Source organism: Rhodococcus sp. T7, assembly GCF_009872365.1.
GTDB lineage: Bacteria > Actinomycetota > Actinomycetes > Mycobacteriales > Mycobacteriaceae > Rhodococcus_F.
Map to the genome: position 1 here is coordinate 1 of NZ_WXYH01000220.1, position 85,426 is coordinate 85,426.

Consider the following 85,426-nt stretch of genomic DNA (forward strand, 5'->3'; position numbering starts at 1 on the left):
AGGAGATGCTGATCCCGCCGTCGACCGTCATCGCCAGGCCGGTCACGTAGCGCGACTCATCGGAGGCGAGGAAGACGACCGCGTGCGAGACCTCGGCCGAGTCGACCCACGGGATCGGCATCGCCATCCGCGAGAGCGACGCCGCGGCGAGTTCCTCACGACCGGGGCTTTCCACGTCGGGACAGGCGCGCCGGTACATGAAGTCGTTCTGGATCATCGGGGTGTCGACCTGCGCCGGGTTCACGCTGTTGACCCGGATCATCTCGGGGCCGAGCTCGAGTGCCATCGCTCGCATGAGACCGACGACGCCGAACTTGCTCGCGACGTAGTGGGCGGTGCTGCGCGACGCCCGGATGCCGGCGCTCGAGCTGGTCAGGATGATCGAGCCGCCCGGTCCGCCGGCGCGCAGGTGCGGCATGGCCGCCTTGACGGTGCGCCACACTCCGGTGAGGTTGATGTCGACGAGATCGGTGAAGGCGGCCTCGCTCATCTGGTCGAAAGGCCCGATGGCGGTCAGGACACCGGCGTTCGCCACGACGACGTCGAGCCGGCCCAATTCGGCGACACCTGCATCGACCGCCTGCTGCAACTGGGCGAAGTCACGCACGTCTGCCTGCTGTGCGACTATCCGGCGACCCGTCCGCTCGACCAGGCGCACCGTCTCGTCCAGCTCCTCGCGCGTCCCGCCCGGATAGGCCATCTCCGGTACGTCGTCGCACAGGTCGACGGCGATGATGTCGGCACCCTCCTCGGCGAGCCGGACCGCATGGCTACGGCCCTGACCGCGTGCGGCCCCGGTAATGAAGACAACTTTTCCGCTGACACGTCCCATATCTTGTTGCTAACCTTCCACTAATGTTTTCTTGTTATGTTTGCCACCTTAGCCCCTCCCGCGGATCGTTGGGGAGGGTCTCGATTGGAGGAGTTCGTGCGTGTCCTCGTGATCGGCGCCGGAATCAGCGGAATCGCCATGGGAGTCCGGCTGAAGCGAGCCGGAATCGACGACTTCCGCATCCTCGACGAGACCGACGGTCTCGGCGGGACCTGGCGGATCAACACCTATCCCGGTGCGGCGGTCGACATCGCGTCGCTGATCTTCCAATTCGGCTTCCGCACCCACCCGTGGCGACGCACCCACGCGCGCCGGCATGAGGTGCTGGATTATCTCGAGCAGGTGGCCGAGGAGGCCGACCTCGAGCGGCACTTCGTCTTCGGGACGCGGGTCACCGAGGCCCGATGGGACGAGGACGAACATCGCTGGAGCGTCACGACGGCGGCGGGTGAGATCTACCAGGCCGAAGTCCTCGTCAGCGCCGTCGGGCTGCTCAGCAACCCGAACCTCGCCGCGTGGCCGGGCCTCGACACCTTCGGTGGCGCCGTCATGCACACCCAGCAGTGGCGCCACGACGTCGACTTGGCCGATGCGCGGGTGGCGGTGGTCGGGGTCGGGTCGTCCTCGGCACAGGTCGTTCCGGCGATTGCGCCGGTCGCCCGCTCGGTCAACGTCTTCCAGAGGGAACCCGGATGGGTGCTGCCCAAGGGCGAGCGCACCTACGACGCAGGCGAATTGCGCCGTACTTCCCGCGCGTGGCACCGGCGGCTGGACCGCAGCGTCCAGATCATCCGTAAGGAGTGGCGCAACCTCAGCGGCCGGCCGAGCTATGTCGCGGGCAGTAGGCGCAACCGGGCGATGGATCAGATGGCGCGCGACTACATCGGCGCCACCTTCGCCGACCGTCCCGACCTACGTGAGGCAGTCACGCCCACTTACCCTTTCGAGGGCAAGCGAGTGGTGTTCTCCGACGACTTCTATCCGGCGCTCAAGCGCGACAACGTCCGCCTGGTCCCGCGGCCGGTGGCTTCGGCGACGCCGACCGGTTTGGTCGATGTCGACGGAGAGCATCACGAGGTGGACGTGATCGTCACGGCGACCGGGTTCACCGCCGCAGAGCTTCTCGCCGGCTACGACGTGATCGGACGACGGGGACGCCGACTGCGCGACACCTGGGCGGACGGCGCGTTCGCGCACGTGGGGGTGACGGTCCCCGGCTACCCGAACTTCTACATGCTCTTCGGCCCCAACACCAGCGGTTCCGGCGCCGTCAGCATCTATTGGAAGTCCGAGCAGCAGGCGGCGTGGGTCGTCGCCGACCTGCGCCGGATGCAGCGACGCGGTTTCAGCGCGATCGACACCCACGAGCTGGCCTGTACGGCATACAACGCCTGGCTGCAGCGTCGCCTGCGGCGCACGGCCTGGGCCCGGTCGAGCAACTACTTCAAGCACCCCTCGGGGCGGATCGTCACGCAGTTCGACGGGAGCATCACGTTGCAATGGCTGCTACTCAAGCTCGGCCGACCGCTCGGCACCTACGGGCTGCGCCGCGGGACGGACGCATGAGCGGCTGGCGTGAGCTCCTCGACCCCGAGCTGGAGCATGTGCTCGACGCGTTGCCCGTGGTCGACTTCGTGGACTACCAGCGCTTCCGCGCAGCTTCGGATGCCGGGGCAGCGGCCCGCGCCCGCGAGGTCGAACCGGGGGAGATCGAGATCGCCGACCGGGAAATCGGCCCCGACGGCCGGACTGTATCGGTGCGGCTCTACCGGCCACCGGCACGACCCGAGCCCCGGCCCGCGGTCCTGCACCTGCACGGTGGCGGATTCGTGAGCGGCTCGTCCGATGCCGGCCACGCCCGCAACGTGGAGCTGAGCCGCGAGCTGGGGGCGGTCGTCGTCTCGGTCGACTACCGCCGGGCGCCCGAGCACCCCTACCCGGCACCGCTCGACGACTGCGAGACGGCGCTGCGCTGGCTGATCGCCGCTGCCACCGACCTCGGTGTCGATCCGGGGCGGATCGCCCTCCACGGTGTCAGCGCCGGCGGTGCCTTGGCAGCCGGCCTGGCGATCCGGGTGCGCGGCGAACTCGCGCCGTGCTTCCAGTTCCTTTCGGTGCCCATCACCGACGACCGACTGGCCACGGCGAGCATGCTGCGCTACGACGACACCCCGATCTGGAGCCGTCCCGTGGGTGAGGTCAGCTGGGCTCACTACCTGGGCGACCTCGCCCCGGGATCGGCTGATGTGCCGGCGGAGGCAGCCCCCGGACGCGCGAGCATCGACGACCTGCGCGGTCTGCCGCCTGCGTACGTTGCGGTGATGGAACTGGACCCGCTGTGCGACGAGGGTCTCGCCTACGGGGCGATGCTGGCCGAGGCGGGAGTGGCGGTCGAGGCGCACCGCTTCCCCGGCGCGTTCCACGCGGCCTTCACCGCCGAGCCTTCGGCCGGTATCTCCCGCCGCTACCTGGCCGAGGAAATCGCCGTCCTGGCCCGGGCGCTGGGAGTGGAGCGGTGACGCTGCGCACCTTCGCCGGCACGACGGCCGTGGTCACGGGAGCAGCGCACGGCATCGGCCGGGCGCTGGCGCTGCGGTTGGCGCTGGCGGGCAGCCGGGTCGTGGTGGTCGACATCCGCGCCGAGGACGCCGCCGCCGTCGTGGACGAGCTCACCGCACAGGGCGCGCCCGCGCTCGCGGTGGCATGCGACGTCTCGTCACGGGCGGACGTCGCGGCGCTCGGTGAGCAGGTCGCCGCCTGGGCGCCGGACGGAGTGCAGGTCTTGTGCAACAACGCCGGCGTTTTCACGCCGCGACATGCGGCAACCGCGACGCACGAGGACTGGGAGTGGGTGCTGGGCGTCTGCTTGTGGGGAGTGATCCACGGCATCGAGGAGTTCCTGCCCGGCATGCTCGAGTCGAAACGCGACTGCCACATCCTCAACACGGCCTCGATGAACGGCTACCTGCCCAGTCGGCACAGCACGCTCTACTCGACTGCGAAGTACGGCGTGGTGGGGCTCAGTGAGACGTTGCGCATGGAGCTCGCCTCGACCCGGGTAGGAGTCACTCTGCTCAACCCGGCAGCCGTGCGCACGAACATCAGCCGTGCCGAGGAGGTGCGGCCCGAGCGGATGACCCGCTCCCGGCAGGACCCCGAGGACGAGGCGTTCGCCGACTACGGGTTGAGTCCCGCGCTCGATCCGGAGCAGGTCGCGGACCTCGCGCTGAACGCGATGTCGGCGGGACGCGAGGCCGTTTTCACCGATCACGTGCTCAAGCCGCTGCTGGAGCAACGGTTCGCTCGCGTTCTGGATGCCTTCGTGACCCTTCCGTCGGCCCTGCCGGAGCGGTGAGCGCCCGTCACGCGGGCAGCTGGACCACCAGCGGGTCGAACGGCTCGCCCTCGGCGTAGACGTCGTTGAAGAGCGTCACGCCGTCGGCGGTCAGGGCCACGTCGTCGGCACCCCAGACCACGGACCCGTCGTCGGTGGCGATGCGCTCCAGCCGGGCCGTCACCAGCGGCACCCGCGGCGCACCCTCGCGCGCCTCGGGATCCTCGATGGTCAGCACGGCCCGCGACCCGTCGACCTCCACCCAGGGATGGGCGATCCGGACGAAGAGCATGCCGAAGTGGCCGCTGAACCGGACGTCGCCGCGAAAGGCCCACACTTGCCTGCCCGCGTCGTCGCCGGCGCTGCTCGCTGCCGCGTCGTACTCGTAGAAGAGATCACCGGTGCCGACGGGTGTCGCGCCCTCGCCAACCGAGCCCTTGCCGTCCGGCATCCGGCGCACGTAGTCGACGAACGAGCCTTTGATGCCCCAGCGCAGGCCGGGAGCCAGGCGAGGCTGGGCCGGCGGGATGGTGGTGTCAGTGGAGGTGTCCATCGGTGTTCCGCCTTCGACCCGGGGCTACACTGCCCGATCCAATAATGCTCGGTTACTATGCTTACATTATATGACCAAGGTTGCAATCGTGGAAGTCCATGATTGACCGACCGGCTGAGTGAGGTTTGAACTACAAATCCGCTACAGAGATCCGTCAGGAGAAACATCTTGCCGACCATGCCATCCCCTGCCGCACCGCGCCCGTTGGAAGGCCTGCTCGTCGTCAGTCTCGAGCAGGCCGTGGCGGCTCCCTTTGCCACCCGCCAGCTGGCCGATCTCGGGGCCCGCGTGATCAAGATCGAGCGCCCCGGTTCAGGCGACTTCGCCCGCGGCTACGACACTGCCGTGCACGGGCTCTCGAGCTACTTCGTCTGGCTCAACCGGGGCAAGGAGTCGCTGACCCTCGATGTGAAGTCGGACAGCGGACGCGCCGTGCTGGGCAAGCTCCTGGAGAAGGCCGACGTCTTCGTGCACAACCTCGGGCCCGGCGCCGTCGGCCGGCTCGGGTTCGGAGTGGAGGCCCTCGCCGAGCTCAACCCGCGGCTGGTCGACTGCGCGGTGAACGGCTACGGGAGCACCGGCTCGTGGGCACAGCGCAAAGCCTATGACCTGCTGATCCAGTGCCAGACCGGCCTGGTCTCGATCACCGGCGGTCCCGAGACCGGTGCCCGGGTCGGCATCTCCGTGGCCGACATCGCCGCCGGCATGTATGCCTTCAGCGGAGTCCTGGCCGCGCTGCTCGGCCGTGCCACCACCGGCGTGGCACGCCCCGTCGAGGTCTCCCTGTTCGACGCGCTCGCGGAGTGGATGAGCCAGCCAGCGTATTACACCGCGTTCACCGGGGTCGAGCCGCGTCGGCTCGGCACCCATCACGCCACGATCGCGCCGTACGGGGCCTACCCGGCCGCCGACGGGACCGAGGTGCTGTTCTCGATCCAGAACGACGTCGAGTGGAAGGCCTTCTGCACCAACTTCCTCGAGGATGCGGCGATCGTCGACGACGAGCGGTTCAGCTCCGGCGCGAATCGGGTCGCGAACCGGGCAGAGCTGGATGTCTTCGTGACAGCGGCCTTTGCCCGGCGTACGAGCGACGAGGTGGTCGCGCTGCTCGACAGGCTGCGGATCGCCAACGCGCGGATCAACCAGGTGGCCGATTTCCTCGACCACCCCGTCCTGCGCGAGCGCGGGCGCTGGCACGAGGTGCAGACGCCCGGCGGCCCCGCGCCCGCCCTCGCACCGCCGATCGACATCGCCGGCCTGACGCCGGTGATGGGCGACGTACCCGCCCTGGGGGAGCACACCGACGCGCTGCTGGCCGAGTTCGGACTCGAGCCCGGCGCCATCGAAAAACTGCACGCCGACGGCGTCGTCTGACGTCGCACCGACCTTTCACCACGAACCGCGAGGAGTACGTCAAATGGGTCACCTGGAGGCACTCGATCCCGACGAGCGCACCATCGTCGTCGCCGGTGCCGGCTTGGCCGGACTGCGCACGGCAGAGGGTCTGCGCCGGCACGGCTGGACGGGGAAGATCACGATCGTCGGCGACGAGGTGCACTACCCCTACACCAGGCCGCCGCTGTCGAAGAAGCTGCTCGCCGACGGCGGCGATCACGCCAGTGTCGAACTGCGTCGGCGTGACAGCGAGCACCCGATCGACTGGCTGCTGGGCCGTGCCGTCGTCTCGTCGGATCTCAGCCGCCGGGTCGTCGTGCTCGATGACGGCACGGAGCTGAGCTACGACGGACTGGTCGCGGCGACGGGGGTCCGGGCCCGCAGGCTGCCGCCGGAGGTGGGTGGCCCGGCCACGGCGCTGCGCACGCTCGACGACGCGATCGCCCTCGGCGACAGGCTGCGGCCCGGCTCGCGGGTGGTCGTGATCGGCGCCGGCTTCATCGCCTGCGAAGTGGCCGCGACGGCGATCGCCCGTGGCTGCGAGGTGGCGATGGTCGCTGTCGACGACGTGCCGATGCAGGTTCCGCTCGGTGCCATGGTCGGCGCCGAGCTGCACCGTCGGCATGCGGCGGCGGGCGTGACGTTCCACCTCGGCACCGGCGTGGCGGCGATCGAGCCTGGGGCCGTGGAACTCACCGACGGCATCCGGCTCCGCGCGGACGTGGTCGTGGAGGCGATCGGCTCGGAGCCGAACACCGGCTGGCTCGAGGGCAACGGACTCGATCTGACCAACGGCGTCGTCTGCGATCAGATGCTTCACCCGGGCGGACTGTCGGGCGTCGTCGCCGTGGGCGACGTCGGCCGCTTCCCGAACGCACTGTACGACGCCGAGCCGCGCCGGATCGAGCACTGGCAGGTGGCGGTGGACACGAGCATGTACGCCGCCAGGGTGCTGCTCGCTGATCTGGCGGACACGCCGTGGACCGAGCCGTTCGGCACGATCCCCACGTTCTGGTCCGACCAGGGCGCAGTGAGCCTGCGCGCGCTCGGCCAGCCCGGTCTCGGCGACGAGGTCGAGGTGCTGGAGGGCGAGCTGGGTGGTGAGGCGGCCGTCGGCTATCGGCGCGGTGGCGCGCTGGTCGGCGTGGTGCTGCTCGGGATGCCCAAGCGCATGGGTGCCTACCTGCAACGACTCACGGCCGATCTGAAGACCGCCCTGGTCTGACCTCACACGTACGGCGACAGGGGCCGCACCCCGTGAGGGTGCGGCCCCAGTCTGTAGCTGAAGGTTCTGGCGGTCAGGCGGAGAACTCGATGACGCCACGCAGGTTCTTGCCCGCGTGCATGTCCGCATAGCCCTCGTTGATCTGGTCGAGGGTGTACGTCTGGGTGATGAGCTCGTCGAGCTTGAGCTTCCCCTGGCGGTAGAGGTCGAGCAGGAGCGGGATGTCGCGGTGCACCTGCACGCCGCCATACACATTGCCGCGCAGCGTCTTCTGGGTCAGCGTGAACATGGCAAGGTTCATGTTGACACTGGCGGAGGCGATCGGCGAGACGGATGTGATCACCGTGATGCCGGCGGGCCCGGTGAGGTCGACGATCTCGCCCAGCTTGCTGCCGTCGCCCACACCGACCGACAGGATCGCCGCGTCCGCGCCTCGTCCGGGCGCGAGGTCGGTGAGCAGCGCCTGCGCCTCCTCGATCGAGCCGACGGCATGGGTAGCGCCGAACTCGAGCGCCTTCTGCCGCTTTATCTCCACGGTGTCGACAGCGATGATCAAGTTCGCGCCTGCGTTCTTGGCGCCCTGGACCGAGTTGATACCGACGCCGCCGCTGCCGATGACGACGACGTTGTCACCCGGCTCCACCTCGGCGAGGTAGACCGCTGCGCCCCAGCCGGTGGTGACCGCGCAGCCGAGCAGGGCGGCGACGTTGAACGGGATGTCCTTGTCCATCTTCACCACGCAGCGTTCCGAGACGACCGTGGCGTCGGCGAAGGTCCCCAGGTCGCCGGTAGCGGCGACCTCCTGGCCCCGGGCTCGGAACGACTTGGTGGCGCCGTACTCCTGCAGCGAGGCGTTGAGGCACAGGTTGGAACGTCCGCGCGCGCAGTTGCGGCAGTAGCCGCACGGCGGCTGGAAGATGAGGATGACGTGGTCGCCGGGCGCCACGCGCGTGACACCCTGCCCCACCGCCTCGACGACGCCCGCACCCTCGTGGCCACCGACGAGGGGCAGCGGGGTCGGCATGTCACCGGTGACGGCGTGGTCATCGGAATGGCACAGGCCGGTCGCGCGGATCTTGACCCGCACCTGGCCCGGGCCGGGATCGGCGAGCTCCACGTCTTCGACGCTCCACTTCTCGCCCGTGCCCCACAGGATTGCTGCTCTGGTGCTCATCGCTGCCTCTCTTGTCGTCGAACGCACTGCGCCCGGCGCCTAATGTTGTTTAAACAACATAGTGGACATCATTGGAAGACGTCAACGGCGTCGGGCGCAGTACTTGTCGAGGGTCAGGACGAGAACGTCAGACCCCGGAAGTCGTCATCGGTGGCGGCGCGGACCCGCTCGCGATACTGCGGCAGGCCACCGGCATAGAGCAGGTAGGCGCGCTTGCGACCGGGGACGTTGGAGCCGAAGGCCCAGGACTCGGCCTTCTCCTGCAGGGTCCCGACGATGCCGCCGTTGACGTGGTCGATCCACTCGTCCTCGGCCGCCTCGGTGGTAGCGATCGTGGTGTACCCGTGGTCGCGGGCGTACTCGACGGCCGAGGCGACCCAATCGGCCTGGAAATCCGTGATGCGCGGAATGGTCCCCGTCACGCTCTGGGCTCCGCCGATCATGAAGAGGTTGGGGAAGCCTGCCGTCTGCATGCCGAACCAGGTGCGCGGACCCGCTTCCCAGTGCTCCTTCAAGCTGAGTCCGTTCTCGCCACGGATGTCGATCTTGTTGTACGAGCCGACGACGGCATCGAAACCGGTGGCGAAGACGATCACGTCGACGTCGTAGTGACCTGCGCTCGTCTCGATGCCGGTCTCGGTGAACCGGACCATGGACTCCTCCAGGGTGGAGACCAGTGTGACGTGCGGCTCGTTGAAGACCTCGTAGTAGCCGTTCTCCAGCGGCGGCCGCTTCTGTCCGAAGCCGTGGTCGGTCGGGATGAGCCGCTCGGCGACAGCGGGGTCGTCGACCCGGGCGCGGATCCGCTCGGCGATGTAGGCGGTGCAGTTGTCGTTGGCGCGCTTGTCGAGGGCGACGTCGCGGAAGTTGCCCAAGGCCATCACCAGGCCGGGGGAGTCGTAGAGCTTCTCGAAGTGCCTGCGTCGCTCCTCGGGGTCGAGGTCGAGAGAGGACTCCGTCATCGGACTGTGCGGCGAGCCGGAGGGGGAGAGCTGGGTGGCCTCGAAGATCTCGTCGATCCGGTTGCGGATGTCGTCCATCCGCTCGGATGTGATGTCGAAGTTGTTGATCGGTGTGCACCAGTTGGGGCGGCGCTGGAAGACGACCAGGCTGTCGGCGTCCTTGGCGACGATCGGAATGATCTGGACGCCACTGGATCCGGTGCCGATCACGGCGACCTTCTTGCCGGTGAAGTCGACGCCGTCGGCCGGCCACAGGCCGGTGTGTGCCCACTCGCCGCGGAAGTCCTCGAGACCGGGAACCTTCGGGAAGGCCGGCGCCGAGAGGATCCCCAGCGCGGTGACGAGGTACCGCGGCCGCCAGACCCGGCCGCTCTCGGTGGTCACGGTCCAGCGCCGGCTCGAGGCGTCCCAGACGGCCGAGGACACCCGTTGCTCGAGGTTGATCCGCTCACGCAGTCCGAACCTGTCGACCGCGTAGTTGAGATAGCGCTCGATCTCGGGCTGGGCGGCGTACTCCTCGCTCCAGTCCCACTCGTCGATGAGCTCTTTGGAGAAGAAGTAGGCGTAGGTGTAGCTCTCGGCGTCGAAGCGGGCGCCGGGGTAGCGGTTCCAGTACCAGACTCCGCCCACTCCGGAGCCGGCCTCGAGCGTCTGTACGTCGAGTCCGAGTTCGCGAAGCGCGTAGAGCTGGTAGATGCCGGAAATGCCGGCACCGATGACGAGGGCGTCCAGTGTTGTCGCCCCGGACTGTGGCTCCGTCACGAAGCTCCTCCTGTGCACTTGGTGAGGCACACTGAAGGTGCACTCATGTTATCGATTTATATAACATAATAGCAGCATTACTTTAGAAGGTGTGGCTGCAGCGTTCCATCAGCAGCACGCACAGGGGATTGGCGCCGAGCGGTGAAGCCGTCAGCGCAGGCAGCACGGCGCGGCCGTCGTGGCCGAGCGCACCGGCCAGCAACGTCGCAGCCTCGGCCAGGAGCGCCTCGAAGGCCGACCAGGCGGCGTCGTCGACGGTTAGGGAATCGCTCGGCAGGGGGATCAGGGCGGCGACGCGAGTGACGAGCTCGGCCGCGCGGACCATGGGCTCGTCCACCGCTGGTGCCGACGGTAGGGCCTGATTTCGTGCAGCGTGAACGCCCCCTCGCCGGCCGGGACGGCGGTCCGGGATCGGGCCTCGGCTATCGCTTCGTCCCGGCCGATGCGAACCGCGGCGTGCTACGGCGTTGTGAGCGCGACACTCCATCTGGATGACCTCCACGTCGTTGTGTGCTGTGTCACCCAAGCCTCCGCCGACCGGGCTGGGCCACGCATCAGTAGAACGGCGTACGCGGCTACGTATGTTAGGTTCCTCACATCGGCGCCACGAGAGCTCTTCGGGCGGCCGAGCGGGCTTGATGCGGTCACCAGGGACCACGACCGAACGGGATGGTGCGCGAGGGATGGTGCGCAGGGACGCGCGACTTCGGGAGGCACTGCCCGCAGAGGTCACCAGCCTGGTCGGTCGGCAGACCGAGACTGCGGAGGTCAAGAGGCTGCTCGCACACTCCCGGCTGGTGACACTGACCGGTCCCGGCGGCGTGGGAAAGACTCGCCTGGGGTATCACATCGCCCGCCAGGTCCGCGGCGCGTTCGCCGACGGTGTCTGGACGATCCCGCTGGCCGACCTCTCCCAGCCCGATCTGATCGCTGCCACCGTGGCGGCGCGCATAGGGATCAGCCTGTCCGCCGGCAACGACCTCGGGGACCTCGTCGCGGCGATCGACGAGCGGCAGATGCTCCTCGTGCTGGACAACTGTGAGCATCTTGTCGACGCCGCGGCGGACGTAGCCTTCGCCCTGTTGCACGGCTGTCCCTCGCTCCGGGTGCTGGCGACCAGCCGCGAGGCGCTGCGCGTCGAGGGTGAGGCGCTCTTCCGGGTTCCGCCGCTGGCGCTGCCCGGCCCAGAGGTGGGTTTGTCACCCGGGAAGGCGCAGAGCTATGCAAGTGTCGCGCTCTTCCTGGAGCGGGCGGGGGCGCTGAATCCCGACATCGCCGCCGGTCGGTACGACGAGCAATCGGTCGTGGAGCTGTGCCGGCAGCTCGACGGGCTCCCCCTCGCCATCGAGCTGGCTGCGGCGGGGAGCCGATGGCTGTCCGTGGAGTCGATGCTGACCCACGGCGGCGACCCGCTGGCGCCGGCCACCCGGGTCTCGCGTTCGACTCCGGCGCGGCACCGCTCGCTGCGGGCGAGCCTCGACTACAGCTACGACCTGTGCACATCCCAGGCGCGCGTGCTCTGGGCTCGGCTGTCGGTGTTCCGTGGCGGCGCGACGCTGGAGGCGGTGCAGGCAGTCTGCGCCGGATCCGACTTGTCAGCCGACGCGGTGTGGACCGCGCTGTGCGAGCTGGCCGACAAGTCCCTGGTGGTGCCCGACGGATCGCGCTACACGATGCTCGAAACCATCCGGCTCTACGGGGCCCTGCGCCTCGACGAGGCGGGCGAGCGCGAGGTGGTGCAGGAAGCGCACCTGCACCACGTCCTGGCCATGGCCCGCGCGGTGGAAGAAGGTTGGTTCGGTCCGCACCAGCTGCGACTGCTCAGCCTGGTATTCGCGGATCAGGCCAACGTGCGCGCCGCGTTGGAAGGCGCCCTCGCCCACCCGGGCCGGGCGGGCACCGGGCTGCGGTTGGCGAGCACGCTGTGGACATTCTGGATCAGCTCGGGACTGCCTGGGGAGGGGCAGCGATGGTTGAGCCGGCTGCTCGCGGCCGGTGAGTCGACCGACACCGAGCGGGCGCCTGCGTTGTGGATCCACGGCTTCCTGTGCGCCGTCAACGGCGACTACCCCGCGGCACGGGAGCAGCTCATCGAGTGTGAGCGGACCGCCGCGAAGGTCGGCGATGCTGCGAGCGCGGCTCACGCACAGAGCTCACTCGGTGTCGCCGAGCTATTCGACGGCCGGATCGAGCCGGCGATCGATCACCTCGAGGCGGGGGTCGAGATGGAGCGCGCCGTCCAGGGCGGTCCGCCGTACCTGACCCTTGCGCTGCTCAACCTGGGACTGGCCTACTGCTACCAGGGCCGGCTCGACGAGGCGCACGAGGTGTTGACCGAGGCGAGCCAGCTGTGCGCCGCCTACGGCGAGGGGCTACTGCTGTCCTGGGCGCTCGCCTTCCTCGGCCTGGAGGAACTACTGCGTGGGCACGCCGAGTCGGCCGCAGGCCTGGCGCGGGAGAGCTTGGTGCGCAAGCGTGCTCTCAACAACCGGCAGGGGATGGTCTGGGCGATCGAACTCCTGGCCTGGACAGCGGTCGAAGTCGGCGACGCTCAGCGGGCCGCGGTGCTGTTCGGTGTCGGAGACGCACGCGCCGGGGACTTCGGCCCTCCGTTCCACGGCTTCGGCGGGATGCGCGAGTGGCACGATCGCTACGCGGCCCGAGGCGCGGCTGGGCTCGGCGTGAGCGACTATCGGTCCGCGCTCGGGCACGGTCGGCGACTCACCCTCGACGAGGCGGCCTCGGTCGCCTTGGGCGAGGTGCTGGCGAAGCCGGACGACATCGACAACCCTCTCCAGGACCTGCCCCTGACGCGACGCGAGCAGGAGATCGCGCGACTGGTGGCGACCGGAAAGACGAACCGGGAGATCGCCGACGAACTGGTGATCTCACCTCGCACCGTCGATACGCACGTGCAGCGCATCCTGACCAAGCTCGATTTCACGTCGCGGAGCCAGGTGGCGGCGCTGATCGCCACGACGCGGTCGCCCGCACCACCCGCCCAGGCCTGATCCTGCGCCCGTCCGGAGCGGGACGGTCGCGAATCCGGCCGCCTACACAACTGACAGCGTCTAATGATGATATGAGCCACTTCTAGTTGTGCCGCAATGAGGCACGTATTATGGTCAAAGCATTATGAATGCTTCAGCGACCGTTCCGACATCATCGCCGTCAGCCCCTCTGTCCGGGCTGCGGGTCCTCGACCTGTGCCGGGTCGTCTCGGGTCCGTTCGGCTCCCTGCTCCTGGCGGATCTCGGTGCGGAGGTGATCCGGGTCGAGTCGGTCCCCGCGCCCGGCTCGGCCGCGAAGATCGATCACACCCGACTCAGCGAGGACGAGGCCTTCAACTGGGGACTGAGTCGCAACAAGCACTCGGTCGCCATCAACCTCAAGTCCGACGAGGGACGCCGGCTCTTCCAGGAGATGGTGGCGCAGGCCGATGTCGTCGTGGACAATTTCCGTCCCGGGGTCACCCGGCGGCTCGGGGTCGACCGCGAGTCGTTGCTCGAGTTCAATCCGGCGATCATCACGTGCTCGCTCACCGGCTTCGGTGGTGACGGACCGTGGTCCACGATGCCGGCCTACGACCCGATCGTGCAGGCGATGTGCGGCACGATGAACTACACCCGGCTCGACGAGGGCACGCCCCCCGTGCGCTGGGGAATCCCGATCGGCGATCTCTTCGCGGGCATCTTCAGCGCGATCGGCCTGGTCGCAGCGGTGATCCATCGCGATCGGACCGGCGCAGGCCAGCACGTCGACGTCTCCATGCTCGACGTCATGCTCGCGCTGAACACCTATCGCGTGCCGCAGGCGCTGACCTTCGGCCAGGAGCCTCTGCCCGCGCCCTTCGAGGGCGGCCAGGGAACGGTTCCCTTCGGCAACTTCGAGTGCAGCGAGGGCTGGGTCGCCACGTGCATCAGCCAGCGGATGTGGCCCGCCGCCGCCAGGGTGATGGACCGGCCCGATCTGCTCACCGACGAGCGGTTCAACACCGGACAGGCACGGCACGCGCATCGTGAGGAACTGGTCGCGCTGCTGCAGGAGGTGTTCAAGCAGCGCCCCGCCGACTGGTGGCAGGAGAACCTGATGGCGGCCGGCGTGGTCTGCGGAAAGGTGACGGGAGTCGCCGACGTCTTCCGTCACCCGCAGGTCCAGGCACGTGGCATGTCCGTCGACATCACCGACGAGTTCGGCCGAACCGCAACCGTGGTCGGCGACTCACTGAAGTTCAGCGACGTCTCGACGTGGCGGGCGCCACGCCAGGTCGGCGCGGATACCGCGATGGTGCTGCGCACCCTCCTCGGGCTCGACGGGCCCGAACTGGACCGGCTCGCCGGCGCAGGCGTGATTCACTGCGGCGACGATCGCGGAAGTCTGCCGCTTCGCGAGCGGGTGATCCCGTCCGGCGCAACCGAGCCTTCCCGGCAGATCGGCCGGCCGCTGGAAGGCACGACAGTCCTGGAGATGAACGGCGACGAGCCCAGCAAGGCGTTCGCCGCCCAACTACTGGCCGACCTCGGTGCCGACGTGATCCGCGTCGAGCGTCCGTTCGGCCAGGTGATGGAGCCCTACCCGGACGAGAGCCGCGAGGCGTCCTTCCGGGCGGGGCTGAACCGTGGCAAGCGGAGCGTCGTCGCCGACCTCAAGACGCCCGAGGGGCTCGACTTCCTCCTCGGTCTGGCCGGCCACGCCGATGTGATGATCGACAACTACCGTCCCGGTGTACTCGAGCGCCTCGGCCTGGACTACGACACGCTCAGCGCGAAGAACGGCAAGCTGATCGCCACCTCGATCACCGGCTTCGGGCACAGCGGTCCGTGGAGCGCCTATCCGGCGTTCGACAACGCCATCCAGGCTCTCGGCGGCGGCATGAGTATCACCGTCGACCACACCCGCCCCGAGGTACCGATCCGCTGGGGGAACCCGATCGGCGGACTGACCGGCGCGATGTTCGCGGCCCTCGGAACGCTCGGCGCACTGCGACTACGTAGCCTGCGCGGCCACGGCCAGCGGCTCGATATCAGCCTCTTCGACTCACAGGTCGCGCTCCTGTCGTACCGCGCTCCCCAGGCGGTCACGGTCGGTAAGGAGTTCGTGCCCGAGCCGCGCCGCGGCGGCAGCGGTTCGCTGCCTTTCGGCGTGTTCCGCACCGCCGACGACAAATGGTTCACGATCTGCATCACACAGCAATTCTGGGCGAAGTTCTGTGAGGCCGCCGGTCACCCCGAGTGGATCGAGGACCCGCGGTTCGTCACCGAGCCACTGCGCCGGGAGAACGAGGACGACCTCTATGCGCTCGTGGAGCCCAGCTTCCTGGGACGCACGGCGCCGGAGTGGGAGGCGCTCTACTACTCACTGAAGCTTCCCGGCGCCGTCGTACTGAGCGTCGGGGAGGCGTTCTCGCACCCGCAGGCGATCGCGCGCGGGATGCGGCTCCGGCTGTCGGACGTCGACCTCGTCGACGGTATCGAGGTCGCGAATGCGCCGTTGAAACTCAGCGCCGATCCTGACCTTGCCCCTGCAGGCGCTCCCATCCCCGGTGCCGACACCGCGCTTGTGGCAGCGGAATTCGGCCTGCAGACGACCGACGTCGAGGTCGAAGTGCCGTCGGCGCGCTGGCGAGACGCCCGCGTCTGAGCACGCGCAGCACACAACAGCAGCAGAAGCCCCGCGTCTCGACAGACGCGGGGCTTCTGCTGCGTGTTGGTGGTGGCCGGTGCTTCCGGTCAGGCGCGGCGTGCGAGCGCGGGCACGGAGGTCGCGGCCGCTGCTTGCCAGGCTTTGGTGGCCTGAAGCAGCAGCGCCTCGCACGAGGCCGTGTCGACCTCGTGCGCCAGCAGGCCGGCGAGCGCCGTGAGTGAGCCGGCGGCCAGGCGACCGGTCTCGGGCGAGAGGGACAGACACGAAAGCCGGACCGGGCGTTGAAACGCCGAATCGGGAAGGTAAGCGCGAAGCCGCTGGGCCGCAGCGAGCACGAGCTCCTCCCACGCCAGATAGCCGAACGCGTCATGCGAGGCCGGCGGTTCGGGTAGCAGGGAAGCAACCTTTCCGGCCATCAACATCATTCGTTCGTCGGCCATGGTGCGCCTTCTCTCGTCGTGTTGCAGCGACCCTGATGTAACCGCCGTCACGCACGCTATGTCGTCATTCTGTGTCCGTCAAGTGATGCCATTGACAACTTTTGCTTAGTCAGGGAGACTGTGTCGACAGCATCAGAACGAGGAGCAGATGAGCACCGTGTCCACCCGAGCCGCGCAGCGTCCGAGCGACGGCTACCTCTCCCGCCATCTGCGGACCGCAGCGCTGCTGGAGCGTATGGACCCCGCCTTTGCCCGGGCGGCCGAGGAACTGGTGGGCCATCCCCACCGAACTGGCTTGCTCCCTGATTCGGTGCGCGCGTTGATTGTTCTGGCCGTCGAGTCGGTCATCCCCCAGGCCGACGAGCCGCGCATCGCCTCGGCCATCGACCAGGCCCTTGCCGATGGCGCGAGCGAGGCCGAGGTGCTCTGCACCCTCGAGATCGCCTGCTCCATCGGTCTGCACACCGTTTCGATCGGTCTTCCTCTGCTGATCGAGGAGATGGAGCTGGCCGGCCTTGCGCTGCCCGAGCAGACGGTGCGTCAGCGTCAGCTACAGCGGGCGCTGGAGACCACGGGTCCGCGGCCGCGTCCGCTCAATCGGATCTATGAAGGGATTCTCCGCATGGACCCGGACTATTTCACGGCACGGGTGCGCTTCATCGACCTTCCGTGGGAGCAGGAGTCAGTGCTGGACGACGGGATCAAGCACCTTCTCTCGATCGCCATAGACGCGGTGAGCCCTCAGCACTACGTCGACGGGCTGCGCAAGCACATGCGCGAAGCGCTGCAGATCGGCGTCAGTCCCGAGGCGATCCTGGAGGTGCTGGAGCTCGCGTCGGTGACCGGACTGCGCACCCTCGACGTAGGGCTGGAGGTGCTGGCCCAGCGCAGCTGACCACTGTGGTGCGGTCGGTCGGCGGCTGTAGGCGGGTCCATTGCTGTACTAATCCTTAAGTTGATGTGTTATTGTGCTGATGGCTGGATTCCATACGCGTCGCCCGACCGGCGGCACGGGGGCGGCCATGGGCGATGCATCATTGGAGGAGCAATGTCACGAGACCGCACTGCGCGCACGCGCATCCGGCAGTACCTCGCAACCTCGGGTCCGATCGTCGACCCGTCGGGCTATGCCACGAGCCTGCTGAAGGACGCTGTCGGTTACACGGGATCCGCTGTCGCCTTCATTCAGCTGATCGCCGCCATGGACCGCGACGGCGAGATCGAGCGGGAAATCAGCGGCAAGCGCACCTACAAGATCGAGGGGATCGGCGTCCCGGTGATGCCTTCGTCCGAAGCAAGGGCTTCGACGGGTCAGACCACGGTGATCACCGGTTCGGGCCTGCCCACGATCGAACTCGACTACAAGCGGCTCGCGCAGGCACTGGTCGCCGAGCTGCTGTCGGCCACCGCGGAGGCCCAGCGCGAAACCGCACCGGCGGCCAGCACCACGACCGACCAGATCGCGGCCGAGCGCGACCAGTACGCCCGACGCCTCGAGATCGCGCGCAATCAGATCGCCGAGTTGCTCTCCCAGCCGCTCAGCTCGGCGGCGCACGGGGACGACGCCGTGGCGGCCCGCTCCGCCGACTGAGTGCCCACCGCCTCGCGGTGAGGCTCCCGACAACCCACCGCGAGGTAACGATGACCCAGACCCGGATCGTGCTCGCAGCACGTCCCGACGGCGCACCCCGACCGGACGACTTCGCGGTGACCTCGGGCCCGATCCCGGAGCCGGCGGAGGGCCAGCTGCTGCTGCGCACGCTGTATCTGTCGCTCGATCCCTACCTCCGCGGCCGGATGGGCTCCTCGGCATCGCATTCCTCCGCCCGTCCGCCGGTCGCCCTCGGCGCGGTGATGGAGGGTGGCACCGTCGGGGAAGTCGTCGTCAGTCGGGACCCGCGCTTCGTGCCGGGTGACGTCGTCGCCGCAGCCACCGGCTGGCAGCAGTACGCCGTTGCTCCGGCGACCGCCGTCCGGCGCCTGAACCCTGCTGATGCACCCGTCTCCACAGCGCTGGGTGTGCGGGGCATGCCCGGACTGACCGGGTACGCCGCCATCCGCGAGATCGGCAGGCCGCGTCCGGGGGAGACGGTCGTCGTCGCCGCCGCGACCGGGACCGTCGGATCGTTGGCCGGGCAGATGGCCCGCCTGGACGGCTCCCGCGTCGTCGGCATCGCCGGTGGCGAGCGCAAGGTCGGCTGGCTGCGTGCCGCAGGCTTCGACGTCGCCCTCGACCACCGCGATCCGAACTTCGAGAGCAGTCTCGCCGATGCCACGCCGGACGGTATCGATGTCTACGTCGAGAGCGTCGGCGGGCGGGTCCGGCAGGCGGTCTGGCCCCGCCTGAACCGGCACGCGAGGGTGCCGGTCTGCGGCGTCGCCTCGGCGTACAGCGCGGCGTCGACAGGTCTCGATACCGACGCCGACAGCCTGATGTCCGGGCTCGTGACACGGAGCATCACGTTGCGGGGGTTCGTGTTCAGCGACTTCGAGCACCTGCGGCCCACCTTCGAGCGCGAGGTCGCGGACTGGCTCCGCGCCGGCGACGTGGTCCATCACGAGGACGTGGTGGACGGGTTGGTCAACGCACCGTCGGCCTTCCTGGGGATGCTCGCAGGCGAGCACCTGGGCAAGCGCCTCGTGAGGGTGGGTCCCGAGCGGCAGTCCGAGGATCAGGCGAGCATCGCCTGAATCTCTGCCGTCGCGGCCTCGGTGGCTTTGGCTTCGTCGAAGGCGACACCGCCACCCTTGATGACACGGGACGCACCGCGGCGTAGGTCGTCGCGGTAGCGCGCGTCGATGACGTCGAACTCGAGGTTCTTCACATAGATCCGCAGCCGGTCGCGCAACGCGCCGTCGGTGTGCGCGGCGCTGACCACCTCGGGAAGCAGACTCGTCGAGACCAGCAGGGCGTGCGCGACCTTGCGGGCGCGCTCGTCGCGCAGACCGAGCAGGATCTCCTGCTCCGAGGAGCGGATGATGTGGTCCTTCCACCAGTCGAAATCCTGCTCGGAATCGATCGCGGCCAACTCGATGTTCTGCTGCTGCAAGGTGCGGGCGAGGCCGTCGACGGCATATCCGACGTAGCGCTCGCGCTCGCTCCCGTGGAGCGATTCGACGTACGCCCGAAGGTCACGCCGGGCATCCGTGGTCGAGAAGCAGTAGCGGCGAATGCCGTGCACGTGCGGGTCGAGCAGCCCGAACTCGTAATTCATCACGCGGAACGGGTTGAGCCCGCTCTCGAGTTCGGCCGGACGCCCCACCTGCGCGGAGGCGGGCGAGAAGCCCCAGGGGGTGGTGCGCCGTCCCGCGTCCGCCATCATGTCCCGGAAGATCGGGCCGCCATACAAGCGGTGGGGGAGCAACGGGCCCGGCCCACGCGAGTAGGCGATGCTCACTCCGGCCGCTTGGGCGTTGCGCAGGAATCGGTTGTTGTCCAGGTACGTCAATGAGGCGGTGAACCGTGTCAGCGGCGAGCGGCGCAGTTCGCCGAGGTGGAAGACGGCATCGAGCATTCGCTCGACCCAATCCTCTCCCCACACCTCCTGCGCCGCATCGGCGATGTCGCGACCGATCCCCGCGTCGGCGCCGGAGTAGAGCGCGCCGACGGTCGCACAGCCGAACATGGACAGCAGCGCGGTCGAGGGAGAGTCGAAGCCTGCCTTGCCGCCCGACGAGTGAATCAGCAGCCCCAGTGAGTCCGTGAACCGCCCGAACGGCGAGTCAGTGTCGACGGTGATCGCAGGTTCGAGCTGGGAGAGCAGACGGAGCCCCTCGGGCGTGAACTCACGCTGCTGGTCGCCCAGACCCATCGACGCCGTCACGAACTCGCCCAGAACCCGGGTCTTCTCGGGGGTGCGGCTCTCGTAGCCGTCGTCCTCGAGCGCGCGCAGGATCTCCGCTGCGACCGGGGCCGCCGTGCTCCGAGCGATCAGTCCGAGGAAGTCGACCAGCTCTCGGCGCCGTCTGTTCGAGAACGGTACGTCGCGGGTCCGGCGGTTGGCAGCGATCGCGATCTCGGCCAGCGACACCATCGGGCCGTAGCGGCCGCTGGTGCCCGAACCGGCATAGGAGCGCACCACGCCGTTACGCACCCACTGGTTGACCGCTTGGCGGCTGACCCCCACAGCACGCGATGCGTCCGCCTGGGTGACCAGGTCGATTGGTTCCTCCTCGTCGGCGACCGACTTGGTGCGCAGCCGCTCCGCCGCACGCTCGAGGGCACGGACGAGCTCGGCGACGGGCACGGCGCCGCTCTCGCCCAGGGTCAGGGCGAGTCGCTCGAGTGCGATCGAGATGGACTCGTCGCGTTGGCTCTGCATGATGGCCCTCATCCTATTCACGAGCGGATCTGCGTCCGAACAGAACCCCGGGTTCTGATCTTCTATTCGTCTTGTAGTAATCCTGCCACGGTTGGCATCGTTCGATAGATGGGCAGGCGCCAAGGTAAGCCGGTGGGTGACGAGGTTGCACCTGGACGAAGGCAATTATGTTGTGAATAATGTTGATATGACTTCAAGTAATGCAAATATCCACAACGGCCTGTTCATCGGAGGCGTCTGGCGGGCGGGTGGCGCGGGCGAGTTCGACGTCCTGGACCCGGCCGACGGCAGCGTTGTCGCCACGATCGCGGACGGCGACGAGGCCGACGGCACCGCCGCCGTCGATGCCGCAGCCGAAGCGCTTCCGGGCTGGGCCGCAACGGCCCCGCGCGAGCGCTCGGAACTGCTGCGCCGTACGTACGAACTCATGTTGCGCGACCGCGAGGAACTGGCTGCCCTCATCAGTGCCGAGAACGGCAAAGCACTCGCGGACGCGCGCGCCGAGGTGACGTACGCGGCGGAGTTCTTCCGCTGGTTCGCGGAGGAGGGCGTGCGCACCGCCGGCGACTACGGCGTCGCGCCGGCCGGCGGGACCCGCACCGTCGTCACGCACAAGCCCGTCGGCGTCGCGGCGCTGGTCACCCCCTGGAACTTCCCGGCAGCGATGGCCACCCGCAAGCTCGCACCGGCACTCGCGGCCGGCTGCACGACCGTATTGAAGCCGGCCTCGGAGACTCCGCTGACCACCCTCGCCGTCGTTCGGCTGATGGTCGAGGCCGGTCTCCCCGCCGGGGTCGTCAACGTCGTCCCGACCAAGCGGTCAGGCACTCTCGTCTCGACGTGGCTCTCCGATCCACGCGTGCGCAAGATCTCCTTCACCGGTTCGACGGAAGTCGGTCGCACCCTGCTGCGCCAGGCGTCCGACCGTGTGCTCAACGCCTCGATGGAGCTCGGCGGCAACGCGCCGTTCGTGGTTACCGACGATGCCGACCTCGAACTGGCCGTCGAGGCCGCGATGGTGGCGAAGTTCCGCGGTGCGGGGCAGGCCTGCACCGCCGCGAACCGCTTCTACGTGCATGCCGCTGTCGCAGACGAATTCGCCGAGCGGTTCGGCAACGCGGTGGAGAAGCTCAGCGTCGGCCCCGCGGCGCAGGGCCACGACATCGGCCCACTCATCTCTGCTCGTGCCGTCGAGGAGGTCGGCGGCCTGGTCGAGCGCGCGGTGGCAGGCGGTGCCCGCGTCAGCCACCGCGCCGCGACGCCGGACGACGCCGGTTTTTATTACGCACCAACGGTGCTGGTCGATGTGGCGCCCGATGCCGACGTGGTCACCCAGGAGATCTTCGGGCCGGTCGCCCCGATCGTGACCTGGACCGACGAGGAGCAGATGCTGCGCCTGGTCAACGACACCGAGATGGGACTGGCCGCGTACGTCGTCTCCGGTGAGCTGGGTCGTGCACTGCGGATCTCCGAGCGGATCGATGCCGGAATGGTCGGCATCAACCGCGGACTCGTCTCCGATCCATCGGCGCCGTTCGGTGGCATGAAGCAGAGTGGCCTCGGCCGCGAGGGCGCCCGCGCCGGTCTCGAGGAGTTCCTCGAGACGCAGTACTTCACCATCCAATGGCCACACTGAGCCCAATGACCACACCGAGCCACGACGAGGAGACACTGAACATGGCTGATCAACTGCAGGACCGTCTCGATATCGAGAAAGCATTGCGCCACTACGCAATCGGACTCGACGAACGCCGCTGGGAGGAATGGGATCTGGCCTTCGCGGCCGACGCGGCGATCGACTTCACGCCGATGGGGGGTAAGCGCGAGACTCCCGCGCAGATGCGCGAGCGTCTCAGCAAGCCAGACCCGGCATGGCTGTTCGCGCAGCATCCGCTGTACAACACGGTCATCGAGCTCGCGGGCGACACCGCAAAAGCCTTCTCCCACTATCAGATGGAGACCGGGCGACGCGGGGAGAGCGAGGGCGAGATCGTGCGGGTGTCCGGCGGTGGCGCCTACGAGGACACGCTGGCGCGAACGGACGCAGGATGGCGGATCACCGAGCGTCGAGTCTTCATGAAGTGGAAGGAGACTCGACGGGTGAGGGACGAGGTCACGCGCGGATGAGGGAGCGGCGCGCCCGTGTCAGCACGGGCGCGCCGATCATCGCGCCGTCGAGGACGCAGAGCTCACGCATCCTCCAGGATGAGTTTGGCCGCGTGCCAGGCCAGCGCCTGGGTGGGTGCGGAGGTGTTGCCCGAGGGCTGACGGGGAAAGACGGAGGCGTCGACCACCCGCACGCCCTCGACCCCGCGCACGCGCAGCCGGGCATCGACGACATCGTCCGCGTTCGGCCCGATGGCACAACTGCCGAGCGGGTGGTAACCCGAGGAGCCCGCGTTGAGCCCGAGTTGCTCGAAGTCGGTCTCGGTGCGGACGCCGCTACCGGGAACGCGTTCCTCGGTGACCAGGTCGGCGATCGGACCGCTGGCGAACAGCTCACGCACCCGCGGTCCGACCTTCGACAGGATCCGCCGGTCGTCCTCGGTGTCGAGGAAATTGGGCTGGATCGCCACCGGATCGCCCGGGTGCGGGCCGGTGATGTGGATGTTGCCGTGGCTTGTCGGGCGCAACGGGTACGCCGCCAGCATCAGACCGGGTTCGTCGTCCACCGCGAGCTTGTCGTTGTGCATGGTGGGGGCCTTCATCGAGATCGGGTTGAAGAAGCCGATGGTGTCGGGCCTGTCCGAGGTGGGGTCCGCCTTGAAGTAGAGCAGACAGGTGGCCGACCCCTGCGAGATGATGCCGTCCCGGCGGACGAGGTACTTGGCTCCCTGGGTCATCTGCTTTACGGAGCTGCCGACGAGCGGGTTGAAACCGTTCTCGGCTGCGGTGCGCCCGTTCAGCTTGTACATGAACCGCAGTCCGCGGTGCTCGTTGAGCCGCTCGCCGAGGTTCGGGCTCTCCGCGACCTGTTTGACGCTCGCGGCAGCGAGCACGTCGCCGCGGCCGATGCCCGAGCGCTCCAGCAAGATGGGGGAGTCCAGTGAGCCGCCGCAGACCAGTACCTCGCGGCGGGCCTTGATCTCCACCTTCTCGCCCCGGTGCCGCGCGAGCACGCCGACAGCGCGGGTGCCGTCGAAGAGGATGCGGGCGACCTCGGTGCGGGTCATCAGAGTCACGTTCGGTCGGCGCAACGCGGGACGCAGGAATGCTGTTGCCGCCGTGACCCGTAGCCCGCGACGGGTGGAGAACTGGGTGTAGCCGGCGCGCTCCAGGTCGGAGCCGTTGATGTCGATGACCCGCGTCGCGCCGATGGCGGCGGACGAGGCCATGAACGCCTCCGACACCGGCTCGACGGGCGCAGTGATCTCCACGCTCACCGGGCCGCCGGCGCCGTGAAGTTCGGAGGCCCCGAGTTGGAACGACTCGATCTCCCGGTAGGCGGCCAGGAAGGTGTCCCAGCCCCAGCCGGGATTACCGTCCTCGACCAAGCGGTCGAAGTCTCCCGCCCACCCGCGGTTCCACACCAGACCGTTGATCGTGGTCGAGCCGCCGAGCACCCGGCCGCGCCACCAGGCATCGATCGAGTCGTTGGGCCCGAACGGCCCGGCGTCGAACCTCTTGGCGTACTTGTCCGAGTGCATCGTGAAGAAGAAGCCCTTCGGGACCAGATGCATCGGGTTGCGGTCGCTGCCGCCTGCCTCGATGACCAGGATGCTCGCGTCGGAGCCGGCGGAGAGCCGGTCTGCCAGCACGGAGCCACCCGCGCCTGACCCGATGATGACGTAGTCGTACTCCACGGTCTTCTCTTCTCCTCGCTGCGTGTACCGGCTCAGGGAGCCGGTACAGGTTGTGTTGGGCGACGGGACCTCAGGCCCGCACGAGCCCGTCGAGCACCTGTCCAGCGATCCGGTCGAAGTGCTGTTCGGCGGTGCCGAGGGTGAGCGAGTCGGTGGTAGCGCGCTTGAAGTAGAGCTGCGGGGTGCCTTCCCAGGTGAAGCCGAGCCCGCCGTGCATCTGGATTGCGCTGGTGCTGACCCACGCGTAGGACTCGCTTGCCACCGCCTTGGCCAGGCTCGCCGCGAGTTGCGGGTCGTCGGTGCCGTCCTGCAGCGCCCAGACACCGTGGTAGGCCGCGGACCGCGCCGTCTCCACCGCGATGAGCATGTTCGCGCACCGGTGCTTGACCGCCTGATACGCGCCCACGGCCTGACCGAACTGCTTGCGGTTGGCCACGTGCGCCACGGTGATGTCGAGCATCCGCTGGGCGCCACCGACCTGCTCGACGGCGAGCAGCACGCCGGCGACCAGAGCGGCGCGAGCACAAGCACCGAGCGCTTCGGCGCCGGTGGCCAGAAGCCGTGCCGGAGTTCCGGCGAACGAGAGTGCGGCCTGACGGCGGGTGAGGTCGAGGGTGGTCAGCGGCGTACGCGTCAGCCCCGCGGCATCGCCTGCGACCGCGAACAGTGCAGGTCCCTCGTCGGTGGTCGCCACGACCAGGAGCAGGTCGGCGGTGCCGGCGTCGGGGGCCTGCGTGACTTCACCGCCCAGCCGCCAGGCGCCGTCCGTGGTCGTCGCCGTCACGGTGACGGCGTCGACGTCGAGCGTGCCGTCGGAGAGCGGCGCGACCAGCGTCGCGAGCTTCGCGCCGGAGCACAGCTCGGGAAGCAATTCGCGTTTGACGTCGTCGTCGGTGAGCGCGGCGAGGGCCGGCATCGCCAGAGCAACGGTGCCGAGAACAGGGCCGCACACCAGAGCGGCCCCCATCTCCTCGACAGCGATGGCCTGCGCGACCAGACCGGCGTCGTCGCCGCCGTACTCCTCGGGAACGGCGAGCCCGAGCACGCCGAGTTCGCTACCGAACCGTCGCCACAGCGCCCGGTCGTGGCCGGTGTCGCTCTCCATCGCTTCGCGTACGACCGCCTCGGGGGAGAACTCCCGGCAGAAGTCGCGCACCATGGTGCGCAGCTCCACCAACTCGTCGCTGAACTCGAACTCCTGTGTCATCGGCCTGCCTGTCGTGTGGGGAAGCTGGGGGTGGTCGGGGTCGCGCTCATCGGGGGATGTCCTTCCACGGAATGCCCTTGTCGGCGCGCAGTTCCTGCGGGAGCTTCAGGACGCGCTCGCCGATGACGTTGCGCATGATCTCCGAGGTCCCGCCCTCGAGGGTGGTGGCCCGGGAACGGAGGTACTTGCGCTGGATCGCTGTCGGCCCGCTCTCGTCGTCGGGCGCATCCGGGGAGTAGGTGTCGATCAGCGTCGCCTCGGGTCCGAGTAACTCGATGCAGAACTCGTAGACATGTTGTGCGAGTTCGGAATTGAGCAGCTTGATGATGGCGCTCTCGGGACCGATCACGCCCTTGGTGGCGGCCACGCGGGCCCGGTTTCCGGTCAGCCGCTGGCTCTCCGCCCGCACCCACAGCCGGACCAGACGCTCACGCAGTACCGGGGTGTGCCGCTCGGGGTGGGCGGCCCACAGTGCGAGGGCGTCGGCGATGGCGCCGCTGCCGCGGGCGGCGACGCGGTCACCCAAGGAGGTCCGTTCGTCGCCGAGGGTGCTGTTGGCCACGATCCAGCCCTCGCCGACCTCGCCGAAGCGCTGACTGTCCGGGATGAAGACGTCGTCGAGGAAGACCTCGTTGAACGAGGCCCGTCCGGTCAGCTGGCGCAGCGGCCGGACCTCGATGCCCGGGGTCTGCATATCGACGATGAAGTAGGTGAGGCCCTTGTGCTTGGGCAGGTCGGGATCGGTCCGGGCCAGCAGGATGGCCCAGCGGGAGAGGTGAGCGAGGCTGTTCCACACCTTCTGGCCGTTGATCCGCCAGCCGTCCCCCTCGCGTACGGCGCGGGTCGCCAGGCCGGCGAGATCGGAGCCGGCGCCGGGCTCGCTGAACAGCTGGCACCACTTCTCTTCGCCGGTGGCCAGCGGGCGCAGCAGGCGAGCGGCCTGCTCGGTGTCGGCATAGCGCCGGATGGTGCCGGCGACGATGCCGTAGCCGATGGTGTTGACGGTGCGAGGCTCGGGGCCGCCCGCCTCGCGGAGGATCCGGTTGGCGAGCGGTTGCAGCGAGCGCGGTGCGTCCAGCCCACCCAGTCCGAGGGGGAAATGTACCCAGGTGAGGCCGGCGTCGTACCACGCGCCCATCAGTTCGGGCAGCGGGGTGGTGGCCGGCGGATGCTCGGCCACCACTTGGCGGGCGGTCTCTTCGACCAGGGTCTCGCTGGCGGTCGCAGGGGGCGCGGTTGTCATGGTGATCCTTCGCAGCCGGGGGCAGTGACGGCAACCAACCTACTCGCTTTAGCATAATTAGAGCAGGTGAGTTGCCTCACTACAAACATAATTTGGATGGGTGGAAGCCGGATGTCAGATGAGTGCGGCGCTGCCCAGTCGGACGCCGGGAGTGAACGCCACCGGAATCGCCGTCGGGCCGACTACGGACGGGGTCTCGGGCGACTCGTGCCAGACGGTGTCACCGGTCGCACGCAGGTCGGGCATCCGGGTCACCAGCGCGGTGAACATCGCCACCAGTTCGGCCCGCGCGAGGTGCGTGCCGAGGCAGAAGTGCCTGCCTGCGCCGAAGGCGAGGTGCGGGTTGGGGGAGCGGCGGATGTCGAAGGTGTCGGGATCGGAGAAGACGGCGGGATCACGGTTCGCGGCGCCGTAGTAGCTCGCCACCTTCTGGCCCTTTCGGATCGCGACGCCATCGATCTCCGTGTCGCGCGTCACCGTCCGGCGCTGGAAGACGATCGGCGGGTCGAAGCGCAGCATCTCCTCGACGGCCTGGGGAACGAGGCTCGGGTCCGCCACCAGGGCGCGGTACTGGTCCGGGTTCTCGAAGAGCCGGAGCATGCCCGTCGCGAGCACGTTGCGCGAGGTATCGCTGCCTGCGCTGACCAGGAGCTGGAAGTCGAGCTGGAATTGAAACTCGTCGAACGGGATGCCGAGCACCTCCCCGTGCGCGATCCGGGTCAGCATGTCGTCACGGGGGCTCTCGAGCCGCTCCTTGCGGGCCACGTCGGCCCACTGGTACATGATCGTCGCCGCCTCGAGGCCGCGGCCCTTCGAGGTGTCGGCGCCGCTGGCGAGGACGGCCGCGGCGTCGAACATCACCAGCGACTGCTCGCGCGGCAGCCCGATGAGGTCGGCCATGACGAAACTGGCCATCCGGCCGGCGATGTCCTCGACGAAGTCGCACTCGCCCTTTTCGATGACCCTGTCGATGATGTCGTGGACCAGCTCCTGAAGGCGGTCATCTCCCGTGCGAACCGCGAGCACGCTCAGTTCTGGGCTGAGGAACTTGCGGTGCTCGGTGTGGTGCGGGGGGTCGGAGAAGATCAGATGCTGATGGGTCTCGTCGCCGGCGCGAGCGTCGTCGTTGATCAGCGTTGTCGGTGCGTTCGCGAACGTCGCGGAGTCGGTCTCGACCGCCTTGATGTCGGCGTAGCGCGTCAGGGCGAAGTAGCCCGGTCCGCCGTAGGACTCCTCGTGCCAGTGCACGGGGTCGGTCTCGCGCAGATGGCGATAGAGCTCATAGGGCTGGCCGTTCACGTAGTGGGCCGGGTCGAGCAGGTTGATGTCCATGCGCACCTCCGGAAGGAGAGAGATCCCGGGCGCTGCCGGGCTGACGAGTTTCAATAAGGGAACATACCTTTTTAAGTCTTGTTGTACTAGTGTTGAAAGCTAATTACGGACCCGTCCACAGGAGGACCACGTGACTGCCACGATGCCCGCCCAGCGCACATACCGAACTCTCAACCCCGCCACGGGTGAGCTGCTGCGAGAGTTCGCCTTCGTCGACGACGTGGATCTGGAGGCGAAGCTGGCGACCGCGCATGCGGCCCACCGCGTCTGGCGCGACGTCCCGATCTCGGAGAAGGTCGCGCTCTTCCTCGCGGTCGCGGACCTGATCGAGGCGAAACTCCCCGAACTCGCCCACCAGGCGACCCTGGAGATGGGCAAGGTGCTGCCACACTCGTTGGCCGAGGGCAGTGGTGCCGTCGACATGTTCCGGTACTACGCCAAGTACGGCGAGGAACTGCTCGCCGACGAGCTGATCGAGGTTCCCGGCTTCGCCAAGGTGATCCTGCGGCGGGAGGCAGTCGGTGTCGTTCTCGGCATCGAGCCGTGGAACGCCCCGCTCTACCAGGCGATGCGTGCGACCGCACCGAACCTGATGCTCGGCAACACCGTGCTGGTGAAGCCTGCCGAGATCTGCGCCGGCTCGACGCTGATGTACGACGAGATCTTCCGCGAGGCCGGGTTCCCCGAGGGTTGTTACCAGACCATCCTCGCCACCCCCGACCAGTGCTCGACCCTGATCGCCGACGACCGCGTCCGCGCTGTGACCCTCACCGGCTCCGACCGCGCGGGCTCGGCCGTGGGCGCCCAGGCGAGCAAGCACATCAAGCCGGTCGTCCTCGAGCTCGGTGGGTCCGACGCGTTCATCGTGCTGGACTCGGCCAACGTCGACCTCGCTGCCGGCACCGCGGCGGCCTGCCGCCTCGTTCTCGGGGGCCAGGCCTGCGCGCTGCCGAAGCGTGTCATCGTGACCGACGGCATCGCCGACGAGTTCACCGAGAAGTATGTCGCTGCGTTCGCCGGGCAGGTTCTCGGCGACCCGTTCGACGAGAAGTCGACCGTGGGCCCCATGTCGAGCCAGGCTGCGGCCGACCTGCTGCAGGAACAGATGGAGGACGCGATCGCGAAGGGCGCGACGGTGCTGCTCGCGGGCGGCAAGGTCGACGGCCCCGGGTCGTACTTCAGGCCTGCCGTCATCGCAGGTGTCACGCCGGAGATGCGGGTCTACAAGGAGGAGCCTTTCGGCCCGCTCGGGATGATCTTCCGGGTCGCCGACGCGGAGGCAGCCGTGACGCTCGCCAACGACAACCCGTACGGTCTCGGCGGCGCCGTCTTCGGCGCCGAGGAGGAGGCCATGCGGATCGCCGCACGCCTCGACACCGGTGGTGTCGGCATCAACGCCTTCCTGGGTTCGCCGACCGAGGTGCCCTTCGGTGGCACCAAGCGCTCCGGTGTCGGCCGTGAACTCGGGCGCAGTGGCATGGACCAGTTCGCCAACATGAAGACGTATGGCATCGGCGGCTGACCCGGACCCGACGCAGAGAATGGAGAAGACGATCAGCACTCGCCCGACTGTCTCGCCCCGGCGCAGCTACAGCAAGGCCCAACTCGACGAGATCGCCCAGCGCTACCGCACCTGGGGGCGCTGGGGGAGTGACGACGAGGCCGGCTCGCTCAACTACATCACGCGGGAGCGGAGAGCCGCTGCCGGTGCGCTGATCCGCGCCGGGAAGTCGTTCTCCCTGGCCATCCCGCTCGACCGGAACGGGCCGATGCCGGCGCGGTCGGCACGGGTCAACCCGCAGCACGTGATGTACAAGCACGGTGGCGACCTGCTGGCCGACTGGGACAACGCGCAGCACGGGATGCAGTCGACCGACGACGGCATCTACATGCCGCTGCAGTGCGCCACCCAGTGGGACGCCTTCTGCCATGTGTTCTACGACGGGGTCACCTACAACGGTCACGGTCCGCAGACGGTGACCAGCCAGGGGGCCGTCCACAACAGCATCGCCCAGGTGAGCGACCGGGTGGTGGGCCGCGGTGTGCTGCTCGACTTTCCGCGTTTCTTCGGCGTCGACTGGCTCGAGCCCGAGGCGGCGATCCAGGACGTCGACGTGGAGGCCTGCGCCGAGGCGCAGGGCGTCGAGATCGGCGAGGGCGACATCGTGCTGATCCGCACCGGGCACATGCGACGCCGGCGCGAGGAAGGCGAGGAGCACTGGGGCGATTACGCCGCCGGTCCCGCGCCGGGGCTGGGCGTGAGCGCGGCCGACTACCTGCTCCCGCGCAAGATCGCGGCGGTCGCCTCCGACACCTGGGGACTCGAGTCGGTCCCCAGCGAGTCGTTGCCGGAGGCGAAGTTCGCGCTGCACGTGATCTTCCTGGTCAACGCCGGTGTCCTGATCGGTGAGATGTGGGACCTCGATCAGCTCGCCGCCGACTGCGCCGCAGACGGCATCTACGAGTTCTTCCTCAGTGCCCAGCCACTGACGGTGACGGGAGCCGTCGGCTCGCCGTTGAACCCGATCGCGGTCAAGTAGGACCGCAATTATGTTGTTTCTATGTTTCGATCGAAGAATGGGGCGACACGGTCGTCGCGCCGGAGAGGACGCTCATGTCGGAGTACAAGTTCATCACCTATGAGGAGCTGGACGGAGGCGTCCTCGCGCGGATCACCCTGAACCGTCCCCGCTACCGCAACGCCCAGAACCGCAGCCTGCTCGTCGAGCTCGACGAGGCGATGCTCCGCGCCGAGGCCGACGACACCGTGCGTGTGGTGATCCTGGCCGGCAACGGTATGACGTTCTCCTCCGGGCACGACATGGGCACGCCCGACAGGGCCCTGGAGCGCGAGGCCGGTCCGGATCAGCACCCGACGTTCCAGAGCCACGGAGCGACCAAGGTCAGTGCTGAGAAGCGGATGACCCAGGAGTGGCACTTCTATTACCAGAACTCGCTGCGGTGGCGGAACCTGCGCAAGATCACCGTCTGCTCGGTGCAGGGACCGGTGCATGCGGCGGGACTCACATTCGCCTGGTCGTGCGACCTGATCGTCGGCGCCGAGGGCACGACGTTCGCGGACCCGGTGGGCACCCGGCTCGGTATGTGCGGCGTCGAGTACTTCGCCCACCCCTGGGAGTTCGGCCTGCGCCGAACGAAGGAGCTGATGCTCACCGGCGGCGAGGTCACGGTCGAGGAGGCCCACCGCATCGGCATGGTCCAACAGATCTTCCCGGCCGACGAGCTGGTGGAGCGCACGCTCGACTACGCCCGCGAGATCGCGAAGCGGCCGACCATGACCTCCTTGATGATCAAGGAAGCGGTCAACCAGACCCAGGACAACATGGGTTTCCACAACGCACTGCAGGCCTGCTTCAGCCTGCACCAGATCAACCACGCCCACTGGGCGGAGATCCACGGCGGCCGGGTCGCCCACGCGACCGTCGAGGACGGCGCTGTCCAGTGGCGCAAGCGGGAATCCTCGGCGGATCCCGATCAGGACCCGGAACAGACCGTCGCGCACACCACGGTGGCCGCGAAGTGACCGAGTGGGTGGACCGCGACGCGGACTGGAGCCCGGACTACGCGTCGATGCTGCGCCTGGACGGTGAGGTCCACGTGGTCCTCGGCGGCGGGTTCGGCATCGGCCTGCAGGCATGCCGGGCCCTGGCGGCCAACGGCGCGACGGTCGTCTGCGTGGATCGCGAAAAGGAACGCGCCGCCGCTGTCGCCGCGGAGGTCGGCGGCCTTGCCTGGACGGGAGACATCACCGACCGCGAGGCCATGGCCTCGCTCTTCGACTTCGTCGAGGAGCAGTGCGGCCGGCTGGACGGCGTGGTCGACATCGTCGGACTGGCAATGTACAAGTCGCTGGTCGACCTGACCGACGACGACTGGACGTTCCACGTCGACATCGTGCTCAAGCACGCGTACCTCGCGCTCACGTACGCCGGCCGGTTCTGGGAGCGGACCGGCACCGGCGGCTCGATCTCCTTCGTCGCTTCGGTCGCCGGGATGACCAGCGCTCCGAAGACCAGCGCGTACGGCGCGATGAAGGCGGCACTGATGTCGCTGGTACGCACGTCCGCGGTCGAACTCGGTCCGCTGGGCGTCCGGGTCAATGCCGCCGCCCCGGGCTTGGTGCGCACGCCGCGGCAACAGACCAACCCGCGCTGGACCCACGACCTCGTGGTCGCCAACGTGGACAAGACACCGCTGCGCAAGGTCGCCTATCCCTCGGACATCGCCGCCGTGCTGCTGTTCCTGAGCTCGCCGCTGGCCGGCCACGTCACCGGTCAGACGATCACCGTCGACGGCGGCAACAGCATCGTCTTCAACGTCGACACTCCCGAACCCGAGCAGGTCTGAGCGGGACTTTCGCCCCCGGCGCCCTGGATCCCCGCCTCGACGAGGATCCAGGGCGCTCAACTAACGAAGTGGGCCGCGGTGGCGGTGGTGACGATCTCGAGCGGGTCGAACGGAGCACCGGCGGGGTAGACGTGGTTGAACAGCGCCACGCCGTCCGCGGTGAGCGCGGCGTCCGAGCCGGACCAGCCGGCCTCGGTCCGGGTCATGGTCACGGTGACGAGCGGCAGGCGCGGCCCGGTCCCATCCTCGGAGGTCGGGTCCTCGACGCTGAGCACCGCCGTGCCGCCGTCGATGCCCAGCTCGATACGCGGCCCGGCCAGGCGGACGAAGAGCAGCCCGCCATGACCCGACAGCCGCAGGTCGCCGCGGAAGGCCAACGTCGAGGCGGTGGTCGCGTCCGGGTCCGCCGGATAGACGACGAGCTGCGGGTCGTCACGGGTCATCCGCGCGCCGTCGGACACCGACGCCCGTGCGTCCGGCAGCGCCGCCACATAGCGCAGAAAGCTGGCCCGGATGCTCCAGCGCAGCTCCGCGCCCGGGATCTCAGGCATCGACGGGATTGAGCAGGTCGGCGACGTCGAGCGTGGTGGCGATGTCGCGTTTGACGATCTTGCCGCTCGGAGTGCGGGGAAGCTCGGCATCGACGATCGCGATCCGTGCCGGCACCTTGAAGGCGGCCAGCCGCTCGGCGGCGAAGGTGCGCAGCTCCTCCGGTTCGAGGCGGCTGCCGGGCCGGACACGTGCGACCGCGACGAGCTCCTCGCCGAGCGCGGCGTGCGGCGCGCCGAATGCGGCTGCCTCGAGTAGGTCGGGATGTGCGTTGAGCGCGGCCTCGACCTCGGCGCAGTAGATGTTCTCGCCGCCGCGGATGACCACGTCCTTGAGGCGACCGGTGATGTAGACCAGGCCCTCCTCGTCGATCCGGCCGAGGTCGCCGGTGTGGAACCATCCGTTGCGGAAGTCCTCGGCGTCCGGCAGGTCGAAGTAGCCGCTGACGACCTGAGGCCCGCAGATCGCGATCTCACCCACCTCGCCGGTCGGGAGAGAGCGACCGTCCTCGTCCAGGATGGCTACCTGCACGGTGGGGAGCGTGCGCCCGACGCTGTCGGGATGACGGGCGAAGTCGCCGGCCGGAATGGACAGGACACCCGAGGTGGTCTCGGTCAGGCCGTACCCGGTGCGGGGCGTGATCTGGTCGCCGAAGCGCTCCCGTATGGCGTCGACGACCTGGAGGGAAGCTGCCGAGCCACCCATCCCGATGATGCGCAGGCTGCTCAGGTCGCGCTCGGTGGTTGCGACGGCGTCGAGGAAGGTCTGGATGACGAACGGCGGTCCTGCGATCTCGTTGGCCGCCTCGCGCTCGACCAGCTCGACCGCCAGTTCGGCGTTCCACTTGTACATCAGCACCAGGGTGTGGCCCGAGTACGCCGCCGTGTAGAGCGTGTTCATCCCGGCGATGTGGAACATCGGGAACGTCATCAGCTTCGTCGACGGTGCCGGCGGCAGGACCTGAAGCGGCTCGGTGGCGGTCGCAGGCACGACCCGCACGGCGCGGATGAGCTTGTTGAGCAGGGAAGCCGAGTGGTTGCGGTGGCGGTGCAGCGCGCCCTTCGGTTTTCCGGTGGTGCCCGAGGTGTAGAGAATCGTGGCGGGGTCCTCCGGGAGGACCTCCTCGGCCGGCGGCTCGGTCGGGTGACCGGCGCGCCGCACGAGGTCGGCGTAGGAAATTACCGCGTTGCGTCCGTGCTCGGTGACGGTGGCGTCCTCGGTTCGGACCCCGATCACGGCGCGTACCCCGCCTGCGGCCAGGTCCTCCTCGGCCAGCAGCGCGACGCGCTCGCGGTCGGCCACCAGTACCACCGGTCGCGACTCGGCGACCAGGTCGGCGAGTTCGCGGGTGCGGAGCCAGCCGTTGTACGGCACCAGCACGGCACCGAGCAGCTGGGTAGCCCAGAAGGTGAAGATGAACTCCGGGTAGTTGCGCATGGCCAGGCCGACCCGGTCGCCCTTGCGCACGCCGAGTTCGTCGCGCAGGGCGTGGGCGAGCGCCGCGACCTCCTGCCACTGGTCCTCGTAGGTCCAGCGCTCCTCGCCGTACACGACCGCCGTCCGGTTCCGGTGCTCCCGGGTGGCGAGGAAGGCGTCGCGCATCGTGCGCGGATCGCGGTCGAACATCTCCAGGCGCACGCCGTCGACGGCGATCTCCGTCAAGGGGAACGCCCCGTCGGGTGCGGTGAGGAGCCGGAGTCGAGTCGTCTCGTCCAGGGTCATGGTGGCGCTACCTTTCGCGAATGCCTATCGAGCGCCCGCCGCGGACAGGTCTCGGTCCGGCGGAGGCCGGTCGCGTCTCAGCGCGACTTCTGCAATAGTTGTACATAATAGCAAAATAAGTACAAGCGCGATGCGCAGCAAGACCGCGGCACGAGCACGACAGGGAGGCGACCGATGTCAGAGGTGGAGACGGCAGTGGTGGACGAAGCGGCCGAGACGAGGGTGGTGAGCATCGCGCAGGGCGCCTTCCGTGGCGCGCGCACCGGCAGCGGCTGGGCCTTCAAGGGGGTCCCGTACGCTGCACCGCCGGTCGGCGAGGCCCGCTTCGATGCCCCGCGCCCTCCGGTGCCGCATTACGGAATCGCGGACGCCACCGATTGGGGGCCGACCGTCTCCACCCCGCCGCAGCGGTCCGCGGTGATCGACGCCCTGCTACCGGACCCGCACCGGCAGGGCGAGAACGGCCTGAACCTCAACCTCTGGTCGCCGGATCTGGAGGGCACCGCACCGGTGCTGGTCTTCATCCACGGCGGCGGATTCGCTACCGGCGCCGGTTCCACCACGGCCTTCGACGGTACGGCGTTCGCACGCGACGGCGTACTCGCCGTGACGATCAACTACCGGCTGGCAGTGGAGGGCTTCGCGCTGCTTCCCGATGCCGCTACCAACCGCGGACTGCGCGACCAGGTCGCGGCGCTGGAGTGGATCCGCGACAACATCACAGCGTTCGGTGGGGACCCCGGACAGGTGACCATCGCGGGCGAATCCGCAGGCGCGATGGCGGTGTGCACTTTGCTCGCAGTCCCCAGCGCGCGTGGCCTCTTCCATCGGGCCATCTCGCAGAGCGGGACCGGGCATCACGTGCACTCGCGGGAACAGGCCGAGACCGTCGCCGCCGAGCTGGGCCTCGAACTCGGTGTCGAGGCGAATGCCCCTGCCCTGACAAAGGTCCCGGTCGAGGAGCTGCACACCGCCACCAACGCGGTGATCACCCGGCTGACCTCCGGCCAGGACCCGCGCTTCGCCGAGTTCCGCCGGCTGGTGTTCCAGCCCGTGGTCGACGGCGACTTCCTGCCCGAGCACCCGGTGGACGCGATCGCGGCCGGCGCCGCCGCGGACGTCGACCTGCTGATCGGGGTGAACACCGAGGAGTACGGGCTCTTCGTCACACCCACCGGCCTGGCCGACGCGATGACCGCCCAGGTCCTCACCGCCACTACGGCGAGGCTGTGCGAGGACCCGGGTGCAATGCTCGCGACGTACCGCGAGCAGCTGCCCGAGGCGACGCCGGCCGAGCTGTTCGTGGCGGTGCAATCGGACTGGTTCTGCATCGCCCCCACCGACCGGCTCCTCGAGGCTCGGCAGGCGGCCGGGAAGGCGTCGTACGCCTACCAATTCGCTTGGCGGCCGACGACGTTCGAGGGCGGGCTGGGCGCCTGCCACACACTCGAGGTCCCCTTCGTCTTCGACACCCTGGACGATCCCTGGGGGATCGAGCTGCGCGGTGCCGACGCGCCGCGGGAGCTGGCCGCCCGGATGCACGGCGCCTGGGTCGCGTTCGTCACCACCGGCGAGCCCGGCTGGCCGGCATATGGCGAGGACAGGACGTTCTGCCGCCTCGACCTCACCGACTCGCTGGTGCAGGACCCGTTGGCGTTCAGCAGACGGGCCTGGCAGGGTATCGCGTTCTGAGATCCTTCTCTTGATCAAATGATGACGCTATGATCCTGTAATCATGACTCCAACTCGACTGATCGACGCTCAGATCCATGTCTGGAAGGCCTCGACGCCGGACCGTCCGTGGCCCCTCGACGCCATCGAGCCGCAGCGGCCCGTTCCGCTGGAGGTGCCCGAGGTGCTGGACGAGATGGCCGGTGCCGGGGTCAGCGGTGCTCTCCTGCTCGGTCCGACCTGGGAGGGATCGCGCAACGACTACGTGCTCGAGGTGGCAGCGGCCGACCCGGCGCGCTTCGGCGCGATCTGCCGCTTCGCCACCGGCGACCCGGAAGCGGTCGAGCGGCTGGCGCAGTGGCGCGACATCACGGGGATGCGGGCCATCAGGATGTCGCTCAACCGCGGCGACGTCGAGGGGACGCTGGAAGCGGCGCGACGCAGCGGCTTCTTCGCGGCGGCAGAGCGCTACGGCGTGCCCCTGAGCATCTACGCCCCCGGTCGCTACGGGCTCTACGCCGGACTGGCCGAGGAGTTTCCGGGTCTGAAGATCGCCGTCGACCATGCCGCCGTCGAGACCGCCGAGGCTCCCCTGCCCGAGGCGGTGGCTCCGCTCGCTGCCCTGGCCCGCTATCCCGGCATCGCGGTCAAGGCGTCGGCGCTGCCGTGCTTCGTGCGCGAGCCGCACCCGTTCCCCTCCATCACCGCGGCGATCTACCGGCTGGTGGAGTCCTTCGGCGCCGCGCGTGTCTTCTTCGGATCCGATCTGTCGCGGCTGGCGGTGCCCTATGCCGAGTTGTCGGACGTCTTCACCGCGCGTCTCCCCGCGCTGAGCGAGGCCGAGCGCGCCCTGGTCGCCGGGCGGGCACTGACCACCTGGCTGGACTGGCCCGAGCCCTTCGATGACTGATTCTCGTGCGGAGGAGGGACGGCCCGGCGACGTGGTCCATGTCCGGGCGGTCGGACCGGTTCTGCAGATCACCCTCGACCGACCACACAAGCGCAACGCGGTGAACCCGGCGATGACCCTCGGACTGGAGGCGGCGTTCGCCCGGCTGGAGGCGGATCCCGGCCTGCGGGTCAGCGTGCTGGCAGCGACCGGCGACTTCTTCTGTGCCGGCAGCGATCTCGTCCTGGGCGCGGGGCCGCATACCGCCGATGGCGGGCAGTACGGCATGATCCGGCGCTCCCGGACCAAGCCTCTCGTCGCCGCGGTCGACGGGCCTGCGTTGGGCGGCGGCTTCGAGATGGTGCTCGCGGCCGATCTCGTGGTGGCCTCGCGCAACGCCTGGTTCGCGCTGCCGGAGGGCGCTCGGGGACGGCTGCCGGGCGCGGGCGGACTGTTGCGCGCTCCGGCGCGGCTGCCGCGCAACGTGGCTGTCGAGATGATGCTCACCGGTGCCCGTCTGGATGCCGCGCGCGCCTACGACCTGGGACTGGTCAATCGGCTGGTGGAGCCCGGAGCGGTGCTCCGCGCGGCCTTCGAGATCGCGCTGGATGCGATCACGAGTGCACCGGAGTCGGTGGCCCAGATCCTGCGCGGGCTGGAACGGATCGAGGAGCCCGGGGAGCAGCTGGGCTGGGGGGCCACCGCGGAGGCGATGGACGTCCTGCGCGGCTCCTCGGACCACACGGAGGGCACCGCCGCGTTCGTCGAGCGGCGCCCACCCCTTTGGGTGCTCAGCGCGGCGCAGCGGGCCGCGATCACCCGCGCGGCGATTCTGCCGCCGGCCGGCTCGTGACGCGTGGGCGACGACGTGTCTGTCGTATTCGTCGGCTCTGACGATTGACGTGACCCAGATCTCTGAGCATTATTAGACGACCATTAAGAATCATTGTGGGATTCATAGAACATCAATAGACCGACGCCCGGTCCCGGGGCGCGTGCCATCGTTCCCAGCAACCCAGAGGTATCACGTGGACACTCTCCTGCCCTTCATCGTCGCCGGACTGGTGACCGGATCTGTGCTCGGCCTCGCCGGGACGGGGCTGGTTCTGACGTACAAAACGTCCGGCCTGTTCAACATCGGCCACGGCGCGATCGCCGCCGCGGCGGCCTACATCTTCTACTGGCTCCATGTCGAGCTCACCATGAACTGGTGGCTCGCGCTGCTGCTGTCGGTACTGGTGTTCGGCCCGCTGAGCGGCCTGGTCCTCTCTGCGGTGAGTCTCAAACTGAGCAACCAGAGGCCCGCCTTCAAGGTCGTGGCCACGGTGGGCATCGTCCTGCTCGTCCAGGGCCTGTCCACGGTCAAGTTCGGATTCAACCCGCTGCGGCCGGAGCCGTTCCTGCCCGGCGCCACCACGATCACGCGGATCGCCGGCGTCAACGTGACCTATGCCCAGCTCACGATCATCGTGATTTCCTTGGTGATCGTCGCCGCGCTGTTCTACTTCTTCCGCTTCAGCCGGGTCGGCCTGGCCATGCGCGCAGTGGTCAACGATCCCGACCTCGTCGCCCTGCACGGCACCAGCCCGCAGGCCGTCCAGCGGCTGTCCTGGGGCATCGGCGCCTCGCTCGCGGCACTGTCGGGCGTGCTGATCGCTCCGACCGCCGGCATCGAAGCGGTCGCGATGACCTTCCTGTTCGTGCAGGCTTTCGGCGCCGCCGCCCTGGGCGGGTTCTCGAACATCCCGTTGACCTACGTCGGCGCGCTGGTGATCGGCGTCGCCTCGAGTCTCTTCACCAAGTTCGCGATCGACATCCCGTCCCTGCAGGGCATGTCGACGGCGCTGCCCTTCATCGTCCTGATCATCGCTCTCATGGTGACGCCCAAGCGGCGCCTCGACACTCCGGCGCGAGCCGAGCAGGCGCCCAAGATCCCGTACCACGGCCCGACCAGCACCCGGCTCATCGGCGGTGGCGTCGTGCTGATCTTCCTGCTCCTCGGTCCGCAGATCTTCTCCTCCAACCTGACCTTCCTGACCGTCGGCCTGACGCAGGCGATCGTGCTGCTCTCGCTCGGTCTGGTCGTACGCACCGGTGGCATGGTCTCGCTCTGCCAGGCCGTCTTCGCCGCGATCGGTGCCGTCACCTTCGCCCAGATCAGTGCTCACTGGGGTCTGCCGTGGCTGGTCGGCGTCCTACTCTCCGCCCTGGTCGTCGTCCCGGTGGCGGCGCTGCTCGCACTGCCGGCCATCCGCCTGCAGGGACTGTTCCTCGCCCTGGCCACGCTCGGCTTCGGCCTGTCCGCGGAGGCCTGGCTCTACCAGAAGAGCTGGTTCTTCGGTACGACGGGCACCGGCCTGCCGATGCCGCGACCGGGCGACGCCGGCGACGAGGCGTGGTACTACATCGTGCTCGCCTTCTTCGTCGTTGCCGCCATCGTGATGGTGCTCATCCACCAGAGCCGGCTCGGCCGGGTGCTGCGCGGACTGTCGGAGGCGACGCTCGCGGTGCGCACCCTCGGACTCAACACCAACCTGCTGCGCCTCATCGTCTTCTGCATCGCCGGCTACATCGCGGGCATCGGCGGCACGCTCTACGGCAGCACCATCCACTACGCGGTGCTCGGCGACAGCAACTACGCCGCCTACTACTCCTTGGTCCTGGTCGCCACGCTGGCACTGATGCCGTTCCGCGAGCCGTGGTACGCGGTCGTGGGCGTCGTCTCGGCGATGATCCCGGCGTACTGGCACAGCGAGACCGCCACGCCGTGGCTCAGCGTGATCTTCGGCGTCGGCGCCATCGTGATCGCCACCCGCGGCGGCGCGGACACGCTCCCGCAGCGTGCCCGCGACTTCATCGATACCCACTTCCGGCGTCGTAAGGAGGCACCGAACGTCGCCGTCGCCGACGATCCGTGGCAGATCCCGTCGGCGGCCACCGGCCTGGAGATCCGCGACCTGACGATCAAGTACGGCGGTCGGACCGCGCTCGACAAGGCGGTGCTGACGGCTCCCGTCGGCCAGATCACCGGTCTGATCGGCCCCAACGGTGCGGGAAAGACCACGCTGTTCAACGCGGCGAGTGGCCTGCTCACCCCGACCACCGGCCAGGTCATGCTGCACGGCCAGGACGTCACCGGCCTCGGCGCCGCCGCCCGCGGCCGCCGCGGTCTCGGCCGGACCTTCCAGCTCATGCAGTTGGCGGATTCGCTCACGGTGGCACAGAACGTCGCGCTCGGCGTCGAGTCCGGCATGGCCGGCTCCAGCCTGCGCGGTCAACTGATGGCGACCCGGAAGGAACGCAGGGCGACCCTGGAAGCGGCCGAGTATGCGATGGAGCTGTGTGGGATCGCAGACCTGCGTGACGTGAACGCGGGCGAGCTCTCCACCGGACAGCGGCGCCTCGTCGAGCTGGCCCGCTGCCTCAGCGGCCCCTTCGACGTCCTGCTGTTGGACGAGCCGTCCTCCGGCCTGGATCCGGTCGAGACGGAGAAATTCGGCGAGACCCTGACCCAGATCGTCAAGACGCGCGGCTGCGGGATCCTGCTGGTCGAGCACGACATGGCTCTCGTGCTCAGGATCTGCGCCCAGATCCATGTCCTCGACTTCGGCAAGATGCTCTTCCACGGCACGCCGAGCGAGGTCCGCAACAGCCCCGTCGTCCAGGCGGCGTATCTCGGCTCCGAGGCGGACGCCGAGATCGAGATCGCCGACGACCTCATCGAGGAGATGGTCCGATGACCGAACGAACGACAACGACCGAGGCCGCAGGGGGAATCGCTCTCACCGGAAAGCCGGCCCTCGAACTGCGCAACGTCAACGCCAGCTACGGGACCACCTCGGTGCTGCGGGATGTGTCCCTGCGGGTGGAGCCGGGTTCGGTGACGGCCCTGATCGGCCCGAACGGTGCCGGCAAGACCACGTCGCTGCGCGTCGCCTCAGGGCTGATTCGACCCTCGTCGGGCCAGGTGTTCATCGACGGTGACGAGGTCACCCGGACCTCGGCGGCGCGGCGCTCGCGCGCGGGCCTGTGCCACGTGCCCGAGGGCCGGGGCGTCTACCGCAACCTCACCGTGCGGGAGAACTTGTTGATGCAGTCCAACGCATTCAACGCCCAGGAGAGCATCGAGATCGCGACCGGCGTCTTCCCGCGTCTGGGGGAGCGGCTGAACCAGAAGGCCGGCACCATGTCTGGCGGTGAGCAGCAGATGCTCGCGCTGTCGGCCGCCTACGTCGCCAACCCGCGTCTGGTTCTCGTCGACGAGCCCTCGCTCGGACTGGCGCCGATCATCGTGGACCTGGTCTTCGACTTCCTCCGCACCCTGCGAGAGAAGGGCGTCGCGCTACTCCTCGTCGACCAGTACGCGCTGCGCACCCTGTCGATCGCCGATCACGCCTACGTGCTGCGCCGCGGCGAGATCGCCTACGACGGCAGCGCTGAGACCCTGCTCCAGGGCAACGTGCTCGAGCAGTACATCGGCGACGGCGCCGCCTGAGTCCCTCCCGCGGACGCAACTAGCCCGCCCCCATTCAGGGGGCGGGCTCAGTTGCGTTGAGCCTCATCGTGGTCCAGGTCGTTCGAGCTACGCCACGGGAACGGAGCCGCGGCGGGCATGCACCGGCACGCCACCCCGAGCCGTACGTAGGAAACGGTCGAAGGCCCGCGGCCCACCGGAGGAGATAGGAAAAGGCCCGCGCCCTCCGGACGGAGGACGCGGGCCTTCGGTGATGCGTGTGCGGTGGATCAGATAGCGAGGCCGGGCAGCTACCCCCGCAGGTGCTGGCGAGGTCGCCCGTCGCACTGTTGCCGGACGTTGCCGGCGCGATGCCCTTGGGGTTGTCGTCGCCGGCGTTGAAAGTGAACCGAGCGTGGACGGGGACCAATCGACCCCGACCGCGACGGTCGCCGATCCCGGGGTCGACGGTGGCCGATCCCGGGTCACAGTCGGCGACGAGTTCAGTCTGGCCGCGAGGACGTCAAACGTGACCGGCTGCCACAGCCGCGCCGTCAACTCGGTGCCGGCCGCCGCGATCAGGTCGAGCAACCACCGCACCCGGGTAGTCGTTCGAGCTACGCCACGGGCGCGTGGCGGCGGCATTCCAGCGGGCCGGCCGGGTCGAGTCCCGGGTTATGTTGTGGCGCTCAATGATCCGGTTGGCGAAATGTGGAGACGAGGGCGGCTATGCGCCCGCACACACCCTGAGTCCTACGGAGGAAATAGGCAAAGGCCCGCGCCCTCCGGATGGAGGACGCGGGCCTTCGGTGATGCGTGTGCGGTGGATCAGATGCCGAGGCCGGGCAGGTAGCCCCCGCAGGTGCTGGCGAGGTCGCCCGTCGCACTGTTGCCGGACGTTGCCGGCGCGATGCCCTTGGGGTTGTCGTCGCCGGCGTTGAAAGTGAACAGCCAGTTGCAGCCGACCGGCTTGGAGGCCTGGCCCTTGGTGTAGGTGATCGGCTCGGGCAGCAGGCCGTCGAGGGTCTCGTCCTTGACGGTGTACATCGCGTCCATCGCCGTCGTCCGGTTGATCTCGGCCGGCTTGGCGTTCTCCAGTGCCTTCTGGAACAGTTCGAAGCTGGACCAGATGGCGGTGGAGTTGCCCGAGGTGTAGACGCCGTCGGGCGAGTACTTGTTCATGGCGTCGCGGTAGGCCACGACCTTCGCGTCGTCGGACCACCACGGGAAGCCTTGCGTGCCGCCGGCCGACTTGAAGCCCGAGACCTTGCTGAACGCCTCCTGGTCGAAACCTGAGTTGATGACCGAGAAGATGCCGTCGTAGCCCTGCTGCAGGCAGTCGGTCGCGACACGGGCGCCGACGGCATAGCCGATGTTGAAGGCGATCGCATCGGTGTCCTTGCCGGTGAAGGCCAGGCATTGGGCGGTGTAGTCGCTGGCCGTCGCCGAGAACTGCTGCACGCCGGTCGCGTCCATGCCGATGGACTTGACGTAGTCCTCGGCCTTTTCACCGTTGGTCGCGCAGACGGCGACCTCGGCGCAGGCGGCCCAGCCGAAGCTCTTCGCACCTGCCGCCTTGGACTGGTCGATGTAGGACTTGATGGTGTAGTCCGAGCCGGAGACGTTCTGGAAGACGCCGGGGACCTGCGACCAGAGCAGGTCGCTGGAGCCGCCGCCACTGATCACCGGGACCGGAGTGTCCTTGAACAGGTCAGCCATCGCCCCCTCGGCGACCAGATCGGTCATGAAGATGGCGTCGACGCTGTCGTCTGCGAGGAATGCCTTGGCCGCCGAGGTGGCGCCCGGAACGGTGTTCTTGGAGTCGACGATTTCGATCTCGACCGGGTGACCGAGGATGCCGCCGCTTGCGTTGGTGGACTCCTGCCAGGCGTGTGCGACGGCCTCGGCCGCGAGGCCGTTCGTGGCCTGCGCGCCGGACTTGGAAGCGACATAGCCGATCTTGATCGGTGTTCCGGTCAAGCTCGACGAGCTGCTGCCGCTGTCGGGGCCGGAGGTGGATGTGTCGTTGCTGCTGCCACCGCACGCTGCGAGTGCCACGCTGGCCACGCTGGCCACGGCGAACACGGCACCGACCCGCGTTGCCTTTTTGAGGGTGAGAATCCTGGATGACACCGATGCTCCTCGTGTGTTCGGGTCCCGTCATCGGGCGACGGGTGTCCTCTGAAGGGAACATAGATGAGACGAGCATCACTTGTCTACTTGTTACATAATAGTAAACACACTTGTTTACGACTCCGAAAGGGAGAAACCGCACGTGCTGGACGAGGTGGGCCCACCACGCTAGCCTCCTTAAAGCATAAGTTGACAACAACTGACGACGTTCTGGCCGAAGGAGCGATACATGACTGCCACGCTTGACCTGGCGCTGCTTGCCGACAAGATGGAGCTCACCGAACTGGTGGCCAAACTCGAGCGCGCCGTGGACCGGATGGACCGCGAGGGGATCCTGGCCTGCTACTCGGAGACGTCCTTCGACGACCACGGTCGCTTCCGGGGGAGCCGCGAGGAGTTCGCCGAGTTCATCTGTGACAACCCCGGTTTCACGTCGGCCTCCAGTTTCATCTACCACCTGATGGGCCAGTCGATCTTCGAGGTCGAGGGCGACGAGGCATACGGCGAGTCGTACTTCGCCTACTGGATGCAGACCGCCGAAGACCGGCTCTACCAGTCGATCGGGCGCTATCTCGACTACTTCCAGCGCACCGAGGACGGCTGGAAGATCACCTACCGCCGCGTGGTGATGGAGTGGGACGGGACGGTGCCCTGCCAGAATGCCGTGCCGGGCGGCCACTTCCGGGGCACGCGCGACCAGAACGATCCGCTGTACAAGCGCCTGAAGTGGCCGGAGAACCCGGAGACCGCGACGTCGATCGGCTGAGGCTCCCATGCCTGGCGGCGGGCTCAGCCGATCGACCCGGTCCTGTTTCGGTTCAGATCGAGAGTCCGCCGTCGGCCACGACGATCTGCCCCGTCACGAACGAGGCGTCCCGGGAGAGTAGGAACGCCACCACGGCGGCGACCTCCTCCGGGTCCGAGATGCGGCCCATCGGGATGCGCGTCCGCAGCCGCTCCTCGCCCTCGGGGTCGAGCAGCCGGTCGATCATCGCCGTGCGCATGTGCCCGGGTCCGACCGCATTCACCCGCACCCCGTCGGCCGCATGGTCGCGGGCCGCCGACCGGGTCAGGCCGAGCACCCCGTGCTTGGCCGCAGCATAGGAGGCGATTCCCCGCGTCTGGACCGTCGTGGCTGCGTAGGAGGCGACGTTGACGATCGCGCCGCGACCGGCCGCGACCATCGCTCCGAGTTCCGCACGCTGGCAGCGGAATACGGCCGTCAGGTCCAGTGCGATCGTGTCGTTCCACAGCTCGTCCGGATACTCGGCCGCCGGTCGTGGCGTCGGGCTGACTCCGGCGTTGTTCACGGCGCCGTCGAGCCGGCCGAATTCGGCCAGGGTCGCCTCCATCAGGCGCTCCGGATGGGCGGGGTCGGTGATGTCGCCGGGAACGCTGAGGCATTTCCCGCCGTGCCGGCGCACCTCCTCGGCCACTTCCGCACAGCGGTCCGCGCGCCGGCCGGTGACCACCACGTCGGCGCCTTCCGCGGCGAGTCGCAGTGCGCAGGCCTCGCCCAGGCCGCTGGTCGCCCCGGTCACCAGGACCACGTGGTCGTCGAATCGGCGGCAGGCCCCGTTCACGGGCGCGTTCACCCGCGCAGGCTGATCGCCTGCATGGGGCACATGTCGACGGCGGAGGCCGCCGCCTCGGCGTCGGCCTCGGTGAGGTCGGCGGAGACGTACTCGTCCTGGGCCGTGGACCGGAACGACAGCAGGCCCTCGTCGGTGAGCGAGAAGAGGGACGGCGTGGCGAACGTGCACTGACCGTGGTTCTCACACTGATTGAGGTCGACGACGAGCTTCATGGCTTCTCCTGCGTGTCAAGGGATGTGGGGTTCTCAGCGGATGGATACGTCGTATGCGGGGGGTTTCGTCGGCTCAATAGCCGAGCGCCTCGGTGTTCGTCCCGGTCGGGTCCACCCAGTCCAGCGGCACCTTGCGGTCCGGGTCGAACTCGAAGCCCGGCGTCTCGAAGACCTCGGGAGCGAGCCGGGGCCGCTCACCGGGCCCGTAGTGCCTGCCGTCCAGTGGCCAGTCGAAGCCCTCGAGGTCGTCGGTGTCCTTGCCCAGGACGCGGCCGGTGGCCTCGAACTCCTGGAGGACGGCGGGGAGGCCGTACCGCTGCACGGGGCAGACCTTCATGCAGACCGAGCAGCCGGCGGTCTTGCCCATCACCGGCAGGCAGCGCTTGGTGTTGAGCTTCGCCTTGACGACGCCGCGGCTCTCCTTGCGGATCGCCGGGATCGCGCCCGCCGGACACCGGCGCACGCAGATCTGGCACTTGTCGCACACCCCCTCGATTCCGAAGTCCACCGGAGTGTCGTGGAGGAACGGCGCGTCGGTCGACATCACCTCGATGCGACAGCGCGACCCGGCGTTCGGGGTCAACAGCTGTCCGTTGAGGCCGAGCTGGCCCAGCCCTGCCTGGACGGCGTACGGGATCACCATGGACTCGCCCACGAAGCCTTCGGCCCTGGCGGCGTAGCCCTGTTCCCGGATCCAGTCGGCGAGCAGGCGCATCCGGTCCTCGAGTCCCGCGTACGCGGAGAGGGCGGCCTTCTCCGACCGCAGGCTCGGGCACATCTGGGTGGAGTCGAAGTTCTGCTCGACGATGCCGACGATGATCGTGTCGCCGACGGCGAGGCCGTGGTACTCGGCGTAGTTGTACTTGATGTCGTAGGCGGTCACGCCGACCGCGGCGAGGCCGAGGCGCGCCGCCTCGCGCTTCATTGCCTCGGTGAGTGCTGCCGGCGTCACCCGCGCGGCCGGTGCGGTGGCGTCGGGGCGGCGGTTGGCCTGCGCGCGGCGGCGGGCGGCGCCCTGGACACGGGGCGACGTCGAGAGCAGCGAGATCCACATGTGCCCGGTGGGGCTGTGCTCTCCGCGCATCTCCGGGTGGAGGCGGATGAAGTCGTGCAGCGGAGCCTCGTCGAACGCGCGCTGCTGCGCTTCGGGAATCAGTTGGACGCCGGGGCCGGTGCGCAGCTCGTCGGCCGGTGCCGGGACCGGGGTGCTCCAGGGGCGACCGTGCGGTGCGCGCCTCGGGTGGGCCCAGATCGGTAGTCGCGGGATCCACCACATCTTCGGGCGATACGGCAGCGTCTTGCGCGCGACGGGGTAGAGCAGAGTGCTGAGCTGATGTCCCCACTTCAGCGCTGCGCGCTGCAGGCCGTTGCGGGTGAACTCTCCGGCCATCTTCGCTACCCTCTCGTCGATCAATGTTATGTACATAACATGTTACTATGATTTCTAATGTTTTTACAGCAACGATGTCGAGGGTTATCGAGATGACACAGACCGGAGTACTGAGGGATCCCCTGTCGGCCGACCCGGATCGGCTGTTCGATGCGACCGTGCGAGCAGTCGTCGCCGAGGCCGACGGTGTGCGCGCGTTCGAGTTGGTGCGCGCAGACGGGGGTGTGATGCCCGCGTGGACGCCCGGTGCGCACGTCGATCTGGTGCTCGGGAACGGCGTCGAGCGGCAGTACTCGCTGTGCGGCGATCCGGCCGACCTGTCGTCGTGGCGGGTGGCCGTCCTGCGCGAGCCGGAGAGCAGGGGCGGTTCGTCGTACCTGCACGACACGGTCGCGGCCGGACACGCCGTCCGCCTGCGCGGCCCCCGCAACGAGTTCGCGCTGGAGGAAGCCACGCGCCACCTCTTCATCGCCGGTGGCATCGGCATCACGCCGCTGCTGACCATGATCGCCGAGCTGGAGGGCCGTGGGGCCGACTGGCGGCTGGTCTACGGTGGCAGGCGCCGGGCGTCGATGGCCTTCCGCGGCGAGTTGGAGCGCTACGGGGACCGGGTCACGCTGTGGCCCGAGGACGAGCGCGGCCTGATCGACTTGGCCGGACTGCTCGGCGAGCCGGTCGTGGGCACGGCGGTCTACTGCTGCGGTCCCGGCGTGCTGATCGACGCGGTCGAGGCGCAGTGCGCCGAGTGGCCCACCGGAGCCCTGCACGTCGAGCGATTCCGGCCCAAGGAAGGTGCCCTCGACGGCCCGACGACCTCCTTCGAGGTGGTGCTCGACGCGTCCGGCCTCACCATGACGGTGGGTCCCGACGAGTCCATCGCCGACGTCCTCGAGCGTGCAGGCGTAGACATTTTCACGTCCTGCCGCGAGGGCACCTGCGGTACCTGCGAGACCGCCGTCCTGGGTGGCGAGCCCGACCATCGCGACTCCCTGCTGACCGAGGACGAGCGGGCCGCGAACGACGTGATGATGATCTGCTGCTCCCGCTCCAAGGGCCCGCGCCTCGTCCTCGACCTGTGAGTCCCCGAACCGACAGAGAGGTACGCCGATGACCGTGGCCGCGACCGGTGCCCGACTGGGCGACCTCGAGGAGCGGGCCAGCCGCTTCTTCGCGCTCGACCCCGAGATGCTGGCCGATCCCTGGTCGCTCTACGCCGACCTGCGCGCGCACGCGCCCGTGCTGCGCGTCGGGCCGGTCGTGGTGGTCTCGCGATACGACGACATCAAGGCGATCTTCCGCGACACCGAGCGCTTCTCCAACCGGCGGCAGACCGGCTCCCGCGTCACCGAGAAGCGGGCCGCCCTGGGCGGCGACGAGCTGGCGATGTACGACCATCTCATCGAGCACGACTCCCATCACCTCGGACTGAACGACCCACCGGACCACAGCCGGCTGCGCCGCTTCGTCGCCCGGGCCTTCTCGGTGCGGGCCATCGACGCGCTGCGCAGTGAGGCCGAGGAGATCGCCGAGGAGTTGCTCGACGGCATCGCCGCCACGGGCGAGGACCCGTTCGACCTGGGCGCGCTCTCCTTCTACCTGCCGTTCCGGGTGGTCTGCCGGATGCTGCGCATCCCCGACATCGACGTCGAGTCCTTCCGCGGCTGGGCACTGGCCGCGCGCCGCGGGCTGGGCACCAACTACGAGAACCTCGCCGAGGCGTACGACGCGGTCCGCAACATCGAGGCGTACGTCCACGACGTGATTCGCTCACGCCGGCAGGGAAGCGCCGCCGACGGACCCGGCGACGACCTGGTCTCCAACCTGCTCGCAGCGGGGGAGGACGGCACCGGACTCAGCGACGCCGAGCTGACCACGATGTTCACCGTGATGCTCACCTCGGGCAACGCGAACGACATGATCTCCAACGCGGTGATCGCCCTGGACGCCTTCCCCGGGCAGCGAACCCTGCTGCACGAGCGCCCCGAATTGACGAGCAACGCGATCGAGGAGTTCTTCCGCTACTGCCCGTCCGCACACGGCGTGCACCGCGCGGTCGCGGTCGATACCGAAATCGACGGGTTCGAGGTGCGTACCGGCGAGACGCTCCGCCTGCTCGTCGCCTCGGCCAACCACGACCCGGCCCGGTTCCCCGGCCCCGAGCGGCTCGACATCGAGCGTGAGGATGCCAAGCACCACGTCGACTTCGGGTTCGGGATCCACACCTGCCTGGGGCAGTGGCTCGCTCGACTCGACATCGAGGTCGGGCTGACCGCACTCTATCGGCGTTACCCGGACCTTCGCGTCGCCGGTGAGTTCGACTACCGCCCGGAGTACAACTTCCGCGGTCCGGTGCGGCTTCGGGTCTCGGGCCGCTGACGCTGCCCCCGACACGCTGATCGGCGGGTCCACGTACGCGACGTACGGGGCCCGCCGATCGCCGTCTCAGAGGCGATACCAGGACCGGGCGTTCTCTGCCATGGTCTTGGCCCGCATCGACTCCGGCATCGCGCTCAGCAACTGGGCCAGGTCGTCGTCGTGCGCGTGCGGATAGTCGGTGGCGAACATCAGCAGGTCCTCGCTGCGCAGCCACCCGATCGCCTTCTCCAGCAACGGGGCCGGCCCGGCCTCGGTGGGTGCGGTGGAGAAGCGGAAGTGCCTGCGCACCAAATCGAACGGCGGCTCGGTCAGCCACGGCACCTCGCGACGGAGCCCCTTCCAGTCCTTGTTCATCCGCCAGCCCCATGCGGGCAGCCACAGGAACCCGCCTTCGAGGACGGAGACGCGCAGGTCTGGGACGACCTGGAAGAGGCCCTCGGCGACCATGCTGGTGATCTGGCTGCCGAAGGCCTGCCACTCGGCGGCGTATTCCTCGATGAAGTACGACGGATAGCCCGTGGTCGACGGCACGCCGTCGGCGGTGCCCCCGTAGTGCAGTCCGGCGACCAGGCCGTGCTCGGCCAGCGCCTCGAAGACCGGGAAGAACATCCGCCGGCCCCACAGGGCGTCGGTGCGCACCGGCAGGAGCACCTGCACGATTCCCGGGTGCGAGCCGACCCGCTCGATCTCCCTGATCATGGAGGCCGGGTCGCGGGCGGGCAGCACCATCGAGGCACGCAGCCGGGAGTCCTTGTTCAGCCACTCCTCGATCAGCCAGTCGTTGACGGCGCCTGCCATTGCGTTGTGCCAATCGGGCTGGCGGATGCTGTCGATGCCGTAGTAGCAGTTGAGGATTGCGCGATCGACGTCCCACGGATCGAGGACGTGCCGGCGCAGCAGGTCCACGTCCGAGGCCGGCGTGCGGCCGTCGGCGGGCCGCCACTGCGGCCTGCAGGTGCGCGGCGAGTTCGGCGGGTAGTGCGACAGCGGACCCTGCGGCTGCTTCCAGTTCCGCTCGGTGCACCAGTCGACCCACTGCTGAGCGAGGTAGGGGAAGAGCGTCTCGGCGCTCGGCACCTGGGCGTGCACATCGACGTCGATGACGCTGCCGGTCCACAGCGTCTCGCGGCCCGCGCGGTCGACGACGGGCTCGATCAGGGGAGTGGTCAGGGTGGTCATGCAGTCTCCTGCTTCTCGGTGCGGGCCGCCTGGGCGCGCTGCGGGCGGAGATCGACGACGAGGTAGTCGTCCTCGACCTGGACGCCGACCGTCTCGGCCCGGAGCGGTCCGGGCTGCATCCCGGCGATGGTCGCGCCGCTCTCGACGTCGACCTTGTAGGGCCGCCCGCGCATCCCCACCGGGTCGAAGTAGGACTGGCCGGTGGTCACGTCGAACTCCCAGCCGTGCCACGGGCAGACCAGGAAGGTCTGCTCGGTGTCGTAGTGGTACTCGCCCGGGACGGCCGCCGTCACCCGTGGCAGGAACCGCCCCGCGCAGAGGTCGGCGCCGCGGTGCGGGCATCGGTTGAGCAGGCCGTAGTAGCGGCCCTTGACGTTGAAGATCGCGATCGAGCGGCCGCCCGCCTCGACGGCCATCTTCTCCCCGTCGGCGAGATCGGCCGCCTTACCGACGACGTACCTTCTGGTGCTCACCTGACCTCCTGACTTACTCCGTCGAATTCGGATCTTGTTTTGTTTCTATTGTGCAGAAATGATGTAGCTATGTATATAGAGGGCGTGGCCCGATGACAACCGGTGCACTGAGCGGGTTGCGCGTCCTGGATCTCGGCCATTACCTGGCCGGTCCCATGCTGGCGATGTTCCTCGGCGACAACGGCGCCGACGTGATCCACATCGACCCTCCGGACGGCCCGCGGTGGGACTCGCCGGCGAACGCTGCGCTGTATCGCAACAAACGGCAGCTCCACCTCGATCTCCACGACCCGGCGGCCGTCGCCCGTGCGGCAGCGCTGGCCGAGTCCGCCGACGTCGTGGTCGACAACTTCCGCCCCGGGGTCCTGAAGCGACTGGGCCTGGACCCGGCGGCCATCCGCGAGCGCGCACCGCAGCTGGTGTGGTGCTCGCTCCCGGGCTTCCCCCGCGACGATCCTCGGGCCGAGCTGCCCGGCTGGGACGGCCTGCTCGCCGCGGCGACCGGCCTGTACCCGGCGCGGCACGGTGAGGTCGACGGTGACCCCGTCTTCAGCGCGCTCCCGATGGCTTCGACCTTCGCGGCCTTCATGGCGTCGCATCGGGTGGCCGGCGCACTGCTCACCCGCGCCTCCACCGGCCGGGGTGCGTGGATCGAGGTCTCGCTCTACGAGGCGGCCTTCCAGGCGGTGGGCTCCTACGCCGAGGTCCCCGTCTCCCGCAAGACCGACAACCCGATCTACGCGCGCCTGCACCGGATGCTCCAGACCGCGCGGGCGGCCGACGGGACCCACCTCTACTTCGACACGCCGCTGCGCGGCCTGCAGCGGTTCCTCGACCGGTTCCTTCCGCAGTACCGGCTCGTCGATCTCGACGACTCCACCTGCGAGCAGATGGTGCGGGACCTGGTGGAGCTGATCGGCACCCGGTCCGGCCGGGACTGGGAACGCATCTGCCAGGAAGAGCTCCAGGGTGCCTTCGGGCTGTGCCAGAGCACCCGGGCGTGGCTCGCCGACGACCATGCGCGCGCCAGTCGGTCGGTCATCGAGGTCGCCGACCCCGTGCTCGGTGCGACGGTCCAGCCGGGATTCCCGGTGCTGCTCTCGGAGAGTCGGCCCCAGCTGTGCCGGGGCCGTTCCGCGCGGCCCGACGGCGCCGGCCCGGAGGCGGACATCGACTGGATCGGGGAGGGGTTCTCCTGGTCGAGCGACAGGCGGTTGCGTCACGACCTCGCCCTGGACGGTGTTCGGGTGCTCGACTGCGCCAGTCTGCTCGCCGGACCGACGAGTACGCGTGTGCTGGCGCAGTACGGCGCCGACGTGCTCAAGGTCGACAGTCCGGCGGTGACCGCGAGCCGCGCCGACCCGCTGACCGACGACCGGTCCGCCTTCAACGGCCATCGCACGGTCAGTAGTGGCAAGCGGATGGCGTTTCTCGACCTGAAGGACGAGAGGATCCAGGGACTGCTGCCGGATCTGATCGGCGCGATGGACATCGTCCATCACAACTTCACGCCGGCCGCGGCCGAACGGCTCGGTCTCGGCGCCGAGCGGGTTCGCGAACTGAATCCGGCCGCGATCTACTCCACGATGTCGCTGCACTCCCACGGCGGCTCCCGGGCCGACTACCGGGGTCACGAGCCGCTCGCGCAGATGGTGACCGGCATGGGCGTCCGCGCCGGTGGTGAGGGCCCACCGCGGATGCTCGGCGTCGTGGTCAACGACCATGCGGCCGGGCACCTGAACGCCTTCGGCATCATGCTCGCGCTCCTGGACCGGCTGCGCACCGGTGCGGGGCAGCAGGTCAACGCGTCGCTGTCGCGGACCGCCACGCTGCATCAGCTGCCGTTCGCGATCGGGTACGACGGCAGGTCGTGGGACGAGCCGAGTGGGCCCGAGGCCACGGGCCGCCATGCGCTGGACCGGCTCTACCGTGCCCGAGACGGCTGGTTCTACCTGGCCGCAGGGTCGGACGGGCGGGACCTGCTCGCACAGGTCGACGGGCTCGAGGATTCGGTCGCGGTGCCGGACGGACAACTCGGCGCGTGGCTGGTGCCACGCTTCGCTGCGCGCAGCGTCGCCGAGGCGGTGGCCGAGCTGCGCGCCGCCGGGATCGGCGCGCATCGCTACGTGCCGGTGATCGACCTCGTCGAGGACCCGATCGCGCTTCGGCGCGGGCTGCTGGCTGTCGTCGACCATCCGGGCATCGGGCGCGCGTTCGGGATCGGGCATCCGGTCTTCGGGGCATTCGAGGACTCGGCGCGTCCGTTCCTGACCGCCCGGCGACCCGGCCTGGACACCGTCGACGTACTGGAGGAGCTGGGCGCCGGTCGCCTGCTGGACGACCTGATCGGATCGGGAGCGGTCGCCGTGGGCGAGAACCCGGTGGTGAACGTCACCGACACTCCCGGCTACTGGTCGAGTGGCTCGATCGAGTCCTACACCACCCCGGCGCGACTGGCCCGAACGATCGAGGTGATCAGATCTGGTCAGCCGCGCCGGATTCGTCGCGCGCCGTAGATATTTCGTCGAGCGTCAGCTGCCGACGCTGTTCCCGCAGGTGCTCGCCAGGTCTCCGGTCGCGCCGTTGCCGGACTTCGCGGGCTCGATGCTCGTCGGCTCGTCGTCGCCGGCGTCGAACTTCAGGAACCAGCTGCACTCGACGGGCCGCGAGGGCTCGCCCTTGGCGTAGGTGACCGGCTGGGCGAGGAGGCCGCCGAGCGTCTCGTCCTTCACCTGGTACATCGCGTCCATCACCGTGGCGCGGTCGATCGTCGCGGGCTTCGCGTCGTCGAGGGCCTTCTTCAGGAGCTCGAAGGACGACCAGATCGCCGTCGCGTTGCCGGACTGCCAGGCACCGTCGGGGGAGTACTTCGCCATCGCGTCGCGGTACGTCGCCACGGCGGGATCGTCGGCCCACCAGGGGAAGCCCTCGGTGCTGCCGTAGGACTTGAAGCCGCTGACCTTGCCGAAGGCGCTCTGGTCGAACCCGGAGTTCGCGGTCAGGAAGGTGCCGGAGTACCCCTGCCGGAGGCAGTCCGTGGCGAAGCGGGTGCCGGTCGTGTAGCCGGCGTACATCGCGATGCCGTCGGTGCCCTTGCCTGCGAACGACAGGCAGGGGGCGGTGTAGTCGGAGGCGCTCGCGGAGATCAGCTGGGTGCCGACCGGGGCGACGCCGAGCGTCTCGGCGTAGGCCGAGCCCTTGTTGCTGTTCTCCTGACAGTTCGCCACCTCGGAGCAGACCGCCCACCCGAGCTTCTCGGTGCCTGCGGCCTTCGCGACGTCGGCGAACACCCGCGCCGCGTACTCGGCACCGGACACGTCCTGGAAGAGCCCCGGCACGGTGGTCCACGGCACGTTCGTGGCGCCGTTCGCGCTGATGACCGCGACATCGGTATTGCTGAATGTGTCCGTCATCGCCGACTCGGCGACCAGATCGGTCATGAAGACGGCGTCGACGTCGGAGTCGCCCATGAAGCCCTTCACGACCGACGTCGCGCCCGGCACGGTGTTCTTGGTGTCCGTCACCGTGATCTCGACGGGATGACCGAGGATGCCGCCGTGCGCGTTGGTGTACTCCTGCCATGCGTGGGCGACGGCCTTGCCGCCGAGTCCGTTGCTGGCCTGCGCCCCCGACATCGAGGCGGCGTATCCGATCTCGATCGGGGTCCCGCTCAGGGCGGCCGCCGGGCTGTCGCCGCCGCCGGCCGTCTGCTCGGAGCCCGACGTGTTGTCGGCGCCGCAGCCGGCGAGTGTCACCGTCGCCAGTGCCGCCAGAGCGCCGGCGACCCGCGCTGTTCTCCTTCGACCGTTCACCTTTACTGTCACGCTTCTCCTCGCGTTCCATCCGGCCTCACCACCCGCGGTGCGGCACCGAGGGCAGCCTAGGCCCGCTATCCAGCTATGTCCATGTTAGTAGAATTACTACAAATAGATTGCAGGAACAGAGTTGTGCCGAGGTCAGACCGCGAGGCCCCGGCCGGGAAGCAGCGGAATGCCGTACAGCTCGCCGGCCACGCCGCCCAGGACGGCCGCCCGGCGCTCGACACTCAGGTTGCGCGGCAGCGCCGCCGGCTCGTCGAAGTCCCAGTGCGGGTAGTCCGAGGAGTACATCAGCTTCTCGCCCAGGCCCGAGGCCAGGAATGCGTCGTAGAGCTCGTCGAGGTGGGCGTGGTCCTCCGGCTCCTCCATCGGCTGGGTGGTGAAGTAGAAGTGGTCGCGGAGATACTCCGAGGGCGCCTTGGCCAGGTGCGCGACCTCGCCGCCCATCGTGCGGGCCACGGCGTCCAGGCGCCACGACAGCGGCAGCGCCCACGACCAGCCGAGCTCCACCAGGACGATCGCGAGATTCGGGAAGCGGTCGAAAACGCCCTCGAAGATGAAGCTGGCCACCATCGGGAAGTTGAACGCCGCGTAGTCGCAGTGCTCCTCGTAGTAGTAGCTCGGCGAGCCCGACGGGGTGACCCGGTTTCCGGTCATCACGTGGAAGGTCACCGGCAGCCCGTAGTGCTCGCAGGCCTCGTAGATCGGCCAGTACGACGGGTGGCCCGGCGGGCGCAGGTTGTCCGGCGCGAGCATGATCTGCTTCATCCGGTCTCCGTACTGCCGGTCCTGCTCCTTCCAGAACTCGATCTCCCGCACGGCCAGCTCAGGCAGCTCGTAGGGCAGGTTGATCGAGGCGTACCAGCGCGGGTCCCGGGCCAGCCAGTTGTCGCACCGGTGCTCGTTGAGCGCCCGGCAGTACGCCGCCGAGAAGCCGGTCGGCTGCCCCTTCATTCCCGCGGAAGAGAAGGCGCCCAGGTCGTTGAGCAGGCCTGCGCTGATCTGGTAGGTGTCGAGCAGCTGTTCGGCGGCGAAGAGCGGGTCGCTCCCCGGCGCGCCACCGCCGGGAGGCTCGGTGTCCCAGCGCTGGCCGTACTCCCGCGGCCGTGGCCGGTCGCCACCGGCCCAGCCGCCGCGGGCGACACCCACCTCGGCGACATGCCGCTGCCAACGCTGTGGCAGGTACGAGAGGACGCCGGCACCGCGCTGCTGGTGCTCGCGAATCTTGAGCGGGTGGACGTCGCAGTCGATGATCCCGAGCGTGCGCCCGGTCTCCGCGGTGCCGAGATCGGGCAGCGTGGCAGTCAAGGGTCCTCCTGGGACGGGCGGTCGCGCTGAGGCGCCCGGCCGGCTAAGTGATGAGTCTATGGTGATCATGTTATCCACGTCACTTGTCGAAAGGGAACCCTCATGAAGCTCTCCTCCCACATCGCCATCGGGGTCAGCGACCTTGAACGCTCGTTGGCGTTCTACCGCGACGCGCTCGGGATGACGGTGATCCGCGACGCGACCAACGAGCCACCGGCGGACTCGCTCTACGGGCCCGAGGTGGGCTCGACCCGGCGTCGTGAGGTGATGCTGAGGTTCGGCGGCAACGACGGGGAGGGATACGGCGACCGGCTCTTCCTGGCGATCTCGCAGTCCGAGGAACTGGCCGGAAATTCGCCGCTCCACCTGGGCCAGATCGGCATTCACCACATCGGGTTCTGGGTCGACGACATCCCGGCGCTGGCGACGCGGCTGCGCTCGGCCGGCTACGAGCCGATCTCGGTCAAGGACACCACCGGAGTCGGATACGGCGAGAGCGCCGACCAGCCGATGCGGGCGATGTTCGTCAAGGACCCCGACGGCACGATCCTGCAGTTCGACGAGCGCGTGGGCGTCGCGGCCGACGGCTGCTGCTGAGACGCTGCGGGACTTCCGCAAGCGTGTTGCAATGATGTCGCGTAAGTATGATGCTGTGATGTACAGTGCGTGCGGGGGCGACTTGAAGGGATGATGCACCGTGGAGGACCGGCTGGCAGTGCTGGAGGCTCGGCTGCGCGAGCTCGAGGACGAGCGGGAGATCCGTGAGCTGCTCGCCCGATACGGCTATTACGCCGATGCTCCGCTCGACGAGGAGTACTTCGCGCTCTTCACCGACGACTGCGTCATGGACGTCTCCGCCGGACGCGGGGAAGATCCCTACGAGGTGGTCCGGTGGGAGGGGCTCGCCGCGATGCGCGAGTTCCTCTCGGTGCGGACCGCCGCCCACGACAACGGCTTCTACGGCCGCAGCATGCATGTGCAGGGCAACAACCTGGCGATCAAGGTGACCGGTGACGACGCCGCGGCCAACGGCTACTCGTTCATCTTTCACCAGGACGGCCCCACCCTGAAGCTGCTCAGCGCCTCGATCAACGAGTGGGCGTTCCGGCGCGAGGCCGGCCGCTGGCGGATCCAGATGCGCAAGCGCCGGATGCCCGGGGCACCCGACGCCGCCGAAGTGCTGAGGGCAGCGGAGTGACCGGGGCCCTGGACGGCGTGCGGGTCATCGACCTCTCGCGCGTCCTTGCGGGCCCGTACTGCACCCAGATGCTGGCCGACCACGGTGCGGAGGTGGTCAAGGTCGAGCCCGTCGCCGGTGACCTGACCCGCACGTGGGGGCCGGCGCGTCCCGACGGCGTGAGTTCCTACTACGTGGGGCTCAACCGCAACAAGCAGCACCTGAGCGCCGATCTCTCGGCGCCCGACGGCCGCGCGCTCGTGCTGCGGCTGCTCGAGGGCGCCGACGTTCTGGTGGAGAACTTCAAGCCCGGCGTGATGGATCGCTGGGGACTGGACGCGGCAGCGCTCCTGGAGCGGTTTCCCCGGTTGGTCTACTGCCGGATCACCGCGTTCGGGACCGACGGCCCGATGGCCGGTCTGCCCGGATACGACGCGGTGATCCAGGCGCACACCGGGATCATGCACCTCAACGGCGAGCCCGACGGCGGCCCGATGCGGGTGCCGATGCCGATCACCGATCTCACCGCCGGCCTGCTCGCCGTTTCCGGCGTGCTGCTGGCGCTCCACGAACGCACCGCGTCCGGCCGTGGCCAGCTCGTCGAGCTGACCCTGGCCGACGGCGCGGTGAGCCTGCTGCACCCCGTCGCGGCGAACTACTTCATGACGGGCGAATCCCCGCGCCGCCTCGGCAGCGGCCACCCGAACATCGCCCCCTGCGAGGTGTTCGACTCGCCGGCGGGCGAGGTGTACGTCGCGGCAGGCTCCGACCGGCAGTTCGCGTTGCTCGCGGACTTCCTGGGGGAGCCGGGCCTGGCCACCGACCCGCGCTACCGAACGAACGCCGACAGGCTGGCGAACCGGCACGACCTCAACGCGGACCTGGCTGCCCTGGTCTCCGGACTCGACCCGGGCGCCGACATCGCACGCGAAATGATCGCCAAGGGCGTGCCGGCGAGCGTGGTGCGCCCGGTCGAGGACGTACTCGACGACCCGTACCTGACCGAACACGGCATGGTGACCGAGGCAGGCGGCGTCCGGATGCTCGGCGTTCCGGTGCGGCTGGCGCGGACACCCGGAGCGGTGCGCACCCCACCACGAGCGCAGGGCGCCGACACCCGCGCCGTGCTGGCGGCCGCCGGCGTGACCGCCGACCGGATCGAGGACCTGATCGACCGTGGGGTCGTCGTGACCACCGACGGCCCCACCCCCTTCCAGCCCGACACCGGGCAGAGCCATGAGCACAGATTCGAGGAGAACTAGTGGAGTTCGAGAACATCCTGTACGGCGTGGAGGACCGGATCGCGACGATCACCCTCAACCGGCCGGAGAAGCGCAATGCGCTCAGCCCCGCGCTGCGGCGCGAGGTGGTGGCGGCACTCAAGGCCGCCGAGGCCGACGACGAGGTCACCCTCATCCTGATCCAGGGTGCGGGTGAGGCGTTCTGCGCCGGCTACGACATGAACAGCTACGCCGGCGGCCAGGCCAACCCGGAGCGGCCGGACGGGTGGAACCACTCCGAGCTCTTCGAATCCTGGACCGGACAGTTCCCGCGCAGTTGCCTGCGCGACTGGATGACCATCTGGGACCTGCTCAAGCCGGTGGTCGCCAAGGTGCACGGCTACGCGCTGGCCGGCGGCTCGGAGCTGATGTCGATGTGCGACATCGTCTTCGCCGCCGACGACTGCGTGATGGGCTACCCGCCCACCCGGGCGCAGTCCACCCCCGACATCGAGTACTTCCCCTGGAAGATGTCGATGGCGCAGGCGAAGTACATGCAGCTGGGCGGTCATTCGGTGACCGGGCAGCGTGCCGCGGAGATGGGCTGGATCGCCAAGAGTTACCCGGCCGCGGAGCTCGACGAACAGGTCATGCGCGAGCTGCGCCCGATGGCCAAGCTGCACCCGGCGATGCTCTCGGCCAACAAGATCGCGCTCAACCAGACCTACGAGGCGATGGGCTTCCGGTCCGCGCTGCAGTCGTCGGTCCCGTGGTACGTGCTCGCCCAGGGCTTCCGGCCCGGTTCGGGCGAGTTCAAGACCAGGGCGGCCCGCGACGGGCTCAAGTCGGCGCTGCAATGGCGTGACGGTGACTTCAAGGAAGAGGGGTTCGTGCTGTGACGACGGCCGAGGAGAATCGCGCCCCGGCGGACACCAGGATCGCCGTCGGGAGCCTGAACCACGTCGCGCTCGGCGTCCGTGACCTCGAGGCCTCCGTGCGGTTCTACGTCGAAGGGCTGGGCATGCGCCAGACCCTGACGAAGGAAACCAGCGACCTGACGCCGTCGCTCATGCGGCTGCCGGCCCACGCCAAGGCGACCACTGTCTTCGTGCAGGGAGCCTCGCGGGTCGGCCAGATCGAGCTCGCGCAGTGGAACCTGCCGGAGAACGACGAAGGCCGGCCCAAGCGACCGGGCGACATCGGCATGGGCCAGCTGTCCTTCCCGGTCGACCCCGACCACATCGGCGCCCTCCACGCCCGGCTGGTCGCGATGGGCTACGAGGTCTACTCCGAGCCCACCACCAGCCTCATCAAGAACTACGGTCCGGTGACGCTCTTCCTCTGCGAGGACCCGGACGGCAACCAGGTGGAGCTGATCGCGCTGCCCTCGGCCGAGACGGTGCGGGAGTTCCGCGCTCAGGCCGGAAAGGACGAGACCCGATGACCCAGCTCGACGACACACCGGTCCTGACCGGGCTGGAGCCCGACCACCGGACGGTGGTGCAGGAGTGGCTCGACGACATGAACCGCGCGCTTGCCGGTGCCGATCGGACCGGCGTACGTGCGCTGCTCTCCGCCGACCCCTGGTGGCGCGACATCTACGCCCTCAGCTGGGACCTGGTCGCACTGCACGGCGCCGACGACATCGTCGACGCGCTCACGAGCGCGCTGGAGGACACCGGCTTCGGCGGTCTCCGGCTCGACGAGTCCTGGCCGGTTTCGTTCAACGGGGCCTACATCGAGGCGATCTACCACTTCGAGACCCGGGTCTCGACCGGCCGTGGCGTGGTCCGCCTGGTGCAGGAGGACGACGGTGCGTGGCGGTCCTGGGTCGTTTCCACCAGCCTCGAGGCGCTGCGCGACTTCCCCGCGCCGGTGGTCTCGATCGACGACGCCGCCAAGGACGAGCACAATTCGCCGTCGGTGCCGGGCGCCCGCCGATCCCTGGACGAGGTCCGGGCCGAGCGCAGCGAGTACCGCTCCGTAGACCCCAGCGTCCTCATCATCGGTGCCGGACACTCCGGCCTGTTCCTGGCCGCCCGGCTGGGACAGCTCGGCGTCTCCACGCTGCTCGTCGACCGCCACGCACGCGCCGGCGACAACTGGCGGCTGCGCTACAACGGGCTGCTGCTGCACGACACGAAATGGGCAACCCAGTTCCCCTACCTGTCCTATCCGAGCACCTGGCCGCTCTTCACGCCGAAGGAGAAGCTCGCCGACTGGATGGAGTCCTACGTCACCCTGATGGACCTCGATCTGTGGACCAGCACGAACGTCCACAGCGCCACGTACGACGAGGCGCACGGACACTGGACCGTCGAGCTCGACCACGGCGGCGAGCGGCGCACCCTCCACCCGCAGCACCTGGTCTTCGCCACCGGCCGCGAGACGATCGCGCACCAGCCCGTGGTGGAGGGCATGGAGAAGTTCACCGGAACCGTCGTTCACTCCAGCACGCACCTGGGCGGCGAGGCACTGCGGGGCAAGAAGGTCGTGGTGGTCGGAGCCGGCGCGAGCGCGCACGACATCGCCCAGGACGCCTACGAGCACGAGGCCGCCTCGGTCACGATGGTCCAGCGCAGTCCCGTTCTGGTCTTCTCCCAGCGGCACGGCCTGAAGAATCTCTTCGGCGCCTACTACGGCGAGGACGGTCCGGAGACGAGTACCGCCGACCTCCTCGCCAGCGCGAACCCGCTCGCGCTCAGCACCGGGCTGGCGCCGGTCGTGACCCGCAGGATCGCCGAACTCGACGCCGAGATGCTGGCAGGTCTGGAGGCGGCGGGTTTCCGCACCACCCTCGGACCGGGCGACGCGGGTCAGACCTACCTGACCACGCGCGGGGGCGGTGCGGTGTACATCGACAAGGGCAACTGCGCGCTGATCATCAACGGCGAGATCCGGATCCAGCCGGGCGAGATCGAGCGGTTCACCGCGAACGGCGTGGTCTACCGCGACGGAACCGAGGAGGCCGCCGACGTGGTCGTCTTCTGCACCGGCTTCCGCAACATGCGCGAGGTGGCACGCCCGATCGTCGGGGACGAGGTGGCAGACGCGCTGGCAACGGTCTGGAACGTCGACGACCGCGGCGAACTCCGGACGACGCTGCGCCACTCCGGCCACCAGAAGCTCTGGTTCATGGCCAACGGCCTCCGCCTGGCACGGTTCTTCTCCCAGCACGTCGCGCTGCTCATCAAGGCGATGAACGAGGGTCTGATCGACCCGAGCATCAACGTCGAGAAGAAGAAGCAGGAGCACGCCGGCTGAAGCCGGCTACCGAGGGACCGAAACGGCGCCGCCGACCGACGAAGGGATCGCCGCATGAGTCAACCCCGAGCGCTGCTGGTCGGCGGCAGCGGTCCGACCGGCCCGCACGTGGCCGCCGGGCTCGCCGAGCGTGGCTACGCCGTCACCCTCTTGCACCGTGGCACGCACGAGCTGCCGGAGCTGGATGCGTACGAGCACATCCACGCCGACCCGCACTTCCGTGAGTCGCTGGACGAGGCGCTCGCCGGGCGCTCGTACGACGTCGTGGTCGCCGCGTACGGCCGGCTCCGGGTGGTGGCCGACTCCGTCGCGGGGCACTGCGGATCCCTGGTCGCCGTCAGTGGGTTGCCCGCCTACGCCGGCTACCACGAGCCGGGACGTCTTGCACCACAAGGGATGCCGGTCCAGGCCCGGGAGGACGCCGCCGACGTCGGACGGGCGACGCGCCCCGAGGACATCGCGACGGAGGGCGGCGGCGAGGCGTTCTCCCGAAAGATCCGCGCGGCGGAGCAGCACGTGCTCGATTTGCACGAGCACGCTGCCTTCTCCGCCTCGATCTTCCGCTATCCCTCGATCTACGGACCGCGCCAGGTCTACCCGCGGGAGTGGTCGGTGGCTCGGCGGGTCCTCGACGGCCGTGACCGAATCATTTTGGCCGACAACGGACTTACCGTCACGATGCGCTGTGCCGCGGTGAACGCCGCGGCCTACCTACTTGCGGCCGTCGACCGGCCGGACGCCGCGGCCGGTGAGATCTTCAACATCGGCGACCGCGACCAGTTCTCGATGCGTCAGTGGGTCGAGATCTGCGCGGCGGCGGCCGGAGGTGCGCTGCACCCCGTCTCGCTGCCTTTCGACCTGGCGGGCCCCGGCCGTGGTCTCTACCCGCTCTCCCACGACGATCATCTGCTGGTCGACGTGCACAAGGCCGCGGATCTGCTGGGCTACGTCGAGCCGAAGCCGGCCGTGGTGGCGTTGACCGAGACGGTGCGCTGGTACGTCGAGCATCCGCCGGTCGAGGGGGCTGCCGATGCGCTGGCCGACCGCTTCGACTACGCGGAGGAGGACCGCGTCGTCGAGGCGTACCGTCGCGCGACGGCGGCACTGCGCGCCGAGCAGCCGCCGGCCACGAGGGTCGTGCACCCCTACGCCCACCCCACGGTCGCCGGGCAGCGCGACCACCGCGACCGATGAGCCTGGTCAGCGAGCAGATGCGGGCCTCGCTGGGCGCCGTGGCCGACTGGCGGGTGTCGTTCCCCGTCGCTGCCTCCGACATCCGGCGGTGGGCGATCGCCGTCTACTACCCCGATCCGCCGCCGGCGCGCTTCGTCGTCCCCGGCGGCGGCCTGCTGGTGGCGCCCGAGGAGTTCAATCCCTTCGCCTGGATCGTGGCCGACCGGATGGTGCCCGCGGTGGCGCCGTTGCAGCGCGACACCGACCGGCTGGAGAAGGCGATCGGCATCGCCGGCCCCGGACTGCGCCACCAGATCAACGGAGGCAGCGAGGTCGTCTACGGCGCCCCGATACGCGCGGGCGACGTGATCCGCTCCGAGACCCGCCTGCACTCCTACCGCGAGAAGGCCGGACGGATGGGGCCGATGCTGGTCACGGTCACCGAGGTGGAGTGGACCAACCAGGACGGCGCTCGCGTCAAGCTCGGCCACGACACCTCGATTCGCTACTGACCCGGAGGAGCCACGATGAGCGCGAGAATTGAGGTGCGGGTCGGCGACGTGATCGCAGCCGGTCCGCGCCGCACCGGATACCCCGAGTGGAACCGCTTCGCGGCCGTCAACGACGAGTTCGTGCCGATCCACATGGACGACGACGAGGGTCGCAGGGCCGGCTACCCCGGTGCCATCGCGATGGGCCGGTTGCAGTGGTCCTACGCCCACCGGATGTTGCGCGAGTGGCAGCCCGGGGCTCGGGTGGTCGCGCTGGCCCTGCAGTTCCGCGGACCGACGCTGCGCGGCGCGCTCTTCGACGTCAAGGCCCGGGTCACCGAGGTGCGCGAGGAGGCAGGGGACCGCGTGGTCGACCTCGCACTGTGGATCGAGGACGAGGCGGGCACCGTACTCGCGCCCGGTACGGCGACCGTCGCGGTGCCCGCCAGGCGCCGCGACGGTCGCGCGTCGGCGGCCGAGGATCAGCGGTAGCCCACGCCCACGACCGAGTGCATCGGCTCGCCCACGACGACCACGCCGGCGCCGATCAGCTCCTCGATCTCCGCACCCGACAGTCCCGCCTCGCCGAGCAGCTCGCGACTGAACTCGCCGTGACCGGTCGCCCGCATGACCGGGTACGGCGCATGCCCGCTGAAGGTGACCAGGCGGTGGGGAAGGAAGGTCGAGTTGCCGTCCGGCCAGACCAGCTCGGTGACGTGGCCGTCGGCCAGCAGCTCGGGGTCGTTCACCACCTCGCGGAAGTCACGTGCACGGACCGCGGCGCCGCCGGCCCGGGTCACGGCCGCCACCACGTCGGCCGAGGTGAGCGCGCTGATCGCCGTCCCGATGAGTTCGGCGAGCGCGTCCGCACCCTCCTCGGCGCCGGAGACCTCCGGCAGCAGCCCTGCGTCGACCGCCTGTGCCGCCGAGTGCAGGTGCACCCTGACCCAGCCGTCCGCGCACGGGTAGAACCGGGACAGCGGTCCGGGCCCGGGGAAGTCCCGGCCACCGGTCTCGGCGGGCGGCCTGCCGGCGTAGCGGACCAGCTCACCGCTCTGCATGAACGTGGCGGCGACGGCCAGCGAAGAGGTGACGTGCTGCCCGCCGCGGCCGGCGGCACGCTGATAGAGCGCCGCGCAGGTGCCGAGCGCGGCCAGGCACGCGACCGTCACGTCGTTGATCGCCAGCGTGGAGAAGACCGGCTCGGCGCTGCCGCCCTGGGCCTTCATGATCCCGGTCAGCGCCTGGACCACCGGGTCGTAACCGGGCTGACTGCCGAGCGGACCGTCGGCGCCGTACCCCGTGATCGAGGTGGTGACGATGTCGGGCCGGCACTCGGCGAGCGTCGCGTGGTCGATGTGCAGGCGCTCGAGGACGCCCGGTCGGTAGTTGTCGAGCACGACGTCACTGGCCGCCACGAGCCGCAGGAAGGCGTCGTATCCCTGCGGATCGCGCAGGTTTATGCCGAGCCCGCGCTGGCCACGGGCGATGCCGTAGCCACGCACCCGCAGCTCGTCGCCGGTCACCGTCTCCACCTTCGCCACGTCCGCGCCGAGCGCGGCGAGCAGCATTCCGGCGTACGGCCCGGCCAGCACCGTGCCGAGATCGGCGACCTTGATGCCGGCCAGGGGACCGGTTCCGGTGGGCAGCGCGTCCAGTGGCGCGGGGAGGTCGGCGCGCGGCTCGGCCCAATCGGCGTCGTCGGCGAAGATCCGCGCCCGGTGCTCGCGAAGCCCACCGCGGGACAGCTCGGCGCCGACCCCGCCGGTCACTGCGTCGCCGACGAGCGGGTCCCCGAGCTCGACGCGCTGACCCAGCGCGGCGACCTGCGGATGGTCGAGCCAGTCGTCGCGGTCGCCCACGGGACTGACCGGGCACCCGGCGGCGGTGAGCTCCTCGAGCCACGCGGCGCGGGTACGGCGCGCGAACGCCTCGGCCAGTCGCGCGCGCACCCAGTCCCTGTTGCGGGGGGCGTAGAGCCGCTCGCGCACACCGTCGATCCGCGGGTCGACGATGATGCCGGGGGTGCCGAGGTGCTCGAACGCGATGTCCTGGAACTTCGAGCCCAGCGCGCCCAGGAAAAGCCACTCGCCGTCGGCGCAGCGGTAGGTCCCGAACGTCGGGTTGGGGCCGCCGGGGCCGACGGTGGTCGCCGGGAGCGGCTCGGTGGGGCTGACCAGCATGGTGGTGATCGTGGTGACCATCGAGCCGTGCAGCGGGTCCACCACCACCCGCTGGCCGCGGCCGGTGCGGATCTTCTCGACCAGCGCGGCGATGCCACAGGTGGCGCCCCAGGCGCCCTGCATGGAGGACAGGAAGGGGTAGACCTCGTCGACCGGCCCGCCGCTGAACGAGGTCTGCCGCCGTGCTGCGCCGAAGTCGGCGGAGACCATCCGGTCGCGGGTGTAGGGGTCGAGTCCGTCCTGCTCGTCGTGCCACAACGGCAGGTGCAGGTGGACCAGGCCGGTCGGAGGCTCGTCGTCCAGGTCGAGGCCCAGTGCGGCCGCCGTGCGGGCGTCGGTGGTGAGCACCAGGTCGGCGTCCGCAACCAGGGCCGAGCCTCGCTCACGCGGGACGATCGTCTTGTTGCGATGCCAGGCCACGGCCCCGGGCAGGTCCGCGTCCGAGGGATCGTCGAGCCGGATGACCTCGGCGCCGTAGTCGCCGAGCGCCATCCCGGCCAGCGGGCCCGCCACGCCCCGGCTCGCGTCGAGCACTCGCACGCCGTCCAGCGCCGGACGCTCCGAGGTCATCTGGGTCGTGTCGTCCACGGTCAGCCTCTCGATCTTCATAATAGTTCTGCTAACTATTTGCAATCTACATCACTAGTAATGGACGCGGTGAAATAGTTGTGTTCAAGACATGGTTGAATCGAAGTATCCCGACACGTCCCAGGAGGCGCACATGGTCCGCGAGCTGAACCACTGGATCGACGGCAAGAGCGTTCCGCGAGGAGATCAGGAGGCGCTGACCGTCTCCGGCCCCTTCGACCGCAGCCCGATCGCCCGGGTCGCTCTCGGCAGCCGCGACCACGTCGACCTGGCCGTGGACGCCGCACGTCGTGCCGCCGGCGCGTGGGCGGATCGAGCACCGGTCGAGCGTGGCCGGCTGCTGGCGGCGGTCGCGCGTGCGCTGCGCGAGCGGGCCCAGGAGTTCGTCGACGTCGAGGTCGAGGAGACGGGCAAGCTCGTCGCCGAGATGCGCGGCGGCCTCCAGGTCGCCGCCGACTACTTCGAGTACTACGGCGGCGTGGTCCGGGCACTGTTCGGGGAGACGATCAACCTCGGCGCAGGCGACCACGCGTTCACCAGCCGCGAGCCGTACGGCGTGGTGGCCGTGATCACCCCGTGGAACGGGCCGCTGACCCAGGCGGCCCGCGGCCTGGCGGCCGCACTGGCCGCCGGCAACACCGTGGTGATCAAGCCCTCGGAGTTCACCTCCGGCACCACCGTGATGCTGGCGCAGCTCTGCGAGGAGATGGGCGTCCCGGCCGGCGTGGTCAACGTGGTGCTGGGCGCCGGGCCGGAGGTCGGCGGCACTCTGGTCGAGCACCCGTCGGTGCGACTGGTTGCGTTCACCGGCTCGGTCGTCACCGGCAGGCGGGTGGCCGAGAGCGCTGCCCGACGGCTGATCCCGACGATCCTGGAGCTGGGCGGCAAGTCCGCCAACGTGGTCTTCGCGGACGCCGACCTGGATCGGGTCGTCGACAGCGCGCTGACCATCTGCACCGGCGCGGGTCAGCAGTGCGCGGCGCTGAGCAGGCTGCTGGTCCAGGAGGAGGTCCACGACGCACTGCTCGAGCGCGTGGCGGCACAGATGCGGGCCAGGGTCCCGGGGGAGCGGCTGGCGCCGATGACCACGGAGGCGCAGTTCGAGAAGGTGATCGAGTACTTCGACGTCGCCGCGCAGGACGGCGCTCGTCTGGTGACCGGGGGGCATGCAGCGGGCGGCGCGCAGGCCGCGGGACGCTACGTGGAGCCGACGGTGTACGCCGACGTGACGCCCGAGATGCGGATCTTCCAGGAGGAGGTCTTCGGCCCGGTCCTCGCCGTGAGTCGCTTCGCGACCGAGGGGGAGGCGATCGAGCTGGCCAACGACTCCGAGTACGGCCTGGTGGCCGGTGTCTGGACCGGTGACTCCGCCCGCGCACTGCGGGTGGCCTCGCGGCTCGAAGCCGGCCAGGTGATCGTCAACGGCGGTCGCACCGGGATCGAGACGCCGTTCGGCGGCTACAAGGCGAGCGGGCTGGGGCGCGAGAAGGGCTTCGAGTCGCTGCTGCACTACACGCAGCTGAAGACCACTGTCGTCTCGACCCGGTGAGTGGTGGTTCCCGCACGGACACCGCGCAGCGGTGTGCTATCCATGCGCCATGTCTCGTGACCAGGACCTGACCAGCGTGGACGAGCTGCTGCTGCGGCTCGTCCGCTCGGTACGGCGACCGTCGTACCGCCGGCGCATCCTCGACGGCGTCTCCCACATCCCGGGGACCGAAGCGCTCCGCGTGCTTCGCGCTGTCGAGCTGCGTGAGCAGCGCGGGCTGCGGCCCTCCATCAGCGACGTGGCCGATGATCTCGAGATCGAGCAGTCGAGCGCCAGTCGTGCGGTCAACGCTGCCGTCGAGCGCGACCTGGTGGTCCGGGCCCCCGACGCCGACGATCTGCGTCGGGCCGTGCTCCGGCTCACCGAGGCCGGACGAGGTGCGCTGAGCACGGCCACCGCGAACCGGATGGCGCTGATCGAGGAGATCACCGCCGACTGGCCGGCCGCGGACCTGCACGACCTGGCCCGGCTGCTGGAGCGGTTCGTGGCGCGCTACGAGACGGTCGAGCCGCCGCTCTGATCGACCGGTCCTCCAGCTCTATCGTGTTGCAAATGATTTACATGCAGCCTACATGCATCTAGAGTTCCATCATTACTCCATAGCAGAACGGCAGGGAGAAGTGATGAGCACAGCTGAGTACGACCTCGTGATCCGCGGTGGTGAGGTGCACGATGGCACCGGTGCCGAGGGAAGAGTTGCCGACATCGCGGTCAAGGACGGCGTCATCGCCGTCGTCGGCGAGGTCGCCGGACGTGGTGCCGAGGAGATCGACGCGACCGGTCGAATCGTGACGCCGGGCTTCGTCGACATCCACACCCATTACGACGGGCAGGCGGTCTGGGACGACGCCACCGCCCCCTCGTCGCACCACGGCGTGACGACAGTGGTGATGGGCAACTGCGGCGTCGGCTTCGCGCCGTGCAAGCCGGAGCACCGCGACGGGCTGATCGAGCTGATGGAGGGCGTCGAGGACATCCCGGCACCCGTCATGCACCAGGGTCTGACCTGGACGTGGGAGACCTTCGCGGAATACCTCGACGTTCTGGAGCGCACCCCGCGCGACATCGACATCTGTGCCCTGGTGCCGCACGCGCCGGTACGCGTTCATGTGATGGGAGAGCGGGCGTTCAGGCTGCTGCCTGCGCTGCCCGAGGACGTCGAGCAGATGCGGGTCATCGTCGCCGACGCGATCCGCGCCGGCGCGTGGGGTGTGTCGACCAGTCGCTCCACGGCGCACAAGAGCATCGCCGGGGACTACACCCCGACGCTCCTCGCCCGCGAACGTGAGATCGTCGGCCTGGCGATGGGCATGGCCGACGCGGGCCGTGGTCTCTTCGAGTTCGTCGCCGAGGTGCAGGACCCCGACGTGATCGGCGAGTTCGAGATGGTCCGCCGCGCGCTGAAGAAGTCGGGTCTGCCGGGCGTCTACAGCCTGGTGCAGAGCGGTCAGACCGCGGATGCGAATCAGGACCTGTGGCGTGACCTGCTGAAGTACTCCGGATCGGCGAAGGACGACGGCGTCGACCTGCGCCCGGTCGTCGCGCCGCGAGCGGTCGGCCTGCTGATGGGGCTGGAGGGAAGCCAGAACCCGTTCTCCGCCACGCCGAGCTACCGCGCGATCGCCGACCTTCCGCTGGCGGAGCGAGTGGCGCGGATGCGCGATCCCGAGGTGCGCCGCAAGATCCTCTCGGAGGACCCGTACGCCGAGAGCGCCTGGCCGTTACTGCAGTTCCTTTCCTACGGCAGGATGTACCGCTTCGAGAACCCGCCCAACTACACCCCCGACGCCGCAAACTCGCTGCAGGCGATCGCTGACCGCGAGGGGCGTCCGGTGCCGGAGGTGGTCTACGACGTCCTCCTCGAAGACGAGGGGATGGGCTTCATCCACGTCCCGTTCGCCAACTACGCCAGCGGTGACCTGCGGGTCTGCCAGGAGATGCTGGAAGACCCCAACTCGATCATGGGCCTGGGCGACGGTGGCGCGCATGTCGGCTTCATCCTCGATGCCGGCTTCCAGACCTGGATGCTGACCTATTGGGTCAAGGAGTGCGGGGTGATGGCGCTGCCGGAGGCGATCCGCCGGATGACGTCCGACACCGCGGACGTGATGGGCCTGGCCGACCGCGGCCGGATCCGCGAGGGACTGCGGGCCGACCTCAACGTGATCGACCTCGGCCGGCTCACGTTCGGCTCGCCGTACATCGCCCACGACCTGCCCACCGGCGGCAAGCGGCTGATGCAGAAGGCGGTCGGTTACGAGCACACGATCGTCGCGGGCCAGACCGTCTACCGCGACGGCGAGGACACCGGGGCCCGGCCGGGACGGCTCGTCCGCTCCGGCCGCTGACGGCGCTTCGCCGGGCCGGCCACGGGGTCTGCTCATCAGGATGTCGACGGGCGTCGACGGCCCGGCGAAGCGCCCCTGCTCACGGTTCGAGCGTGCGACGCTCGTCGGCGAGAAGCGGGCGGTCGTAGGAGGTGTCGCTGCGGTCGCGCGCGACCGTGCCGTTCTGCCTGCGGTCGACCGGCGGCAGGTCGGGGGTCGTGACGCCACCGGTCCACTCCACCATCGAGATGCGGTGGGCGATGCGCCACTCGCCGTCGCGGCGTTCGAACCGGTCGACATACCGCCCACCGTGCAGCGTGACGGGCGTACCCGACCGGTTCTGCCCGACCATCACGAAGTAGGTCTCGGTGTGGGCCACGTCGCCGTCGATCTCGCAGGTGTGGTTGGTGATGTAGTGCTGCTCGCCGTGATGGCTTGCCCGGTGGCCGGCGAACGCCCAGGGGATGAACTCCTCGACCGTGCCGCGGAAGATGCCGTGGTCGTCGATCGCGCCGGGGTGGTACGCGGAGCGCAGCAGGTCCTCGTCGAGCCGGTCGACGCCGCGGGTGTAGCGCAGCAGCGCGTCGTGGATCTCCTGGCGGTCGAGCAGCTCCTGGAGGCGGCGGGGGTCGGGCGCTCGGTGGCGTGTGTCGGTCGTGGTCATGCCAATGACGTTAATGATGTTGAAGTTGTCATACAATGGCTTTCGGCCGCTATCGTGACCGAATGAGCGACGTACCTGTGATGAACTACCGCCTCCTGGGCCGCAGCGGCCTGCGGGTCTCCGATCTGGCCCTCGGCACGATGACCTTCGGGGCCACCACCGGCTGGGGAGTCGAGGAGCAGACGGCCCGCAGCCTGTACGAGCTGTACCGCGAGGCTGGCGGCAACTATCTCGACACCGCCAACCAGTACGCCGCCGGCGCGAGCGAACGGATCGTCGGCGAGCTGGTCGCGGGTCACCGTGACGAGGTGGTGATCGCTTCGAAGTACACCAACGCCGCGCCCGGCAACGGCGACCCCAACGCCGGCGGCAACCAGCGCAAGAACATGATCGCGTCGGTCGAGGCATCCCTGCGCCGCCTGGGCACCGACCACCTCGACCTGTACATCGTCCACTCCTGGGATCTGCTCACGCCGGTCGAGGAGGTGATGCGCGGTCTCGACGACCTGGTGCGCGCGGGCAAGGTCCTCTACGTCGGTGTCTCCAACACCCCGGCCTGGGTGATCGCCCGCGCCAACACCCTGGCCGAGCTGCGCGGCTGGACTCGGTACGTCGGCCTGCAGATCGAGTACAGCCTGCTCGGCCGCAGCGCCGAGGCCGAGTACATGCCGATGGCAGCAGAACTCGGGCTCAGCGTGCTGGCCTGGTCACCGCTGAAGAATGGTCTCCTCACCGGAAAATACGCCGACGGCGGCGGACGTGACTCGAGGCTGTCCAGCGAGGTGTGGGGCTCTCCGGCGATGGCGTGGGCCGACCCCCATGGCAATGCTGCGGGCCCGGTCGTCGAGACTCTGGTCGCAATGGCCGCCGAGCTCGGCGCGACACCGGCCCAGCTCGCGCTGGCGTGGCTGCGTCACCGGGAGGTCCACGTGGTGCCGATCGTGGGCGCCACCAACCCGGGCCAGCTGCGCGACAACCTCGGCTGTCTGCGGCTGGCGCTGACTCCGGAGCAGGTGGCTCGGCTCGACGATGCGAGCGCCGTACCGCTGGCTTATCCGCATCACTATCTGGCCAGCCCGATGGCTCGCTCGTACCGCTCCGCAGGGATGTACGACCGGATCGGCCGATGAAGGTGTCACCCTCCTGCAATTGTGTTCTTGCTTACAATCAATTATGTTAGAGAAAACTCTACATAATAAGGAAAAGGTTTGACGATGACTTCGATGCTGGAGCGAGCGGAGACCAACGGTCTGCCGATCCATCGCCTCGACCTGGAGACCGACGAGCGACTGGGCGTCGATCCCTTTGCCGTCTGGGATGAGGCGACCAAGGTCGGCGGCCTGTTCTACAGCCCGGTCAACCGCGGCTATCTGGTTGCCGCCGACTACGACACGGTCAAGCACGTGCTGCAGGACCCGCACACCTGGTCGAACCTGCCGAGCTCGATCGTCTACACGAAGCAGGAGGTCATTCTCGACGTCCCGCCGATCACCATGGACCCGCCGGTGCACACCAAGTACCGCAGGGCGCTCGCGCCGCTGTTCGGGCCGAAGGCCGTCGCACACCTCGAGCCACGCATCATCGAGATCTGCCACGAGCTGATCGACTCGATCGTGGCCAAGGGCAGCTGCGACTACGCCAAGGACTTCGCCGCCAAGTTGCCGGCTCTCTTCTTCCTCGAGTGGCTGGGCATCGGCACCGAGGACGTCGACCGGATGTTCCACCTCGCCGAGCGCGCCACCTTCGAGTTTCCCACCCAGGAGGAGCGCGACGACATCGAGTCGCAGATCGACACGATCGTGCGCGGCGCGATGCACGACCGGCGCACCAACCCGCAGCCCGGTGACCTGGCCACCGCTTTCGTGAACATGCGCGTCGACGGCGAGGAGATCCCCGAGGATCTGCTGGTCGGAATGGCGAAGCTCGCGTTCATCGCCGGCCAGGAGACCACGTCCAGTCAGCTCGGCTTCATCATGTGGCACCTCGCCAAAAACCGTGAGGATCGCCAGTTCCTCATCGACGACCCGACCCGGATCCCCGGTGCGATCGAGGAGCTGATGCGCTTCTACAACACGGGCGGCTCGGCAGGCCGGGTGGCCAAGCAGGATGCCGAGATCAACGGGTTCCCGGTCAAGGCCGGGGACCGGATATTCATCGCCCGCTGCGGCGCGGACCGGCAGCTGGCCCCCGACGTGCAGCTGACCCGAACCGGCGTTCCGCACTCGGCCTTCGGCCTCGGCGTGCACCGCTGCCTGGGCTCCCATGTCGCCCGCCTGGAGATGCGCATCGGGCTCGAGGTCTGGCACGAGCGGATCGGGGAGTACCGGATCCCCGACGACTTCGTCGAGAACTTCCGCTACGGCAGCTTCATGCAGCAGCTCCTCCACCTGCCCCTCGAGTTCGAGGTCGCCTCCCGCTGAGGCGGGCGCACCCGACTCCGACACCCGACTTCACGAAAGGCAAGCACGATGACCGAGAGCACCACCGACGAGAAGCAGTGCCTGCGATTCAGCATCGACACCGACCTGTGCGTCGGCCACGGCCGCTGCTACACACTCGCGCCCAACTGGTTCGACACCGACGACATCGGCTACGGCCAGGTGAAGGACGTCGCGATCGGCCTCGACGAGCGCGGCGCGGCCGAAGACGTCGCGGCCGCCTGCCCGGAGGGCGCGATCAGGCTCGACCTGTCCTGAGGCTTTCGGCGGGAGTCCGGAAGGACTCCCGCCGAGCCGGACGGTATGAACCAACCGAACAAACGAAAGGGAGCCCGGGCCATCGGCCCGGGCTCCCTCTCATTTACGTTCGAGGCGCCGTCAGCGCCGCTCGGCCAGGATGATGTCGGCCGCGATCCACGCCAGCGCCATCGTGGGCGCATTGTTGTTGCCCGACGGCTGATCCCGGAAGACCGACGCGTCGATCACCCGCAGTCCCTGCGTGCCCCGGACCCGCAGCGAGGCGTCGACCACGTCGTCCTCGTCGGGGCCCATCGCGCAGGTGCCCAGGCCGTGTGCGCCGGCGTTGCCGTGGTTGATGCCGTACTCGATGATCTCGTCGTCCTCGGCGATCTGCGGGCCGGGCTGGAGTTCCTCGACGACGTACTTGGCGAACGGCGCGGTGGCGGTGATCTCGCGCGCCTTGCGCAGCGTCTTGACCAGCATCCGCCGGTCCTCCTCGGTGCTGAGGAAGTTGGGCTCGAGCCGCGGTACGGAGTCCAGCCCGGGGCCCGTGATGTGCAGCGAGCCTTGACTGGTCGGGTACATCGGGAGCGCGACGTACTTGGCGCCGGGGAACTTGTCGACCACCATCCGGCCGGTCATCGGGTTGACATCCGAGGTGGAGATCGGGGTGAAGAAGCACTGCGTGTCGGGGTACTCCGAGGCCGGGTCCGACTTGTAGATCGCGCTCAGCGCGTAGCCACCGTGCGCGACCATGCCGCGACGGGTGAGCAGGTATTTGAAGCCGGACCACAGGTAGCGGGGGGTGGAAGAGGCCTCTTTGTTGTAGCCCTTGACCCCGGCGAGCCGGTACTGCAGCAGGATGCCGCGGTGTTCCTTGAAATTCTCCCCGACCTTGGGGCTGGCCACGCGGCACTTCACACCGGCCTTCGCCAGGATCTCCGGGTTGCCGATGCCGGAGCGCTCCAGCAGCAGCGGTGAGTCGAACGCACCGCCGGTGACCATCACCTCGCGGCGCGCGGAGTACGTGACCAGGCTGCCGTCCTTCCGCCGGCAGGAGACACCGGTGACGCGGGTGCCGTCCAGCACCAGCCGTTCGGCCTCGGTGTGGGTGACGACGGTCAGGTTCTTGCGGCGCCGTGCCGGGCGCAGGTAGGCGCGCGCCGCGCTCATCCGGGTGCCCTTGCGGGTGTTGGAGGCGACGTAGGACGTGCGCTCGCCGCCGCTACCGTTCATGTCCTCCTCGAACGGCACCCCGCTCTGCGCGAAGGATGCGATCAGTGCGTCGCAGGTGGCCTCGCGGGGGCCGGCGATCTCGATGTCGACCGCGCCCGCACCGCCGCGGGTGGCGCTCGGCCCCAACTCGTGGCGCTCCATCTTGCGGAAGGCGTCGAGGAACCGCTGCCAGTTCCAGCCGGCGTTCCCGGCCTTCTCCCACGCGTCGTAGGAGTTGGCCCAGCCGCGGTTCCACACCATGCCGTTGATGGTCGTCGAACCGCCGATCACCCGGCCGCGCGGCAGGTGTTCCACGTGGCCGTCGGGGAACTGCACCGTTGCGAACGTTTTGGAGTACTTGGGGTTGGTGAGGGTGAAGTAGAAACCCTTCGGCACCAGGTGGATCAGGTTCGCGTCGCCGCCGCCTGCCTCGATGAGCAGTACGGCGTTACGCGGGTCCTCGGTGAGCCGGTTGGCCAGGAGGCAACCGGCCGCGCCGGCGCCGACGATGATGTAGTCGAAGCTCGTGGACTTCGGTGGGCGGGGCATGCGGTGTCCTTTCGGCGCTCTCAGCGCAGGTTGCGGAAGGTGTCGCGGATGTCGGTCACCACGTCGTCGGGTCGCTCCATCGCGCCGAAGTGGCCGCCGACCTCGTGCACCCGCTGGTGGGCGATCTCGGCGTACATGGCGGGCAGCCAGTCGAACGAGGCCCCCGGCGGGTTGTCGTCGCGGAAGATCGACAGACCGGCCGGGGCCTGGATTGCGGGCGTGCGGTCGTGGGCCGGCTGCCACGGATGAGTGGCCGCCTCGTAGTAGAACCGCGCCGCGCTGGGGTAGCTCTGGGTGATCCAGTAGAGCATCGTCGAGGTGATCAGGAAGTCCTGGGAGAAGACGTCCTCGAGCGGCTGCGCCGGGTCCATCCAGGCGAGCCTGCGTTCGGTGAGCCAGGCGAGCAGGCCTGCGGGGGAGTCGTTCATCCCGTGCGCGATGGTCTGCGGATGCACGATCTGCGGCACGAGGTGGCCGACCCGGCGCTTCTCCCACGCCACCACCGCGGCGCGGTTCTCCGGGGTGGCCGCGTCCGCCGCCTTCTGGAGCAGGTTCCACGGCCGATCCGAGTTCCAGCCGGCGGGGAACGAGATCAGGCTGGTGAGGTGGATGCCGAGCAGATTGTCGGCGTACTTGTGGCCGAGCTGTGCAGTGACCTGGGCGCCCCAGTCACCCCCGTGCGCTGCGAACCGCTCGTAGCCGAGGACGTCGCGCATCAGCTGCACCCATAGGTCGGCGGTGGTGACGAAGTTGAGGCCCGAGCGGCTCAGCGGCGAGGAGAACGCGAAGCCCGGCAGCGAGGGGATCACCACGTCGAACGCGTCGGCCGGATCCCCGCCGAAGGATGCCGGGTCGGTGAGCGGGCCGATCATCCGGTGGAAGTCCCAGAACGTCCACGGGAAGCCGTGGGTGAGCAGAAGCGGCGTCGGGTCGGGGCCGGTGCCGCGGACGTGCACGTAGTGGATCGGCTGGCCGTCGACGTCGACGCGGAACATGGGTAGCTGGTTGAGGGCGGTTTCCTCGGCCCGCCAGTCGTAGCCCGTGCGCCAGTGCTCGACCAGGCCCCGCAGCCGTTCGGTGGAGACCCCGTAGCGGCCGTCGCCGTTGCCGACATCGGGCGCGAACCGGGTGGACGCGAGCCGGCGGTCGAGGTCGGCGAGATCCTCGTCGGACACGTCGACACGGAGGGGAACGGGCGAGGTCATGGTGCTCCTGGGCAGCTGGGAGGTGGCGATGGTGGGGTGCGGGTCACGGACCGGAGCAACGTCACGGTCCGTGACCCGCCGTCGAGGGGCCGGTCTCAGTGGACGAGGAACCCGCGGTAGTCGTCGTCGCGGGCGTTCTCGAGGTTCTGGACGAACTCCGGCAGCGACCCGATGTAGGCGACGTAGACGCGGGGCTTCCCGGGGATGTTGTCGCCGAAGAAGATCGACTTCGCAGTCGCCTGCAGGGTGCCGGCGGCCGTGTCGGCGACCTGCTTCGTCCAGACGGCCTCGGCCTCGGGGTCGGCGTCGATCCGGTTCCAGCCCTTGGTGAAGAAGTCGTCGACGACCTTGGTGACCCACTCCACCACGGGCTCGGAGCAGCGTGGGCCGTTACCGTGGCCGCCCTTGCCGTGCGGACCACCCTCGATGAAGAGGTTCGGGAAGCCGGCGACCTGCATGCCCATGTACGTGTGCGGGCCGTCCTTCCACTTGTCGCGCATCGTCTGCCCGCCGAGGCCACGGATGTCGATCTTGTTCAGCGCACCGGTGAAGGCGTCGAAGCCGGTGGCGAAAATGATCGTGTCCACCTCGACCTCGCCCTGCTCGGTGAGGACGCCCTTCTCGGTGAACTCCTTGATCGGGTTCTCCTTGAGCAGGATCAGGTCGACGTTGTCCTTGTTGTAGGTCTCGTAGTAGTTGGTCTCGCAGGGCACCCGCTTGGTGCCGAAGTAGTGGTCGTTCGGAATCAGCTTCTCGGCGATCTCGGGGTCGTTGACCCGCTCGCGGATCTTCTCGGCGAGGAACTCGCAGTAGACCTTGTTCGCCTCCGCGTCGTAGGCCAGGTCGTTGTACAGCCCGATCCACTTGGTGAAGCCCGGGGAGTTGAACGCCTCCTCGTAGCGGGCGTCGCGCACCTCCGGCGCGACCTCTGTGGACTTCACCGGGTCCCAGCTGTGCAGGAAGCCGCTGAAGGTCTGCCGCAGGTACGGGAACATGTCCGGGTAGCCGGCGCGGATGGCGGCCATGTCGTCGTCGGAGAGCGGACGGTTACGCAGCGGGACGGCCCAGTTGGCGGTGCGCTGGAAGACCGTCAGGTGGCCGGCGGTCTTGGCGACCTCGGGGATCACCTGGACGCCGGTGGCGCCGGTGCCGATCACCGCGATCCGCTTGCCCTCGAAGCCGATCTGCTTGTCCTTGGGCCACAGCGAAGTGTGATACCACTCGCCCTCGAACCGATCCAGGCCGGGGATGCGCGGAAAGTTCGGGTCGGAGAGGATGCCGGTCGCCATGATGACGAAGCGCGCGCGGTACACCTCGCCTGTCGTCGAGTGCAGCGTCCAGGAGTTGGTCTCCTCGTCGAAGACCATGCTCTCGATCCGGGTGTCGAAATCGATGTCGCGACGCAGATCGAGCTTGTCCGCGACGTGGTTGTAGTACGACTCGAGCTCGGGCTGACCGGCGAACATCTCCTTCCAGCGCCACTCCTCGAGCAGCTCCTCGTCGAAGGAGTACTGGTAGGAATGCGACTCCGAGTCGAGCCGGGCGCCGGGGTAGGCGTTCCAGTACCAGGTGCCGCCGACGCCGGAGCCGGCCTCGATGACCCGAACCGACCGACCGAGCTCGCGCACCAGCTTCAGCTGGTACATCCCGGTCAGGCCGGCGCCGACGATGACGACGTCGTAGGAGCGCACTCCCGCCTCGTCCGGCTGGCCTCCTGACACGTCGGGCCTGGTCGCGATCTCGGTCATGGTTCCTCCAATAGAAGTCTGTGCCGACGGCCGGTTGTGCGCGGCCAGTCGTGGTCGTCCAGTACTAATGCTATCCGGTAGCTCGATCAAAACACCACAGCCGGATAGGTTTAAACATAATAGGCAGTGGTCGACGTCTCAGTCTGCGGCACAGGGCTGATGGCCGGGTGGTCTGGTCTGAGTCCATCTTCCAATCATGTTATAGTACTGCTACTAACGAGGTTACGTTGCAGCTGGGAGGTCAGTCCTGTGAGAGTGGGCATCATTGGTGCAGGTATGTCGGGGCTGTTCCTCGCACATCACCTTGCCGAGGCAGGGATCGAATATCAGATCTTCGAGAAGCGGGCCGGCGTCGGTGGCACCTGGTACGACAACACCTACCCGGGTCTGCACGTCGACGTGATCACCCGCTCCTACGAGTTCCCGTTCGCGCGGAAGAACTACTGGTCGAAGCGGTATGCGCCGGGCTCGGAGATCCGCCGATACCTGACCGACTTCGCGCAGGAGCAAGGCGTCGTCCGGCACATACGATTCAACACCGAGGTGCGGCAGGCCGAGTGGGAGGACGACGCCTGGACGTTGACCCTGCCCGACGGCAGCACCGAGGTCTTCGACGTCGTCGTCGCCGCGACCGGTTTCCTGCACGTGCCCAAGCGACCGACCTTCCCGGGCACCGACACGTTCGAGGGCCACAGTTGGCACTCCTCCGAGTGGGACCACGGCGTCGACCTGACCGGCAAGCGGATCGGTGTCGTGGGCACCGGTTCCAGCGGCATCCAGATCGTCAGCGAGCTCGGCAAGCAGGGCCACGACGTCAAGCACTTCATCCGAACGCCGCAATGGATCCAGATCCGGCAGAACAAGAAGATCTCGCCGTTGGAGCGGGTGCTGCTGCGGGTGCCTGCGCTGGCCGGCTACTGGGACCGGCGGGTCGCCACGCTGCGTGTGGCCACCGAGGGCTCCGAGACCTGGCGGCTGATCCCCGGCGACGAGCGGACGGTCCAGACCCAGCGCTTCTACGACGAGCTGGCCGAGGCCGTCCCGGACCCGGTCCTGCGGGAGAAGCTCACGCCGAAGGACCCGCCGGGCTGCAAGCGGATCCCGAAGTCGCCCGACTACTACCAGGTCGTCCAGCGTCCCAACGTCACACCGGTCTTCGGCGGCGTGCAGCGGGTCGAACCGAACGGCATCGTGGACCCCGACGGCACGCTGCACGAGCTCGACGTGATCGTCTACGCGACCGGCTTCGACACGCACGCCTACATGCGGCCGATGGAGGTCGTCGGACCCGACGGCCTGACCGTCGAGGAGATGTGGGCCGACGGCGTCTACAGCTACCGCGGCATGGGCCTGCCGGGCATGCCCAACTTCTTCCTGCTCAACGGCCCGTTCGCCCCGGTCAACTCGGTGGCCATCCCGACCTGCCTGCGCGACGAGGTCGGTTTCCTGATGCGGCTGCTGGACACCATGCAGCGTGAAGGGCGGGCGCTGGCGCCTTCCGCGGAGTCGACCGCGGCCTTCTGCGACACCGTTCGGTCGGCGCTTCCCGGCACCACCTATTCGCTGTGCGACAACTGGTACACCGACAAGGGCGGGGTCGCCATCATCTGGCCCTTCACCCGCCAGCAGCACGCCGATCAATACGCCGACGCCGACATCGCCGACTTCGAGCGATTCCCTGCGCGTCGCGAGCTCGCGGCGCCCGTCCGAGCCTGACGGCACTGGATCGCGTCCTGACGAAATGACTGGAGAACCCCGATGACTACACCCCAGACAACCGAAGACCAGGCCAAGCCGGGTGCACTCGCAGGCATACGCATCGTCGAGGTCGGCGACCGGATCGGCGAGTACTGCGGGATGGTGCTGGCCGGCCTCGGTGCCGAAGTGATCAAGGTCGAGCCGCCCGAGGGCGCCGAGAGCCGCCGGATGGGTCCGTTCGTCGACGACGTGCCGGACCCCGAGCGCTCGCTGCACTTCTGGACCTACAACCGCGGCAAGCGCTCCGTCGTACTCGATCTCGAGACGACCGAGGGCCGAGCCGGGTTCGTCGAACTGATCGGCGCCTGCGACGTGCTGCTCGACGCGACGCCGCTGGGCTACCTCGAAGAGCGGGACCTCGGCAGCGCCACGTTGCGCGAGCAGGACCCCGCCCTCGTGGTCGCGCGGATCACCCCCTTCGGCGAGGAAGGGCCGCGCAAGGACTGGAAGGCCAGCGACCTGGTCCACCTGGCCCTCGGTGGCCAGGTGATGAACAACGGCTACGACCCGGATCCGTCGGGGAAATACGACCTGCCGCCGGTGGCACCTCAACTGGACCACTCCTACGCCGTCGCCGGCGAGCAACTCGCCTTCACCGTCGTCGCCGCGCTGATCAGCAGGCGTCACACCGGTCAGGGGCAGCACCTCTCCTGCGCGGTGCACGAGGCGATGGCGAAGAACACCGAGGGCGACCTGATGTCGTGGGTCTGCCTGCGCACGCCGTTCCACCGCCAGACCTGCCGCCACTCCGCGCCGGGGGTCTCCATCCACCGCTCGATCTTCCAGACCAAGGACGGCCGCTGGATCCTGGCCTCCACGCGCAACGCCAAGTTGCTCGGCCCATTCCTGGACAGCTACGGGATCGGCGACGAGATCAGCGACGGCAGCGACGAGAAGACCAAGGACTCCCGCGTGCTGCCGGGTATGGAGGGCGGCGCCGCTCGCAACATGGATGCGGTCGAGCACACGGTGCGCCGCTACCTCTTCGACGACGTGCCGTGGCGCGAGGCCCAGGAAGCCGGCCTCATGTGGGTGCCGGTGCGCAAGCCCCACGAGTCGGCCTACGACGAGCACTGGCTCGAACGTGGCACCTACGGTGACATCGAGCACCCGGAGCTGGGTCGCTCGCTGCGCTACCCGCTGAGCAAGTGGATCTCGACCGAGAACGGCTGGGTCACACCCACTCCTGCCCCCAAGCTGGACGAGCACCGCGACCTGCGGTTGAGCCTGACACCCCGGCCGATCGAGCGGGCGCCGCTCATCCTGCCCGAGCGGCTCTCCAGCCATGGCAAGCCGTGGGCGCTCCAGGGGGTGCGCATTCTCGACTTCACCTGGATGCTCGCCTCGGCAGGCGCCACCCGGTTCCTCGCCTCCCTGGGCGCCGACGTGATCAAGGTCGAGTGGCACAAGAACCTCGACCCGCGCCGCGGTGGCAACCCGGTCGGCGGACGTGCGGCGCGCGAGCGGGCGACCGGCCCGGTGCCCTCGCAGTGGCCCGCCGACCTCGGCGGCCCGGTCGGGGCGCAGTACAACAACAAGAACCCAGGCAAACGCGGCATTTCGCTCAACGTGAAGCACCCCAAGGGCCTCGAGCTGGCCCGCCGGATGGTCGCGGAGAGCACCATCGTCGCGGAGGGCTTCTCCCCGGGCGTGATGGAGAGCTGGGGACTGGGCTACGACGAGCTGCGCAAGATCAAGTCCGACATCATCTATGCCAAGCAGTCGGGCATGGGCACGAAGGGCATCTACGGCCGGTTCCGCACCATCGGTCCGGTGGCACAGGCGTTCGCAGGCACCTCGGAGATGAGCGGCCTCGGCGACCCGTTCCCGCCTGCCGGCTGGGGCTACTCCTACCTGGACTGGTACGGCGCCTACAGCTTCGCGCTGGCCCTGCTGAGCGCCGTATACCACCATGACGTGACCGGACAGGGACAGGCGATCGACGCCTCGCAGAGCGAGGTGGGCATCTTCATGACCGGTGTTCCGGCCCTGGACTACCAGGTCAACGGCCGGGTCTGGGAGCGGGCAGGCAACCGCTCGCCGTACGCGACCGCCGCGCCGGAGGGGCTCTACCGTACCCGGGGGGACGACCGCTGGATCGCCATCACGTGTCAGAGTGAGGGCGACTGGATCGCCCTCGCCAAGGAGGCATGCCATGTCGAGTGGCTCTCGCAGGCGGAGTTCGCGACCGCCGAGGACCGGCACCGCAACCGCGAGGCGCTCGACGCGCTGATCCAGGGATGGACGTCGGAGCAGGAGCCGTTCGAGCTGATGCAGCGGCTCCAGGCGGTCGGCGTACCCGCCGGTGTCGCCCAGACCGCGCAGGATCGGGTGGAGAACGACCCGCAGTTGCAGGCGATGGAGTGGCTGACCGAGCTCGACGCCACCAACTTCGGCCACTGGCCGGTGGCGGCTCCCTCGGTGAAGATGAGCGACACGCCGCAGCACGCAGGCGGCCAGGTCGGCCGCGGCGCCCCGACGTACGGCGAGCACAACTACGACGTCTACGAGGAACTGCTCGGACTGAGCCGCGACGAGGTCGACGAACTGGCAGCGGAGGACGCGATCTGATGGCGGCAGCACAGCTGGGCGGCGCGATCCGCGGGCGGACCGCGATCGTCGCCGCCGGCAACACCGCCCAGGGCACGATCCCGGGCATCTCCGCCGACGAACTGGCGGTCGAGGGTCTGCGGATCACCTTGGCGGAGGCCGGCATCGACAAGTCGGAGATCGACGGGCTGATCACCTGCAAGTCGTTCGGCGGCTTCGGGATCGACACGGAGATCGGCCGGCTGGCGGGCCTCAACCCGGCCTACAGCGCCACCCTCGACTACGGCACCTGCAACTTCTCCCTGCACCTGGCGTGCGCGGCGATCGACGCGGGTCTGGCGAGCGTGGTCGCAATTGTCTACGGGACCAACCAGCGCAGCGCAGGGAACAAGTTCGGCCATCCCCTGGGGCGCCAGGACGAGGCGTCGGTCTACGGCTTCCTGAATGTCGCCGGTCCGGCGGCGATGGCGTTCCGCAGGCACCAGCACCTCTACGGCACCACCGAGGCGGATCTGGCCGAGGTCTCGGTCTCCCAGCGCCGGTATGCGGTGGACAACCCGTTGGCGATCTTCCGGGAGCCGACGTCGGTCGAGGATTACCTGGCGGCCCCGTACCTGGTGGCGCCGCTGCGCCGCCCGGACCTGTGCATGATCTCGGACGGCGCGGCCTGCCTGATCGTGGCTCGGGCCGATCGGGCGGCGGAGCTGACCGACAAGCCGGTGCACGTGATGGGCATCGCCCAGCAGACGGGTCTGCGCGACCGGCAGAACGCCGACCAGTGGCTGCGGCCCTGGATCCAGCAGGTGGCCGAGCGGATCTATCCGGCCGCCGGCATCGAACGGGAAGCGGTGGACGCCCTCTACATCCAGGACCCGACCAGCATCTGGGTCCTCCAGATGCTCGAGTACTACGGCTTCGTCGAGCCGGGCGGTGTCGGGGAGGCGTTCCGGTCGGGTGCCGTCGGCCATGGTGGGCGGCTTCCGCTCAACACCAACGGCGGCCAGCTCTCCGAGGCGTACATGTGGGGTTTCCTCCACCTGTGCGAGGCGGTCAGACAGCTGCGCGGCGAGGCGGGGGCGCGACAGATCGAGGGCCTGCGCACGGCGCAGTACTGCTCGACGTTCGGATTCATGAAGGCAGCCAGCACGATCTTGTCGACGGAGGCGTCGTGAGCGGATATGAGACCCCGGAGACCCAGGACGACTCCCGGTTCTGGGACGCGGCGGCGGAGGGCAGGCTGGTCTTCCAGCGGTGCGACAGCTGCGCATTCGTGCGCTGGCCTGCCGCCGGCGTCTGCCCCGAGTGCATGGACCGGGGATACACGTGGGAGGAGGTGGCTCCGCGAGGCACGGTGTGGAGCTACGCCGTCTACCACCGGGCCTATGCCGGTTATTTGCGCGAGCGGGTCCCGTACGACGTGGCCCTCGTCGAACTCGAGTGTGGGGTGCGGCTGCTGACCACCCTGACCGGCTTCGACGACGACGCCGACCCGATGGGCGCCGCGGTCGTCGCCCGCTTCGAGACGGTCGGCGAGCACCAGCACGTTCCGGTCTTCGGGCCGGCCTGAGACCGACGTCGCCGAGGTGGTGCTCTTCCTCGGCGACGCCCGGGAGTCGCGAGTGGGCCGGTCAGCGACCGGGCAGTACCGCGGGCACCGACCGATAGAAGAAGCCCACACCCACGTGCTCCGACCGCACCGTGCGATCGAGGTCGATCCGGTGGCCCGGCAGCAGGTCGAGGACGGCCTCCACCTCCAGGCGGAGGACCAACCGCGCCAGGTGCAGGCCCATGCAGCGGTGTACGCCCCAGCCGAATGCGACGCTCTTGGACCGCTCGCGATCCAGGTCGATCCGCTCCGGGTCCGGGAACGCGGCGGGGTCGTGGTTGGCCGCCATGTTGACGAACAGCGCCCAGTCACCGGTCCGCATGCCCACCTCGCCGAGGTGGGTGTCCTCGGTGACCCGTCGGGCCACGGCGGTGACAGGTGTGTAGATGCGGATCACCTCGTCGATTGCGGCCGGGATCAGGTCCCGGTCGGCAACGAGGCGCTCGTGGAGTGCGGGCTCCCGCGCCATCTGCACGAGCAGTGCGGTGAGCGCGCCGCTGGTGGTGTGGAAGCCGGCGAGCAGGAGGAAGACGACGGTGTCGCTCACCTCCTCGTCGCTCATCGGCTCGCCGTCCACGATCGGCTCGGTGGCGAGCACTGTCATCAGGTCCGCACGGGGATGCGTCCGCCGGTCCTCGGCCTCGAGGAGGATCTGCTCGCGGATCCAGCGGTTGCCCGCGGCGTTCTGCTCGATGATCGAGGGATCGGTGCTCGCCTGGTTGCGCAGACCGCGTGCCATCACCTCGAGCAGTTCCTCGCGCCGCGACCTGTCCCAGCCGAGGATGCCCAGCGTGACCGCGCCGGGGGAGACGTCCGCGAGGTCGGAGACGAAGTCCCAGCTGCCGCGCTCGGCGAGGCCGGTGACGATCTCGGTGACCAGGGTCGCGATGTCGGGCTCGCGCCGGGTCACCTCCGCCTTGCTGAACCACGTGTTCAACACCCGTCGGTAGGTCGAGTGCAGCGGCGGATCAACGCCCACCGGGATGTGGCGGGTGCCGAACGGGTTGGCCGGGATGGCGGGACCGAAGCTCGAGGAAAACCGGCTCATCCCAATCGGGGGTGTAGGAGTTGGGGTCTGAAGCCGCCGGTCTCGAGCAGGCTTCGGGCGATGTAGTTGG

Annotated in this window: 71 protein-coding genes; 44 read left to right on the forward strand and 27 right to left on the reverse strand. The window is 68.9% G+C overall.

Annotated elements, in window-relative coordinates; all coding sequences use genetic code 11:
* On the reverse strand, positions 1-832 hold an 832-nt coding region (locus MLGJGCBP_RS19965; protein WP_160097687.1), incomplete at its 3' end, for a mycofactocin-coupled SDR family oxidoreductase.
* 96 nt (positions 833-928) lie between these two features.
* Between MLGJGCBP_RS19965 and MLGJGCBP_RS19970 the strand changes: the two genes are divergently transcribed.
* Genes MLGJGCBP_RS19970 through MLGJGCBP_RS19980 form a run of 3 tightly spaced genes read left to right on the forward strand, consistent with a single transcriptional unit; the run spans position 929 to position 4,187 of the window.
* Positions 929-2,398 (forward strand): flavin-containing monooxygenase, encoded by a 1,470-nt coding sequence (locus MLGJGCBP_RS19970; protein ID WP_160097688.1) that lies wholly within the window; start codon positions 929-931, stop codon positions 2,396-2,398.
* Positions 2,395-3,351 carry an alpha/beta hydrolase gene (locus tag MLGJGCBP_RS19975; protein WP_160097689.1) on the forward strand — a complete coding sequence of 319 codons (957 nt, stop codon included), beginning with the start codon at positions 2,395-2,397 and terminating at the stop codon, positions 3,349-3,351. The genes MLGJGCBP_RS19970 and MLGJGCBP_RS19975 overlap by 4 nt, the downstream gene beginning before the upstream one ends.
* Positions 3,348-4,187, forward strand: a complete 840-nt coding sequence (locus MLGJGCBP_RS19980; RefSeq protein ID WP_160097690.1) for an SDR family NAD(P)-dependent oxidoreductase — start codon at positions 3,348-3,350, stop codon at positions 4,185-4,187. The genes MLGJGCBP_RS19975 and MLGJGCBP_RS19980 overlap by 4 nt, the downstream gene beginning before the upstream one ends.
* A 7-nt stretch (positions 4,188-4,194) precedes the next feature.
* Here the strand turns inward: MLGJGCBP_RS19980 and MLGJGCBP_RS19985 are convergent, their stop codons facing one another.
* A complete protein-coding gene (locus tag MLGJGCBP_RS19985) occupies positions 4,195-4,719 on the reverse strand; it encodes an HtaA domain-containing protein (protein ID WP_160097691.1) in 525 nt (174 codons plus the stop codon).
* Between the two features lie 177 nt (positions 4,720-4,896).
* Between MLGJGCBP_RS19985 and MLGJGCBP_RS19990 the strand changes: the two genes are divergently transcribed.
* Positions 4,897-6,093, forward strand: a complete 1,197-nt coding sequence (locus MLGJGCBP_RS19990) for a CaiB/BaiF CoA transferase family protein (protein WP_160097742.1) — start codon at positions 4,897-4,899, stop codon at positions 6,091-6,093.
* Between the two features lie 43 nt (positions 6,094-6,136).
* Positions 6,137-7,339 carry an NAD(P)/FAD-dependent oxidoreductase gene (locus MLGJGCBP_RS19995; protein ID WP_160097692.1) on the forward strand — a complete coding sequence of 401 codons (1,203 nt, stop codon included), beginning with the start codon at positions 6,137-6,139 and terminating at the stop codon, positions 7,337-7,339.
* A 73-nt stretch (positions 7,340-7,412) separates the two neighbouring features.
* On the opposite strand, the gene MLGJGCBP_RS20000 is transcribed toward MLGJGCBP_RS19995, so the two are convergent.
* From MLGJGCBP_RS20000 to MLGJGCBP_RS20010, 3 genes are all read right to left on the reverse strand, one after another.
* Entirely contained in the window at positions 7,413-8,513 is a 1,101-nt protein-coding gene (locus MLGJGCBP_RS20000) for an NDMA-dependent alcohol dehydrogenase (protein ID WP_160097693.1), read from the reverse strand.
* A 113-nt stretch (positions 8,514-8,626) separates the two neighbouring features.
* On the reverse strand, positions 8,627-10,237 hold the full coding sequence (locus MLGJGCBP_RS20005; RefSeq protein WP_201453137.1) for a flavin-containing monooxygenase: 1,611 nt from the start codon (positions 10,235-10,237) through the stop codon (positions 8,627-8,629).
* An 82-nt stretch (positions 10,238-10,319) separates the two neighbouring features.
* Entirely contained in the window at positions 10,320-10,562 is a 243-nt protein-coding gene (locus tag MLGJGCBP_RS20010) for a hypothetical protein (protein ID WP_160097694.1), read from the reverse strand.
* Between the two features lie 358 nt (positions 10,563-10,920).
* Here MLGJGCBP_RS20010 and MLGJGCBP_RS20015 point away from each other — a divergent pair, with 358 nt between their 5' ends.
* Positions 10,921-13,248 carry an ATP-binding protein gene (locus tag MLGJGCBP_RS20015; protein ID WP_160097695.1) on the forward strand — a complete coding sequence of 776 codons (2,328 nt, stop codon included), beginning with the start codon at positions 10,921-10,923 and terminating at the stop codon, positions 13,246-13,248.
* A gap of 124 nt (positions 13,249-13,372) precedes the next feature.
* The gene (locus MLGJGCBP_RS20020) at positions 13,373-15,877 is read left to right on the forward strand and encodes a CaiB/BaiF CoA transferase family protein (RefSeq protein WP_160097696.1); all 2,505 of its coding nucleotides are present in this window, start codon (positions 13,373-13,375) and stop codon (positions 15,875-15,877) included.
* A gap of 89 nt (positions 15,878-15,966) precedes the next feature.
* Here MLGJGCBP_RS20020 and MLGJGCBP_RS20025 read toward each other — a convergent pair whose 3' ends face one another.
* Positions 15,967-16,320 (reverse strand): hypothetical protein, encoded by a 354-nt coding sequence (locus MLGJGCBP_RS20025; protein WP_160097697.1) that lies wholly within the window; start codon positions 16,318-16,320, stop codon positions 15,967-15,969.
* A gap of 148 nt (positions 16,321-16,468) precedes the next feature.
* Here MLGJGCBP_RS20025 and MLGJGCBP_RS20030 point away from each other — a divergent pair, with 148 nt between their 5' ends.
* The 3 genes from MLGJGCBP_RS20030 to MLGJGCBP_RS20040 all read left to right on the forward strand — a co-directional run bounded on the left by MLGJGCBP_RS20030 (position 16,469) and on the right by MLGJGCBP_RS20040 (position 19,011).
* Positions 16,469-17,215 (forward strand): carboxymuconolactone decarboxylase family protein, encoded by a 747-nt coding sequence (locus MLGJGCBP_RS20030; protein WP_160097698.1) that lies wholly within the window; start codon positions 16,469-16,471, stop codon positions 17,213-17,215.
* 153 nt (positions 17,216-17,368) lie between these two features.
* Positions 17,369-17,911: a hypothetical protein gene (locus MLGJGCBP_RS20035; protein WP_087557831.1), complete on the forward strand. Its 543-nt coding sequence runs from the start codon at positions 17,369-17,371 to the stop codon at positions 17,909-17,911.
* Positions 17,912-17,961: 50 nt separating this feature from the next.
* On the forward strand, positions 17,962-19,011 hold the full coding sequence (locus tag MLGJGCBP_RS20040) for an NADP-dependent oxidoreductase (RefSeq protein WP_160097699.1): 1,050 nt from the start codon (positions 17,962-17,964) through the stop codon (positions 19,009-19,011).
* Here the strand turns inward: MLGJGCBP_RS20040 and MLGJGCBP_RS20045 are convergent.
* Complete coding sequence (locus tag MLGJGCBP_RS20045; RefSeq protein ID WP_160097700.1) at positions 18,993-20,642, reverse strand: hypothetical protein; 1,650 nt, start codon at positions 20,640-20,642, stop codon at positions 18,993-18,995. The genes MLGJGCBP_RS20040 and MLGJGCBP_RS20045 overlap by 19 nt on opposite strands.
* A gap of 187 nt (positions 20,643-20,829) precedes the next feature.
* Here MLGJGCBP_RS20045 and MLGJGCBP_RS20050 point away from each other — a divergent pair, with 187 nt between their 5' ends.
* Together MLGJGCBP_RS20050 and MLGJGCBP_RS20055 are read left to right on the forward strand one after the other, a co-directional pair.
* On the forward strand, positions 20,830-22,278 hold the full coding sequence (locus MLGJGCBP_RS20050) for an NAD-dependent succinate-semialdehyde dehydrogenase (protein ID WP_160097701.1): 1,449 nt from the start codon (positions 20,830-20,832) through the stop codon (positions 22,276-22,278).
* Between the two features lie 41 nt (positions 22,279-22,319).
* A complete protein-coding gene (locus tag MLGJGCBP_RS20055) occupies positions 22,320-22,769 on the forward strand; it encodes a nuclear transport factor 2 family protein (protein WP_160097702.1) in 450 nt (149 codons plus the stop codon).
* A gap of 62 nt (positions 22,770-22,831) precedes the next feature.
* Here the strand turns inward: MLGJGCBP_RS20055 and MLGJGCBP_RS20060 are convergent, their stop codons facing one another.
* The 4 genes from MLGJGCBP_RS20060 to MLGJGCBP_RS20075 all read right to left on the reverse strand — a co-directional run bounded on the left by MLGJGCBP_RS20060 (position 22,832) and on the right by MLGJGCBP_RS20075 (position 28,227).
* Positions 22,832-24,445, reverse strand: coding sequence for a GMC family oxidoreductase (locus MLGJGCBP_RS20060; protein WP_160097703.1), 1,614 nt, complete (start codon positions 24,443-24,445; stop codon positions 22,832-22,834).
* Positions 24,446-24,515: 70 nt separating this feature from the next.
* Entirely contained in the window at positions 24,516-25,652 is a 1,137-nt protein-coding gene (locus MLGJGCBP_RS20065; RefSeq protein WP_160097704.1) for an acyl-CoA dehydrogenase family protein, read from the reverse strand.
* Between the two features lie 46 nt (positions 25,653-25,698).
* Entirely contained in the window at positions 25,699-26,895 is a 1,197-nt protein-coding gene (locus MLGJGCBP_RS20070) for an acyl-CoA dehydrogenase family protein (protein WP_160097705.1), read from the reverse strand.
* A gap of 114 nt (positions 26,896-27,009) precedes the next feature.
* Positions 27,010-28,227: a cytochrome P450 gene (locus MLGJGCBP_RS20075; protein WP_160097706.1), complete on the reverse strand. Its 1,218-nt coding sequence runs from the start codon at positions 28,225-28,227 to the stop codon at positions 27,010-27,012.
* Positions 28,228-28,357: 130 nt separating this feature from the next.
* Here MLGJGCBP_RS20075 and MLGJGCBP_RS20080 point away from each other — a divergent pair, with 130 nt between their 5' ends.
* The 4 genes from MLGJGCBP_RS20080 (at position 28,358) to MLGJGCBP_RS20095 (ending at position 32,595) form a co-directional block, all read left to right on the forward strand.
* The gene (locus MLGJGCBP_RS20080) at positions 28,358-29,749 is read left to right on the forward strand and encodes an aldehyde dehydrogenase family protein (RefSeq protein WP_236581216.1); all 1,392 of its coding nucleotides are present in this window, start codon (positions 28,358-28,360) and stop codon (positions 29,747-29,749) included.
* Positions 29,733-30,767: a cyclase family protein gene (locus tag MLGJGCBP_RS20085; RefSeq protein ID WP_236581217.1), complete on the forward strand. Its 1,035-nt coding sequence runs from the start codon at positions 29,733-29,735 to the stop codon at positions 30,765-30,767. Before MLGJGCBP_RS20080 ends, MLGJGCBP_RS20085 begins: the two co-directional genes overlap by 17 nt.
* Before the next feature lie 74 nt (positions 30,768-30,841).
* Positions 30,842-31,771: an enoyl-CoA hydratase gene (locus tag MLGJGCBP_RS20090; RefSeq protein ID WP_160097707.1), complete on the forward strand. Its 930-nt coding sequence runs from the start codon at positions 30,842-30,844 to the stop codon at positions 31,769-31,771.
* Positions 31,768-32,595 carry an SDR family NAD(P)-dependent oxidoreductase gene (locus MLGJGCBP_RS20095; protein WP_201453140.1) on the forward strand — a complete coding sequence of 276 codons (828 nt, stop codon included), beginning with the start codon at positions 31,768-31,770 and terminating at the stop codon, positions 32,593-32,595. Before MLGJGCBP_RS20090 ends, MLGJGCBP_RS20095 begins: the two co-directional genes overlap by 4 nt.
* Positions 32,596-32,651: 56 nt before the next feature.
* On the opposite strand, the gene MLGJGCBP_RS20100 is transcribed toward MLGJGCBP_RS20095, so the two are convergent.
* Positions 32,652-33,146, reverse strand: coding sequence for an HtaA domain-containing protein (locus MLGJGCBP_RS20100; protein WP_160097708.1), 495 nt, complete (start codon positions 33,144-33,146; stop codon positions 32,652-32,654).
* Positions 33,139-34,866: a class I adenylate-forming enzyme family protein gene (locus MLGJGCBP_RS20105; RefSeq protein WP_160097709.1), complete on the reverse strand. Its 1,728-nt coding sequence runs from the start codon at positions 34,864-34,866 to the stop codon at positions 33,139-33,141. The genes MLGJGCBP_RS20100 and MLGJGCBP_RS20105 overlap by 8 nt, the downstream gene beginning before the upstream one ends.
* A 174-nt stretch (positions 34,867-35,040) precedes the next feature.
* Between MLGJGCBP_RS20105 and MLGJGCBP_RS20110 the strand changes: the two genes are divergently transcribed.
* The 5 genes from MLGJGCBP_RS20110 to MLGJGCBP_RS20130 all read left to right on the forward strand — a co-directional run bounded on the left by MLGJGCBP_RS20110 (position 35,041) and on the right by MLGJGCBP_RS20130 (position 41,921).
* A complete protein-coding gene (locus MLGJGCBP_RS20110; protein ID WP_160097710.1) occupies positions 35,041-36,558 on the forward strand; it encodes a carboxylesterase/lipase family protein in 1,518 nt (505 codons plus the stop codon).
* 43 nt (positions 36,559-36,601) lie between these two features.
* Complete coding sequence (locus MLGJGCBP_RS20115; protein WP_160097711.1) at positions 36,602-37,447, forward strand: amidohydrolase family protein; 846 nt, start codon at positions 36,602-36,604, stop codon at positions 37,445-37,447.
* Positions 37,440-38,279: an enoyl-CoA hydratase-related protein gene (locus MLGJGCBP_RS20120; RefSeq protein ID WP_160097712.1), complete on the forward strand. Its 840-nt coding sequence runs from the start codon at positions 37,440-37,442 to the stop codon at positions 38,277-38,279. The genes MLGJGCBP_RS20115 and MLGJGCBP_RS20120 overlap by 8 nt, the downstream gene beginning before the upstream one ends.
* A 175-nt stretch (positions 38,280-38,454) precedes the next feature.
* Entirely contained in the window at positions 38,455-41,166 is a 2,712-nt protein-coding gene (locus tag MLGJGCBP_RS20125; RefSeq protein ID WP_087557815.1) for a branched-chain amino acid ABC transporter permease/ATP-binding protein, read from the forward strand.
* The gene (locus MLGJGCBP_RS20130) at positions 41,163-41,921 is read left to right on the forward strand and encodes an ABC transporter ATP-binding protein (protein ID WP_160097713.1); all 759 of its coding nucleotides are present in this window, start codon (positions 41,163-41,165) and stop codon (positions 41,919-41,921) included. Before MLGJGCBP_RS20125 ends, MLGJGCBP_RS20130 begins: the two co-directional genes overlap by 4 nt.
* A 786-nt stretch (positions 41,922-42,707) precedes the next feature.
* Here the strand turns inward: MLGJGCBP_RS20130 and MLGJGCBP_RS20135 are convergent.
* Positions 42,708-44,012 carry an ABC transporter substrate-binding protein gene (locus tag MLGJGCBP_RS20135; protein WP_160097714.1) on the reverse strand — a complete coding sequence of 435 codons (1,305 nt, stop codon included), beginning with the start codon at positions 44,010-44,012 and terminating at the stop codon, positions 42,708-42,710.
* A 229-nt stretch (positions 44,013-44,241) separates the two neighbouring features.
* On the opposite strand from MLGJGCBP_RS20135, the gene MLGJGCBP_RS20140 reads away from it, so the two are divergent.
* Positions 44,242-44,778: a nuclear transport factor 2 family protein gene (locus tag MLGJGCBP_RS20140; protein ID WP_087557812.1), complete on the forward strand. Its 537-nt coding sequence runs from the start codon at positions 44,242-44,244 to the stop codon at positions 44,776-44,778.
* Between the two features lie 52 nt (positions 44,779-44,830).
* Here the strand turns inward: MLGJGCBP_RS20140 and MLGJGCBP_RS20145 are convergent, their stop codons facing one another.
* The 3 genes from MLGJGCBP_RS20145 to MLGJGCBP_RS20155 all read right to left on the reverse strand — a co-directional run bounded on the left by MLGJGCBP_RS20145 (position 44,831) and on the right by MLGJGCBP_RS20155 (position 47,245).
* Positions 44,831-45,607 (reverse strand): SDR family NAD(P)-dependent oxidoreductase, encoded by a 777-nt coding sequence (locus MLGJGCBP_RS20145; protein ID WP_160097715.1) that lies wholly within the window; start codon positions 45,605-45,607, stop codon positions 44,831-44,833.
* Complete coding sequence (locus MLGJGCBP_RS20150) at positions 45,604-45,819, reverse strand: ferredoxin (RefSeq protein ID WP_160097716.1); 216 nt, start codon at positions 45,817-45,819, stop codon at positions 45,604-45,606. The genes MLGJGCBP_RS20145 and MLGJGCBP_RS20150 overlap by 4 nt, the downstream gene beginning before the upstream one ends.
* 73 nt (positions 45,820-45,892) lie before the next feature.
* Complete coding sequence (locus MLGJGCBP_RS20155) at positions 45,893-47,245, reverse strand: hypothetical protein (RefSeq protein WP_160097717.1); 1,353 nt, start codon at positions 47,243-47,245, stop codon at positions 45,893-45,895.
* A 56-nt stretch (positions 47,246-47,301) separates the two neighbouring features.
* Between MLGJGCBP_RS20155 and MLGJGCBP_RS20160 the strand changes: the two genes are divergently transcribed.
* A complete protein-coding gene (locus MLGJGCBP_RS20160) occupies positions 47,302-48,288 on the forward strand; it encodes a PDR/VanB family oxidoreductase (protein ID WP_201453141.1) in 987 nt (328 codons plus the stop codon).
* Between the two features lie 28 nt (positions 48,289-48,316).
* The gene (locus MLGJGCBP_RS20165; protein WP_160097718.1) at positions 48,317-49,585 is read left to right on the forward strand and encodes a cytochrome P450; all 1,269 of its coding nucleotides are present in this window, start codon (positions 48,317-48,319) and stop codon (positions 49,583-49,585) included.
* Between the two features lie 66 nt (positions 49,586-49,651).
* On the opposite strand, the gene MLGJGCBP_RS20170 is transcribed toward MLGJGCBP_RS20165, so the two are convergent.
* Positions 49,652-50,764: an amidohydrolase family protein gene (locus tag MLGJGCBP_RS20170; RefSeq protein WP_160097719.1), complete on the reverse strand. Its 1,113-nt coding sequence runs from the start codon at positions 50,762-50,764 to the stop codon at positions 49,652-49,654.
* Positions 50,761-51,237 (reverse strand): Rieske (2Fe-2S) protein, encoded by a 477-nt coding sequence (locus tag MLGJGCBP_RS20175; protein ID WP_236581218.1) that lies wholly within the window; start codon positions 51,235-51,237, stop codon positions 50,761-50,763. Before MLGJGCBP_RS20175 ends, MLGJGCBP_RS20170 begins: the two co-directional genes overlap by 4 nt.
* A 92-nt stretch (positions 51,238-51,329) precedes the next feature.
* Here MLGJGCBP_RS20175 and MLGJGCBP_RS20180 point away from each other — a divergent pair, with 92 nt between their 5' ends.
* Positions 51,330-53,753, forward strand: coding sequence for a CoA transferase (locus tag MLGJGCBP_RS20180; RefSeq protein WP_160097720.1), 2,424 nt, complete (start codon positions 51,330-51,332; stop codon positions 53,751-53,753).
* Positions 53,754-53,768: 15 nt separating this feature from the next.
* Here the strand turns inward: MLGJGCBP_RS20180 and MLGJGCBP_RS20185 are convergent, their stop codons facing one another.
* Together MLGJGCBP_RS20185 and MLGJGCBP_RS20190 are read right to left on the reverse strand one after the other, a co-directional pair.
* Positions 53,769-55,061, reverse strand: coding sequence for an ABC transporter substrate-binding protein (locus MLGJGCBP_RS20185; protein ID WP_143543060.1), 1,293 nt, complete (start codon positions 55,059-55,061; stop codon positions 53,769-53,771).
* A 132-nt stretch (positions 55,062-55,193) separates the two neighbouring features.
* Positions 55,194-56,363 (reverse strand): amidohydrolase family protein, encoded by a 1,170-nt coding sequence (locus MLGJGCBP_RS20190; RefSeq protein ID WP_160097721.1) that lies wholly within the window; start codon positions 56,361-56,363, stop codon positions 55,194-55,196.
* A 102-nt stretch (positions 56,364-56,465) separates the two neighbouring features.
* Here MLGJGCBP_RS20190 and MLGJGCBP_RS20195 point away from each other — a divergent pair, with 102 nt between their 5' ends.
* The 9 genes from MLGJGCBP_RS20195 (at position 56,466) to MLGJGCBP_RS20235 (ending at position 64,180) form a co-directional block, all read left to right on the forward strand.
* The gene (locus tag MLGJGCBP_RS20195; RefSeq protein ID WP_160097722.1) at positions 56,466-56,960 is read left to right on the forward strand and encodes a VOC family protein; all 495 of its coding nucleotides are present in this window, start codon (positions 56,466-56,468) and stop codon (positions 56,958-56,960) included.
* Positions 56,961-57,060: 100 nt separating this feature from the next.
* Positions 57,061-57,561 (forward strand): nuclear transport factor 2 family protein, encoded by a 501-nt coding sequence (locus MLGJGCBP_RS20200; RefSeq protein WP_160097723.1) that lies wholly within the window; start codon positions 57,061-57,063, stop codon positions 57,559-57,561.
* On the forward strand, positions 57,558-58,802 hold the full coding sequence (locus MLGJGCBP_RS20205) for a CaiB/BaiF CoA transferase family protein (RefSeq protein ID WP_160097724.1): 1,245 nt from the start codon (positions 57,558-57,560) through the stop codon (positions 58,800-58,802). The genes MLGJGCBP_RS20200 and MLGJGCBP_RS20205 overlap by 4 nt, the downstream gene beginning before the upstream one ends.
* A complete protein-coding gene (locus tag MLGJGCBP_RS20210; RefSeq protein ID WP_201453142.1) occupies positions 58,802-59,659 on the forward strand; it encodes an enoyl-CoA hydratase-related protein in 858 nt (285 codons plus the stop codon). Before MLGJGCBP_RS20205 ends, MLGJGCBP_RS20210 begins: the two co-directional genes overlap by 1 nt.
* Positions 59,656-60,204: a VOC family protein gene (locus MLGJGCBP_RS20215; protein ID WP_160097725.1), complete on the forward strand. Its 549-nt coding sequence runs from the start codon at positions 59,656-59,658 to the stop codon at positions 60,202-60,204. The genes MLGJGCBP_RS20210 and MLGJGCBP_RS20215 overlap by 4 nt, the downstream gene beginning before the upstream one ends.
* Positions 60,201-62,024, forward strand: a complete 1,824-nt coding sequence (locus MLGJGCBP_RS20220; protein WP_160097726.1) for an NAD(P)/FAD-dependent oxidoreductase — start codon at positions 60,201-60,203, stop codon at positions 62,022-62,024. The genes MLGJGCBP_RS20215 and MLGJGCBP_RS20220 overlap by 4 nt, the downstream gene beginning before the upstream one ends.
* Before the next feature lie 54 nt (positions 62,025-62,078).
* The gene (locus MLGJGCBP_RS20225) at positions 62,079-63,218 is read left to right on the forward strand and encodes an NAD-dependent epimerase/dehydratase family protein (protein WP_160097727.1); all 1,140 of its coding nucleotides are present in this window, start codon (positions 62,079-62,081) and stop codon (positions 63,216-63,218) included.
* Entirely contained in the window at positions 63,215-63,709 is a 495-nt protein-coding gene (locus MLGJGCBP_RS20230; protein WP_236581219.1) for an FAS1-like dehydratase domain-containing protein, read from the forward strand. The genes MLGJGCBP_RS20225 and MLGJGCBP_RS20230 overlap by 4 nt, the downstream gene beginning before the upstream one ends.
* Positions 63,710-63,724: 15 nt before the next feature.
* The gene (locus MLGJGCBP_RS20235) at positions 63,725-64,180 is read left to right on the forward strand and encodes a MaoC family dehydratase (RefSeq protein ID WP_160097728.1); all 456 of its coding nucleotides are present in this window, start codon (positions 63,725-63,727) and stop codon (positions 64,178-64,180) included.
* On the opposite strand, the gene MLGJGCBP_RS20240 is transcribed toward MLGJGCBP_RS20235, so the two are convergent.
* On the reverse strand, positions 64,171-66,480 hold the full coding sequence (locus MLGJGCBP_RS20240) for a CaiB/BaiF CoA-transferase family protein (protein WP_160097729.1): 2,310 nt from the start codon (positions 66,478-66,480) through the stop codon (positions 64,171-64,173). The two genes, MLGJGCBP_RS20235 and MLGJGCBP_RS20240, sit on opposite strands and share 10 nt — an antisense overlap.
* Before the next feature lie 70 nt (positions 66,481-66,550).
* On the opposite strand from MLGJGCBP_RS20240, the gene MLGJGCBP_RS20245 reads away from it, so the two are divergent.
* The 3 genes from MLGJGCBP_RS20245 to MLGJGCBP_RS20255 all read left to right on the forward strand — a co-directional run bounded on the left by MLGJGCBP_RS20245 (position 66,551) and on the right by MLGJGCBP_RS20255 (position 70,356).
* Entirely contained in the window at positions 66,551-68,008 is a 1,458-nt protein-coding gene (locus MLGJGCBP_RS20245) for an aldehyde dehydrogenase family protein (protein WP_201453143.1), read from the forward strand.
* Positions 68,009-68,057: 49 nt separating this feature from the next.
* Positions 68,058-68,528 carry a MarR family winged helix-turn-helix transcriptional regulator gene (locus MLGJGCBP_RS20250; RefSeq protein ID WP_160097730.1) on the forward strand — a complete coding sequence of 157 codons (471 nt, stop codon included), beginning with the start codon at positions 68,058-68,060 and terminating at the stop codon, positions 68,526-68,528.
* 103 nt (positions 68,529-68,631) lie between these two features.
* Positions 68,632-70,356, forward strand: a complete 1,725-nt coding sequence (locus MLGJGCBP_RS20255; protein WP_160097731.1) for an N-acyl-D-amino-acid deacylase family protein — start codon at positions 68,632-68,634, stop codon at positions 70,354-70,356.
* Between the two features lie 79 nt (positions 70,357-70,435).
* Here MLGJGCBP_RS20255 and MLGJGCBP_RS20260 read toward each other — a convergent pair whose 3' ends face one another.
* On the reverse strand, positions 70,436-70,999 hold the full coding sequence (locus MLGJGCBP_RS20260; RefSeq protein ID WP_160097732.1) for a nuclear transport factor 2 family protein: 564 nt from the start codon (positions 70,997-70,999) through the stop codon (positions 70,436-70,438).
* Between the two features lie 62 nt (positions 71,000-71,061).
* On the opposite strand from MLGJGCBP_RS20260, the gene MLGJGCBP_RS20265 reads away from it, so the two are divergent.
* The 3 genes from MLGJGCBP_RS20265 to MLGJGCBP_RS20275 all read left to right on the forward strand — a co-directional run bounded on the left by MLGJGCBP_RS20265 (position 71,062) and on the right by MLGJGCBP_RS20275 (position 73,695).
* The gene (locus MLGJGCBP_RS20265) at positions 71,062-72,129 is read left to right on the forward strand and encodes an aldo/keto reductase (protein ID WP_201453144.1); all 1,068 of its coding nucleotides are present in this window, start codon (positions 71,062-71,064) and stop codon (positions 72,127-72,129) included.
* Positions 72,130-72,213: 84 nt separating this feature from the next.
* Positions 72,214-73,419: a cytochrome P450 gene (locus MLGJGCBP_RS20270; protein WP_160097733.1), complete on the forward strand. Its 1,206-nt coding sequence runs from the start codon at positions 72,214-72,216 to the stop codon at positions 73,417-73,419.
* A gap of 48 nt (positions 73,420-73,467) precedes the next feature.
* A complete protein-coding gene (locus MLGJGCBP_RS20275) occupies positions 73,468-73,695 on the forward strand; it encodes a ferredoxin (RefSeq protein WP_236581220.1) in 228 nt (75 codons plus the stop codon).
* Between the two features lie 120 nt (positions 73,696-73,815).
* On the opposite strand, the gene MLGJGCBP_RS20280 is transcribed toward MLGJGCBP_RS20275, so the two are convergent.
* The 3 genes from MLGJGCBP_RS20280 to MLGJGCBP_RS20290 all read right to left on the reverse strand — a co-directional run bounded on the left by MLGJGCBP_RS20280 (position 73,816) and on the right by MLGJGCBP_RS20290 (position 78,394).
* Positions 73,816-75,441: a GMC family oxidoreductase gene (locus MLGJGCBP_RS20280; protein WP_160097734.1), complete on the reverse strand. Its 1,626-nt coding sequence runs from the start codon at positions 75,439-75,441 to the stop codon at positions 73,816-73,818.
* Between the two features lie 20 nt (positions 75,442-75,461).
* A complete protein-coding gene (locus tag MLGJGCBP_RS20285) occupies positions 75,462-76,646 on the reverse strand; it encodes an epoxide hydrolase family protein (RefSeq protein WP_160097735.1) in 1,185 nt (394 codons plus the stop codon).
* A gap of 95 nt (positions 76,647-76,741) precedes the next feature.
* Positions 76,742-78,394 (reverse strand): flavin-containing monooxygenase, encoded by a 1,653-nt coding sequence (locus MLGJGCBP_RS20290; RefSeq protein ID WP_160097736.1) that lies wholly within the window; start codon positions 78,392-78,394, stop codon positions 76,742-76,744.
* A gap of 255 nt (positions 78,395-78,649) precedes the next feature.
* On the opposite strand from MLGJGCBP_RS20290, the gene MLGJGCBP_RS20295 reads away from it, so the two are divergent.
* From MLGJGCBP_RS20295 to MLGJGCBP_RS20310, 4 genes are read left to right on the forward strand one after another with little or no spacing between them, the layout of a single operon-like run.
* Complete coding sequence (locus tag MLGJGCBP_RS20295; protein WP_442972112.1) at positions 78,650-80,110, forward strand: flavin-containing monooxygenase; 1,461 nt, start codon at positions 78,650-78,652, stop codon at positions 80,108-80,110.
* 42 nt (positions 80,111-80,152) lie between these two features.
* Positions 80,153-82,723, forward strand: coding sequence for a CaiB/BaiF CoA-transferase family protein (locus tag MLGJGCBP_RS20300; protein WP_160097738.1), 2,571 nt, complete (start codon positions 80,153-80,155; stop codon positions 82,721-82,723).
* Positions 82,723-83,874: a thiolase family protein gene (locus MLGJGCBP_RS20305; protein ID WP_160097739.1), complete on the forward strand. Its 1,152-nt coding sequence runs from the start codon at positions 82,723-82,725 to the stop codon at positions 83,872-83,874. Before MLGJGCBP_RS20300 ends, MLGJGCBP_RS20305 begins: the two co-directional genes overlap by 1 nt.
* Positions 83,871-84,269 carry a Zn-ribbon domain-containing OB-fold protein gene (locus MLGJGCBP_RS20310; protein ID WP_160097740.1) on the forward strand — a complete coding sequence of 133 codons (399 nt, stop codon included), beginning with the start codon at positions 83,871-83,873 and terminating at the stop codon, positions 84,267-84,269. The genes MLGJGCBP_RS20305 and MLGJGCBP_RS20310 overlap by 4 nt, the downstream gene beginning before the upstream one ends.
* Before the next feature lie 61 nt (positions 84,270-84,330).
* On the opposite strand, the gene MLGJGCBP_RS20315 is transcribed toward MLGJGCBP_RS20310, so the two are convergent.
* Entirely contained in the window at positions 84,331-85,356 is a 1,026-nt protein-coding gene (locus MLGJGCBP_RS20315; RefSeq protein WP_160097741.1) for a cytochrome P450, read from the reverse strand.
* Between the last annotated feature and the right edge of the window lie 70 nt (positions 85,357-85,426).

Coding starts and splice junctions, on each gene's coding strand:
- MLGJGCBP_RS19975 (WP_160097689.1), top strand. CDS start 2,395: ATGAGCGGCTGGCGTGAGCTCCTCGACCCCGAGCTGGAGCATGTGCTC.
- MLGJGCBP_RS19985 (WP_160097691.1), bottom strand. CDS start 4,719: ATGGACACCTCCACTGACACCACCATCCCGCCGGCCCAGCCTCGCCTG.
- MLGJGCBP_RS19990 (WP_160097742.1), top strand. CDS start 4,897: ATGCCATCCCCTGCCGCACCGCGCCCGTTGGAAGGCCTGCTCGTCGTC.
- MLGJGCBP_RS19995 (WP_160097692.1), top strand. CDS start 6,137: ATGGGTCACCTGGAGGCACTCGATCCCGACGAGCGCACCATCGTCGTC.
- MLGJGCBP_RS20000 (WP_160097693.1), bottom strand. CDS start 8,513: ATGAGCACCAGAGCAGCAATCCTGTGGGGCACGGGCGAGAAGTGGAGC.
- MLGJGCBP_RS20010 (WP_160097694.1), bottom strand. CDS start 10,562: ATGGTCCGCGCGGCCGAGCTCGTCACTCGCGTCGCCGCCCTGATCCCC.
- MLGJGCBP_RS20015 (WP_160097695.1), top strand. CDS start 10,921: ATGGTGCGCAGGGACGCGCGACTTCGGGAGGCACTGCCCGCAGAGGTC.
- MLGJGCBP_RS20020 (WP_160097696.1), top strand. CDS start 13,373: ATGAATGCTTCAGCGACCGTTCCGACATCATCGCCGTCAGCCCCTCTG.
- MLGJGCBP_RS20025 (WP_160097697.1), bottom strand. CDS start 16,320: ATGGCCGACGAACGAATGATGTTGATGGCCGGAAAGGTTGCTTCCCTG.
- MLGJGCBP_RS20030 (WP_160097698.1), top strand. CDS start 16,469: ATGAGCACCGTGTCCACCCGAGCCGCGCAGCGTCCGAGCGACGGCTAC.
- MLGJGCBP_RS20035 (WP_087557831.1), top strand. CDS start 17,369: ATGTCACGAGACCGCACTGCGCGCACGCGCATCCGGCAGTACCTCGCA.
- MLGJGCBP_RS20040 (WP_160097699.1), top strand. CDS start 17,962: ATGACCCAGACCCGGATCGTGCTCGCAGCACGTCCCGACGGCGCACCC.
- MLGJGCBP_RS20045 (WP_160097700.1), bottom strand. CDS start 20,642: ATGCAGAGCCAACGCGACGAGTCCATCTCGATCGCACTCGAGCGACTC.
- MLGJGCBP_RS20050 (WP_160097701.1), top strand. CDS start 20,830: ATGACTTCAAGTAATGCAAATATCCACAACGGCCTGTTCATCGGAGGC.
- MLGJGCBP_RS20055 (WP_160097702.1), top strand. CDS start 22,320: ATGGCTGATCAACTGCAGGACCGTCTCGATATCGAGAAAGCATTGCGC.
- MLGJGCBP_RS20065 (WP_160097704.1), bottom strand. CDS start 25,652: ATGACACAGGAGTTCGAGTTCAGCGACGAGTTGGTGGAGCTGCGCACC.
- MLGJGCBP_RS20070 (WP_160097705.1), bottom strand. CDS start 26,895: ATGACAACCGCGCCCCCTGCGACCGCCAGCGAGACCCTGGTCGAAGAG.
- MLGJGCBP_RS20075 (WP_160097706.1), bottom strand. CDS start 28,227: ATGGACATCAACCTGCTCGACCCGGCCCACTACGTGAACGGCCAGCCC.
- MLGJGCBP_RS20085 (WP_236581217.1), top strand. CDS start 29,733: ATGGCATCGGCGGCTGACCCGGACCCGACGCAGAGAATGGAGAAGACG.
- MLGJGCBP_RS20090 (WP_160097707.1), top strand. CDS start 30,842: ATGTCGGAGTACAAGTTCATCACCTATGAGGAGCTGGACGGAGGCGTC.
- MLGJGCBP_RS20100 (WP_160097708.1), bottom strand. CDS start 33,146: ATGCCTGAGATCCCGGGCGCGGAGCTGCGCTGGAGCATCCGGGCCAGC.
- MLGJGCBP_RS20105 (WP_160097709.1), bottom strand. CDS start 34,866: ATGACCCTGGACGAGACGACTCGACTCCGGCTCCTCACCGCACCCGAC.
- MLGJGCBP_RS20110 (WP_160097710.1), top strand. CDS start 35,041: ATGTCAGAGGTGGAGACGGCAGTGGTGGACGAAGCGGCCGAGACGAGG.
- MLGJGCBP_RS20115 (WP_160097711.1), top strand. CDS start 36,602: ATGACTCCAACTCGACTGATCGACGCTCAGATCCATGTCTGGAAGGCC.
- MLGJGCBP_RS20120 (WP_160097712.1), top strand. CDS start 37,440: ATGACTGATTCTCGTGCGGAGGAGGGACGGCCCGGCGACGTGGTCCAT.
- MLGJGCBP_RS20130 (WP_160097713.1), top strand. CDS start 41,163: ATGACCGAACGAACGACAACGACCGAGGCCGCAGGGGGAATCGCTCTC.
- MLGJGCBP_RS20140 (WP_087557812.1), top strand. CDS start 44,242: ATGACTGCCACGCTTGACCTGGCGCTGCTTGCCGACAAGATGGAGCTC.
- MLGJGCBP_RS20150 (WP_160097716.1), bottom strand. CDS start 45,819: ATGAAGCTCGTCGTCGACCTCAATCAGTGTGAGAACCACGGTCAGTGC.
- MLGJGCBP_RS20155 (WP_160097717.1), bottom strand. CDS start 47,245: ATGTACATAACATTGATCGACGAGAGGGTAGCGAAGATGGCCGGAGAG.
- MLGJGCBP_RS20160 (WP_201453141.1), top strand. CDS start 47,302: ATGACACAGACCGGAGTACTGAGGGATCCCCTGTCGGCCGACCCGGAT.
- MLGJGCBP_RS20165 (WP_160097718.1), top strand. CDS start 48,317: ATGACCGTGGCCGCGACCGGTGCCCGACTGGGCGACCTCGAGGAGCGG.
- MLGJGCBP_RS20170 (WP_160097719.1), bottom strand. CDS start 50,764: ATGACCACCCTGACCACTCCCCTGATCGAGCCCGTCGTCGACCGCGCG.
- MLGJGCBP_RS20180 (WP_160097720.1), top strand. CDS start 51,330: ATGACAACCGGTGCACTGAGCGGGTTGCGCGTCCTGGATCTCGGCCAT.
- MLGJGCBP_RS20195 (WP_160097722.1), top strand. CDS start 56,466: ATGAAGCTCTCCTCCCACATCGCCATCGGGGTCAGCGACCTTGAACGC.
- MLGJGCBP_RS20220 (WP_160097726.1), top strand. CDS start 60,201: ATGACCCAGCTCGACGACACACCGGTCCTGACCGGGCTGGAGCCCGAC.
- MLGJGCBP_RS20225 (WP_160097727.1), top strand. CDS start 62,079: ATGAGTCAACCCCGAGCGCTGCTGGTCGGCGGCAGCGGTCCGACCGGC.
- MLGJGCBP_RS20230 (WP_236581219.1), top strand. CDS start 63,215: ATGAGCCTGGTCAGCGAGCAGATGCGGGCCTCGCTGGGCGCCGTGGCC.
- MLGJGCBP_RS20235 (WP_160097728.1), top strand. CDS start 63,725: ATGAGCGCGAGAATTGAGGTGCGGGTCGGCGACGTGATCGCAGCCGGT.
- MLGJGCBP_RS20240 (WP_160097729.1), bottom strand. CDS start 66,480: ATGAAGATCGAGAGGCTGACCGTGGACGACACGACCCAGATGACCTCG.
- MLGJGCBP_RS20245 (WP_201453143.1), top strand. CDS start 66,551: ATGGTTGAATCGAAGTATCCCGACACGTCCCAGGAGGCGCACATGGTC.
- MLGJGCBP_RS20250 (WP_160097730.1), top strand. CDS start 68,058: ATGTCTCGTGACCAGGACCTGACCAGCGTGGACGAGCTGCTGCTGCGG.
- MLGJGCBP_RS20255 (WP_160097731.1), top strand. CDS start 68,632: ATGAGCACAGCTGAGTACGACCTCGTGATCCGCGGTGGTGAGGTGCAC.
- MLGJGCBP_RS20260 (WP_160097732.1), bottom strand. CDS start 70,999: ATGACCACGACCGACACACGCCACCGAGCGCCCGACCCCCGCCGCCTC.
- MLGJGCBP_RS20265 (WP_201453144.1), top strand. CDS start 71,062: ATGAGCGACGTACCTGTGATGAACTACCGCCTCCTGGGCCGCAGCGGC.
- MLGJGCBP_RS20270 (WP_160097733.1), top strand. CDS start 72,214: ATGACTTCGATGCTGGAGCGAGCGGAGACCAACGGTCTGCCGATCCAT.
- MLGJGCBP_RS20275 (WP_236581220.1), top strand. CDS start 73,468: ATGACCGAGAGCACCACCGACGAGAAGCAGTGCCTGCGATTCAGCATC.
- MLGJGCBP_RS20280 (WP_160097734.1), bottom strand. CDS start 75,441: ATGCCCCGCCCACCGAAGTCCACGAGCTTCGACTACATCATCGTCGGC.
- MLGJGCBP_RS20285 (WP_160097735.1), bottom strand. CDS start 76,646: ATGACCTCGCCCGTTCCCCTCCGTGTCGACGTGTCCGACGAGGATCTC.
- MLGJGCBP_RS20290 (WP_160097736.1), bottom strand. CDS start 78,394: ATGACCGAGATCGCGACCAGGCCCGACGTGTCAGGAGGCCAGCCGGAC.
- MLGJGCBP_RS20300 (WP_160097738.1), top strand. CDS start 80,153: ATGACTACACCCCAGACAACCGAAGACCAGGCCAAGCCGGGTGCACTC.
- MLGJGCBP_RS20305 (WP_160097739.1), top strand. CDS start 82,723: ATGGCGGCAGCACAGCTGGGCGGCGCGATCCGCGGGCGGACCGCGATC.
- MLGJGCBP_RS20315 (WP_160097741.1), bottom strand. CDS start 85,356: ATGAGCCGGTTTTCCTCGAGCTTCGGTCCCGCCATCCCGGCCAACCCG.